76 protein-coding genes are annotated in these 115,343 nt (G+C 40.6%); 21 read left to right on the top strand and 55 right to left on the bottom strand.

The genetic code is table 11. The features are described from left to right. Positions 1-336 precede the first annotated feature (336 nt). Entirely contained in the window at positions 337-2,355 is a 2,019-nt protein-coding gene (locus ACFSKV_RS14105; protein ID WP_380803988.1) for a S9 family peptidase, read from the bottom strand. A gap of 731 nt (positions 2,356-3,086) precedes the next feature. Here ACFSKV_RS14105 and ACFSKV_RS14100 point away from each other — a divergent pair. From ACFSKV_RS14100 to ACFSKV_RS14085, 4 genes are all read left to right on the top strand, one after another. Continuing rightward, positions 3,087-7,187 (top strand): two-component regulator propeller domain-containing protein, encoded by a 4,101-nt coding sequence (locus ACFSKV_RS14100; RefSeq protein ID WP_380803985.1) that lies wholly within the window; start codon positions 3,087-3,089, stop codon positions 7,185-7,187. 345 nt (positions 7,188-7,532) lie between these two features. After that, complete coding sequence (locus ACFSKV_RS14095; protein ID WP_380803982.1) at positions 7,533-9,266, top strand: NHL repeat-containing protein; 1,734 nt, start codon at positions 7,533-7,535, stop codon at positions 9,264-9,266. Between the two features lie 508 nt (positions 9,267-9,774). Then, complete coding sequence (locus ACFSKV_RS14090; protein WP_380803979.1) at positions 9,775-10,389, top strand: hypothetical protein; 615 nt, start codon at positions 9,775-9,777, stop codon at positions 10,387-10,389. 148 nt (positions 10,390-10,537) lie between these two features. Next, positions 10,538-10,792, top strand: a complete 255-nt coding sequence (locus ACFSKV_RS14085) for a hypothetical protein (RefSeq protein ID WP_380803977.1) — start codon at positions 10,538-10,540, stop codon at positions 10,790-10,792. 482 nt (positions 10,793-11,274) lie between these two features. Here the strand turns inward: ACFSKV_RS14085 and ACFSKV_RS14080 are convergent, their stop codons facing one another. Then, positions 11,275-12,039: a DUF6090 family protein gene (locus ACFSKV_RS14080; protein ID WP_380803974.1), complete on the bottom strand. Its 765-nt coding sequence runs from the start codon at positions 12,037-12,039 to the stop codon at positions 11,275-11,277. A 7-nt stretch (positions 12,040-12,046) separates the two neighbouring features. Continuing rightward, positions 12,047-12,577, bottom strand: a complete 531-nt coding sequence (locus ACFSKV_RS14075; protein WP_380803971.1) for a nuclear transport factor 2 family protein — start codon at positions 12,575-12,577, stop codon at positions 12,047-12,049. 287 nt (positions 12,578-12,864) lie between these two features. Between ACFSKV_RS14075 and ACFSKV_RS14070 the strand changes: the two genes are divergently transcribed. Next, positions 12,865-13,512, top strand: a complete 648-nt coding sequence (locus ACFSKV_RS14070) for a DUF4136 domain-containing protein (RefSeq protein ID WP_380803968.1) — start codon at positions 12,865-12,867, stop codon at positions 13,510-13,512. Positions 13,513-13,515: 3 nt separating this feature from the next. After that, positions 13,516-14,145 (top strand): hypothetical protein, encoded by a 630-nt coding sequence (locus tag ACFSKV_RS14065; protein ID WP_380803965.1) that lies wholly within the window; start codon positions 13,516-13,518, stop codon positions 14,143-14,145. Positions 14,146-14,256: 111 nt separating this feature from the next. On the opposite strand, the gene ACFSKV_RS14060 is transcribed toward ACFSKV_RS14065, so the two are convergent. Next, positions 14,257-14,763 (bottom strand): hypothetical protein, encoded by a 507-nt coding sequence (locus tag ACFSKV_RS14060; protein WP_380803963.1) that lies wholly within the window; start codon positions 14,761-14,763, stop codon positions 14,257-14,259. Between the two features lie 90 nt (positions 14,764-14,853). Further along, on the bottom strand, positions 14,854-16,029 hold the full coding sequence (locus tag ACFSKV_RS14055) for a DmpA family aminopeptidase (protein WP_380803960.1): 1,176 nt from the start codon (positions 16,027-16,029) through the stop codon (positions 14,854-14,856). 130 nt (positions 16,030-16,159) lie between these two features. Here ACFSKV_RS14055 and ACFSKV_RS14050 point away from each other — a divergent pair, with 130 nt between their 5' ends. Then, positions 16,160-17,005, top strand: coding sequence for a 3-keto-disaccharide hydrolase (locus ACFSKV_RS14050; protein WP_380803957.1), 846 nt, complete (start codon positions 16,160-16,162; stop codon positions 17,003-17,005). 2 nt (positions 17,006-17,007) lie between these two features. Here ACFSKV_RS14050 and ACFSKV_RS14045 read toward each other — a convergent pair whose 3' ends face one another. The 12 genes from ACFSKV_RS14045 to ACFSKV_RS13990 form a co-directional block, all read right to left on the bottom strand. Beyond that, on the bottom strand, positions 17,008-17,736 hold the full coding sequence (locus tag ACFSKV_RS14045; protein ID WP_380803954.1) for a gamma-glutamylcyclotransferase family protein: 729 nt from the start codon (positions 17,734-17,736) through the stop codon (positions 17,008-17,010). 6 nt (positions 17,737-17,742) lie between these two features. Beyond that, positions 17,743-18,636 carry an alpha/beta hydrolase fold domain-containing protein gene (locus ACFSKV_RS14040; RefSeq protein ID WP_380803951.1) on the bottom strand — a complete coding sequence of 298 codons (894 nt, stop codon included), beginning with the start codon at positions 18,634-18,636 and terminating at the stop codon, positions 17,743-17,745. A gap of 41 nt (positions 18,637-18,677) precedes the next feature. Then, positions 18,678-20,012: a YfcC family protein gene (locus tag ACFSKV_RS14035; protein ID WP_380803948.1), complete on the bottom strand. Its 1,335-nt coding sequence runs from the start codon at positions 20,010-20,012 to the stop codon at positions 18,678-18,680. A 580-nt stretch (positions 20,013-20,592) separates the two neighbouring features. Continuing rightward, entirely contained in the window at positions 20,593-22,677 is a 2,085-nt protein-coding gene (locus tag ACFSKV_RS14030; RefSeq protein WP_380803945.1) for a penicillin acylase family protein, read from the bottom strand. Then, positions 22,674-23,159 carry an ester cyclase gene (locus ACFSKV_RS14025; protein ID WP_380803941.1) on the bottom strand — a complete coding sequence of 162 codons (486 nt, stop codon included), beginning with the start codon at positions 23,157-23,159 and terminating at the stop codon, positions 22,674-22,676. Before ACFSKV_RS14025 ends, ACFSKV_RS14030 begins: the two co-directional genes overlap by 4 nt. 436 nt (positions 23,160-23,595) lie before the next feature. Beyond that, positions 23,596-25,035 carry an amidohydrolase family protein gene (locus ACFSKV_RS14020; RefSeq protein ID WP_380803939.1) on the bottom strand — a complete coding sequence of 480 codons (1,440 nt, stop codon included), beginning with the start codon at positions 25,033-25,035 and terminating at the stop codon, positions 23,596-23,598. A 19-nt stretch (positions 25,036-25,054) separates the two neighbouring features. Further along, positions 25,055-26,395: an amidohydrolase gene (locus tag ACFSKV_RS14015; RefSeq protein ID WP_380803936.1), complete on the bottom strand. Its 1,341-nt coding sequence runs from the start codon at positions 26,393-26,395 to the stop codon at positions 25,055-25,057. A gap of 51 nt (positions 26,396-26,446) precedes the next feature. Continuing rightward, positions 26,447-27,112, bottom strand: coding sequence for a DinB family protein (locus tag ACFSKV_RS14010; protein WP_380803934.1), 666 nt, complete (start codon positions 27,110-27,112; stop codon positions 26,447-26,449). Between the two features lie 4 nt (positions 27,113-27,116). After that, positions 27,117-28,055, bottom strand: coding sequence for an NAD-dependent epimerase/dehydratase family protein (locus ACFSKV_RS14005; protein WP_380803931.1), 939 nt, complete (start codon positions 28,053-28,055; stop codon positions 27,117-27,119). Between the two features lie 40 nt (positions 28,056-28,095). Beyond that, positions 28,096-28,857 carry an SDR family NAD(P)-dependent oxidoreductase gene (locus tag ACFSKV_RS14000; RefSeq protein ID WP_380803928.1) on the bottom strand — a complete coding sequence of 254 codons (762 nt, stop codon included), beginning with the start codon at positions 28,855-28,857 and terminating at the stop codon, positions 28,096-28,098. Between the two features lie 15 nt (positions 28,858-28,872). Next, the gene (locus tag ACFSKV_RS13995) at positions 28,873-30,207 is read right to left on the bottom strand and encodes an agmatine deiminase family protein (protein WP_380803925.1); all 1,335 of its coding nucleotides are present in this window, start codon (positions 30,205-30,207) and stop codon (positions 28,873-28,875) included. After that, positions 30,197-31,630, bottom strand: coding sequence for a DUF418 domain-containing protein (locus ACFSKV_RS13990; protein ID WP_380803922.1), 1,434 nt, complete (start codon positions 31,628-31,630; stop codon positions 30,197-30,199). Before ACFSKV_RS13990 ends, ACFSKV_RS13995 begins: the two co-directional genes overlap by 11 nt. Before the next feature lie 269 nt (positions 31,631-31,899). Between ACFSKV_RS13990 and ACFSKV_RS13985 the strand changes: the two genes are divergently transcribed. Then, entirely contained in the window at positions 31,900-33,852 is a 1,953-nt protein-coding gene (locus ACFSKV_RS13985) for a sensor histidine kinase (RefSeq protein WP_380803919.1), read from the top strand. 148 nt (positions 33,853-34,000) lie between these two features. Here ACFSKV_RS13985 and ACFSKV_RS13980 read toward each other — a convergent pair whose 3' ends face one another. From ACFSKV_RS13980 to ACFSKV_RS13955, 6 genes are all read right to left on the bottom strand, one after another. Continuing rightward, positions 34,001-35,497, bottom strand: a complete 1,497-nt coding sequence (locus ACFSKV_RS13980) for a serine hydrolase domain-containing protein (RefSeq protein WP_380803916.1) — start codon at positions 35,495-35,497, stop codon at positions 34,001-34,003. Positions 35,498-35,755: 258 nt separating this feature from the next. After that, positions 35,756-37,924, bottom strand: coding sequence for a molybdopterin-containing oxidoreductase family protein (locus ACFSKV_RS13975; RefSeq protein WP_380803913.1), 2,169 nt, complete (start codon positions 37,922-37,924; stop codon positions 35,756-35,758). A 90-nt stretch (positions 37,925-38,014) separates the two neighbouring features. Continuing rightward, complete coding sequence (locus tag ACFSKV_RS13970) at positions 38,015-40,288, bottom strand: TolB family protein (RefSeq protein WP_380803910.1); 2,274 nt, start codon at positions 40,286-40,288, stop codon at positions 38,015-38,017. Positions 40,289-40,394: 106 nt separating this feature from the next. Then, positions 40,395-41,888, bottom strand: coding sequence for an amidohydrolase family protein (locus ACFSKV_RS13965; protein ID WP_380803908.1), 1,494 nt, complete (start codon positions 41,886-41,888; stop codon positions 40,395-40,397). A 171-nt stretch (positions 41,889-42,059) separates the two neighbouring features. Next, positions 42,060-43,445: a sulfatase family protein gene (locus tag ACFSKV_RS13960; protein ID WP_380803905.1), complete on the bottom strand. Its 1,386-nt coding sequence runs from the start codon at positions 43,443-43,445 to the stop codon at positions 42,060-42,062. A 206-nt stretch (positions 43,446-43,651) separates the two neighbouring features. Continuing rightward, positions 43,652-46,924, bottom strand: a complete 3,273-nt coding sequence (locus tag ACFSKV_RS13955) for a WD40/YVTN/BNR-like repeat-containing protein (protein ID WP_380803901.1) — start codon at positions 46,922-46,924, stop codon at positions 43,652-43,654. A gap of 75 nt (positions 46,925-46,999) precedes the next feature. Here ACFSKV_RS13955 and ACFSKV_RS13950 point away from each other — a divergent pair, with 75 nt between their 5' ends. Beyond that, positions 47,000-47,353, top strand: a complete 354-nt coding sequence (locus tag ACFSKV_RS13950; RefSeq protein ID WP_380803899.1) for a helix-turn-helix domain-containing protein — start codon at positions 47,000-47,002, stop codon at positions 47,351-47,353. 235 nt (positions 47,354-47,588) lie between these two features. On the opposite strand, the gene ACFSKV_RS13945 is transcribed toward ACFSKV_RS13950, so the two are convergent. The 10 genes from ACFSKV_RS13945 to ACFSKV_RS13900 form a co-directional block, all read right to left on the bottom strand. Next, positions 47,589-48,890: a Zn-dependent hydrolase gene (locus ACFSKV_RS13945; protein ID WP_380803896.1), complete on the bottom strand. Its 1,302-nt coding sequence runs from the start codon at positions 48,888-48,890 to the stop codon at positions 47,589-47,591. Positions 48,891-49,167: 277 nt separating this feature from the next. Next, a complete protein-coding gene (locus ACFSKV_RS13940; protein ID WP_380803893.1) occupies positions 49,168-50,349 on the bottom strand; it encodes an acetyltransferase domain-containing protein in 1,182 nt (393 codons plus the stop codon). Positions 50,350-50,700: 351 nt separating this feature from the next. Then, positions 50,701-51,591, bottom strand: coding sequence for a dioxygenase family protein (locus ACFSKV_RS13935; protein ID WP_380803890.1), 891 nt, complete (start codon positions 51,589-51,591; stop codon positions 50,701-50,703). A gap of 126 nt (positions 51,592-51,717) precedes the next feature. Beyond that, positions 51,718-52,719 carry a cytochrome C gene (locus tag ACFSKV_RS13930; protein ID WP_380803887.1) on the bottom strand — a complete coding sequence of 334 codons (1,002 nt, stop codon included), beginning with the start codon at positions 52,717-52,719 and terminating at the stop codon, positions 51,718-51,720. Positions 52,720-53,001: 282 nt separating this feature from the next. Next, positions 53,002-53,637 (bottom strand): DUF2306 domain-containing protein, encoded by a 636-nt coding sequence (locus ACFSKV_RS13925; protein WP_380803884.1) that lies wholly within the window; start codon positions 53,635-53,637, stop codon positions 53,002-53,004. A 76-nt stretch (positions 53,638-53,713) separates the two neighbouring features. Then, positions 53,714-54,139 carry a nuclear transport factor 2 family protein gene (locus ACFSKV_RS13920; protein WP_380803881.1) on the bottom strand — a complete coding sequence of 142 codons (426 nt, stop codon included), beginning with the start codon at positions 54,137-54,139 and terminating at the stop codon, positions 53,714-53,716. 76 nt (positions 54,140-54,215) lie between these two features. After that, positions 54,216-54,611, bottom strand: coding sequence for a RidA family protein (locus ACFSKV_RS13915; protein ID WP_380803878.1), 396 nt, complete (start codon positions 54,609-54,611; stop codon positions 54,216-54,218). Positions 54,612-54,836: 225 nt separating this feature from the next. After that, the gene (locus ACFSKV_RS13910; protein ID WP_380803875.1) at positions 54,837-57,254 is read right to left on the bottom strand and encodes a TonB-dependent receptor; all 2,418 of its coding nucleotides are present in this window, start codon (positions 57,252-57,254) and stop codon (positions 54,837-54,839) included. A 138-nt stretch (positions 57,255-57,392) separates the two neighbouring features. Beyond that, positions 57,393-57,911 carry a YybH family protein gene (locus ACFSKV_RS13905; protein ID WP_380803873.1) on the bottom strand — a complete coding sequence of 173 codons (519 nt, stop codon included), beginning with the start codon at positions 57,909-57,911 and terminating at the stop codon, positions 57,393-57,395. Between the two features lie 244 nt (positions 57,912-58,155). Beyond that, on the bottom strand, positions 58,156-58,923 hold the full coding sequence (locus tag ACFSKV_RS13900; RefSeq protein WP_380803871.1) for a hypothetical protein: 768 nt from the start codon (positions 58,921-58,923) through the stop codon (positions 58,156-58,158). Positions 58,924-59,107: 184 nt separating this feature from the next. Here ACFSKV_RS13900 and ACFSKV_RS13895 point away from each other — a divergent pair, with 184 nt between their 5' ends. Together ACFSKV_RS13895 and ACFSKV_RS13890 are read left to right on the top strand one after the other, a co-directional pair. Beyond that, positions 59,108-61,051: a tetratricopeptide repeat-containing sensor histidine kinase gene (locus tag ACFSKV_RS13895; protein WP_380803868.1), complete on the top strand. Its 1,944-nt coding sequence runs from the start codon at positions 59,108-59,110 to the stop codon at positions 61,049-61,051. Continuing rightward, positions 61,048-61,782 (top strand): LytR/AlgR family response regulator transcription factor, encoded by a 735-nt coding sequence (locus ACFSKV_RS13890; RefSeq protein ID WP_380803865.1) that lies wholly within the window; start codon positions 61,048-61,050, stop codon positions 61,780-61,782. Before ACFSKV_RS13895 ends, ACFSKV_RS13890 begins: the two co-directional genes overlap by 4 nt. Positions 61,783-61,796: 14 nt before the next feature. Here the strand turns inward: ACFSKV_RS13890 and ACFSKV_RS13885 are convergent, their stop codons facing one another. Further along, positions 61,797-64,010 (bottom strand): ATP-binding protein, encoded by a 2,214-nt coding sequence (locus ACFSKV_RS13885; protein ID WP_380803862.1) that lies wholly within the window; start codon positions 64,008-64,010, stop codon positions 61,797-61,799. Between the two features lie 76 nt (positions 64,011-64,086). On the opposite strand from ACFSKV_RS13885, the gene ACFSKV_RS13880 reads away from it, so the two are divergent. The 8 genes from ACFSKV_RS13880 (at position 64,087) to ACFSKV_RS13845 (ending at position 74,539) form a co-directional block, all read left to right on the top strand. Beyond that, positions 64,087-65,190, top strand: coding sequence for a serine hydrolase domain-containing protein (locus tag ACFSKV_RS13880; protein WP_380803860.1), 1,104 nt, complete (start codon positions 64,087-64,089; stop codon positions 65,188-65,190). Positions 65,191-65,327: 137 nt separating this feature from the next. Further along, the gene (locus ACFSKV_RS13875) at positions 65,328-66,380 is read left to right on the top strand and encodes a proline iminopeptidase-family hydrolase (RefSeq protein ID WP_380803857.1); all 1,053 of its coding nucleotides are present in this window, start codon (positions 65,328-65,330) and stop codon (positions 66,378-66,380) included. Positions 66,381-66,565: 185 nt separating this feature from the next. Continuing rightward, the gene (locus tag ACFSKV_RS13870; RefSeq protein ID WP_380803854.1) at positions 66,566-67,969 is read left to right on the top strand and encodes a sulfatase; all 1,404 of its coding nucleotides are present in this window, start codon (positions 66,566-66,568) and stop codon (positions 67,967-67,969) included. A 23-nt stretch (positions 67,970-67,992) separates the two neighbouring features. Further along, the gene (ftsH, locus tag ACFSKV_RS13865) at positions 67,993-69,966 is read left to right on the top strand and encodes an ATP-dependent zinc metalloprotease FtsH (RefSeq protein WP_380803851.1); all 1,974 of its coding nucleotides are present in this window, start codon (positions 67,993-67,995) and stop codon (positions 69,964-69,966) included. Positions 69,967-70,178: 212 nt separating this feature from the next. Then, positions 70,179-71,231: a ThuA domain-containing protein gene (locus ACFSKV_RS13860; protein WP_380803847.1), complete on the top strand. Its 1,053-nt coding sequence runs from the start codon at positions 70,179-70,181 to the stop codon at positions 71,229-71,231. 344 nt (positions 71,232-71,575) lie between these two features. Next, the gene (locus ACFSKV_RS13855; protein WP_380803845.1) at positions 71,576-71,875 is read left to right on the top strand and encodes a GIY-YIG nuclease family protein; all 300 of its coding nucleotides are present in this window, start codon (positions 71,576-71,578) and stop codon (positions 71,873-71,875) included. Between the two features lie 386 nt (positions 71,876-72,261). Continuing rightward, positions 72,262-73,113, top strand: coding sequence for a sugar phosphate isomerase/epimerase family protein (locus ACFSKV_RS13850; RefSeq protein ID WP_380803842.1), 852 nt, complete (start codon positions 72,262-72,264; stop codon positions 73,111-73,113). Between the two features lie 49 nt (positions 73,114-73,162). Next, positions 73,163-74,539, top strand: coding sequence for a sulfatase family protein (locus ACFSKV_RS13845; protein WP_380803840.1), 1,377 nt, complete (start codon positions 73,163-73,165; stop codon positions 74,537-74,539). Between the two features lie 6 nt (positions 74,540-74,545). Here the strand turns inward: ACFSKV_RS13845 and ACFSKV_RS13840 are convergent, their stop codons facing one another. The 6 genes from ACFSKV_RS13840 to ACFSKV_RS13815 form a co-directional block, all read right to left on the bottom strand. Next, complete coding sequence (locus tag ACFSKV_RS13840) at positions 74,546-75,355, bottom strand: alpha/beta fold hydrolase (RefSeq protein ID WP_380803837.1); 810 nt, start codon at positions 75,353-75,355, stop codon at positions 74,546-74,548. 186 nt (positions 75,356-75,541) lie between these two features. Beyond that, positions 75,542-76,366 (bottom strand): sugar phosphate isomerase/epimerase family protein, encoded by an 825-nt coding sequence (locus ACFSKV_RS13835; protein ID WP_380803835.1) that lies wholly within the window; start codon positions 76,364-76,366, stop codon positions 75,542-75,544. Between the two features lie 11 nt (positions 76,367-76,377). Continuing rightward, entirely contained in the window at positions 76,378-77,778 is a 1,401-nt protein-coding gene (locus ACFSKV_RS13830) for an aminopeptidase P family protein (protein ID WP_380803833.1), read from the bottom strand. 79 nt (positions 77,779-77,857) lie between these two features. Next, positions 77,858-78,775: a dihydrodipicolinate synthase family protein gene (locus ACFSKV_RS13825; RefSeq protein WP_380803831.1), complete on the bottom strand. Its 918-nt coding sequence runs from the start codon at positions 78,773-78,775 to the stop codon at positions 77,858-77,860. A gap of 69 nt (positions 78,776-78,844) precedes the next feature. Continuing rightward, on the bottom strand, positions 78,845-81,067 hold the full coding sequence (locus tag ACFSKV_RS13820; RefSeq protein WP_380803829.1) for a S9 family peptidase: 2,223 nt from the start codon (positions 81,065-81,067) through the stop codon (positions 78,845-78,847). A 233-nt stretch (positions 81,068-81,300) separates the two neighbouring features. Further along, positions 81,301-82,188 carry an AraC family transcriptional regulator gene (locus ACFSKV_RS13815; RefSeq protein ID WP_380803827.1) on the bottom strand — a complete coding sequence of 296 codons (888 nt, stop codon included), beginning with the start codon at positions 82,186-82,188 and terminating at the stop codon, positions 81,301-81,303. 182 nt (positions 82,189-82,370) lie between these two features. On the opposite strand from ACFSKV_RS13815, the gene ACFSKV_RS13810 reads away from it, so the two are divergent. Further along, positions 82,371-83,939: an L-serine ammonia-lyase, iron-sulfur-dependent, subunit alpha gene (locus tag ACFSKV_RS13810; protein WP_380803824.1), complete on the top strand. Its 1,569-nt coding sequence runs from the start codon at positions 82,371-82,373 to the stop codon at positions 83,937-83,939. 27 nt (positions 83,940-83,966) lie between these two features. Here ACFSKV_RS13810 and ACFSKV_RS13805 read toward each other — a convergent pair whose 3' ends face one another. The 13 genes from ACFSKV_RS13805 to ACFSKV_RS13745 all read right to left on the bottom strand — a co-directional run bounded on the left by ACFSKV_RS13805 (position 83,967) and on the right by ACFSKV_RS13745 (position 110,794). Next, positions 83,967-86,102: a M1 family metallopeptidase gene (locus ACFSKV_RS13805; protein WP_380803821.1), complete on the bottom strand. Its 2,136-nt coding sequence runs from the start codon at positions 86,100-86,102 to the stop codon at positions 83,967-83,969. Positions 86,103-86,263: 161 nt separating this feature from the next. Further along, positions 86,264-87,610, bottom strand: a complete 1,347-nt coding sequence (locus ACFSKV_RS13800) for an aminopeptidase P N-terminal domain-containing protein (RefSeq protein ID WP_380803818.1) — start codon at positions 87,608-87,610, stop codon at positions 86,264-86,266. Between the two features lie 97 nt (positions 87,611-87,707). Beyond that, positions 87,708-88,589 (bottom strand): sulfite exporter TauE/SafE family protein, encoded by an 882-nt coding sequence (locus tag ACFSKV_RS13795; protein WP_380803815.1) that lies wholly within the window; start codon positions 88,587-88,589, stop codon positions 87,708-87,710. Positions 88,590-88,768: 179 nt separating this feature from the next. Then, on the bottom strand, positions 88,769-91,498 hold the full coding sequence (locus tag ACFSKV_RS13790) for a DUF6797 domain-containing protein (protein ID WP_380803812.1): 2,730 nt from the start codon (positions 91,496-91,498) through the stop codon (positions 88,769-88,771). A 160-nt stretch (positions 91,499-91,658) separates the two neighbouring features. Further along, positions 91,659-93,401, bottom strand: a complete 1,743-nt coding sequence (locus ACFSKV_RS13785; protein ID WP_380803806.1) for a hypothetical protein — start codon at positions 93,399-93,401, stop codon at positions 91,659-91,661. Between the two features lie 301 nt (positions 93,402-93,702). Beyond that, positions 93,703-94,290: a hypothetical protein gene (locus tag ACFSKV_RS13780; RefSeq protein WP_380803803.1), complete on the bottom strand. Its 588-nt coding sequence runs from the start codon at positions 94,288-94,290 to the stop codon at positions 93,703-93,705. Positions 94,291-94,308: 18 nt separating this feature from the next. Beyond that, on the bottom strand, positions 94,309-95,952 hold the full coding sequence (locus ACFSKV_RS13775) for a SusD/RagB family nutrient-binding outer membrane lipoprotein (protein ID WP_380803800.1): 1,644 nt from the start codon (positions 95,950-95,952) through the stop codon (positions 94,309-94,311). A gap of 19 nt (positions 95,953-95,971) precedes the next feature. Further along, positions 95,972-99,202 carry a SusC/RagA family TonB-linked outer membrane protein gene (locus ACFSKV_RS13770; RefSeq protein WP_380803797.1) on the bottom strand — a complete coding sequence of 1,077 codons (3,231 nt, stop codon included), beginning with the start codon at positions 99,200-99,202 and terminating at the stop codon, positions 95,972-95,974. Positions 99,203-99,690: 488 nt separating this feature from the next. Continuing rightward, on the bottom strand, positions 99,691-101,556 hold the full coding sequence (locus ACFSKV_RS13765; RefSeq protein ID WP_380803794.1) for an arylsulfatase: 1,866 nt from the start codon (positions 101,554-101,556) through the stop codon (positions 99,691-99,693). Between the two features lie 289 nt (positions 101,557-101,845). Continuing rightward, complete coding sequence (locus ACFSKV_RS13760) at positions 101,846-104,296, bottom strand: glycoside hydrolase family 95 protein (protein WP_380803791.1); 2,451 nt, start codon at positions 104,294-104,296, stop codon at positions 101,846-101,848. A 219-nt stretch (positions 104,297-104,515) separates the two neighbouring features. Then, positions 104,516-107,686 (bottom strand): PVC-type heme-binding CxxCH protein, encoded by a 3,171-nt coding sequence (locus ACFSKV_RS13755; RefSeq protein ID WP_380804024.1) that lies wholly within the window; start codon positions 107,684-107,686, stop codon positions 104,516-104,518. A 112-nt stretch (positions 107,687-107,798) separates the two neighbouring features. Beyond that, positions 107,799-109,247 carry a sulfatase family protein gene (locus ACFSKV_RS13750; RefSeq protein WP_380803789.1) on the bottom strand — a complete coding sequence of 483 codons (1,449 nt, stop codon included), beginning with the start codon at positions 109,245-109,247 and terminating at the stop codon, positions 107,799-107,801. Between the two features lie 101 nt (positions 109,248-109,348). Next, complete coding sequence (locus ACFSKV_RS13745) at positions 109,349-110,794, bottom strand: endo-alpha-N-acetylgalactosaminidase family protein (RefSeq protein WP_380803786.1); 1,446 nt, start codon at positions 110,792-110,794, stop codon at positions 109,349-109,351. A gap of 576 nt (positions 110,795-111,370) precedes the next feature. Here ACFSKV_RS13745 and ACFSKV_RS13740 point away from each other — a divergent pair. Continuing rightward, positions 111,371-113,179 (top strand): arylsulfatase, encoded by a 1,809-nt coding sequence (locus ACFSKV_RS13740; RefSeq protein WP_380803784.1) that lies wholly within the window; start codon positions 111,371-111,373, stop codon positions 113,177-113,179. Between the two features lie 420 nt (positions 113,180-113,599). Here ACFSKV_RS13740 and ACFSKV_RS13735 read toward each other — a convergent pair whose 3' ends face one another. After that, entirely contained in the window at positions 113,600-114,055 is a 456-nt protein-coding gene (locus ACFSKV_RS13735) for a nuclear transport factor 2 family protein (protein WP_380803782.1), read from the bottom strand. Between the two features lie 225 nt (positions 114,056-114,280). Beyond that, a partial coding sequence (locus ACFSKV_RS13730) for a HEAT repeat domain-containing protein (protein ID WP_380803780.1) occupies positions 114,281-115,343 on the bottom strand: 1,063 nt, incomplete at its 5' end.

Genomic DNA, 115,343 nt, shown 5'->3' with positions numbered 1-115,343 from the left:
TTTTGCAGATTCCAGCACAATAACTGATCAAATTGATTCCTGGCAATAACCAGCAAGCACTTCAGGAATTAAACTTGAAATAAAGCGGTTTGACATCTTTGTACAATAAGTCTAATCAATCACAAAGTGATTGAATCTGATTAGCCACACATCATGATGTGTGGTCGAATTAACCATATCCAATTATCCTTTCAACTCTGGAGGAGTTGAATTTCAAAGATCTCTTCCCCAAATATGGTTTTTGCAAAAATATATCCTTTAATCCCCGCTTCTTGGGCTGGAAGTATGGGGATGAACCAATCGAAAATCAACACCTAAGCCTCACATCTATATCTATCACTTCATATATTTCTCAAACCAGGTCAAAATGCGCGGTGAAACATCCATCAGGAATTTTGGTTCAGTGGGTCCATGCGGAGTTCGTGGATACATGATCATTTCTGTGTCCACTCCCTTTCGCTTCAATGAATTATAAAACTCCTGCCCCTGGGCAAGCGGCACCCGCAAATCATTGGCACCGTGAATTACCTGAGTGGGAGTGACTACATTTTTCATATAGTAGATGGCAGAATGCTTTTCATATTCCTCGTAATCTTCCCAATATTCTTTCCCACCTGCATGTGCTACCAGGTAGTCAGGTATATCGGTAGTGGTTACCATGGAGATCAGATTGGGTAAGCCGGCTCCCATGCTGGCTGCGTTGAACCGATCGGTTTGGGTCACGATCCAACTTGTCATATAGCCTCCATAACTCCAACCCATAACAAACTGATTTTCCCTGTCGGCAATTCCCATATCCAAGACATGATCTACCCCCGTCATTAGATCCTCATAATCCCCAAAACCCCAGTCGCGTACATTGGCATAGCGGAAATCTTTCCCATAGCCTGTGCTGCCCCGTGGATTGGGACGAAGCACGATAAATCCATGCTGCGCAAAATACTGGGTCATATAAATAGAAGGTGCACCGGTATAGGTTTGCGAGAAAACTCCTGCTGGTCCTCCATGAATCTGCAGGATAATAGGATATTTTTTGCCCGGTTGATAATCGACCGGATAGGTGAGAATTCCTTCAATGACCAAGCCATCCCTTGAATTCCATGAAATCACCTCGGTTTTCCCAAGGGCAGGAGGATCAAAATTGGCATTGATACTGCTGATTTTCTTTGCATTTTCACCCCGGATTCCTGCGGCAAAGACCTCTTTTGGGGTATTCACATCTTCAAAGGTGAAGCTGATCCGATTTCCGGATTTACTCACCGAAAATGCTCCCGCCGAGCCATTGGTCGAAGTCAGGATAGGCAATTCAGATTCTGAATAGGCCAAGTAATCTCCCTTGGGCAATTGAAGATCACTGCTGGAAGGCAGGGCAATCAAAGCCTGAGAGGTTTTGTAATTTTCAGCAATAAAAAGATGGGTTCCATCTTCAGACCAAGCGACGATGTTAGCACTGCGATCCGGTGTTTTCTGAAGTTCGATCACATCCCCACCGCTTGCTGCTACTTTATAAATATCCATAAGCCCCACTCTTTCGGGTCTTCCACCAGAAGACTGAAAGGCTATCCATTTGCCATCAGGGGAGTACCTTGGGCCAGTATCTACTCCTGGCCTTTTTACTATCGTTGTAACTTTACCGCTGTCTGCAGGAATGATCGCAATATCGGATTCCAGTCCGCCATCATTGATGGTGGGATTAGGGGCAAAAGAAAATGCAATCGTGCTGCCATCCGGTGACCAATCGAAACCATTGACATGATAGGTGCCTCCGGTTAGTTGTTTTGTTTTGCGGGTACCGTCTTTTGCCGCTTCAAGTGAGATGGTATAGATATGATTGTATTTATAGTCTTTGTCCACCAGGATTACATCGGTCTTTTCCTTTTTTCTCTTTTCCTCTTCTTCGGTTTCAGGATCTTTCATTAAGTAGGCGATATGTTTACCATCGGGAGACCATTTAAATGAGCTGACGCCTGATTTTGCAAAGGTGATCTGTTCAGCTTCACCGCCCATAAGTCGTAAGACAAAAATCTGGTTTTTATCGTCAACACGGTTGGAAAGGAATGCAATCAGTTTTCCATCGGGGGAGAACTGGGGCGCCGTGGAGGATTTTTCACCACGGGTATACTGCACATCCATAGTTCCGTCAGTGGCAGCCACCCAAAGTTGACTGTTGTATTCTGATTTTTCTCCTTCCATTATAGGAACATTCACAACATAGGCAATGAATTTACCATCGGGTGAAATGTTTGTGGCAGTAATGTTTTTATACTGCATGATTTTCTCTGCAGTCCATGTGTTTTGGCCAAAAGAAAAAAAAGAAAAGACCAAGAATAAGGCTAGAAAGATGGTATTTTTCATGTTGAGTATTGAAAATTTGGCATTTACAGAAAGGTTATTAGATCCAATGCACATCGTCATATTGAGACGGAGCCTGCGGAGTCGAATGCCTGCCCAGCAGTATTGCGGGGGATCTCCCATATAACCGGAGACTCTTCGCCTCACTCAGAGTGACGCACGTTCCTGTCAGTAGTAGGTACGAGGGATCTCACGAGTTTCTATTTAGGTTAATATCATTAACTGATCCTCTGGAGATGCCCCGAAAGCATCGAGGCAGGCTTTCCTATGTCAGAATGACGATTTCTCCTACATATGTTATTTTTTGCATGCTATATTCAGAAATATAAGGAAAACATCCGGGTATCAAAAGCCCAGGGTATTTAAGAATATTTGCCTAAGATTATTCAAATGGAAATCATTTATAATTCATTGGCAAGCCGTACATTAAAATCCAATAAAATAGGGACCGAAAATTGTCCTTTTGGACCTGTCCCCTATAATTAAAGCCAATTTGATTTCTAATACAGATGAAGGGTTTTGTAAATGCATATGGTTATTAGATAAAAAAATCAAAATTCATGAATCCTGACTTAGGACGAACTGCCCGGATTTCTTCCCCAATTGGGAGTTATATTTCCCGAATGAAAAATGTCGAACCCAGGTTATTCAATGAAGGAATTTAGGTCAAAATTTGATTTAGGAATTTCAATAAATATATTTTAAGTTGTTGATTAGAAACTACTTGAAAACAGATGATTCGCCCTAAACTCTTACTATTTTTCACTTTTTCAACTATTTCTTTTCTATGCAAAAGCCAGGAGATCAAAATCACACCCATTCCTTTTACATTTGATCCAGCCTTCACCAATATTGTGGGAATGTGCCAGGACGAAAATGGTTTTATATGGCTAGCTGACAACTATAATGGGTTAACAAGATACGATGGGACAAGCAAAAAGTATTTCAAGTCCAAGCCCAATGATAGTAACTCCCTTTACACAAACAAGCTGGAATGCATTTATTCCGGGAAAAGTGGATTTTTGTGGATTGGGAGCAAGTTTGAAGGATTGGATAGATTTGACCCGATATCCGAAACTTTTACTCATTTCCAACATGATCCAGGCAATCCTCATAGCCTTCGTGATAACAATGTATTTGCCCTTTTGGAGGATCGGACAGGTACCTTATGGATTGGAACAGCAAAAGGACTCGACACCTTGGAGAGAAATACAGGTCATTTTATTCATATCGGTGACGACAGTCCGGGAGGTCGCTCTATCAAAGAGGCAACAGTTAGAAGCATCTATGAAGATCACGCAGGCCAGATTTGGATTGGCGCAGGCAACCCTTTCGATTTTCCCGATCATCCTTCTTCAGGATTATACAAGGTTGAAAAGAATTCAGGTCTGATCACTCACTACAGACATGATGCGGAAGACACGATGTCACTCGTTGGAAATAGGATACGGGCTATGTTTGAAGACAGCAAAGGCAATTTTTACGTCGGTTCAGATGGGGATGGACTCCATATCATGAACCGGGAAAAAGGCATATTTCAACGATTGCCCAATGTCCTCAATAATCCAAATGCGTTCTCACGCCCACCTGTTAACCCAAACGCCCGCTATGCTGTCGATCACATTACCTTTATCAATGAAGATTCTCAAGGGTGTATTTGGGTCGGAACTTATGCGGGAGGGATCAACCGCTACAATCCGAAATCGAAGACGATGGAATTTTTTGGTCGATCCGGAGAAGGCTCCCATTATCTGGAAAAGGACGACTTTTGGACCTTACTTAAAACCAAGGATAATCTTATGTGGATTTCAGGATGGGAGCCCGAGACAGAGAATCAGGTGTTGTTTCAAATTTCTACTTTACAAAACCACTTTGACTATACTGACATCGGATCTAGGGCCTTTGTATTCGCCCAAGGCAAGGAGGCTGAAATTTGGATTGGAACCCAGACGGGCCTGCACGGTCACCATGTGAATGAATCTCCAGATAGTTTTTTTACTTTTGTCCAACAAACAATTGGATCCAAAAGTATTACTGATCTTAAATTTGACAATCAGGATAATCTATGGATTACCATCCCGTTTGGTGCATACTTTTTCGATCGAAAATCATTTACCTACCAATTCTATAGCTCGGAGCAAAAGAATAAAAACGGGTTTATCTCACCTATGGCTTCTGTGGTACTGCCTGACCATGATGGCAATACTTGGGTAGGTACAGCGGAAGGCTTAGACCACCTGAATTCAAAAAGTGGAAAATTCACTCATTATAAGCATGATCCATCTAACCCGAACAGTTTAAGTTCCAATTATGTAACAAGTCTTTTCCAAGATTCTAAAGAAAGAGTTTGGATAGGCACAGAGAATGGTTTTAACCTTTATCGTGAAGGTTCTGCTGATTTTGAAAGATTTTTAGATAGCGCAGGTGTGTCAGTTATCGGAATTCATGAGGATAGCCGACAGCGAATTTGGGTCAGTTCCTACAGGTCAGGCTTTTTTTTATTAGATCCTGAGGCAGGAATTATTAATAATTATTACGATGATACCGGTCTGATTACAGATTTGCTCCTCATTACAGGGATCGTAGAGGATGAATCAAAATTACTTTGGTTGTATACAGATATTGGATTCATTCGCCTTGATCCTGAAACTAAAAATGCAGCACTCTTTGGAACCAGTTGGAAAAAACCTAGCCAAACCGGATTTTATTCCTTAAACACGTTTATTTCTAAAAATAATGAGATTTTTGTCGGCAATGCAACGGGTTATTTTTCTTTCAGGCCTGCAGATTTTGAAATGCATTATCCAACTGAACCAGTTCCTTATTTAGCCGCTTTTTTTCTGGGAGATCGTAATATATCCTCCCAAACAGATAAAAAAATCCTACCTAAGCATCTCAATGAAACCAATGAGATACAGTTGCCTCACCATCTTAATACCTTTAGGTTTGAGTTTGGCAGTATTGATTTCGCGACTTTGGAATCTGAAAAAAACCTTCGATATAAACTGGATAACTATGATAAAAACTGGAGGAGCGGCGTAGCACACACTGCGGATTATTACGCATTGCCACCAGGAGAATATGTTTTTCATGTACAGGCCACTAACCGATATGGAAAAGTGGGGCAGCGATCTATTACCATTACCGTGATGCCACCTTGGTTTACCCAATGGTGGGCTTGGTTGGCGTATGTCATGCTGCTGTTTTTACTGCTGTATGTAGTCTATAGCTTTTTGCTTCGCAGAAAACTGGCTCAAGCCGAAGTTATACGTCTACAAGACCTTGACCTCGTCAAAAGCAGGATTTATACCAATCTGACTCATGAATTCCGCACGCCATTGACAGTGATTTCTGGGATTGCTGATCATATTATGGCAGAACCCACCGTCGAGCATATGAAGGAGGGCTTGCCAATGATCAAACGCAATAGCGTGGCTTTGCTCAGACTGATCAATCAGATGCTGGACCTATCCAAACTTCAGTCAGGTAGATTGACCGCAAAAATGATCCATGACAATATCCTGACTTATTTAAAGTACCTGACCGAGTCCTTTCATTCCCTGGCCGATTCCAAGGATATCCGATTGCATCTACTCCCCGGTTTTGAGGAGTTGTACATGGATTTTGATCCGGAGAAAATTCAAGCCATTTTTTCCAATTTGGTAGGAAATGCTGTAAAATTCACGCCCCCTGGAGGTAATATTTATATTAAATTAGAAAAGATCAGCTCTAGAGAAATGGGAGATTTTTTGGAAATTAAAGTGAAGGATACCGGTAAAGGAATTCCTTCCCAACATTTACCCTATATTTTTGATCGTTTTTATCAGGTGGATGATTCGGCTACGAGGTCAGATGAGGGAACCGGAATTGGCCTGGCACTCACCAAAGAGCTGGTGCAACTGATGTCCGGAACCATAGAAGTCAGCAGTCAGGTGGGAAAAGGTACGGAATTTACACTTAGAATTCCCATAAGAAAAGTTGCTCCAAAGAGTAATGCAGGCGAATTGGCCCATGAAACATGGTCATCTGTCAAGGATTTGGTGGATGCATCTTCTTTTGGTGCTGAGGATGATTACGATGAAAGCCTCCCACTGGCCTTGCTGGTGGAAGACAATGAAGATGTGTTGAGCTATCTGGAGCTCTGCCTCCAAGACAAATACAAAATCCAAAAAGCCAGAAATGGCCTCCAAGGCATCCAATTGGCCATTGAAATGATTCCGGACATCATCGTCAGTGACGTGATGATGCCAGAAAAGGACGGCTACGAACTCGTCGAAGGACTAAAAAAAGATGAACGAACCAGTCATATTCCTATCATCCTACTTACTGCCAAAGCAGATCTGGAATCCCGATTGGAAGGTCTAGAAAGAGGTGCTGATGCCTACCTTTCCAAGCCCTTTGAAAAGAAAGAGCTGGAAGTCCGACTGAGGAAATTGATTGAGGTTCGCCAAAAACTTACAGCGCGCTATGCTACACTTAACCCAATAGGAAACCCCGAAACTCCTGCCGAAATACAAGAAGATGCTTTTCTGGAAAAACTCCGTTCTATTGTGGATGCACATATGGAAAGTGAGGAATTTGGAATTGGCGAGTTGTGCAAAGATCTGGGCATAAGCCGGACTCAGCTTCATCGTAAATTGAAGGCCCTGACCAATAAGTCCACATCCCAAGTCATCCGAACGATACGGATGCAAGAAGCAAAGAAGCTTTTGCTAAATTCAGCCTTGAATATTTCAGAAATTGGCTATGCCGTGGGATATGGCAATCCCAGTCATTTTACCCAAGAGTTTACCAAAGAATTTGGGGAAGCCCCGAGCTTTTTTAGAAAAGGGTGATCCTAATTCAAAGCCCAGCAACAATTTTTTTACTCCGCCATTTGGGTTCTACTTTTTCTTCCTGGCTAAAAAAACCGTAGAATTCGGATTTTTTCTGTTTTGGAACATAGTCTAATCCATCTGCAACAATAGCTACGGACATATCCTCTATTTCAAAATAACTTACCTACATGTTTATCTCTTTCATTTGGAACTGAACTCATGTCTATTTGCAGAATTAAATTTTTGAATCTCGATAAGGCTATTGTTCTGGAAGAATGAGTAAAAATGGCTCTTTAAATGGGCAAAACCCAAATACATATAAAATTCTCTATTTAAAACTTAAACCATCAAAACCCAAAAATTATGAAACTTAAACTGATTTCCATTTTTACTTTCTTTGTTGTTTTAGCTTCCATGACGGCATGTTATGAATTGGAGGAACTCTCTAATATGAATGCCAGGAAGAATAATTCAAAAGTCCTTGTGAAGGAGATTTACACCGGTTCTCCCATAAAAAGCGCCAATGGTGTGAATTTCGGTCCGGATGGCAATTTATATATCGCCAGTTTTGCCGGGCAGGAAATAGTCGTGATGGACAAACAAAACGGCAAAATCCTCAATAGGATTGGAACTGACGAAGGAGCGATCTCACCTGACGATTTGGCATTTGGACCTGATGGATCGCTTTATTGGACTGATATCAATATCGGCTATGTAGCGCGCATGACTCCACAAGGAGTGGTGACCAAACAATTTGTTGCACCAGGAGTCAATCCTATTACCTTTTCTGAAGATGGACGTCTTTTTGTAGGACTCTGTTTTTTGGGAGATGGACTATATGAGCTGGACCCTAACCTTATTGCCCCACCGAGGCAAATCATTGCTTCCACTCCGGCAAATCCATTTCCACTTGGCTTTTTGAATGCATTCGATTTCGGTCAAGATGGCAAATTATACGGACCGTTATTTGCAGGTGGCGCCGTGATTCGGGTAAATGTCGGAGGGCCCGGAACTCCAACTTCTACAGATCCTTTTGGGGATGGTACCGCGGAATTCTTAGCCGGGGGTTTCACCGTTCCCGTTGCTGCCAAATTTAACTCCGAAGGAGTACTTCATGTCCTGGATCAATCAGGAGAAGTATTTACATTGAACACCGAGACAGGTGAAAAAACACTTTTGGTAAAAATTCAAGAGGGACTAGACAACTTGGCCTTTGACTCTAATGATGTCCTCTATATTTCTAATGCAGATTTTGGCTCGATAGTACAAATGCTGCCTAGTGGTCAGCCACGCACCATAAGCCGTGAAGGGATGATTGCACCTATGGGCTTGGCAGTTTTACCGGGAGCAAATAATAAAGACGCACTGTATGCAGCCGATTTGTTCCGATTGTACCAATTGAATGGATTAACCGGTAATAAGGAAAATGTTTTTAAAGGTGACTTACTTGGTCGTCCAGGTAATCTGACCACTCCTTTCACGCTTTCTGCAGACAGGGAGAATCTGATTGTATCTTCCTATTTCGGAGCAGTTGTTCAAATCTGGAATCCACAATCTGATCAGGTCATTGAAACTTATCCAATGGAGATTCCAATAGATGCCATTAGGTTTAAAAATGACATAGCAGTGTCCGATCTTGGACTTGGAGGCGTGGTATGGGCAAGTGATCATTCGGTAATCCTGCCTATAGACAACGCCAATGTATTTGCGCCAAGTGGTCTGGCAACTGACGGGGAAACCTTATGGGTAGCTGATTGGGGTACAGGAATTGTTTGGCAAGTAGGATTTAACGGTAATACCCCAATCACACCTTTTCCTTTAGCAACGGGATTAAAGGGTCCGGAGGGATTGGCATGGGATAAAGAAGGTGGCCTGCTGGTTGTGGAAACCGATGCTTCAAGGTTATCACGCATAGACCTGGCCACAGGAGAGGTGAGCAAAATTGCAGATGGTCTCAGCCTGAGTGGACCGGCTGTTGGTCAGGATGAAGCCTTACCTCCTACATACCTTTTTGATGGGGTAGCTATTGGCCAATCCGGAGATATTTATGTTTCGGGAGGTGGTAAAAATGTAATTTACCGTATTTCTAAAAATTGAGGAAAAGCTCATTGATTGAATTTTTTTAAGCTAAAAGGGTAACCAACTCCTCCTTTTCCATTCGGAAGAGGGGGAGTTTTTTTCAACTTTTAACCCTAATTCTTGAAGCAGATACGTTTGTTTATTCTTTCAAGGTCCGAAAGGGGAATGTCTATCATCGGATTGCCCGAAGTAATGTCCTTTATATGGAATACGTGCTTGAGCAATGTCAGGGCCTTCTCTTTCCCTCTGCTTTTTTCATGTTCCCCTATAGCTAAAAATGTTCCCACCGATCAGTCGAATGCATTTGAAAACCACTTTTTCCCGACCTGCATTGAGTTGACACCATGTTGATTTGTCGCCTCCTCCCGTTTTGTTGGTTTTATTAAGCTAGATCAGCATTTTTTTGGATTTGTAACAAAATATAAAGCATTTGGAACAAGAACTACAGTCTGACTTTGAGCATCTAAGTACCTTAATTCTGTAAATATTCGCTATTAATAAATTTTAATCATTAAACCATCATATCATGAAAACAATGAAACACATTATTGGAAAATCAGTATTAGGTGCTGCTTTTATTACAGCCTTTTTTGTTACAATCTCTTGCAGCCAGTTCAGTGATGCCTACGACAGTGATGAATTAATTGCTCAAGAAGCTTTGAGATTGCCACCGGACAGTAATGAATTAATCGATATTACAGCAAGAAAGAGCAATGCTGTTACCCGACCGGTTAGCATTACTTTGGAAGGTATCGACAATGCAGACGGTCCAGGAGGTACCTTCACTGGAATAATGACGCATCTGGGAAAAATAACCGGTGTGGGTGGTCTAGGCGAAGTTTATGATATCCAAGGTAACGTATTCAAATTTAGGACCTTACCGGGGGAAAAAGATATTATCTATGCCGCGAACGGGGACGAGGTTTGGGCGGCTACCGAAGACATGATCATTACTTTTAACTCAGAGACCACTGCCGTCTATACCCAATTAATTAATTTCATAGGAGGTACTGGCCGATTTGAAGGCGCTTCCGGTTTTTTGGAGATTGAAAATGGTACTTTGGAAATCGTTGGTTTAAAAACAAATGGCGACCCCTTAATCAGGACTTCTCACGTAGGCAATGGAGAAATAACGTATTAATCCATTTTGGCATTGCAATAATAATGAACCCGGTCATTTATGACCGGGTTTTTTATGCGGTAAAAGTTCTATTATATTTCGACCCATGGAATCCTCTAATTGATTTGTTTTTTTTAATTACCGATACAAATCCCATCTTCCATGAGTGATGTATTGGATCGATCAAGTGAAGCTTTTAGATAATACCAATGTATTTTGGCCAATTGGTCTGGCAACTGACGGGGAAATCTTATGGGTAGCTGACTGGGGCACAGGTATTGTTTGGCAGATAGAATTTAAAGAGATACTCCAATCACACCTTTCCTTTAGCAACGGGATTAATGAGCCCCAGAAGGATTGGTTTGGGATAAAGAAGGTGGCCTGCTGGTTTTTGAAGCCGGTGCTTCACGTTTATCCCGCATAGACTTGGCGACAGGAGTAACGAACTCCCCCTTTTAAAGGTAGAAAAGGGGGAGTTATCTATAAGGTTGAATCTGACCTACCTAATGTTGGCATCCTGATTTTAAAATTCAACTCCTTCAGAGTTGGGAGGTTTCGGGCTAGATTATCATTATTTTCCCCACATTAGCATGTGGGGCTAATCGAATTGATTCCCCTTGGGAATCATGTTTGGGAAAAACATAACCACAAAGGCCCTGGCTAAAGACAGGGGTGAACCTGATCAACCATTCAAGAAATGTGTAATCTATAATTGTCGTTCCCCCAAACCCTCAACCACAAAGTGGTTGAAAACGATTAGCCACATTTGAAATGTGTGGTTATTATTAGCGGTATGTATTTATCCTTTCAACCCTGAAGTGGTTGAATTTTAAAAATATCCTGTGAGCTACCATGAATTATTGCAATTATTGATTTTTCCAATATTTTAATTGACATTATATAACATTAGCTTTTCGTTTTTATAGCACCTTCCAAAATTTCTATCAGGACAGAAGTGTCATCTTTTATTTGTTGGAGCATGATAATACAATCCTTATTGATCCAATAATGAACGGCTGCATTCCGCAGATACATCTCCTGATTTGCTCTAATTTCTTCAGCCATGGTTTTGATGGATATCTCAGGAAAAAGAAATGAAGTAATGGCAGTATCAAATCTTAAGGCATCAGTCTGGATAAATAGAGGAGCATCAATGGGCATGGCCCAATCGGCATTGATCTTATAATCCCATTCCACAGCTTGGTAACTTTGGTAGTGGGTAACAATTTGGTCTCTTAATCCGGTATCCTTAATTATACCAAGGTTTCCTGTACTGGATAAGTCCTCGTAGGTGGAAATGGAAGGGTTGAAACGGGGATAAAGGGAGCCATAAATCATAAATTCACTTGCACTTTGGATCAATAGGGAATCACTGCTATCCGAATCTTTGAATGCATTGCTGAGATTTGTAATTTTCTGATTGTTATTTTCCAGCCGCTCAATTTCGGCTGCGAAAGTAAGCACATCACTTTTGTTTTCCTGGATCAACCTGTTGAGGTATGATTTTTCCTGTTGGTCGAGTTTTCTGTTTTCATTCCATGTATTGATGCTCAAGGCAATCAATATTCCGATGACCACTAATACTATTTCCCCAACAGCATAGGCCAGGTATCGGGTGACTCGATTTTGCTGGAGGAGATTTTGCCGGATTTTTCGGAAAAGTGGCATCATATCTTGTTCAGTTTTGGATTTCGTACTGATTTTTCAGCGCGGCCATACCTCCCAAAATCAACCATTTATCCTCCACCTTTTTCCAGGTATGGGTAAACTTATAAGTCTCCTTACGGACTACTTGATTATTCGAATCGGTCCAAAAATAATCTGTGTCGTAGAATACCATCACCACATCCCCAATGGCATTGGAGGCCTTTTTATGTAAGAGATAGCTGAATTTCAGATCCGGGTCCTTGTGTAAATCAGGAATCCAAATGGCAATCCCATTTTTGCTGGAAACCCCATCCCCAAAACTAGGGTAGCCGATAAAATCTTCGTGCCAAAGTGTTTTATAGGATACTGTATCGATGTTCTGTACATATTCCCAATACAGTTCTTCCATATGCCAGGCTTCATCCTCCAATTCAGATTTGCTAATCCTGGATCCTGTTTTCTCAACTTCTGAAAAATTTTTGCTGGTTTTGCTGCAACCTACTATGATATGTGAAGCAAGTAATGCACAGACTATAAGTTGGTTTGATTTTTTAGTTTTCATTTACCTCGATGTAGACAGAAATAATGGGAATAAAAATTGTTTAAAGAATTGAGCTATCCTGTTAAGAAGGCTTTTGAAAATAAGATAAAAAAATCAGCAATTCAGTATTGCTGGCTTGGGACGAAAGCCCTTGATTTCTTCCCCAATGCAGGGTTTTATTTTCCGAATTAAAAATTGGGAAAATGGAGTATCTTTTTTCCAATTGTTTTCTGGCATGATAAAATAGAAAAAAAATAAAGATTAGTTCAAAAGTTTTTTGTTTACATTTGAAATTAAACTTATCATCAATGAAAAATTTTACCAGCCTTTTTAAGCTGCTCGCTTATGTAATCTTTTTGTTGGTTAGCAGTTGTTACCCCATTAGTCCGGAATTTGTTTCGGACTTTGATTCTGTTTTTACCGAGAAATCAAATGCTGATTTTGATTTTGCAAATCCAGCTATCCAAACTTACTATTTGGCAGATACAGTAATTGTGTTGACCGATCCTAGTGTATCCGATACCAACCTTGAGGTGGATTTTGAACTTGTTTTAAATCAGGTACGCTTCAATATGAACCAAGCAGGTTACACAGAAATTTCAGATAGTAATTTAGCTACCCAAGCAGATTTTCTTGTTTTGGTAAGTGTAAACCGTTCTGATAACTACTTCTCCACTTGGTGGGGAGGTTGGGGCGGCTGGGGCGGTTGGGGCGGTTGGGGCTGGGGTGGCTGTTGCTTCTTTCCACCTGTCGTCACTACTTCCAATATTCGCACCGGGGCCATAATAGTAGAGCTATTGGATGGGAAATCACTTCCCCAGAGAAACCAAACTATTCCCGAGGTATGGTATGGGGTTGGCTCAGGTTTATTTAGAGGAAACAACACTAACCTAACAACTCGCACCTTGAGAGCCATTGATCAAATGTTTTTACAATCACCCTACCTTAATCGTTAACCGATGAAAAAAATACTGTTTTTTTTCGCCATCATTATTTTTGGTCTTTCAGCAAATGCCCAAACGAATAACAATAGGATTCCGAACTTCCGGAAAAACAACTTTCGCGTCAATTACGATGTGGCCGTTCCTCTTGGTAAAATGTCAAATGATTTCATCAACAACATGTCCTGGCGAGGGGTAAGTATAGAAAACCGCTGGGCTGTTAAACCCAAAATTTCTGCGGGGTTTTTGATAGGTTGGCAGGTTTTTGCGCAGCGTTTTGATAATTTCACACAAGATTTAAACGATGGTAATTCCGCAATACATGGCAACCAGTTTCGGACTATAAACACCTTCCCTATTCAAGGAACTGTACATTATACCTTTATCGAGGACTCGGATATCATGCCTTGGGTGGGTTTGGGCATTGGAACCGCGCATTCCAATCAGGTACTGCAAGTTGGTTTGTATGAAGTTCAAAGGACTATCACAAGCTTTTCTATGACCCCACAAGCCGGTATTGATGTACCGATAAATAGAGTTAGTTCAATTAGTCTAAGCACGCGTTACAATTTCTTTCTTCATAGCAATCAGCCCTTCAACTATTCATTTATGGTGTTTAGTATAGGTTTAAAGCAAAGATATTTTTAGTAATCCCAGCCAAATGGAAGGATTTGTATCAATTACTCATTTTTAAGACTTTGAAAACAATCCTTGGTTTCTACAATGGCAAATAGGTCTGTGGGCTTAGGATGGACTTAATTACACCTCCAATTTCAGTATTTCCGAAAAATATTTTTTAAGCTCCTTTTCTTCTTTGATATCTACTTGGCCATCATCCATTACATCAGTTAGGATAGCATACATTTCTTTGAAAGGGGATAAACTTAGCATCGTAGTATTTTCTTCCAGCCACTTTTTTAGGACATAAATTTCATATTTATTGATCTGCTCATCGGCTAAAATACCATAACAGATTCCCTGGAGCATCTGAATTCTGGCCTCCACAGTTTCAGGAACGCTCAGCTGAGATTTATATTTTTTGAGAATAGACTTCAATTCATCTATTTCCTCAGATGTCATCGTACCCCCATCAAGAATGGATTTTATTTCCTCAAAGAATTCCTTAAAGGGTGATTGCTGGCAGAGACCTTCATGCGCTTGGCACCAGAGTTTCATCTCTTGGAATTGTCCCCTGGTTATCCTTCCGTCGCTGCTGATACCAAAAATTATCCCTTTAAAATGATTAAATGGCTTTTGTGTTTTCATAGCCTGTTAACAAAAGTTACTTTGAAAGTTAAGGATTTTGATTTTTTATAATTTACCTTATTTAAATGAATTTTAGGACCTTTGTTGAATCTATTCATTTAACCGGTTGTATTTTTTGAGTAGATCAATGACCAGGTCATGAGGCAATGCATAAGACTTGTTTCCATTGATACCTTCCATGGTTTCTGCTGCGATCATGGCATTGATGATGGCTTCTTCCACTGCCTGGGCTGTAGCTTCCAATAATGGATCGATCAAATCGTTGGGTAGCATATCTACTTCCGAGAACTTAACGCGTTGAAAAGCATCGGGATTGGCTGTGGAGAAGGCAATAAAAATATCACCCGAACCATTGGTTCCGATTCCTCCAGTTCTTCCGATTCCAATAGTGACACGCTGTGCAATCCGTTTCAATTGGTGCGGCAACAAAGGGGCATCAGTCGCCACCACTACAATAATAGACCCATCTCCTTCTTGACGGTAGGATTGTGGCGGTAATTTCAGTTCATTGTTCAAGGTGTCCAACAATTCCATTCCCACAGGAACGCCTGCAATAATCAGGTTAGGCTTTCTGCCAAAATTAGCTTGGACCAAAGCACCCAAGGTGAAAGATTCTCCCTTGATTTTTACGATACGGGATGAAGTTCCTGTTCCTCCTTTGAAACCCAAACACATCATCCCTGTACCTCCTCCCACATTTCCTTCAGCAATCTTTCCGCTCGAGGCGTTATTGATTGCTTCAAGTACGTGTTCTTCTTTTACATGAAATCCATAGATATCATTCAAAAAGCCATCGTAAGTCTCCGCTACCACAGGGTAAGTGTACCACCATTCCTCTCCTTTGTACCAATCTGTATCCACGTACCATTTCAATACGGCGTCCCTGACCACGCCGACGCTATTGGTATTGGTAATCATGATCGGGGTTTCTAAAAAACCGGATTCAGTCAGCCAAGTGGTGCCGGTCATTTCCCCGTTTCCATTCAGACTGTACCAATTGGCAAAAACAGGACTGAATTTATTTGCTTTTCCCCGCGGAAAAATGGCAGTGACGCCTGTCCTTACAGGACCTTTGCCAACGATATTTTCACCGCTACCTGAGATGATGGTGCTGTAACCCACTTCGACTCCTTTAACATCGGTGATCGCATTGAATGGTCCCGGAGTACCATCATAAGGGACACCCAAATCTCTGGCTCTCGGTTTTTGGGAATAGGCGATAGATAGGTTGAGGATAAATAAGAGGAAAACAATTGACCTTTTCATGTTCTTTATTTTGATCATTCAAAAACTTAACTTTTCAATATAATCATTTTCAAATTCTTTCCGATTTGGGTTAGACTTTTACCCTTTTCTTTTCTTGAAGAATGATTAACTTTAACCAAACCCCAAAAAAATGCCCAAAGCTCACATTTTCCTTATTGCTTTTGCGCTTCTTGCATCAATATCCTGTAAACCTGAAAACCAATGGGAACCACTTTTCAATGAAAAAGACCTCACTGGTTGGGACACCTACCTGGGACCGCCTTGGGTGGCAACGTCGGACTCTACTGTGGGGAGGTCTGATAGGCCAATTGGACTAAATATCGACCCCTTAAGCGTATTCAGTGTGGTAGAAGTGGATGGACAGCCTGCAATACGCATTTCCGGGGAGCAATGGGGCGGCTTATCAACTACCCAAGAGTATCACAATTACCACCTCAGCCTTCAATTTAAATGGGGCGAAGCAAAATACAAACCCCGCGACAAAAACAAAAGGGACAGCGGGATACTGTACCATGCCGGGGGACCACATGGGGCAGACTATGGTTTTTGGATGCGCTCACAGGAGTTTCAGGTGCAGGAAGGCGATTGCGGTGACTATTGGGGCGTGGCTGGCGGAATCATGGATATACTGGCAAAGAAGTCTGATGACCTTTATGTCTATGATCCTGAAGCAGAACTATTGACATTCAGTGATTCCAGCGCTGTGGGAAGGCGGTGCGTAAAATACCCCGATGCCGAAAATCCGACCGGTGAATGGAATACCCTGGAACTTTATTGCTTTGGCGATACAACTGTGCATGTAGTAAACAACAAAGTAGTGATGGTGCTTTACAACTCACGTTACATGACTGAAACAGGCGAATTGCCACTTAAAAGCGGCAAAATCCAAATTCAGTCCGAAGGAGCTGAGGTTTTCTACAGGGACATCAAAGTCAAAAGGATATCTAATTTGCCAATTGTTTTAATAAACAATTAGCATCAATATTTGAAACCTGCCTTTAATTCCTCCAACTTCTCCATTGCAGGGTCTGTCAGTACTAATTTATGAGTTTCGTGAAGAATAGCAGGATCAAAAGGTTCAGTAGATTTATTATACTCCATTTCAAAATCCTTTCCCCAATACTTGAAAGCATCTTCAAGAATTCTCACATAAGCCCGTTCAACGGTATTTTGGGTATAATCATTATTTGGCTCCAAGGTATAATCAGGAAGTGCTTTATAAGCGAAAACAGGTCCTCCAACTATGGTATATCCCTGGATCAAATGAGTCACATCAAACCGCTCATATCCCAACTCCCAAGCATCATAAGTAGGTAAATCAGCCACTGGCACAATGTATAGCACGCCATTGATGACCGTGCCCGGATCTTCCCGGATATTGAGGTAATGAAGGTATTTGGGAAAAATAGTATCCCCATCCATCAAGATAAAATCCTTGGAGTAACTGCCGTCTACATTGATAGTAGGGAGATCTGCAGGCCAGGCAAATGTCCATGAACGCTTGTAGCCTTTGAGCTGTGCAGGCAAAAATGGACCATCATAGGCCTTGTCCAAGAGTCCGATTTCAATCAGATTTTTGGACATCAAGGATCCATAGCCAAACATGCCCACATGGCCATCCGGAATGGTGAATGTTTCCATTTTCTCCTTACAACTTCCAAGAAGTAGGAAAGCAGCTGAAATCATTAAATTAGATATTAGTTTCATATATTCTTATAAACCATCCAAAAACTTAAATATCTCAATATAAGCATTTTCAAACTCCTTCTGATTGGGACTGTGCTTTCCTTCAGGTATAAAAATCCTGATATCTTCATCCTTTCTCATCAGGGGAACAAACTTTTCAAAAGTCACCGGAGGAATCTGATCATCAAGGCCACCATGCCACAGAAAGATGGGCGGATCTTTTGGATCAAAGTAAGTAATCGGTTCATAGATGGCAATGTTCTCTTTGGTTTCATAATCATCAGGAGGGAAAAGGGCTTTTCCTGCTTGACTGAATAAGTCGTATTCGTGGTCTGAAAAAATGCTTTCAACCAGATCCAAACCGTCAACAGGACCGGAAAAATTGATAATACCGACGATTCTGATCCCATCATTTAATCTATTCGAATATTCCGGATTGTTTTGGCTTAGCCCTACATTGGTCGCTATATGCGCTCCAGCAGAAAATCCTGTCACAATCACTTGTTCCAGATTCAGACCATAGTCTCCATTGTTGGCTTTAAGAAAATTCAAGGCATTGGTCAGGTCACTTGTGGCCAATGGTATTCCTCTTTTCAAGCGGTAATTCAGATTGACGACATTCAGGCCTTTCTTGAGGTAAGGTTCAATGTACCTTTCCTCCTGACTTTTATCGCTTAAATAGTAAGCTCCTCCATGAAGGAATACAATAGTGTAATTCCATTTTCCAAAGGATGTAGCATTTTGGGAAAGGTAAATGTCCATCACCTGTTCCGCATCTGAACCATAGGAAATGTTTTTTAATACTTTGTAAACTGTTTCCTTTTCCGTAGCCGACAGGTCTGCTGTGGATGTCAGTCTTTTGGAGCAGGAGGAGAGAATTATTGAAAATAGGAGGATCAGGTAGATGTCAGTTATTTTCATGGCAGAAATGGTTCCATTGCTCTAATTATATTTTTGAAGTTTTATTCATATCCAAATTGTACTGCTATTAAAATTGCAATAGCCGCAATTCCCATGATCAATAAGGTAGGTTTTATGATATACTTGATCCAATGATTGTATTTAATTCCTGCAAGGGCTAATACTGCCATTAAAGATCCATTTGTAGGCATGATTATATCCATCATGATGGCCCCGTACTGATAGGCAAGAACGCACACCTGCCTTGAAAGTCCAATCAAATCAGCCAGCGGGGTTAAAATAGGCATCGTCAGAATAGCCTGTCCTGAGTAGCTGGGTATTGGAAAATGAAGAATGGCTTGAGATATCATCATAAGGACTCCAGAAACGGAAGGAGGTACGTTTTGCAATGGGGAAAAAAGTCCGAACACAATAGTGTCAACAATGAATCCCTCACTCATGATTATCGAAATACTGTTTGCAAGACCAATAACTATACAAGCAAAAATCATTTCTTTAAAACCGTCAATATATATCTCAGTAGTCTTATTGAAATCAAAACCTGCAATAAATCCGCATACTAAACCTAAACCAAAAAAGCACGCAGACATTTCAATAAAACCCCAGCTTAGCACGATCAATCCATAGGTTACGACACTAAAGGTGAATGCAAGTAATGCCAAAATTATTTTGTTTCTGGCAGTTAGACCTTCTATATCCAATTCCAGTTTAGCTTTTTCCACACGGTTTTTGCTGGCATACCGAACGATGTAAAATGTCCAAACCACAGCTGCAATAAGCAGAATTATTAACCTGTACTCCGTACCTGATAGTAATTCGAGCTCTGCTTCTTTCTGGGCAATCACCACTCCAAAAGGATTAAAAGGGCTAAAGGCAGCACCTAAAACAGCTGAACCATAGCTGGCTGTTACAATTGTTGATGGATTGTAGCCAAGGGTCAGTCCAAACAATAGTAAAACAGGGGTCATTGCTATAATCTCTTCTTGTAAACCAATGGTAGCTCCAGCAGTCAGAAACAATAATATGATAATGCTTAGGGCGAATACCTCTTTTCCCTTCAGCAGTGTGATGAGTTTATTTAAACCCTGATTGAGTGCTCCCGTCTTTTCAATTAAATAGAAACATCCCCCGAGCAGTAGAATTAAAACCATTAAATCCGCTCGCCCGGCAATACCCTTGGGGATTGCTAGGAGTGCATTGAAAGCTGAGAGATGTGGTGCTTCTTTTCGTTCATATGAATCTGGTACAACAATGGTTCGATTATTTATAGTGTCAAGTTCTCGCTGATAGTTTCCTTTCGGAATGATATAAGTCAGTATCCATGCAAAAAGTATTACAGAAAGTATGATGACGAATGCGTTAGGGAATTTATTCATTCAGTTTAAATGCTTGAAAAACATATTCTAATCAACTGATCATTAAATTGAAATCAAACCGATGAAGGATGAAACACCTGATTTACTGTCCGAGGCAAATGGTTTTCTGTCCGAAGCTAAAAAATGCTGTGGGCTCAACAACGGGTTGGATCCCCGTTATTCAGAAGATTAAAAATATGGGGTCACCGAGGTTTAGACGATCCTCTAGATGAGTTTCAGAAGTTGGCGAGAACCTATCTGCAGGCAGGTAAGCAATTACTTTAGCCATCTTTGTGCCTGTTTTCGTTAATTTCTTATTTTGATAAAAGTTCAATAGTCTTATCTATATCTTTTATTATTCCATCAAACCAAAGCTGATCTACTTCAGTACTTACGAAAATATCTTTAAGTTTTGTATAAGTTTCTTTCTTTTTTAAAAATGAAACAAATTCTTCGTCAGATAAATCATAATCGGGATGTTTTGGTAGAGCATGTTTAATATCTAATTTTTCAAAATTATAATGATATAAGAAAAGTGTCCTGTTTTCTTGCTTCCAAATTGTATTAATTTTTCTAGCCTCTTTGTAGTTCTCTATTACTGTTACATATCGTTTTTATTTTCTTTTAGCTCCATATTCGTCTCTTGATCACTTCGTTTAAACCAGATATTTCTTAGTTCATTCTTGCTAAACATTTCCAGTTGGTCTCCATAATGCTTGTTATCAGGGTTAGATGAATTCCCATAAGTCAATAGTCCTTTAGCCTTGACTTCTTCTCCCATTTCAAGAACAAGAACGAAAGTGTCTCCAAAATCGCCAATGAATTCACCCTCTTCATTTGGACTGGTATACATAATTCTAAATACTCCTAAATGCTGAGGCCCTCCCGTTCCTGGATATTCCAAATCACCCATTTTCAACTTGTAATAATCTCCATAAGGAATTTCAAGTGCAGGATATTTGGTCAAATGATTTTCTGTAGCTTTTCTTATAATATCAATAATTTCATCATTATCTACAAATCCATCGGGGGTATTAATAGGGTCATTAGGATTCCATAGTTCTTTTAATACATTGCCAAGTCCAAAAGGGCTGATTTGCTTTTCCTCAGCCCAAGTATTGGTAAATTCCATAAATAACATGGCACCTAGACTATTGGCATTATATGAACCATCCCATTTTGTCATTACATCAATAGCCGCCAAAACTAAAGAGTCGGAAGTTTGGTTTTTTAAAGCAAGAAGGTCATCATGTAATCGTATTGCTAATTCTGCTTTATTATCATGTTTTAATGCTACTAAACGATCAAAAGAAATACTATCCTCTTCATGCATCAACCTGGCGGCACGTTGTGGTCTAAACCGCATGTTATTTGGTGCAATATGAGATGCAAAATCGTCAGGATCTAAAACTGTAGGCAGTGTATTTGTAAATGGAGGGTCATTTGCATTTTGCAACCAGCCAGAAGGAGGATTGACTACAATAGGCAACTCATCGCTAATATAATAATCGGTCCAAATATCCTCACTTGAATCCCCAGATACAACATCTTGCCATTTGTCCCAGTCGCCATTTTTTTTAGGTACAAGTCCACCAAAATGATGCATGATGTCTCCGGATTTATCTGCATAGACTGTATTTAAAAAGGGCATTTGTTGCAAGGCGAGAGCATTTTTCATGTCTTCTAAATTCTGAGCCTTCGCCATAAAATCGTATTGTTCAATCAATGGGGTGAGGTCATCCATCTGTGCAAATCGAATCGCCAATGCCGTGTTTTCAGTCTCTTTGATGACAATGCCATGCTTTGTACGCTTTCTGGTAAATACATGCACCTTCATCGTACCATCTTCTTGTAACTCTTTAATGGTATAGTCCTGTGATTCAAATGGAAGGCATTGGCTGTCTAGTAAGTAGGAATCACCTTCTTTTTTAATTTCAAACAAGTCAGTATTATCAATGGTGTTTACCGTATGTGCCCATGATACATTATCATTGAAACCCATTATTATTGAGGGATTTCCGATAAGGCTCACACCATACATTTTGTATTCATTTGTAATAAACTGTTGCTCATGCCATAAAAACAGATCTGACCACCATAAATGCGGATTGGCAACCAACATTGCATTTCCAGTGGAAGTTTTACTTCCTGAAAGTGCCCAAGAATTTGATCCACCTTCTATTTTTTGATTGGATAAAAAAGTGCCTCGAATAAGAAATTCATAATTTATTACTCGAAAACCGTGGGCAATGATATCATTTGGTGTAACAGGTAATACCTTCTTGTACTTTTCGTCCAGCTCGTTGCCGTTCTTTTCAGCATAGGCATTAATACCTGCAGCAAAAGATTGAAGTATTTCTTGATATTTAGGCGTTAAGTTATCGTAAGCAGGTTCCAATTGTTCGTAAAGACCTAAATGATGCAATGCCTTATTAACCTCAAAGCCCTCTCCCCATAATTCTGCACTTGTACCTCTGGCTTCTCCGTAAAGTTTTAGAATGAGATTTCCATGATTTTTCATCTGTCCCCAAGCTGACATAAAATACAAGTCATTATCCGAAGTAGCATAGATATGTGGAACACCATATGTATCCCAAAGGATTTCATTTTCGGTTATTGAAGTAGGCTCTTGCTTACAAGAAGTCAAACATAATGTTAGAATTAGGAAGATATAAAGGTTTTTCATTGTCTGGTGAGTTGATTTTTCAAACTTAATGCGTCAGGGAAACCCCATTGCTCTGCTATTTTACCATCAACTATTCTGTATATAGAGGTTTCATAGATGGTTACTTTAATACCGGTAGCTTCAAGTCCTTCGAATGCTCCCTGATGGGTACCTGTCGATTTATATCTTGTTACCACTTTGTCTCCTTCACTTACCATATCGACGATTTCTTCTTTCCAGTCCGGAAATATTTTTCTATGACTTGTAATTGAATATTTTGCTCCTTCAATTCCTTTCCACTCAATTCCGTTTATAAAGTGGCAGACAAAATTGGGTGCCAATATTTTATCCAATTCCGAAACCTGTCCGTCACTCCAAATACTATGATAATTTTTCACAACAGCCCGGTTAGCGTCCAGGTCAATTTCTTGTTTATCTGAACTACAGCTGTTTATAAACATACAGGTGCTAAGCATCAGGACTGCACAGAGTGATTTTTTCATTTTGGGGTTTGTTTAAGTTATGCTGAGTTATTAAAATTTGATATTTACAGAAAGGGGAAAGACATCAAAATGGACGTCATTCCGAGGTACGAGGAATCTCAAAAGGTCCTATTTGGTTTCAAATTTATCATTTCCTGAACCTTGTGAGATGCTTCCTGCGTCAGCATGACGACCGCTCCGAATTCTGTCATTGATAACCTGCGTAGGCTGAAGTGAAGGATTTCCGAAATTTTGAAGAATCCTTCCTTAGCACCAATTGACAGATTTAAAAACTTCCCCTCGACAAGCTCGGGGACCGGAAGTTTAGGTTTTGTAGGAGTGGGGAGGGAAATGCGGCTCTGCCGCATTTCCCTCCCCACTCCTCTTATTTTTTCTTATCCGGTGGCCGAGCTTGCCGAGGCCCAACCATTTAATCTGTCATTGGTAATTTCCTTTACTAATAAAACCCAACTTTACCCCTCACCGACTCAAACAATTTCTTTGAATCATAGCCTACCCCTTTTTTGAAGACATACTGCACTTTGCGCAAATCACTGATGTTCTTGGAAGGGTCTCCGTCAATGATCAACAGGTCGGCAGTTTTTCCGATTTCAACCGTTCCGATTTTATCTTGAAATCCCAATGCAATTGACCCGTTCATTGTCGCAATCTTGATCGCTTCCAATGGGCTGAATCCATCCGCTTCCACCAATAATTCAATCGCCCGCCAGTTTCCAAAGCCTGCAATCGTGCCTCCATTACCCGTCGGGTCGGAACCTACTGTGAGCAATCCCCCCATATCATAAAACATCTTCTCCATTTTGGCATTGTTCGCAAATACACTGTCATCAATTGTTGAGCCTGGGGAGGATTTTATCCTGGACAACATGTTGAGGTAGTACTCCTTATTGGTGGGCGAAAAATAGCTGAGTAACTCCTCGGAAGGCTCAGGTTGGGTTGAAATACTGCCTTCCATGACCGCCAAGGTTGAAGTGACAATTACTTTCTTATCAATGAGGAATTGCAACAGGTTCCGGACCTCATCGCTGTTGACATCCAAGTTGGCAAGCGATGGATCGAGATTGGGGGGACATTGATTTTCTTCTTTGCCTTCCACAAAATCTGAACTCGCGTAAAAGCCATGTTCCAATTGATCGATTCCCATTTCAGCTGCTTCTCTGTAGGTTACCGCACACAAATGCGCAGTAATTTTCAGGTTTCTCTCATGCACGGCATCTATGGCAGCTTGCAGAGAGGGTTTGTCTAAGAACATGTATCCCTTAAAGGAAGTGAAACCCTGATCTGCCCAATAATTGACAAAAGCACGGGCATCTTTCGGGGTTTCGATTCTGGGCATTTGAGCAAAAAAGGAGCCCTTCCTTTCAAGATAGGGAGCTGTAACCTCCATCGAAGGACCTGGAATCTTTCCCTCGTCTATGTCCATTTTGAGGTTCAAGTCTGAATATGGCTCTATACTCCCAGCTGTCCTGATGGTGGTAGCACCAGCCCCTAAATAAAGCCTCGGAAAAGTAACAGGTGTTTGTTTCAAATGGGCCATTCTTGGCGCAAAGGAATGACCTGAAATATACATATGTTCATGCAACATGACCAAGCCCGGCATCAAGGTTCTGCCATCCATGTCTATGATTTTTGCCTCTAAAGTTGGGCTTGCATCGGCATCGTTACCAATCCAAGTGATTTTACCATTGCTGATCATAATGGTCTGATTGGCTTTGGCAGGATTGCCTTTTCCATCGATCAACAAAGCATTTTTAAAGACGATAACAGCATCCTGGTATGCAATGTACTTTTGGGTCTCTGCACTGAATTCCGTTTGGGAAAAGCCAAACAAGGAAGAAAAGGTAAGGAAGAGTAAAAAAGAAATCGTTTTTTTCATAAAATTTAATTTTGTGAATTCAATGACTTTCTAAACTCCAATTTTTATTCATCTCCGCATAATCAAACACCATATTGCAGAAAGCAATGACACCTAATTTAAATGCATTGTCGTCAATTATAAATTCAGGCGAATGATGTGGAGCTGCTGTCATAGGGTCTTGGCCTTTTGGCATTCCTCCTACAAAAAAGAATAAACCCGGCACTTCCTGAGCAAAAAAAGAAAAATCTTCAGCAGGAGTCATCGCGGGTACAAGAAATACGTTTTCAATTCCCGCTGATTTTTGGAGGGAAGGAAGCATGGACTTTGTAAGCTCCACATTATTGAATGTTACAGGGTATTGAGTTTCGTAAGGCAACTCTACCACTGCTGTGGCTCCAGCCCCTTCAGCTGTTTTTTCTGCAATTTGTTTGATACGACTATAAATCAAAGTTGCATCCTCATTGCTAAACGACCTTACATCGCCAAGCAGCTCCACTTTTGTAGGAATAATATTAGCACGGTTACCTCCATTAATTGCGCCAACAGTTACTACCGCAGCATTTTCCGTAAGATTCACATTTCTGCTTACAATTTGTTGAAGATTGATTACGATTTGAGAAGCAACCAAAACCGGATCAACAGAAAACCATGGTTGTGACCCATGACTGCCCTTACCATTTACAGTAATCTTAAAGTCTGCAACGCCTGCCATGGCTCCGGCAGGGCGATAAGAAATTTTACCTACTTCCAATTGAGAGAGCAAATGCAATCCGAAAATCACATCCACGTTATGATTTTCCAATACACCTTCTTTCACCATTAACTCCGCACCGCCCTCTTCGCCTTTAGGTGCACCTTCTTCTGCTGGTTGAAAAATAAATATCACGGTGCCTTTCAAATCTTTTTTCATTTCAGCCAATATTTCGGCAACACCCATTAAAATGGCCACATGTCCATCATGACCACAAGCATGCATCACCCCTGTTTCTTGGCCGTTATATATCGTTTTCACTTTAGAGGCAAAAGGCAAATCATTTATTTCCTCTATAGGCAAAGCGTCCATATCTGCTCTTAAGGCTATAACAGGCCCAGGTTTATCACCTTTTAAAATACCCACTACCCCTGTAAAAGCAATCTTGGTTTTTACTTCCATACCAAGCGATTGTAAATGTTTGGCAACGAGTTCGGCAGTACGAAACTCCCGATTTCCTAATTCCGGGTTTTGATGAATATCCTGTCGCCAAGCAATTACTTTATCCTCTATTAAATTGGCTTTTAGGGCAATCAATTCGCTGTAATTACTTTTCTGTGCCAAAAGCTGAAAAGAAAGTGTATTGAGCAGTGCAATGGTGACGAGGGTTGTAACTTTTATTTTCATTTTATTGAAAAAGAAATTTTTGTTGTAAACATGTCTTTTTTTAATCTTACCTTACCCCCTACTGAATTTACCTCCGGGAAGCCTGGTTTTGATGTATTTGAATTGCCCGTTATGGTTGGACTCATGTTCGCAGACATGGAACCACTTGCAATAGTTATTGGTAGGTCCCCAAGGCCACTCTTTATCCACTTTCATAAGCCAATTATCATCTCTTTTCTTAAACTCCTTGATGGTATTTTCCCGCACTTCCGTCATGATTTCCAGGTAATAATCCAAACTATTTCCTTTAATGGTTTTTCGGGCTTCGTCACCAAGGTTCATTGCTACCTCAAAGCGATCTAAATCTTCCTTACTAAAATCTCCCCATTCCTTTCCCTCGAAAGTATGGATCTGATAAAACCGCTCCGTGGCAGCCAAATGGAGCAACATGGCGCCAATGGAGTTAGAGTTTTCATCCAGTAAAAAATCCAGTTGTTCCACGCTCATCCCTCTGACAGGCATCAAAATCACATCCCGCATCCAAGTCATCATGGATAGCAAGGTTCCGATATGAAGTGAAAAACCATCTCTGGGACCCATTACATTGATTCGATTTTCGGCCGGTAGAGGTGAAGCCGTACTTAATTGTGGCAACATGGTTAAACCAAAGGTACCTGATGTTATAACCGCAGCAGATCTCATGAAATCTCTGCGGGTAGACGGATGGATATTTTTCATTTTCTTAGGAGGAATAGTTATTCAAAGGAATGCTGACAGGCTTAAATGCTATTCCCAAGTGCTTTGTTGCCAAAGCAGAACTGTAAACAATTTCAGGCTTGCCTATTGGAGGTTGATTGTTGAGCATCAATGTCACATCCGATACCCTGTAACTTTCCCCTGATAAGAGATAGTTTTTTCCATGTATGTTTTTGGTGGTAGCCGCTTTGAAAATTGCATCGGCAACATCTTCTACATCCACCAATGCCCACAATACATCCAAGTCATAGATCATTTGTATAAATGGATTGGGGGCAATTTTATTTTTAAACAGAAATTGTATCCCTGTTGAAGTGGAATCCTGTCTGTTTGACAGCGATTTTCCCATTACACCCGTCGGAGAAACAGAAGTAATTTCAAAACTTAGATCAGGGTGGTCTGCGATGAATTTATTGACCGCCTGATTGGCTATAAACTTTGCCTGGGCATAAGGAATGCCTTCTTCGCTCATAAATGGCGCATCATCTTCAGTGATTTGATCCCCTTCTTTTTTTCCCTTGGGTAAAAATGGAAAGCTGGTGTTGTAAGCCGCCACAGATGCAATAAAAACTACTTTCTCAATTCCAGGAGTCTTAAGAACTGCTTCGAGGAAGTTTTCCGTACCCTTGATGGTCGGGTCAAACAGTTCTTTCTGAAGGTCTTTCACATCCAATTGAAAGGGAGTCCCTCCGTGAATGACTAATTCACAGCCTTTCAAAAAATCCAAAAGCTCCTGTTTGTTTTCCACATCCAATTGAGCGATTTCCAGGTTCTCAGCATTTTTGAGACTGAGCAAATGTTCATACTTTTCTTTTTTGGAAAGGTCTGTGGTAGATACTTTTACCTTGTATCCTTCATCTAAAAATTTTTTGGTGTTGTAGCTTTCTATAAAGCCTGAACCCCCGATGATGCCTACTGTTTGCATGATTGGTCTTCCTTTAGAGTTGATTAAAAGATTAATAATATTATAGAGTCAGCGTCAGTCCACCATCCGTAAGAAGGGTTGATCCTGTGATATAACTTGAGTCATCAGAACAAAGGAATACAATGGATTTGGCGATTTCCTCAGGTTGGGCAGCTCTTTGCAAGTGAACCGTAGGGAGCAAGCCCTTGTCATACAAATCATCACCTGCAATTCCCCGCAATCGACGGTGCATTGGTGTATCCACCACTCCCGGGCATAAAAGATTTACCCGAATTCCCTTTGGTCCCAATTCCGCCGAAACACTTGAAGTCAGTCCAATCAATCCATGCTTAGAGGTGACATAAGCGGATCCGGTTGGAAAACCCAAGAAAGAATTGACAGAACCAATATTCACTATGGCCCCGCCATTGGCAGCAGCAAGCATGGCTCTGGCTTCATACTTCATGCAGAGGAATACACCTTTGAGGTTGATGTCCATCACCTGATCCCAGTCTGCTTCCAAAAGGTCGGTAACACTGCCAAAATTGCCTTCTATACCGGCATTGTTCACAGCATAGTCAATTCGACCAAATACTTCGATAGCATGCGCCACCATGAGCTCCACTTCAGTAGCTTTTGAAACATCGGTAACAATTGCACTTGCTTTTCCACCATCTGCTTCAATTTCCTTCACCAATTCATCGAGTTCTGCGCCTCTTCTTGCTGATACAATAACTTTTGCACCTTTTCTTACAAAAGCAAGGGCTGTTGCTCTGCCTATGCCACTGCTGGCACCTGTTATCAATGCGACTTTATCTTTCATCTGATTATATTAATGTCAGTTGGTTATTCTTTTTGGTTGCTGTTGGGTACTGCAATGGATTCCTCCACCATACCAGTTTTGCATCAAGCCTTCAAAGAAGACAATCTTTCTCCCGGGAAATTGCTCCTCAAAAATCTCCCTCACGGCCTCTTCCTTTTCTTTGGAAGAACCCATTGCAGTATAACTTGGCAAGAGCACCAAGCCATTGGTCACTAAATAATTGAAGTAACTTGCAGCAGGAACCCTAAGTAAAGTATCCCCCACCTGCACAGCTTCGGAAGGGATAAAACTTTCAGCTTTCACATCGAAGGTGAACCCATCCTTTTTCAACGCTTCTCTTACTACAACTTCTTGTGTAATTAAATCCGGCAAAGGCACTTTGATAATGGTAAAGGGTTTTCCATCCTGATCTTTGGCATTTTGGAGGATTTCGTAATTCTCGTTCATGCGCTCATAATTCATACGGCTGATGGGATCCAGGTCTTTTTCTGCCTCATCTACCCATGCCAACAAAATGGTAGTTGGATTGGCAAAGCGCACAAATTCATCAGTATGTCCACCAGTACCTCCACCGATATAATTACCACTGATTCTTCTGAAAAAATGATGCGGATCATCCGCCAGCCCCTCTTTCATCCAGATGATATTGGACACACCCAATACCCGCTTAAATTCCGATTCAATCGTTTCTCTAGATAAGGTGGGGTTTCGTTGGAATACGGTTGCTTCACACAAAATCAAAGTACCTTTTCCATTCACCTCAATGGCCCCACCTTCATGGATCACTTGCGTTTTAATGATTTTTGCTCCCTCTGCCACAGCCATCAGGCTGTCTACACTCCCTGTTTTTAACCTAAATACCAGGTTTTTATTCCATGCAGCATTGATACTGTCTTTGTTGCCTTCATATTTCAAGTCTAAAAATCCCGGTAAGCCATAACTGTCCCAACTAAAATCAGCCACTGCCAATTCTCCTTTTCCATTGACCAGAAAGGCAGCCCCATGGTCCCTGATCCAATAGCGCTCACCGGGCATGACATACATTTTGATTCCTGTGGTGTCCACTCCCAGTTCTATCAGTTTGGTAATAGCAGTTTGCTTCAAGCTATCGTTATCGAAAGCGATTTTTACCGCTACATGAGGTTTTAACGTGGTAATGATTTTGCCGATTGAAGGATAAAAACGTTGTGTGGAGTCCTTTTCCCAACCTAACCAAACCGCTTCATGAGTTTCCCATTCGGCAGGCATATAGAATGTTTCCGCAGGAAACTTGGTTTCTTTTCTACCACAGGCAAAGAACAAAATTATCAGGGATAGCAGAAACGGTACTCGTTTTATTTTATGCTTCATTTTTAATTAAGGTCATGGTGGAAGGAAGTCTGAATGGTTGGATCTTTTGATAGCTCAAAGAGCGCCATAACCACTCCATAGGGCCATATTGGAAATATTTTAACCATATAGGGCTGGTGATCAACTGGAAAACCCAAATGGCCAGTACTACATACAATAATTCAAAGCGTTCTAATCGACTAAACAAACCCAATCCCGCTCCTGTGAAAACAAATAAGCAAATGACAGAATGCATCAGGTAATTGGTCAGCGCCATTTTGCCTACGGAAGCCAGTGATTTTTTTAGCCCAGGCAGGATAGGGTATTTGCAAAAAAGCATAATGATACCGATATGGCCCATCGCTACAAAAAACCGACCCCAATAGTAAGTAATATTGGACTGGACAAAGGACAGGCTTGAAAACTGCGCCTCAAGGACCAGCTGCATTTCATAGTAATTGATCGCAATGCCAACCACATACCCAATCACCACCATCCACCAATAGATATAAGCAGGTTTTTCGCCTGTCAGGAAACCCAACCTAAAAAGCGCAATCCCAATCAACATCATTCCTAATACATCCCAAACCTCTGTCCTGTATGGATTATTGGTATTGAAATCGTACATAATAGGACCCAAGTGCGAAACCACCGAGAAATAGCCTTTATGCATTTCCTCAGTAAATTTTTCCATGGCCTCCGGAGAGGTTTTGGACTCGCGTTTTTCCCAAGAATCCTTGGTCTCCTTCAATTCATTGGATACCTCCTGACCGGAAGCCAAAGCCAATTCAGCCTGCTGAACTTTGTCATACCATTCTTTATCCTTTTGATAATCCTGATAATTCCACCAGGTGCCTATGCAAAAAAGTAATAGTCCTGAGATGATCAATTTTTTGGGGTCTACCTGCCGAAAGGAATAGACCAAAAAGCCCATCAAAGCATAGTCATAAAGAATCTCGCCTAACCAAAGCAACAGATATCCATGAATCAGTCCAAAAATCAGCAGCCAGGTAATTCGGCGAAAATAAATGTCCGCAGCTTTAATCCCTGCACCTTTCTGAACCAGGCGATCGAGAAAAATATACATGCCTACCCCAAAAAGCAGACTAAATAAGGCGCGCATGGTTCCCTCAAACAGCAGATTACTCACCTTCCAGGTAATGAGATTCAATCCGGTATCCCCTCCCAAAACAGAAGGGTCATTGTATCCCCATGCGAGACCAAAACCGTTGATATTCATCAGCAATATTCCTAAAAGGGCAATGCCCCGGAGTACATCAAGCGTCACGATCCGGGATTTTTTTTCGATTGGCTTTAGGGAAGGATGGCTAGTTTGAATTTCCATGGAGTTGAATAAAAATTGATCGGGTAGGCTTACCACTAATTTCACCGAAATCATAAGATTGGCCTTGATATTTTTGTTATTCAAAATAGATGAATCCATAGAGAGATTTCTTTCTCTTAGGACGAAGTCTCTGAAATTCTTTCCCAAGGTGCAGTTTTATTTACCAGTGAAGGATTTTGGAGAAAACGGAATTCAATTTTTGGGATGAACACAAATTGACTTTAAAATAGGTTAGGATGTTGAAAGTATCCCCTTGTCAACCAATATAAAATTCCTCACATAAAGGTCATTTTTAATGAAATCTCAAAAAATAAATTTATGTTTGGACAATGCTGGATAACCCCCAAATTCACCTAAAATATAAAGTATTGAAATATCTATACTTTATTGCTACTGTCTTTATTTTATTCAATTTCAGTATTTTAGATTCCTATGCACAAAAACCGCATATAGACGGCAGCCTTTTTAAGGAAGGTTTGCTGGAATTAGATTTCAAAGACAATTGGCGGTATCAGCCAGGAGATAATCCTGAGTGGTCTAACCCTGAATTTGATGATTCTGATTGGTACAAGATAAACCCAATTGACTTAAAGGCTTATCGGATGCCGGACAGCTTGTGGTCGGGGTATGGCTGGTGGAGGATAACCTTTACTGCCGACCCAAAAACAATTGAGTCCATTGAAAGACTGTATTTTTTCTCCTGGGGGGCAGGTGAAATTTACCTGGATGGGGAGCTGGTGGAATCTTATGGGCGTTTTTCAACTGATAGCCAGCTGGAAGAAACCCATACTCCCAACTATGCTCCGGACAGACCCTTAAAAATTACCCCACGGGAAGTCCACACCTTAGCGGTCAGGTATTCCAATCATCAGGCAAAAAATAACTTTCGGATTTTCCGATACTTTGCTGAAAACCTGGGTTTTGACATAGGATTTTCCACCGCAGTACGGGCAAAATATTCGGATTTTCGATATCCCAATAGCTTCGCCACCTTGTCCGTAATAGTTGCAGTCTTATTGATTCTCTTAGTGCTGCATGTGCTTTTATACTTTAAATTCAGAAAAGAGGAGCCTTATCTCGTGATTACGCTTATCACTTTTTTCTTCTTGTGTGCTGCTGTTTGTGCGCATATCCTTCTTTTTGTAGAACTGAACGGGTTTACCAATCCGATCTTCAGCAGTATTTTAAATTCAACTGCATTTGGTTTGGGTTATGCACTTTTGCCCTACTCTTTGAGTTCCCTTTTTAGAATTCAGAAATTTTACTGGACAAGGCATCTGGTTTGGTTAGCACTTTTGAGGACCGCCAATTACTTTATCCATATTTTCAACTTCATCCTATTTGATGCTACCATCATCCTTGCAGTCATAGTTTTGATGGTCATCATCATGCGAAAAGCCATCAAAGAAAAAAATAGAAGCGCACTTCATGTGACCATCGGAGCTATTGGAACCTCCGTTTTCTTATTGGTGAACAGGATGGTCAATGCTGAACTTATTTCGTTGAGCACATTCTTTTATTATGTGGATCTGATATTGCTTTACATCAGTTATCCCTTGGGTATTTACATTTATATCACCCATCAATACGGCAGACTTTTCCTTGCCATGGAGCAGGAGGTGGAAGAAAGGACCCAACAATTGAATGCCACAATCAGAGACCTTACCAAAACACAACATGAACTTTCATTAAAAAACAATCAAAATGTTCTATTGCTGAAGGAAATTCATCATCGGGTAAAAAACAACCTGGAAGTGGTATCGGGTTTACTCGCCTTGCAGTCTGCCAAAATGGATGACCCCACCATGCAGGAAGTCATGTTGGCCAGCCAAAACAGGGTGCAATCCATGGGTATTTTGCATCAAAAGCTCTATCAAAGTGAGCATTTGGCATTTATTGAAATGAAAAATTATTTCGAAAATCTTTGTATCAATATCCTAGATTCTTACAACGAATCTGAAAGAATTAAAGTCAATATTGATATGAAAAACCTTGAATTGGATGTCGATACGGCTGTTCCTTTAGGATTAATTGTAAATGAACTGCTCACCAATTCACTGAAATATGCTTTTCCCAATGGGGAGAAAGGGAATATCGAGTTGAGTTTAGAAAAATTGAAGGAAGATGATTTCCAATTGAAAATCAGTGATAATGGTGTGGGAAAACCTTTGGAGGCAAAAGTGAAAGGTACAGGCTTCGGTACGCAATTAGTTGATTTGCTTACCCGCCAAATTGATGGGAAAATTATTCAGGATGTCACGAACGGAACCAGGATTTTGATCAATTTTAAAAGTCAGTTAGCGGGGAGTAGCAATGGTTAAACCAAACCTCTTATACTGGCCTCTAGGTTATAAATAATGAAATCAATTGGATCCATAAATTCCTAAGTCCACAAATTTGGAGTTTTGACTTTTTGAATCCGTTTGACACCAGAAAAAATTTTCCAAATATCCCTTTGTAAGCTGACAATCAATTCTTTTTCTCTGGAATTGCTTCCATCAATAAAGAATATGCCTTGTTCAAGGCCTGATCACCTGCTTTTTGTCCTTTGTAATGTCCAAGTCGAACAATTACCAAATCATGAGAAGGAATAATTGTCACAGACTGCCCTCCTGCACCCAACATCATATAGGCATCCTTTGGAATAGGAAAACCGCCATCCCCATTTATCCAAAATAAGCCACCATAAATTGGCCTTCCATCCGCTACCCAAGAATCGGCAAGTGTACTTACAAATTTTGTAAAACCTTCAGGCAAAATCCGCTCATCGTTCCAGATTCCATCTTGCAGATAAAGGTTACCCAACCTCGACCAATCTCTTGCCGAAGCAAACTCATAACCCTGAGTCAAAAAATTACCATAAGGGTCTGTTTCCATAACCATTGTCCGAATTCCGATTTTATCAAACAACATTCTTTGGGGGAAAGTAAGGTAGTTTTCACCTTTACCTTCTATTCCCAAGCGGTTTAGATAATTGATGAGTACGGGGTCGCTGTTACGGTAACGGCCAACAGTATTGGGTAGCCACTGTTGGGGCAAATTGGCTGCATATTCAAAAGAATTGACTCCACCAGTGTACAGATACAAATGGTCAGGATAACCCAAAGAAGGGTCATAGTCCGGGTCTTGAGGAGCTCTGCAATAAATGCCACTTGACATCTGCATAATGTCCCTAATTCTGATTTTGGATCTTCCGTCGTCTTTGCCCTGCCATTGAGGTATTGGAGCAGCTTGCTCCAAGGTATATACTCCTTGGTGAATCAGTATACCCATTATAGTCGCGGAGAGGCTTTTTCCCATTGACCAACTTTCTAAAGGGGTGTTTTTATCAACTCCTTCACCATACCTTTCACCTATAATTTTTCCTTTGTAGGTGACTACAAAAGCCGCAGTTAGTGCTTCATCAGGATCAAATGCAGCATCAACGGCCTGCCTTACTAAATTCATATCAATATTTGAGGGCTTGGCTTCTTCTGGCAGTACATCGCCCATAGGCCAAAGTGTAGTAGCAGCATCAGGCAAATTGGGGGAAACTTTTTCAGGTTTGAAGTTCAAAGATTCACTCCCTTCAGGTAAACAAACACAACCTTGGTCGCCTGTATAGATAGCAGTTCGAGTAATTCCATTTGGAAGTTTAATCGAAACAGATTTCCTACCATAATCGATCTCTGGTTTTCCAACTTTTGCCCGTTCTGCATAGGGTGCAGTAAAATAACCCACATTCTCTGCAGCAAACTCGGGTGATAGCCCTGTAATGAATACAGCCGAACACATAATTTTGGCATAACCAGCAGTATGATGGAAAAGCGCATCACCCGGAGGGGCTTTATATTCGGTCTTTAGCTCAAGTTCAGAAGCACGCGCTAACATTTTGACCCTTGCCTCAGTTGACATAACTTGGGCAGAGCAAATCAGCCCATTCAAAAAAATCGAAGCCATTAAAGAGATTTTAATTATTTTTTTCATAATGGATAATTTAGATTTTTTTTCAAAGCATTTAAAATTTATTATAAACTTATACGCCCTGAAAAAATATTATTTATCATTTAAAAATTCTTGTACCAATGTATTGTTGACGGTTTCCATCTGAAGAGTCCAACTATCGATATACCACCTGCCATTTTCATAATGAAGCTGGATACTATTTAAACCCCGAATATTGGTTGGTACTTCCCGATCTGTTCTAATCTCAAAAGCGCTCCATACCTGGGCGATATTTCCAATTTACACTTTCTCCACTTCTACTCTTGCTTCCTGAATAGCAGCACCTCTACCCATATCCGTTAGCAAGTGGTTTGTCAAAGCATTGGCGGAGGACCCTCCTTTTAACAGTGAAGGCCAGAATCCTTGTGGCATGCAAACAACTCCCTGCTGCACTTTATTGCTGATGCGTGCTGTTATGTACACCCTGCCTATTTGGTTAAATACTTTGAGCTCATCACCATCGGCTATTTGCCGCATGGCAGCATCCTTCGGATGGACTTCCAAATAGAATTTCCCCTCCTTTTCCAGGATATGATTGACGTTGGCGTGGCTACTGTTTAGGAAATTTTTAGGGGTTTTGATGGTCAATAAATGCAATGGGTATTGCTTTATTTCTTCTATGCTGTATTGGAATGGAATATAATCTGGAAGTGCTTGTTCCAAGTTAGGATCATAAAAATGGCACTTCCCAGAGCTGGTTTTGAAATTTCCTTCAGCATGTGGCATCCACTTCGCAGGAAGGTTTAGCTTTTGCCCTCCTCTTTTTCTTAGCGAAGTAAAGGAAATGCCTTTCATATATTCATGATTGCTATCAAGGGTCTTTTTTACAATATCGAGATCTGATTCGTAGAAGTAGGCTTCTTTGAATCCCATTTCCTGAGCCAGTAGTCTGAACAGTTCTGAATTGGGCTTTGATTCCCCCAACGGTTCTATGGCAGGTTCATTGATATTCAGATAGGGGGTTCCCCAAGAATCGAGTATATCCCAATTTTCAAGAACACTCGTGGCCGGAAATATATAATCAGCATAACGGGCCGTATCTGTCAAAAAATGTTCAGAAACTACAGTGAGCAGGTCATTTCTTTCTAGACCTTTACGGACTAAATTTTGATTGGGTGTAGTGACTGCGGGGTTAGAGTTATAAACAAAAAGTGCATCGATACTGGGATTTAATTCTTTGTCGTTCAATGCCTTTCCCAATTCCACCATATTGATCGACCGGGTTTTTTGATCGGTAAATGCCGGAGGGAGGTTGATACTTTCCCAGTTGAGGGCCTCGCCAAAAAGTTCATAGGTCATATGCATTAGTCCACCTCCAAAGTGTCTCCATGCACCGGTCAATGCAGGTAACATAGCCACTGCTCGAAAAGCACTCGCCCCGTTAACCTGATGCTCCATCCCAATCAGTATACGAATCAGAGAAGGCGAACTTGTGGCGTATGCTTTTGCTAAGGAAATGATGGTTTCCTCTTCAAGTCCGGTGATTTGAGCCACCGTTACAGGATCATATTTTTGCACATGTGCTTCTAACTGGGATATGCCTAAAGTGTAATTATCGATGTATTCCTGATCCTGAAGATTCTCAGCTAGAATAACATGTATCAAACCCAATGCAAGGGCAGTATCTGTTCCCGGGCGAGGCTGAATATGCCAATCAGATTCCTCCGAAGTTTTCGACTGAAATGGATCTACCGTAACGATTGTTGCCCCATTGTTTTTGGCCTCTTGGATAAAAGGCCATAAATGCTGATTGGAAAGCATAGGATTTGTACCCCACAATATGATGTATCTGCTGTGAATAATATCTTCTGGCAGGACGCCGGTGGTCTGACCGTTTGTAGCCAAAACACCTGCTACAGCAGCATCTCCACATATTGTTCTATCTAATTGACTGGCACCGATTTTAGCAAAAAATTTATTAGAAATGGCTCCTCCCTGAACCATTCCCTGATTTCCGCCAAAACTATAGGGAAGGATTGCTTCTCCCCCCTTTTGCTCAATGATATCTTTTAGTTTAGCGGCTACTTCACTGATGGCCTGTTCCCAACTGATTTTAACAAATTCACCGCTTCCTTTTGGCCCATTTCTTTTCAATGGTGATAAAATCCGCTCAGGATGGAAAGTGACATCATTGGGAAAGGTGACCATCTTGTTGCAAAGCTTACCCGCCGTATAGGGATCGTTTTTGCTCGCCTGAAAATCCAATACTTGATTGTTAACTGAGGTTATTTTCCAACTGCAACGGTCGGGACAATCATGATAACAGGCTCCAAAAACTGTTTTGACTGATCCGCTATCCGCACAACCGGGAAGGACAGAAAGCGAGGCAAGTCCAATACCTGCGGCACCTTTTGCACTTATCTCAATAAACTCCCTGCGGTCAATGCCTTTCTTTTTTTTCGATTCCATATTCGGATTATAATTTACAACCAATGGTCAATTTTATAGGCCTACTTTGATCGTTTTTTGGTTTTAATGTCAGTTATTTTGAATCATACATTAATCCTTTCCTATTCCTTTGGCCCAAAGAGGTGCTCCATCCTCCCATTTATTATGGGTCAGTCTGATTTTTTTATCCGAATCGATGTGAATGGCAAAAATTTCACCATAAATCTGGGGCCCAAAAATCACAGATTGAACCAATGGCTCTTCATCATTTATGCCACCTTCTTCGGAGGAATAAATGATCCATTCTCCATCCGGGGAAAAGTGAGGATGGGCATCCTGACCAACATCATCGGTCATTCTCTTTGGTTTGCTCCAAGTTCCATCTTTATTGAGGAAAGAAAGGAATAAATCCATTGTTTTCACTTTGCCTTCTATGTCAGCACCTAAGCGATCCGAGCAGAAAACAATCTTATCCCCTTGAGGAGATATGATCGGAAAATTGTCTCTGTGCTCATCCATGGTGAGGTTTTGAATGGTTTTACCTTCTTGTAAGTAAATATCGAAAAAGCCTGATCTTCCACTTCTAAAAACAATCTTTGAGTTATCAGATGTGATATCTCCAAACCCGTCATTGAAATCCGAAAAGGTTAGTCTTGTTGTTTCCAACGAACTTAAATTAAGTGAAAAGACATCTCCCTGATTTGATGGTCCACCTCTGAAATTGCCCACAGAATAAATCAGATCGGTTCCGGCCGGATTAAATTTGGTATCAATAACCATCCCATTTAAAGGATTATAATTTGATGGCTTGATAAAAGAATAAATTGAGGTTACTTCATTTGTCTTATAATTTACCTCATAAAAATGAATGGGAATTTGGATCAACCGAGGAAGAACAATGATTATAAAAAGTGTGCTCGCAAGATTAAAGAGCATTATATTTCTTAATTGTCCGAACAAAGTCCTAGTTCTTTTTTTATGAGTGAAACCAATGCTTATGGCTAAAAATAGGGCTACTACCCCAAGATAAACCCGGATAGTATTGATTGGAGCAAGTTGATCCAAAAAGAAATAATAAAGGACGAAAACCAACAATGCAAGAATTGCAACAGCTATGGTATTGAAAAAAAGGAACGCCCCAGGTTTTTCTTTGGCATTGTTAAGGTTTCGATTGCCTATTCCAAGAAATAAAATATAAATAATTATTATGACTATAAGGCAATAGGCCCAATAAGTCATTGCGTCTGACAAGCCTCTCACCTCGGTGTTATCAAAAATAAGCGTATGATCAGTGGGATTTGGAGGGGCTGCAAATGCCCTGCGAACTGCGTACAGATCAACTTTATTTGCGTTCAGATCTATGGAATAAGGAGATCCTTTAACCAACAAATCACCTTCAAATCCGCCTAAATTGTAAGCCATTTCCGAAGGGGCCTGACCTCCATAAAAGGTAATAAATCCATTTTTATTGGCTTTTGCCCCTAAAAAATTTGATGTGGAATTGAACATAGAATCTACTTGATTGGTCTTTAGGTTCAACCTCAATAGCCGAAACTCACTATTTTGGAATGATGTAAAGACTAAAGTCGAATCGTTTAATATGGAAGGTGAATTGGCATTTATTCCTTCAGGAGAAATTGCTGTCTGATTTCCGCCCTCAGTATCCATAGAATATATTCTACTGGAATTTCTGGGACCGCTGTAGAAAAATATCTTCTTCCCATCATTTGAATAACAGGGACTTCCGTCCCAATGATCATTATTTGTCAACCTTTTTAAATTCTCTCCATCGATATTCATGCTATAGACATCCCCCGTTCGCCGCATAGCAAAGACAAAAACTGGGTGAGTCTTAATGGGGTGATTCCGATCACTGGAAAATATGATCTGCGACCCATCTGGTGAAAATGAAGGCCTGAAATCACCTCCTTTATGACGCGTAAGGTTTATAGCATCTGCAACATTTAAAGTCTCAAAGGGTTGAAAAGGTAGCCTGTAAATATCTGATTGACCTTCATGGGTAGAAGTGAATACAATCCAATTTCCATCAGGAGAAATTACCGCCTGATCTTGCATGGAAGAATCATGATTGATCAATAGTCGTGTTTCGCTCTTTTCATCCAGAGATTTGATGAATATTTTTGGATTTCCCAATCGCTCAGAGGTAAAGACTATCCATTTTCCATCTGGGGAAATTGCCGGGTTATATTCTAGAGCATCATGGTCAGTAAGCTGATCAATTTTCCCTGTTTGGCTGTCTGCAATCCAAATATCCCAACCCTGAGGCCTGTACGAAGAATAGAATATACGCTCATTTCCTGTTTGACTAAATGCAAATGGAGTTGTAACTACAATTAAAAGTAAATAAATATATAGTCTCTTCATAAGAGGTATTGGAAATAAGGTTGGACATCATTTTGCTGTTCCACTCTCTTTTTTAATCTAATTTTTCTTTGATAACTTCCGGAATTTTTAATACTCAGTTTTCTAATTACTTCTTAAACTTCCCATATACCCCTTGTCCAGGAAAAACATTGGGAACAGTCTTGCCATTTTTCAACACGAAGGTTCCGTTTACCAATACATATTCAATTCCTTCGGAAAATTCCAAACCGCCCTCAAAGGTCGCTCTATCAATAATGTTATTTGGATCAAAAACGGTAATGTCCGCATCTGCGCCAACTTGAATTCTTCCTTTGAACCGCATCATGGGCGCTATACCTTCTAGGCGTTTTGCAGGAAGTAGGGTCATTTTCTCAATTGCAGTATTCAAGTCCAGCACCCGATTTTCTCTGACATATTTTCCCAATATCCTCGAAAAAGTCCCTGCAGTACGGGGATGGGCGAGTTTACTATATTGCATGCCATCTGATCCGATGATCACGCCTGGCGCTGCAATTCCTCTTGCAATCCATTCAGCTTGCATCATATGCATGATGACCACTTGATTGGTTCTTCTATTTCTTGCAAAAGTTTCTTCAGTCAATCTTTCCCCAGTAGCCACCAACTGCAAATCCCCATAATCAATGCCCAATCTTTGCTGCCAACCTTCATCAAACATGGCCATCATCAGGCCAGTAGAGGCGGCGGTATAAGGATATAATTCTGTGGTGATGTCAAAGCCTTTTTGAGCAGCTGCACTGACCATGTTCAAAGCAAAATCAATTTGCCCCAGCGACATGCTGTTGATATGGACTATATGTAAAGGAGCACCGGTCACAATTGCATTGGCGATTACTTCCTGAGTTGCCAAAATATTGGGTTGGCGGTTGTGCGTAAAAACCAAGGCGTCCATTTGACCGGCCATTTCAAAAACGCTATACATTTCAGCCGGCTTTGTGCCGGGCAAGTACCCAATAGGCACCCCTATTCCTATGCCTCCTTCCTCCAAGGAAGATTTGATATGGGTGAGGGTTTGGCTCATTTCTTCTGGTGTAAGATCTTCCGTAAAGGAAGGGGCTGCAACGTGAATAAAGGACGCAATTCCTCGCTCATTAGCACGAATCATATTCAAAAGCTCCTCCACTCCTTCCTGATACCTTCCCGTAGCCCTCAAGCGCTCATAAGGCCAATTAACACTTGCACCATAATGGATCAATGCTTTTCCCTGACGTGAAGCATACCAGGCACCGGTATGTTCAATCCCCCATTCAAGTTCCAAGGCCGTAGTGACTCCATCGTGCAATTGGTATTCCTGTTCCAGATTGCTTACGCCATGCACATGCAAATCAATAAATCCTGGAGCTACCACCATTCCACTAACATTGATAATTTCCTTCCCTAGCAAAGCTTCGGAACTGATCATCGCTATGCGTCCATTTTGGATACCTACACTGCGGATAGCATCGAGTTTGGTTTCGGGATCGATCACCCTACCACCTTGCAACACCATATCGTACTGGATGGCGGACTGAGCATTTCCTTCTAATATGAAAAAGATTCCAAAAAAAAGACCAAGGATAAGCTTAAGGGATTTTGATGTCATATCTTATATTTTTGAAAATTCAATTTTCCTGTTCAATAAGATAAAAAATCAAATGCATCCAGATAGCCGGACAGGGACGAAAATTATAAATAACTTTCCCAATCAGTGAAATTTCTTTCCCGGAGTGAATTTTTCAGAAAATGCATTAATAAACTCACTGAAGGGATAGTCTCAATTTTTTGCCTTTTCCTTGGAATCCAAATATTCAAAATGACTGTTATCGGCTGGTGTTCTGACTACTTTACTCTCCGGTAAAGGCCCCAATTGCTTTACTGCCAGTTCCATTGCCCGCATCATTTGTGCTGTTTTCTCCGGGTTTTCACCTGCCAGATTGGTGGTTTCTCCAGGGTCATTCCTTAGATTGAATAATAGCGTGTCGTGAGCATCAACTTTTTTCATACCCCTAGAACCGGCAAATCCTGCATAAGGACGTTTGATTTTCCAATCCCCTTCTCTATATCCTTCTTGACTGGAAAGCATATAATAAAGAAATGTATCCCCTTCCCTGGATCCATTTTCAAAAAGAACTGAACTTAGATCCCTTCCGTCAATTTCCCGGTCCTGGGGAAGTTCTGCGCCTATTATTTTACAGAAAGTCGGAAACCAGTCCATCTGGGTCGCCAAGTCCTCATAAACCAGCCCTGGCTCGATTTTTCCTTTCCACATCGCAACAGTCGGCACACGTACTCCCCCTTCAAAAGTGAATTGCTTTCCTTCCCTCAGAAGCCCTGCAGAACCTCCATGGTCTTCCATCACTAACCAAGGACCATTGTCTGAGGAAAAAACAATTAGCGTATTTTCAAGCATTCCTTTTTCTTCCAGTTTTTTCAGTACTTGTCCCACGCTCCAGTCCAACTCCTGAATGACATCTCCATAAAGGCCCCTTTCGGATGTACCCTGATACTCAGGTGAAGCATAAATTGGGACATGTGGCATGTTGTGGGCCAGGTAAAGGAAGAAGGGATTGTTCCCAGAAGAATCAATAAAATTTAGCGACTCCTCTGTGTAGGTTTTAGTGATATATTGCTGATCAACCTGGTACTCCTCCACCTCATTTCCTCTCATATATACCACAGATGCCATGTCATTGGAGTAAGGAATCCCGAAGTATTCATCAAAGCCCTGATTCAAAGGAAGAAATCTTTCAAGGTGACCCAAATGCCATTTCCCGACCACAGCAGTACGGTATCCTCTTTCTTTTAAGATTTCTGCAATGGTGATTTCTTCCGGGTCCATTCCAGTAAAACTCTCTGGGAAAAACACTTGGTTGATCCCCATCCGTTGAGGCATCCGGCCTGTCAGAAGGCCTGCACGGGATGGGCTGCAAACAGGAGAAGCGGACATAAAAGAGGTGAATTTTATGCCTTCTGCTGCAATCCGGTCAATGTTTGGGGTTGCAATATCCCTTGCACCGAAACAACCTAAATCTCCATAGCCAAGATCATCAGCAAATATGAATACGAAATTTGGCAATTGAGATTGGCTCTTCTTTTCTGTCCCACTCCCACAGGAATAAAGGAGATATGCCAAAAAAACCAAAATTATTTTTCCTTTCATCGTCTTTAGTTTTTACATTCAATCATGTACTTACAGAGAAAATTCTCCCAAAATCATTTCTATTTTTTTCAGGAAAACGGATGGGATCCAGTTCAGATAATTGAAGAAACCTACAAAGTTATTCTCAATGAATCATCAGTACTTAGAATCAAATAAATATTATCATTCCATCGGTCTTTAGATTTCCACCCGGTCAAATCAAACCTTCAATGCATTCTTCTATTTGGCGTATACGGTGCTCCTGCCTTTTCCAACTCTTTCTCAAAATCTGCCAGTTTATCATAAAATGCCGAAACATCCTTCAAATATTGATCAAACTCTTGTTGAGCAATTTCAATATTCCGTCTGTATGTGGCTGTTGGAGGTTCAGTTGTGCTCCAATGACCATAAATCACCGACCCAACCCTATTCATGATAGAAGGCGAAGTGGATTCATCTTTTCTTTGAAGCACCTGATCACCTATTAATACAGTTCTCAGGTTATGCAAATCAGCATTAAGCGCTGTCCATTGGGAAAATAGTTCAGGAGATGTTTGTGGTGTTTTTGTCAAGGCCACCTTGATAAAGCGAAGTTTTTCTCCAGCCTCTCCTAATTGAACAGCAGCATTTGATGTCCTTCTAGAAAGCTCATGGGTTATTTTTTTAAAAGCCGCCATCTCATCATAATCAACACTTGTTGGATATACAGGCTTTACATTAAATTCTTGTTTAGCACCTTGAGGTTCTAATTTTCCATTATTCATGACAAAAAGTTCCACACTGTATTTACCTGGGGCTACCAGTGGCCCTTCAGGATCACTTACCCATGGGGGCTGAAATTCCGGAACAGTCAAATTAATTGGATCTGGTGGTGCTAATCTCAAATCCCAACTTATGCGATGTAAGCCGGTTTTGGCTACTCCTTCAATCCAACGTACGGGCTCACCATTTTTATCCCTAACCAAAAGCAAAACACTTGGATCCTCTTCAATAGCCTCCCGTCTCAATTGATCCCAACCAGGAAAAGGAATGCTGGCCTTTTGCTCATTGAGTTTTTTTTCCTTTTCCTTTCTCTGCGCTTTTTCAGTATTGGGTAGATCGTTTAAATAATAGGTAAAAACAGCCCCGAACGGTGGGTTATCACTTACGAAACTGGTAGATCCCTGGGAAGGCATTCCCTTTGCCTGAAAGGGTACACTTGGAACATACCACCATGCATCTCTTACCGGCAAGAGCATATTTGCATCAGCACTGGCCAGTTTGTTGATTTCCCTTAAAGGTGTATAATCATCCAATACATAAATTCCCCTACCAAAACTTGCCCCTACCAAATCATTGTCTCTTGCATGAATTGCGAGATCCCGGAATGGAATAGTTGGTACCCCCGCATGTAACTTTGTCCAATTGATGCCTTGATTCACTGAAAAATAAATACCGTACTCAGTCCCGATGAAAAGCAGATTTTCATCTACATGATCCTGTTTGATTACCCATACAATTGTTTTGGCCGGCAGGTCACCTGCAATTGAACGCCATGTTTTGCCTTTATCCGAACTGATGAAAACATAGGAGGAATAATCACCCAATTGGTGCCCATCAGCCACTGCAAACACTGTATTCACATCATGGGAAGAGGCTTCTATATTATTGATGAAGGTCAGTGCGGGAACTTTGGGCAGGTTTCCACATTTTCTCCAATTCTTCCCATCGTCTTCGCTCACATAGATCAGACCATCATCAGAACCGGTATAGATTAAACCTGCTTGTAAGGTGGATTCTGAAATGGTGGTCAAAGTAGCAAATTTCGACATCGCCCCATTGTCATATAAGGCATCAATACTTGGCACACGGTCCATCATCTCCAATTCATACCTGCCAAGGTTAGTGGTCAGATCAGCGCTGATAGGAGTCCATGAATTACCCCGATCGGTACTTTTCCAAACTCTTTGGGATCCAAAATAGAGAGTCTTGTGATCATGTGGACTAATCTGTATAGGGCTATCCCAATTCCATCTTTCAGGGGATTCATTAGGTTCCGGTTTTGGTTGAATATTCAATACTTCGCCTGTAATTCTGTTGTGGCGATGTAATTGGCCTTCCTGAATTTCCATATACACAATATTGGGGTCTTTCGGATCGAAAGCCACATCGTAGCCATCGGCCCCTAAGGGGACATACCAGTCCTGATTGAGAATGCCTTCCAAATTGGTGGTCCGTGAAGGACCTAACAAAGTTCCAAGATCCTGCGCTCCAACCACCACATTATAAAATGGTTCAGCATTATCCAGTCCTACCTTATAAAATTGTGAGATTGGAAGATTCGGGAAAAGTCTCCATGTAAGCCCTTCATCAAAGGATTCATATAAACTCGCATCCGTCCCCACGATCAAATGCTGTCCATTTGTAGGATCAATCCATAAGGCGTGGTTGTCACTGTGTTTAGCCCTTCCGGTTTCGCCATAATTGAAAGTCTTTCCTCCGTCACGGGTCACATGTATAAATACATCCATCTGGTAAACCAGGTCAGGGTTGGTGGGAGAAGCTTCTATTTCCTGGTAGTAATGTGGCCCGGTTCCTCCTGAGATATAGCTGTTGCGTTTTTCCCAACTCTCCCCCTTATCTGTGGATCTGTAAAATCCCTTGCTGGCATTATCTGCTTCTATGGTCGCATAAACTAGCTGTGGATCAGCCGGAGTTACGGCCAAACCTATTTTCCCCATATCACCTTGAGGCAATCCTTGATTGATTCTTCTCCAGCTTTCGCCTCCATCCATGGATTTATAAATACCTGATTTAGGGCCGCCTCCAAGAAGAGCCCAAGTTTTTCTTCTGCGCTGATAAGCAGCAGCATAGATGATATCAGGATTGGACGGATCAAATTCTGCATCAGTGACACCAGTATCTTCATCTATTGCAAGCGCTAATTGCCAGGTTTTACCTCCATCTTTGGTCTTATATAACCCACGTTCCCCTCCTGAGGACCACAAAGGACCTTCGGCTGCCACATAAACCACATCAGGATTTCGGGGGTCGATTAAAATTCTTCCAATATGCTCCGAATTCCTAAGTCCCATCTGCTTCCAGGTAGTACCGCCATCCATACTTTTATACACCCCATCTCCCCAGCCTACGTGACGTCCACTTACATTTTCTCCAGTTCCTACCCATACCACTTCAGGATTTGTTGGATCCAAAGCAACTGTTCCTATGGAATAAGATGGCTGCGCATCAAATACAGGGGTCCAGGTAGTTCCGCTGTTGGTGGTTTTCCACAATCCGCCGGAGCCAACTGCCACATACCAAGTACTGGTACGAATCGGGTTTACAGCAATGTCAGCAATTCTTCCGCCCATTACTGCAGGCCCTATGCTTCTCAAATGAAGTCCTTTAGCCACTTGCACCGCCATTTCTTTTAGATTGGACTGGGCCAAAACAGTGTTTGCGTAAAATAAAACAAGAAGAAGAGTTGGAAAAAGAAGTCTTAAGAAGTGTTTATGCATACCGGGTTCAGCTTTATGAAATAAAAAGATACAAGAAAATTCAATTTCATTGGTAACTTTTATTAAAAAAGGTTGATGATGAATATACGGCCAATAAAAACAGAAGAAGATTATCATAATGCGATTAGCAGGATTGAGGAGTTATGGGGCGCAAAAAAAGACACTCCTGAAGGTGATGAATCGGATTTATTGGTGACCCTGGTGGAATCTTACGAAATGAAACATTATCCCATTGCGCCACCCGATCCGATTGATGCGATTAAATTTCGCATGGAGCAAATGGGATTAACCAATGCAGATATGGAAAAATTTCTTGGTAGTCAAAGTCGGGTAAGTGAGGTCCTTAACAGAAAAAGAAGACTTTCATTAGGTATGATAAAATCACTTTACAAGGGTTTGAAGATACCAGCAGAAATTTTATTGGCTTGAATCCAAGTGCCAGAGGCACGAAAGATATAATAACCACCTGTTTCAACAAGTAGAAAATAAGATCGACTTTTCTGCCAGTCCTGTAGGGACGGCCGATTTAATGTCATTCCCTTGAAATCGTTCGTCCCTACGGGACTTTAATTTTATACCATTTTTTTCACGACCACGGGTTAAAAACCCATGGTTATTACATCGCTCGTTCCTACGGAACTACTTAAGTTTCCTAAGCTAACCTCTACTTTTTATCCAACAACAAAACCGTATGCAGCATCACATTGGCACCTTTGGCCATTTGCGCTGGGGAGGAATATTCCTTGGGATTGTGGCTGATGCCGTCCTTGCTTGGGATAAAAACCATCCCAATCGGTCCCAAAGCTGCCATTTCCTGGGTATCATGTCCCGCACCGCTCTGCATTTTGATATAGGAAATCCCCAAAGACTCCGCTGCTTGGATCATTTTCTCTTGGATTTCCTTACTTGCGAATGTAGGTGTTGAGGATAGATTGAGGTGTTCAAAAGCGATTTGGGTATTGGTCTCTTTTGCGATCTCTTGAGCCCGTTTTTCAATATCGGTATACATTTTCATGATCTTTTCGGTAGAAAGATCCCGCATCTGCAGGCTCATTTCTACTTTTCCGGGAATAATGTTGGGCGCACCGGAAGGCACTGATATTTTTCCGACACTACCGACCTGGGCACCTTCATAACTGTTCACTACATCATTGACTGCCAGCACCAATTTGGATGCTGCAATCAGTGCATCCTGCCTGTCGTTCATGGGTGTACTTCCAGCGTGATTGGCCAATCCGGTCACAGTGATATCCCAATCCTCGATTCCCACAATCCCTTCAATGATGGCAACATCAATTCCCTGGGATTCGAGAACCTTGCTTTGCTCGATATGGATTTCTATAAATGCCGCCAAATCCCCCTCCTTTCTAGCCGCCTCAGACAGACGATCAGGGTCTCCCCCGATTCTTTTGGTGCCTTCAGCAATTGTATAGCCACTGGCATTCATTTGGCCGAGAGCATCTATTTTCAGTCTACCTGCCATTGCCCTGCTGCCTACCAATCCGGCTTCTTCGTTTTGGAAGATGATGACCTCCAGCGGATGATTGGTGGTGATTTTGTTTTCTTTGAGGACTTCAATGATTTCAAGGGCGGTGATGGCACCATAGGCCCCGTCATAGTTCCCTCCATTAGGCACCATGTCGATATGGGAACCAAAAGCAATGGGCTTTTTGCTTGGGTCTTTCCCATCCCTTCGTCCAATGATGTTCCCGGCAAAATCAATCCTAACATCCAACCCGGCCTGCCGCATCAAATCCATAAAATAAGCCCGTCCTTCAATATCGCCTTGACTGTAGGCAACCCGCTGTCCCTCCCCTTTTTCGTTTCTGCCATATTTTGCCAATTCAAAAATACGCTGCTCAATGCGTTTTTCATTGACACTGATTGGGTCAGTGGAAAAGCTGACTTGGGCAAAGACAGAACTGATAAACAGCGAAAAGGATATTGATAGTAACATTGTTTTCATAAGTGAAAATATTTTAAGCCGTGTGTGTTTTCTCTTTTTTAAATCTATTAATAATTATTAGGTGAAATCAAACTACCATTGACCTCATCGAAGCAGTTGCCGTCACCCTGACGAAGGAAGGGTCTCCCGAGGCTCAGGAAAAGGATGACTTAAAAAAAAAGGTAAATACTTTTCCAGTAATTCAACCGTCTAATTGAACCTCTTGAGATTCCTCGTGCCTCGGAATGACGCCCATCTTAATATCATTCCCCTTTTTGTAAATCCCAATTTTGATAAGTCAGAAATAACTTAACCACCATTTATCCCTATTCCCCTGTTTATATCTGTCAAACTTCTTACAAATTGGATACAATACCAAGATCACAAAAATCCAAACTGTATAAACCATCCAAAGTGGAAATCCGTAACCTGGGATTGGGTTATCAATGACACCCCAAGCTGCTAAAACCATATTCTTTTCCCAAATAAAGCCAGTTAAGGCAGCCAAACCAATGGCGATCAAATGGATGAGATAGATATGGATGATGTAATAAAAGAAAGGTACTCTTCCGAAAGTACAGACAAAATCCACCAACTTTCCTTTCCATTTTTCAGAATTGGCTAAGACCAGAAAAGTTCCGCCCAAAGTCATTAAAAGGTACAAAAGTGAAGGCGGGTATTTTGTAGGGTTCAAAAATGAAACAAGGCTTTTTGAAAATGTACCAAAATGTTCAAACGGGTTTGGGTCACCATAAATATTCGTCCACCGCATTCCAACAAACAGGACGATTGCCAAAGCCCCGATCAAGTTGAATGTCAATTTTCTTTTTGATTGACCAACAGACCTTTCATAAAAGCCACCCATACAATAACCCAATGACATCACGGCTATCCATGGAATGATCGGATAAGCCACCAATAACATGAGGTCATCTGAGAGAAAGAATATGTTTTGGTAGTGGAAGATTGCCCATGCGATGGATTCATCAAAACGGATCCCGTCAAGAAGGTTATGCCCCAAGATCAGCACAAGGCTGAAAATAATTAATAAATTTCTTTGGAGATGTACTAATCCTGCCAAAGCAATCATACTGATTCCTAAAGATGCGATGACATTCAAATTGATTGTCCCAAAATGAAAGTCAAAAAACCAACCGAATGCTACTATAGTCAAATCTATAAAAACCAGCCAAAATCCTCTTTTGAGGAGAAATCCTGACAATTCGTTTTTTGATTTTCTCTTCCCAACCATATAGGCTGAAAGTCCTGCCAGAAAACTAAAAGCCGGGGCACAGAAGTGGGTGACCCATCGGGTAAAGAAGATCGCCAAAGTCGTCTGAGTGGGATCTGCCGGATTAAACAAAAAAGCCGGGGCATGCACAAAATCCCGCACATGGTCCAATGCCATGATGAGCATCGCCAAGCCTTTGACAAGATCGATAGAGGAAATTCTTTGGTTGTGAATGAGGGTTTTAGTCATATATCAATTGAAAAAATTAGCGTATTCCGAATAAAATATAACAGATTTGAATAGTAGAATCATCTAATAATAAAACTTTGAAATGTTTTGGGATAATTTCATCTTAGCGTCTTCGTGCCTTCGTGGCCTAATCAAAATGTAGGGCCACAAAGGCTCAAAGACACCAAGTCTTGGTTGAACAGAGCGGTGATTGTATAGTGTCCTAAGGGAATGAGGAAATCAAACCTATCAAATTACCACCCAAAATTGTTGCGGATGATATCGCCCGAAAACCTCTGAAACCCTTATGCACTATACACATTGTTGTGGGCTGGCCGCTTTCATCTTTGTTTCAAACTACTTTACCTAAGATTATCCATCACTGTATTTTAAGAATTTCTCACCTGTGTATGTGTTGTCCCGCGTGGTAACGACCACTTTAGCATCCCCTTTGGGTAACAACTCGAAGGTTACTTTTGTAGATCCATTCCCAGATTCAAATGTATTGTTGCCTATGTACTTAAAACTTGCGATTAACTGACTGTTTCTTTTCATGAATAATAAGTCGTCACTCTTTATGAACTCCAGGGTATTGTTACTGTCCATCCTGTATAGACCGGTAATCTTATTGTATACTTCCTTGTCAAGCGGAAATTCTTTACTCAAAACAACATCGAATGTGACTGTATTCTCCCCTAATGAATTTTTGACAATGTTCAAAATTCTGTTCACAGCCTGCGGAGAAGATGCCGATGTGTCCGTTTCATTATACTTATCGCCTTTAAAATAAATCTGCGTAATTAAGTCTTGTTGTTCGGCAACGGAAACCCGCATATGTATGTGGGCCGGTCGCCAAGATTCATCATTATTCGGGTCAGATTTGTAGGGAACTGGAACAATAGTTCTGAAGGCATACTTTCCGTTCTTGCCAGTCTTTATTGCTCCCCTGAATAAATAACTATCAGAAGTATTGTCGTAATGTTCATTCTCATCACATTGCCAAATTTCAACGAGTACATTGTTCAATGGAGTTTTTCCATCTTCTTTAAAAATTGTCCCGATTAAGTTCATCGGAATACCTTTGGAAGCAGGTGGAATAATATCACTCCTCATTGGTGCGCCCGGCCTATAAAAGGGTCCAAGAATGTCAGTGGTCGTTGGAGTGTCCCCAACAAAGCTTTTGCCATTCCATTGAATGGATCCAAATGCGCTAATACTCAAAGCTGTCAGAGATGAATTTTTGATAAACGTTCTTCTTTTCATAGTGTCAGGTTTAAATGGTTTATATGTCTTCTGTCAAAATAATATATGTCAATGTTCGGATTTTTTCGAGTTGTTGTAATTTTCCAGGAGGATTGCCACAGCTTATTTATAAAATCAATAATGACCTTATTTTTTAAACATCAATTCTCCCGCATCATAATCGGAAGGCGGCAAACTTGTCAGATACAGGTAAAGTGCTTCCAGGTCTTCATCCGTCATCCTGGAAAAAGGCCCCCAGTGCATTTGTGAAATATTGATCAACCTTCCCTGACGGAATCTTTCCTTCCATTCATCCACAGTTTTGAATTTTGACAAAGCACTGTTGGGATGCGGGGTGATATTGGGTGTACGCATCCATACTTCAGGGTCACCACCCACTGCAAGTGCAAACTCAGGCCAAGGTTCAAACTCCATTCCTCCACCGTATTCCGGGCCAATCGGTTCAAAAGTATTCAAATCCCTATTGGTATGACAACCCACACAATTGGCTACATATCTGGAAAGGTATTCGCCTCTTTCTATGGTAGCAGCCATTGGAGGTGCGGATTTAGGCGGAGAGGGTTTTTCTATTGGATGAAAAGCAGGAGCAATCACCCTTACAACTTTCCCTATAAATGTCCACTCATTTTGCCTGACTTCATTTTTTACCGGGGCCTGACTTCTCAAATAAGAGACCACTGCTATCAAATCTTCATCCGCCATATCCCAAAAAGGCATCAAAACCGACAAGGTAGCTGTCCCGTCCGGCTTCAAGACATGACGCATCATCCGGAAGAGCTGTCCATCAGAATACCTTCCTATCCCGGTAGTTGGATCGGGCGTCAAATTTTTTGTATACATGACCCCAAGTGGAGGAAAAGGGAATTCAACTCCTCCTTTTAAGGGAATATTTTCTCCTGCATCTGCCGCAATAAATTCTGCAATAGTGGAGACATGGCAATTGGAACAATGTGCAGGGCCATGAACCAGGTATTTCCCTCTTTCGATAACGGTGGAGTCAATGCTGACCTGAAGATCCGGATAGGGAATATCATAGGTTTTATTCCAATTCAGTTGGACATAAACAACAATTCCTCCAATGATTACAATCAGGAGGATTAGGATTCCGAAAATGATTTTCTTTAACATAGTGCCTGGTGAGTTTGTGGTTTTACATGGAACGGATTGCAGAGAAATAAATTAGAAGTAATTTAAATATTTTTTAATAAAATCAGAATATTCTATAATAAATTTTTATTTATACAGAATAAAAACCTATATTACTGTCATTATAGTTTATATTACTTTAAAATGTATAAATACCATTAAGTCTAAATCTCTACTGAATTTTCATACTTTTTAAACTACTAATCCTTTTAAGAAGGTCATAGCCATTGAGGTTATTTGTCTTTTTTTAAATCAGTTTTCAACTTAATTTTTTCTATTCCATTGAAATATAATCTCAGTAATAAACAATGGGATGGCCCATGAAACCCAAATAGCATTTGTTCCCGTCTCTGGAAAATTTCCCAATTCATAATAGAAGGGTTGACTGGTTAGCCAACGGAAAAACACAAAAGCAAAGGTGACAACATAGCTCCTGACCATCCATTCTTTATGCAGATTCGTCCGTTTCAAAAGGATAAATCTAAGTGCCATTCCGGAGGTAGAAATCCAGACAAAAGCCAATACCATCAAGGATAAAGCCCAAGCCCAATTAATAGCAAGTCCCGTGGTAAGAGCAAGGGTAATGGAGCTTAAAGAACCGATCAGAATTCCTGCCACATAGAGCCTACCCATCCAACGGTGGAGTTTCAGGTGCTTGTTTCTGAAACCCTCCCAAAACTGAAATGGGCCTAGGACCAAAGCCAATAATCCCCCTGAAATATGGCCTATCAGTGGCCATTTCATAGTCCAGAACCTACCGAAAACTTTTTCATCAAAGCCGAAATAGGGCAAGGCATCGTGAATGACAAACTTTCCTGCAAAAAGGATCAGGAAAGCCCAAGCAAAAAGCAAAAACCATGCTTTGGGTTTATCCGGTACTATTGTTAGGTTTTTTGCCATAGATTTTTGAAGGTGGTTTATGGGGAGTTTTTTGTTGGTTGAGAATTCCCGATTTTCAGATACGGGACAGGTATCATTAATTCAAAGCCTCACTCAATTTTTTGGTATCTACATATTGTTGAAAAGCAACCACTTTTCCGTCTTTCAAAGTCCAGAAATGAGCCACTTGGGCATTATAACTTTTCCCGTTCCTGGATTTGGCGTCATATCGTAAGGTGGCCAATACCTTATCATTGAACATCTCGTGGAGTTCGATATCCTTTAAATTAAAATATTCATGTTCTGCACCAATACGGGCAAAAACACCATTCAATACTGCTTCAGGTCCTATGTACGGATTGCCATCTGCATAGGCATTGCCTTCGGCTTCATTCCAGTGGATGTTTGCATCCATGGCCCCAAGAACTCCTGGGATATTCCCTGTAGAAAAAGCTTGATAAAGCCCGGCTATAATAGCCCTGTTTTCTGTGGCATTTTTTAAGTTTTCTTCATGTGTTTTCATAGGATTTTCACTGGGTTTAATTGTTAATTTCCTTCTTAATCTTTCACTAAGTTCCAAACTTTGGGAAAGATCGTCCTTATGCTTTATGCACTTCCAATTCGATTTCGATCAAGAATTCAGGCAAGGCCAAGCCTTTGACTTCCAACCAGGTTCCTGTGGGAAAATGTTGCGTATAAATGGAATTCCGGTATGCAGCATGTTCCAAAAATGCCGGCATGTCTGTGGTAAATACATTCTCTACAACCACATCTTCAAAGGAGCAGCCATAGTGCGCCAGTACCTTTTCCAGATCCGAATAGCAGTTCTTCATCTGCTGGAGCAAATCACCCACAGCAGTGGGCCCACCTTCATCATCCATGCTGACGGCCCCCGAAACTTTGATACTGTTCCCAATCTTGACGGCATGGGAATATCCGTAAGCTTTTTCCACTTCAGGTCTAAGGGAGAAGTACTCTGGTTTTTCTGAATTCATTATTTTTTGTTTAAAATTTGCCTACTCTAGGTGTTTTTCGGCTACCCCGCTGATAACTAATACTTTTTGAAATAACAACATGCTTGGCTTATCTTTTGCCAATCCAAAAGTCTGTTGGTTATAAATTGAAGCTAATTTTTATTTTATTCATCACGAAACCATCAAGGACGAAACCACACCTTTTCTGTCCTAAGGCAATGATTTATTTTTCCAATGAAAAAATGATCAATTCGTAACTCTTCTTTGTTCCTCTTGGGATCCTACTTTTCTGTTCCTCGTTCCTTTGATCTTGTTATTTCCAAATTTGTAAGTGTAGGTGGCCATGAACACCCTTTTTTCAAACTTTAACCTGCCTGAAAATTCCAAATTAGAACCTTCAAATGATTTCCATCGCATTTGGCTTGTTTCAAAAATATCATTACAGGAGACCCTTAATACACCGGATTTTTCAAAGTCTTTTTGTATTCCGAGATTGACAAACCCCCTTGAAAGCCAATTAAAATAGCCATTGATAGTCGGCGAAATATAATAACCAACCAACTCAATGGTGTATTTTTTTGGAAGCATGAAGGTGTTGGTCAATACTACCTGTAAACCCTTCTGATCCACTTCATAAATTTCTCCGTTTTGCTCTGAATTGAGTCTTTGATAATTTGCTGTGAAGTTGTTTTGGGATTCCCACCAAGAAGTTACTTTTAAAGGAAAAGCCATCATCATGGAGACTGTCTGCATTCGGTCAAGGTTCTCCGTTCTTATGAATACCGTATTTGTCTCTTCATCCAAAGTAGGTTGGAATCTTGCAATTAAATTCTTGTCCAAGCTATATTGTACAGAGAATAGCCAGCTTTTGTAGGAATAATCTGTTTTGTAGGTGTTTGTATAAGTAGGCAGAATGTTTTCATTACCTGCAAAAAAAGAAAATGGATCGGAGAACATCACAAATGGGGCCATTTCATTGAATGTTGGCCTTGTTATCCTCCGCCCATAGGACACTTGAATCAGGTTGTCGGTATTGATTTTTCTGGATAAAAATGCTGTTGGAAAAAAATCTCCATAATGTCTGTCAACGATTTCCTCTCCTGAAACAGTAGTCAGGTTGGTTTTGGTATTCTCGTATCTTAATCCTGCATTTAAGGTAGTCTTGTCATCAAATTCAATTTTTGCTGTAGAGAAAGCAGCCAGAATATCTTCATTTAGAAGGCCATCGCTACTGAAATCAGGATTAAAGAACCAATCCGAAGCCAATTTTTCTTCAAACACAATGGTATTGGTGAATTTTGAAAAAGTAGCTCGAAGACCTGATTCCACAGCTACTGATTTTCCTATTTTCATGGAATGATTGATATCTGCAACCCAAAGGTCAATTGGGGTGTCTTTGCTTATTCTGAATTCCTCAGAACTTATCAAATCATCGGATTCATTGTATTCCATAATAGTATACCGGGACGGATTGGAATTTTTATAGGTCAGATAATCCAAGTTGGTACTAATGACCTGTCCGTTTTGGAAAGTATGCTGGAGATTGATATTACCCATGATATGACTCCATCTATTTACTTCCACCGTTGTCATTTTAAATAAAGTATCTGGAGAGATGGAATAAATGGATTTGGTAACATTTGGGGCTGTAAGGTCCCACCTGTTATTATAGCCGCTGACCAAGCCACTGATTATGGTATTGGTTGCTAATTTGTAATCAAATCCTGCCTGGTAATTGATGGCCTTTCTTGTAGCGAAACGATCGGTGTAGGTTTCGATATTAATGTCTTCAAATCCATTGTTGTTACCTCTAAAACTTTCCCATTCCTGTACCTGATCTACATAAGTTGCAGACAAAATCCCAAACCAACTGAATTTGGGTCCCTGATGGTTGAGGCTGAAGCTCATATTGCCATTATAACCAGATCCATAGCCTTGGCCGATGACCAGAGAACCATTGGTCCCTATCATCGCATTGTCTTTTTTCATCACGATATTGATAAACCCTGCATCACCGTCAGCATCATAGTTGGCAGGAGGTACGGTGATAATTTCGATCTTTTCAACATCACTGGAGTTTAGGCCTGCCAGCATCTGATAGGCAGCTTCTATAGGCATTCGAAACCTGTGCCCATTCATGAGGATAACCACACCATTCTTTCCTAAAATGGAAAGAGAATTACTCTGCCTGTTGACCATGACTCCAGGGGACCTATCCAACACATCTATAACAGATAAACCTGCTATTGAAATGCTGTTGGCTACGTTGACTACCATTTTACCCTGTTCCAACTCAAAAAATGGCCGTGTGGCTACTACTGTTACTTCTTCCAGGTTTTGGTCTTCCTGATGTAAAATGATGGTTGCCATATTATTTTTTTCTGTCCCCAAAAAACTGAAAACCGGTGAATGGGTTTTGGCATATCCCAAGATATGTACCTCCACATAGTATTCACCTTTGGGTATTTCGGTGAAAATAAAGTTACCGGATTCGTCCGAAATAACTCCCTTGACCATCAATGAATCAGGCTTATTCCAAAGCAGCACATTGGCAAAAGACATGTCTTTAGCTTGAGAGTCCTGGACTTTACCCTGAATAATCCCCTGGGAAAATCCCAGAAATGAAATGAAAAATAAAAGAGTTACTCCTATCAAAGTCTTCATGGATGCGTATTGAATAAATTGTCAGAAAAGAATCGGAGTGTTTTTAATTTTGAGTTTAAATACTCAAAATGAATTCAAAACCAGGGAGCATTTTGAAAAGCCCCCGGTTTTCTGAATCATAGAATTTACTTAAAGAGATTAGTTTTCTTTCGCGTCGTTATTTCCGATATCCCTTATGCAGACATACTTTCCATCCCTCTTCTCCCAGATTGCCATATACTTACCGGTGGAAGTGACTTTTCCGGAAGCATCCATTCTAGTAATTTTGCCTACTTCAGTGACAATCTTATCATCACCAAATACTTCCATAGTCTCATATTTTGTTGTAGTACCTGCAGGTCTGGAAGCCATACTTGCCTCGATTTCCTTTTGAATAGCGGCTTTGCCAACAGCCATTGGCGTATCTCCTGCCATACTTACAGCGTCATCAGAATAGAAAGCAAGCAATGCCGTGACATCTCCAGCATTGTCAGCGGCAGCCCAGGCAGTTTCCAATCGCTGGATTTCAGCTTTAATGGCAGCCATATCCGGTGCTTCAGCTACGGGTGCTGTAATTACCTCTGGAGCAGCCGCTTCTTCGGGAGCAGGTGAGCTGCATGCTACACTAAATAGAGAAAGAGCGATACAGGCGGTCGCTATGCGGAAATAGTTTTTCATGTTCATTTTATTTGTTGTTTGTTTTGGTAAGTATTTGAACAGGATTTACCTCTTTATTTCAGTATTAAAAAAGCATCAGGGACGAAGCATGACATAATTTTTCCCAGCATATGGATTTATTTCCCCAGAGGAGAATTAATCTTAAAAAAAACCGGGCATTGGCAAAAAATTCACCCAATTTGCCGCCGCCCGATCTTATCAACTAAATTCTCTGTGTTAATTAAATAAGGGTTTTTCAATTCAATTATTTGCTTGGCCGACTGATGTCTTTATCCAATTTAAAAACGTAATTCCATGAGCTTTCCAAAGAGGATCTGAAAGCAGCTTGAAGTTCATCTCTCTTAGCCTTACCTACCTCTTTTTCTACTGTTTGCCAAACCCCTTCCTGAACAACATCCATAGCTGCAAAATCCTTGAAGCCCGTTACTACGTGATAATTGGGGCTTTCAGGATCTGCGGTTACCCAACTATACCAATAGCCCCGAATGTCCAAACCTGCTTTTTTACGGATTTCTTCCACCTCTTTTACCACTTCCATCATTTTATATCCATTTATTGAATTCAGTTTATAAAAACTAACCCGGATGATCTCTCCTTCCAAGGGGTTACTATTACTGATCCCCGGTTGAAATCGGGTCATATGGTTTGTGGCTTTTTCGATATGGGGATTGATCAAGTTCATGGCAAGCATCTGACAATTTTTCCCTGATTCATCGGTTTTATCCATTTCAGCCCAATTGGCCATATCTGAAGCCAAGACATAAACGTTTCCTTCACCTTGCTGTCTGCTCCACAACCTCCAGGTCCATTCTCCTTTATTTTCTATGTAACAGGCCTTCCAGGCTTTAATGCCTTCTCTGAACTGCATCTCATGCCCAGGCTTTACAGTGAATTCCGTGACCGACATCAAATGGCCAAGTGGTTCAGTTTGAGCGGTCAAAGTTGATCCTAAAGTCCAGTTCAGGATTAAACCCATCGTAAGAATGACCAAATAATTACTAATTCTTTTCATAGTGATATTGATTTCGATTGTTTTAAAAATTACATGATCAATCTCTACCGAATTCCTCGTTTCCCCAAAAGGTATTGGACCAACCTGCCATTAAAATGTCCGAACACCCATATTATCTTTTCTAAAAAATATTTTAAACTTCAAATAATTGATTTTCAAAGGCTTTTTATCCTATCTTTAATAAATGAAGAAGTACTTCTTTCTTTTGCTTTTTTTTATCCATATTCAGCTCCTTGCTCAGATAACCTTCAAAAATGGGATTCCAGAGTATAAGCAGATTTTTGTGGGAAATGATGATTTTGGAGAGGAATACCTTGATATTTTGGAGCGCAACCTTCCGGAAATTAAAAATGTAACCCTTCGTTTCAGGATATACAATGATTTAGGGTATTACTACCACACCCGGAATTTGAAAAAAGCTTTGGAAATCATTCAGGAGGGCCTGAAGGAAGTCAGAAAATCAGAAAACAGGTTGTGGGAAGGTCGGCTACAGGTTTCAGAGGGGGCTATCCTGCTTAGAATGGAAGAACTGGACATGGCTGAATTAGTGCTGAGAAGCGCCTTGGATAAAATCCCCGAAAAGGAATCCTGGCTTCTCTTGACCAATTTGGGCTATGTCTTTGAACGAAGAGGGGAATTGGGGGAAGCTTTCCAATTTGCCGAGAAAACCCTTGAATTGGGAGAGAAATATCAGGATAAAAAAGCAAAAGCTATGGCCTATTCCGATATGAGCAATCTTTTTTGGAAACAGGGGAAATATGAAAAAGGTATAGAATATGGAAAAAAATCCCTGGATTTATTTGAAGAAAGAGGGATTTTGGATATGGATTTCGATTTCACCTTACATGTCATAGGCAACAACCTGATGGGAATGGACCGGTTTGAAGATGCACTTCCTTATTTCCTTAAATCAGTCCAAATTGGCGAAAAATATGGGTTTTATAACAACCTCAGCGATTCCTACATTGCCTTGTGTGATCTGTATACCAAAATGGGGGAATTTGAAAAAGCGGATTCAACTGGAAAACAGGCACTCAAATATGCAGAGTTGTTAGAGAACGATTTTATGGTAATCAGGTCACTGCTCTCTCTTGGAAGATTAAAAAATGAAGAAGAAAAATTTCAAGATGCCATCGGTTATTTACAGCAAAGTATTCGGATTGCAGATGAGAATTTTGGAGATGATTATTATTTAGGTCTGATTTATTTTGAATTGAGCAAATCTTTTGGAGGCAACAAACAAATGAATGAGGCTTATGAAGCTTATAAAGTATTCCATGAACTGGACAAAAAAGTATTTAACGCAACAGCAGACAATAAAATAGCAGAGATACAAACCCGAATGGATGTTAATTCCAAAGAAAATACGATTTCCTTACAACTGGAAAAACTCAAGCAGCAAAAGGTTCTGCAACTTTTCATTTTGACTTTGGCCGGATTATTGGTCCTTTTTCTATTTTTACTCTATAGATTATTTCTCCGAAAGAAAAGATATAGCGTACTGCTGGAAAAGCAGAATAGGGAAAAAGAATTTTTGCTCAAAGAAATTCATCATCGGGTTAAAAATAACCTTCAGACAATTTCCAGCCTACTTTCTTTGCAAACAGAACAAACTGATAATCCTGAACTCCAAAACTTCATGGCGGAAAGTCAGAACAGGGTTCAAAGTATAGGCATGATCCATCAAAATTTATATCAGGGGGAAAATCTTACCGCAATAGAAATGAAGCATTATTTTATGCATCTTGGATCTTATATTATTGATACCTTTGATGCAACAGGAAGGGTCACTTTGGAATGCCCAATGGAATCATTGGAACTGGATGTGGATAAGGCCATTCCTATAGGATTAATAGTCAATGAACTGATCACTAACTCGCTCAAGTATGCATTCCCTGAAAAAAAACCTGGGAAACTAACCGTCAGTCTGACTGAGATAGATGACCACCTTCATCTGAGGGTATCTGATGACGGTGTAGGCTTTGAGGAAAATAAAGGGGTAAAAGGAACAGGTTTTGGCACCCAACTGGTTAAATTATTAACCCAACAACTGGACGGGAAAATGACTTTGTCTTCAGATTCGGGAACAAACGTATCTTTTAAATTTCAATTTGGTAAAGCTGCATGACAGAAAAACCCAGAATTTTGATCGTAGAGGATGACATGATCATCGCTGCAAACATTTCGCTTCAGCTCAGCAATCTTGGGTATGAAGTTACAGGTATTGAAACCCGTGGTGAAGACGCCGTCAACCATGCCCGGGAGAACCATCCTGATATTATATTAATGGATATTCAACTCAAAGGTAAAATTGATGGGGTAGAAGCGGCAAAGTCCATTCAGAAAACCTGGGATATCCCTTTGGTGTACCTCACAGCAAATTCTGATGAAGCCTCTTTTCAAAGGGCCAAGGAAACACATCCCTATGCATTTATCTCGAAGCCATTCAACAAACTTAACCTTGAAAGAACTATTGCCTTAGTGGAGGAGAAAATAAAGGAAAAAAAGACTCCAGATGAAGAGCAGGATCTTTTGATTGAAGGTTTGGAAGACAGGATATTTATCCGCAGCAATGGCAAATTGATCAAAATTATGCTGGAAGATATCCTTTACATCGAGGCGGAAAGGAACTATTGCCATATTCATACCGCCAACCAGGATTATTTGGTCGTCAATACCCTGAATTTAGTTTGCGAAAAACTCACCAACAAAGACTTTATAAGGATTCACAGGTCTTTTGTTGTCAACCTGAGAAAACTGGATGCAGTAGCTGACTCTTACCTTGAAATCAACAATAAAGTCATCCCCATTGGAAAATTATATAAGGATGACCTTATGAAAAACATCCGTAAGGTCTAAAGCTCTTGTTATTTTTAGGATCCAATAGGTAAAATAAGGATAAATTCTGTCCCCTCCCCTAAATGGCTATCCACTTTTATCTGCCCCCCATGCGCTTTAACAATATCATAGCTCAGGCTCAAGCCTAAGCCGGTGCCTTGTCCAGTAGGCTTGGTGGTGAAAAAAGGCTGAAATATTTTATCTTTGATGGAATCGGGGATGCCGGGGCCGTTGTCTTTGACGGATATCTCAACTTTATCGCCGAGATTTTTAGTGGAGACGGTGACAAGGGGGTGTAGACCTTCCAGGTTTCTTTTGTCGTCGCTAACACCCCGATAGCTATCGGGGCTAGGAAGGTCTTTCTGCAAGCAAGCTTGAAAAGCATTGTTGATAATATTCAGCAGCACCCGACCTATATCCTGAGGGACTACATTTACTTTTGGTAAGTTGGGATCAAAGTCTGTCTGGAAGCCTGCATTGAAGGACTTGTCCTTGGCCCGCATTCCATGATAGGCCAACCTTACATATTCATCTGCCAAATCATTGATATCCGTTGGTACCTTTTCTCCAGTGCTTTTTCGGCTATGGGCCAACATCCCCTTTACTATCGCATCCGCACGCTTCCCATGATGCTGGATCTTTTCCAAATTCTGTTTAATATCCTCCAATATCTCATCCTCCATCTCATCTGCCTCAGTCTTGGGTCTTGTATCTTGTGTCTTGAGTCTTGAATCCCGAATCTCATCAACAAGCTCCACACTCACCTCAGAGAAGTTATTCACAAAATTCAGCGGATTCTGTATCTCATGAGCAATGCCTGCTGTTAGTTCGCCTAGTGAAGCCATCTTTTCGGATTGGATCAGTTGGGCTTGAGTAGATTTGAGATCTTCGAGGGATTTATTCAGGGCTGCAGTTCTCTCTACAACCTTCTGCTCCAAGGTTTCATTTTGGGACTCGAGCAATTTCCTTTTTTCTTCCGCCTGTTTTTGGTTCTTTTCGGACAAGAATTTTACTTCCCTCAGTTTTTTGGATAATGCTTTACCTAGAAAACCAAACTCCATCGCGAGATAGATAGAAATAGTAATCGGTAAATAAACTAATGCAAAGAAATAGTAAATATGGCCCCATCTAAAGTAATCGCCTGGAGGAATCACTCTCGCCACTGCCAAAATGAACAAGATAAAAAATAACAATCCAACGATAGCGGCTCCAAAAATCAGTGCCGCCCCTCTTTTCCGTTTTTTTAAAGCAATTGCGCAAATTCTTAAAAACTCAAAATTCAAAAGCAGGTAAGGTAAAATAATCAAAAGGTAACCATAGTGATAAAAATATTGGCTGCTTATAATTATCAATCCAGTTATAAAAAAGAAAATGAATACTCTCTTGTTGTTTTTAATTTCCAAAATTTTTTGAATTGCGAGAAAATAGAAAACATAACCAAAAAAAATGGAAGCAATAGTTGGGTAAAACAACAAAAACTGCAGCTGGACAGAATCTGACCATGTTAAATTTAGTATTCCGTTAAGGAAAAACAGAAACATTAAAGCCGAAAAATACAGGTTTGATTTTTTTGTCCTATTGCTCAAAAACAGCGCTAAGTGTAATAAGAATAGTATAAAATATATACCATTCCTAAACATCTCCGACTTGGAGTTATCATTGCTTTTAACATACAGTGACCCCTGATAGGCATCAAAAACCCGAACCGTAAGAGCCGTGGTGAACCAACTTGTCCAAGTCGCATATAGCATGCGCTTTTGTGCCGCAATCCTCACCGCGAGTGTATGAACTTGCCCAGGCTTCAATGGCAAGTTCAATAGTTGATGAGGGAATATTCGCCTTGCCTTCACGTCACTTGGATTTTCTCCAATGTGCCCAGCTCTATGTATAAGTTGCCCGTCCAGGTAGAATTCCGTGGCGGTAGACTGCTGTACCTGCATGACGATAGACTGAAGGGCCAATGCGCTGTCCAATTTGAGCTTGATGCGTAACCATCCCCTACCCGCATCCCATAGCGGTTTGACATCCCGGACATCAGGCGTTGGATTGAGCGACTCCCAGGACTCGTCCTGAAAATCGGGCATAGCCCAAGCTGGGTCATCACCCGCCTTGAACTTCCAGCCTTTGTCCAGCAAAACACCTAATTCAGGGATTTCTTTGATATGGATTACATGGGCATCAAGACCTTGGGCATAAACACCAAGCGAAGCACAAAAAATAAGCAGTATAAAAAGTAGGTATTGCCTCATTTTTCAAATATAAAGTGGTGGTTTTCTTAAATATAAGGAAGATAAATTATAAATTAAAAACCAAAAAATCAGAATAATGAAAATCCTTATAAAAAAGAAAATAATGCCTTTTACCTTAGTGATGCTATTGTGGGGTTTTGGCCAACTTGTCTATGCGCAAAAATCAAAAATGGAGGAGGCTATGAACAAAGCAGAGGCATCAGGATTTTCAGGCGTAGTTTGGGTAGCCCATCAAGGGAAACCCATTTTTACCAAAGCCGTGGGTTTCCGATCATTTGAAAACCAAATACCCCTTCAAACCAGTGATGTTTTTGAAATGGCTTCCATTTCAAAACAGTTCACTGCTATGTTGGTCATGATGTGTATAGAAAAAGGACTTTTGGGGGTTGATGACCTTGCCGAAACCTATCTGGATATTCCATACACCGGAATCTCGGTTAAAAATCTTTTGACGCACACCAGTGGTCTTCCGGATTACCAGGCTGTCATGGATAAGCATTGGGACAAGAGCAAAATAGCCGGAAATCCCGATATCCTTGAATACCTCAGAAGGTACAACCCTCCCATGGAATTTCAACCCGGTGAAAAATATGAATACAGTAACACAGGATATGTGTTGTTGGCAAGCATTGTAGAAAAAGTTACAGGAAGGGATTTTGTAGAACTTTCAAGGGAATGGATTTTCAAACCCTTGGGAATGAGTGATACGGATATCAGGACATTGGATGAGAAAGCAAAGATTCCAAATTTTGCGGCTGGCCACCAAATGGATGAATCAGGCCAATTTGTGAATGCCAATAAGTTTCATTCCTCAGATTACACTGTCTGGCTGGGAAATAGAAAAGGTCCGGGAAGGGTCAGCAGTACAGCTGCAGATTTGATGAAATGGGACCGGGCATTATACACAACAGGTCTTGTCAGTACTGATATGCTTGATCTTGCCTATTCCTCTTTTGTATTAAATGATGGCAGCTTGAGCAATTATGGTTTCGGTTGGGATCTCAGCGAAGATCCCAAAATGGGAAAAGTTGTCTCCCATACCGGAAGTAATCCAGGATACAGCAACCTCATTGTACGGTATATTGATAAGGATTTCACCTTTATCATGCTCAACAACAATGAGCATGAATCCCGGACTGATCTTGAAAAATCAATCCGGGAAGCCATAGCTAACTGGTAAGATCCCGGGTTTTTTATTCCATTCATTATGAAATCTTTTGAATACATGCCTGTTTGTATCCAAAAAGGGATTTGTAAAGAAGCAATCCTTTAATTATTTTCATGTGCTTTTGCCATCATAACCCAACCTCTATATTTATGAAAAAAATCATCCTTCTATTTACTTGCCTTTCTCTCTTTGCTCAATCCTGTTCCCATGAGGGCCACAGACATGATGAGCATGATCATGTGACTGATTCCTACCTGGATTTTTCCAATCGGGATGATCAGTTTGAAGGAGGAATCCGAATGATCCCTATACAAACCCCGAAAGGAGAATTCAGAGTTTGGACCAAAAGAGTAGGAAACAATCCAACAATGAAGGTTTTATTGCTTCACGGGGGACCCGGAATGACCCATGAAGTGTATTCCTGTTTTGACGGTTATTTCCCTTCCGAGGGTATTGAGTACATTTACTACGATCAGTTAGGGTCTTATTACTCGGATCAGCCGGAAGATCAATCCCTTTGGACCATAGATCGGTTTGTAGATGAGGTCGAACAGGTAAGAAAAGCCTTGGGGCTGAACAAGGATAATTTTTTCCTTTATGGACAATCCTGGGGAGGAATGCTGGCCATGGAATATGCTTTTAAACATCAGGATAACCTCAAAGGATTGGTGATATCCAATATGATGTCAAGCCTGGATGAATATGAAAAATATGCCAAAGAAGTATTGGGGCCACAAATGCCTGAGGAAGTTTTTCAGGAAATCCTGAAAATTGAAGAAACAGAGGATTTCGATAATCCCAGGTATGAGGAACTCCTTATGGAACACCATTATCAGCACCATGTGCTGAGAATGCCATTGGAAGATTGGCCTGAGGCGGTTCTACGCACTTTAAAGCATGTCAACCCAAATGTCTATGTCTATATGCAGGGGCATTCAGAGTTCGGGATAACAGCAAATGCAACTTTAAAGGGATGGGATCGAAGAGCTGACCTGAAAAACATCCAAGTGCCTACCTTGGTGATTGGGGCAGGGCATGATACTATGGACCCCAAACATATGGAATGGATGTCCAAGGAAGTTCAAAACGGGCGCTATCTTTTCTGTCCTGATGGCAGTCACATTTCCCAATACGATGACCAAAAGGTTTTCTTTGAGGGCCTGATCAGGTTTGTGAAAGACGTGGATCAGGGGAAATTTTAAAAAATCAAACTTAAATCAAACTGTCCTTTAGTCCTTATACAGGATACTAAAGGACAGTTTTTCTTTTGTCCCGATTAGTTTTAAGTGTTTGTTGCTTTCTCCGGCACATTATTTTAAAACCTTCAATAAATAAAATTGATTGGTTAAAAGCTCTAAATTAATAAATCCATCAAGTTGAGATAGGTATGAGAGAATTAGTTTTCGTTTTTTTGGCCTTAGTTTTTATGAATAAAGGCTACGCCCAAAATCCAAATATCATCTTTATTTTAACAGATGACTTAGGGTATACAGATTTGGGCTGTTATGGCAATCCTTATAATGAAACCCCAAACCTGGATTCCTTGGCTAAAGGTGGCTTATTGTTTACAGATGCTTATTCATCAAGCCCTGTGTGCTCTCCCTCAAGAGCAGGATTGATGACTGGTAAACACCCTGCAAGAATTGGATTGACAAATTTCCTAATAGGAAATAGGACAGACGAGGAATCTCCAATACTTCCTCCTGATTGGCAAAAATTTTTACCGGCAAATGAGCTTACCCTTCCTGAAATACTGAAATCAAGGAATTACTATACTGGGATGATAGGTAAATGGCATTTAGGTAACGGAGAAGGACAGTCCCCTTGGGATCAAGGGTTTGATTTCAGTAGATCAATAGGAAAAAATGGTTTGGATTATTATAATTATTCTATTTTCGAGGATAGTTATGAAAAAGAATTTGAGGATAATGGAACATATTATCTCACAGACAGATTAACAGACTATGCTATAGAATTTTTAGAAAACAAAAAAGAAGAAGAGCAGCCATTCTTCCTTTTTTTGAGTTATTCAGCACCCCATGTTTGGCTTGTACCTAGAGGGGATAAACTCTCTAAATATTTAAAAAAATACAACAGGTTTAATGACAAATATAACCCTTATTATGCAGCAATGATAGAAAGTGTAGATGATGGAGTAGGCAATATCATCAAGAAGCTGCAAGAAATGGGAATTTTAGAAAACACATTGATCATCTTTACTTCTGACAATGGTGGAGTTGGACTTGCTGAACAAGGTCCAATTCCTACTGACTTACAACCTCTTAAAAAATGGAAAGGACATAATTATGAAGGAGGCATTAGAGTTCCACTAATAGCATTTTGGAAAGGCCGAATAAGTGAGGAAAGAGTTTCTGATTTACCCACTTCCAATATTGATTTTTTTCCTTCAATCGCAGCTCTTGTAGGTGTACCAGTTCAACACCAACTTGATGGGAAAAATATCCTTAATCATATATTGGATGGAGCTGAGGAAGAAAGAGAACGTCCATTGTTTTGGCATTATCCCCATTTTAGCAACCAACTGGGAAGACCATCAGCCGCAGTCAGGCTTGGGAATTGGAAGCTTATTCTTCGATATGAAGATCAAGGGGTAGAACTATATAATCTCCAAGAAGATATCGGTGAAAATAATGACCTTTCTTCCAAAGAGATTGAGATTAAGCAAAGGTTATTTTCCCTTCTTTTGGATTGGTTAAAGGAAACAAACGCAAGATTACCCTTGGATAAACAAACCCTTGAACCAATTAAAATTAAAAGGGATCTAATGTAGTTTATTATACAAATGCTCCTTTTATGAAAAGAAACCTAAAAGATCCAACTTCGCCTATCGAGGGGTCAAATGAAAAAAACATATACAAAAATAATAAACCCAAATTTCCTTCATCCCGAATCTTGCTGATCTTTCTGGTAATTTTGATTGGTAATTATCTCCTAGTCAACTATTTTTTTCCTAACAAAGAAACCGATGTAAAAATCCCCTACAGCCTCTTCAAAGAGCAGGTATCCTCTGGAAATGTCAAAGCCATTTATACCAAAGGAGAACTGATTTCAGGGAAGTTCGAAAATACCATTACCTATACCCACCAAGATCCAAATAAAAAGGACAACCAGACAAAAAGCGAAGAAGTAAGCCTTTTTTCTACAACCATTCCTTCTTTTGCAGATCAGGGTTTAGAGACGCTTTTAGAGGAAAATGGGGTTGAAATTGTCGCAGATCCTCTGGTGGATGACGGTTTTTCCATCTTGACAATTTTGTCCTACTTTGGTCCGGCTCTTTTGATCATTTTATTCTATGTCTGGCTATTCAGAAAAGCTCAGGGCCAAGGAGGCATAGGTGGCATGATGGGCATGGGACAGAGCAAAGCCAAGCGTTTCGATCAGGATACTGATCAAAAGGTTAATTTCGATGATGTGGCGGGAATAGATGAAGCAGAAAACGAACTGGTAGAAATCGTGGATTTTTTAAAAAATCCTGAAAAATACACCAAACTGGGAGGAGCTGCCCCTAAAGGTGTTCTTTTGGTCGGCCCCCCAGGTACCGGAAAAACCTTATTGGCCAGGGCAGTGGCAGGAGAATCGGGCGTACCCTTCTTTTCCATGAGTGGATCTGAATTTGTGGAAATGATCGTGGGCGTTGGAGCTGCGCGGGTCAGAGACCTGTTCAGAGTAGCAAGGGAAAATGCCCCTGCCATCATTTTCATAGATGAATTGGATTCCATCGGAAGGTCAAGGGGGCAATATGTTTTGGGGGGTGCCAGTGAACAGGAACAAACCCTCAACCAAATCCTGACCGAAATGGATGGCTTCTCCAGTAAGGAAGGGATTATTGTGCTGGCAGCAACTAACCAACCTGATGTACTGGATAAAGCCCTTTTGCGGGCGGGAAGATTTGACCGCAGGGTAGTAGTGAATCCACCTGACAAAACTGGAAGAATTGCTATTCTTCAAGTGCATACCAGAAAGGTACCGCTGTCAGAGGATTTCAGCTATGAGGAAATTGCTGCTGCTACCCCGGGCTTTACCGGTGCAGACCTCAAAAACCTGGTCAATGAAGCCGCGCTACAGGCAGCCAAAGAAAATGCTTCTAATGTCACCTCAAAGCATTTTATGGCCGCTTTGGAAAAAATAGTACTCGGGCCTGAAAGACCTATTTTACTTACACAAGAAGACAAAGAAAGGATCGCCTATCATGAAAGCGGCCATGCCATACTTGGTCTTTTAGTCGCGGGAGCAGATCCGGTAAACAGGGTGTCGATTGTTCCACGGGGACAGGCATTAGGGGTAACCTACCAGCGACCCGACAAGGATAAATACAATTATGAGGAAGAATACCTCAGGGCAAGGATTATCGGTATTCTTGGGGGACGCTCTGCTGAAGAGGTAGTATTTGGTACCAAAACCACCGGGGCAGAAAATGATATACAATTGGCCACAGAGATTGCCAGGTCTATGGTCACACGCTGGGGAATGAGCAAAGATTTAGGCTTGATCCAATTATCTGGCCCCAGGAATGAATACCTTGGAGTAAGTTCCGGACAAAAACCTTACAGCGAAGATACCGCCAAAAGGATAGATGCAGAAGTAGTAAGGATTATTCAGGAATGTCATGAGGAAGCCAAAAAACTGCTTAAAGAACATAGAAAAGAGCTGGACTCTCTAGCAAAGGCTTTATTGGAAAAAGAAAACTTAAATGAAGATGAAATCCTCAAAGTAACCGGACTTCCTCCTGCACCGAAATTGATCAGCAGAAAATCGAATCCGGAATAGAAATTTACTAGTCAATTAATGTCTGGCCTAGCTATTTTTAAAGAATGGAAATATTCCTGAGTAAATAAATGCTATTTTTTCAATTCTATGTAATTTGTTTGCTTTTTTTGAATAATGGTCTAAAACTTATCAGAAATCACTTTTTTCAAATAGGTTTTCAAGGTATATTTTGGAGAAGTATTAATCTGATTTCTCCACTAAACCTTAAACCAATGCCCAATACACCTTTTTCCTCTAGAAACAAAAATATCTCAATAAGGCAAAATCTGCTCTTTTTAATCATCATCCAATTCTTTATCTCAATAGCTTGTCAGGCGCAGGAAGGCAAAACCTGGCTGCGTTTTGAAGGAACTTCAGGACCTGGAAAAGGCAAGCACATTGTTCTTGTCAGCGGAGATGATGAATACCGGTCTGAGGAAGCTATGCCCATGTTAGGAAAATTACTTGCCCAGCACTATGGGTTTACCTGCACGGTTCTTTTTCCAATCGAACCTGAAACCGGAAATATAGTCCCTTCTTACCAAAACAATATCCCAGGTTTAGAACATCTGGAAAAAGCTGATCTGATGATATTGCTCACAAGGTTCAGGGAATTGCCGGACGAGCAGACCAAGTATTTCCATAATTATATCATGGCAGGGAAACCCATAATTGGGATGAGAACAGCTACCCATGCTTTCCATTATGAAAAAAACAAAAACAGTCCCTATGCGAAATACCACTGGAGAAATGCGGAAAAAGGCTGGGAAGGCGGATTTGGCCAACAAATACTCGGAGAAACCTGGGTTGCTCATCATGGTGACCATGGAACAGAAGGAGCAAGGGCTTTGATTGATGGATTGGCCCAACAAAAGGATCATCCGATTTTAAGAGGTGTAAGAGATATTTGGGCAGCCTCTGACGTCTACACGGTTAAAAACCTCCCTAAAGAAGCAGAAGTATTGATTTATGGTGTGCCCACTTCAGGAATGACACCAGAGTCTCCTGTAAATTGGGAAAAATCTGTTATGCCTATGGCCTGGACAAAGGATTATCAGGTGGAAGGCGGTAAAAAAGGAAAAGTCTTCACTACCACCATGGGCGCATCCGTTGATTTGGTAAGTGCTGATCTGAGAAGATTAATTGTCAATGCTGTTTTTTGGGGATTGGATATGCCTGACAAAATCACAGCAGATATGGATATATCCATAGTAGGAAAGTATGAACCCTCAATGTTTGGTTTTGGCACATTTAGGAAAGGGATGAGGGTGGAGGATTTTAAGTGAGGAATATATTTCGTCAACCTGACGAAGGAAGGGTCTCCAGGGGTGCAGTAAAAGGATACATTGGAGAAGTAAATGGAAGCAATCCAAACGGCTAATCGAACTCCATGAGATCCTTCGTGCCTCAGGATGACGGAAGAAAACATACGTCACCCTGACGAAGGAAGGGTCTCTAGGGGTAAAACAAAAAGAAAATTTAGACAAGAAAAATGGTAGAATTTCAAACCACTATTCGGACCGCATGAGATCCTTCGTGCCTCAGGATGACGGAAGAAAACGTACGTCACCCTGACGAAGGAAGGGTCTCTAGGGGTTCAGAAAATATTTATGCTTAAAATAAATTTTAAATGGAAAGAGGAGGAGCTATTTATATTCTAACAAACAAACTAAACACAACCCTTTATATTGGAGTAACAAGTAATTTACCAAAACGCCTTTTTGAGCATCAGAATGGAATATTCCCAAATTCCTTTGTTTCAAAATACAATCTGAAAAAAATTATTTATTATGAAAGTTTTCATTCAATTGAAGAAGCGATTGGGAGGGAAAAACAACTTAAAGGCTGGACCAGAAAAAAGAAAAATGAATTGATTGCAACAATGAATCCAAATTGGATTGATCTGACAAATGAAATTATGAGTTGGTGAGCCTTTAATTATTACCCATTTGGGGCCTATTCGAACTTCATGAGATCCTTCGTGCCTCAGGATGACGGAAGAAAACGTACGTCACCCTGACGAAGGAAGGGTCTCTAGGGGTGCAGTCAAAGGATACATTGGAGAAGTAAATGGAAGCAATCCAAACGGCTAATCGAACTCCATGAGATCCTTCGTGCCTCAGGATGACGGAAGAAAACGTACGTCAACCTGACGAAGGAAGGGTCTCTAGGGGTAAAACAAAAAGAAAATTTAGATAAGAAAAATGGTAGAATTTCAAATGCCTATTCGAACTTCATGAGATCCTTCGTGCCTCAGGATGACGGGAATTATAGCACGATAATGAAATTGTAACAATAAACCAATTAAAAATACCCATGAATAAAATCGGATTTAATGTATTGGCATGGTCGGCAAATATGTCAGATGACCTCAAACCTATTTTGGACAGATTGAAGAAAATTGGCTATGATGGAGCCGAATTTTTTGTAGGTTCCCCTGATGAAGCTGCCTATAAAAGTATTGGGAATTACTGCCGGGAGATCGGATTGGAGGTGACCACCGTCTCTGTATTAAGCCCGGAAGAAAACCTGATCAGCCCTGATCCATCTGTCCGACAAAAAGGTTTGGAAAAGATCAAATGGATCATCGACCGGTCCCATGACCTGGGTTCACAGGTCTTATGTGGCCCCTATCACTCCGCCTTTGCTACTTTTTCCAAAGCTGCTCCCCAGGAAATTGAATATGAAAGGAGTGCTGAAATCCTCCATCAGGTAGGGGATTATGCCACTAAGGCTGGAATTCTACTCACTCCCGAGGCATTGAACAGATTTGAATGCTACCTCTGTAATACCATGGAGCAATTGGGGCATTTGTTGGGTAAAGTCAATCATCCCAATGTCAAGGCGATGTTTGATACCCATCATGCGAATATGGAAGAGAAAAAACTGGGTGATGCTATCCGTTATATCGGTTCCCGCTTAGGACATTTCCATATCAGTGAAAATGACCGGGGAACCCCAGGTTCAGGGCATGTGCCTTGGGATGAAACCTTTGCTGCTTTGGCAGAAATCAATTATAAGGGCTGGCTGACCATAGAGGGATTTACCCGAAATGACCCGGATTTCGCCAATTCCATTGGTGTTTGGAGACAATTTTCAGAACCTTGGGAAATGGCAGAAAACGGGTTTAAACTTATTCGGGAAATGGGTCAAAAACATGGTTTATAAATAGTAAAATTTCACCTTGCAAGAATAGCCTATAGTTTCAATTATAAAAATGCTGAGAATCCTTGTTTTTTGCGTTGGCTTCTTATTAATCATTGATTTCCCCGGTTTTTCCCAGGAAAATCAGCCCAATATCATTTTCATCCTGACTGATGATCAAAGATGGGATGCTTTGGGGTTTGCAGGTAACCAATTGATCTATACTCCTGAAATGGACCGGCTAGCCTCAGAAGGGATATTTTTTGAAAATGCCTTTGTAACAACCCCAATATGTGCAGCAAGTAGGGCCAGTATTTTAACAGGAACTTATGAGCGGACACATGGCTATACTTTTGGACAAGGGGAAATCAAACAGCAATTTATAACTCAATCCTATCCTGCATTGATGAAAAATAGCGGTTACCACACCGGTTTTTTCGGGAAATTCGGTGTAAATTATTCCAATTTTGAGGAACTTTTTGATATTGGGGAGAATTACGACAGGTTGGATCGATACAAAGATAGAAGGGGCTATTTTAATAAAATACTCGGTATGGATACAGTTCATTTGACACGGTATACAGGCCAAAAAGCCATTGAATTTATCCGCCAAGCCCCATTGGGAAAACCTTTTATCCTTTCTTTAAGTTTCAGCGCCCCCCATGCCCATGATCCTGCAGAGGAGCAATATTTTTGGGAAAAGGAATTTGATTCATTGTATGCATCACAACATTTCCCTGAACCTCCTTTAAATGACTTAGAATTTTTTGAAGCGCAACCCCCCTATGTTCGGGAAGGGGAAAACCGTAAACGCTGGTATTGGAGATTTGACACAAAGGAAAAATACCAAAAGAGTATGAAGGGATATTTTAGGATGATTTCAGAAATTGACCATGAAATAGGATTGATAAGAAAGGAATTATCAAAGCAGGGAAAAGATAAAAATACAGTTATTATTTTTATGAGCGATAACGGCTATTTTTTGGGAGAGCGTCAATTGGCAGGAAAGTGGTTGATGTATGATAATTCCCTAAGGGTTCCCATGATCATTTATGATCCAAGATCTCGCCATGGCCGAAAAGTAAAAGACATGGTTTTAAATATAGACATTGCTCCGACCATTTTTGATCTTGCGGGTCTGGATATACCAAAATCATGGCAAGGCCTAAGTCTGGCTAGGTTTTTAGAAGAAAACAGTCCCGATTTGGATCGGAAAGATTTCATTTGCGAACATCTTTGGCAAGTGGATATCATAGCACCTAGCGAAGGCATTAGAACAGAATACTGGAAATATTTCCGTTACGTCAATGATCCTCAACATGAGGAATTATATGATTTGAAATCAGATCCTTTAGAAAAGAATAACCTTGCTTTGAACCCTGCATTCCAAGATCTATTATTGGAGATGAGGGGAAAGTTTGTAATTAAGGAAAAGGAACTGAGAAATTAAACATGTTTAGGCCGTAGAATTCTTCAACCACTGATCAACCCTTTCATTAAAATCTATCAGATTCTCCCAATGAAATGCATGCCCACTTTTTGGATAAATATGCAGATCTGAATTAGGAATAGCACCTGCCACTTCTTTTGTCATCCATACCGGCGTGAAAATATCCTCCTCCCCACCCAAAACGAAAGTCGGACAGTTGACACTTTTTAAATCCTCTAAAACGGAATGGGAAATACAGGCAGCTGCCTGCCCCTCAAGCCCTATCAAAGGCTGGGGATTGGGATCCAAGGCAGCATTTTTTCGGTCTTCCAATAATCCTGCATGAAAGTCCTCATTATCCCATGAGCTTTTTGAAAAAATCAATAACTGTATATAAACACTGAATTCCTCTGGTTTCAGCCTTGCTTTGCAGTCCATCATATGTTGAAATATAGCCTTGGCTGTATTGTCACAGCGTGCCCATGGACACATCAATACCATTGCTTTGACCCTTGTCGGGAAATGGATGGCCATCTGTTGGGCTATGATGCTACCCATGGATACTCCAGCGACTTTTACCGATTCCAAGCCCAAATGGTCAAGCACTGCAATACAATCTTCTGCCATTTGTAGGGAAGTATAAGGACCTGCTGGTTTGTCTGATTTACCAACCCCTCTGTTGTCAACTAAAATACATCGAAATGATTTAGCCCAATATTCTGCATGCTTTTCCCATACCGAACCCGGTGCAGTAATTCCCATAATCAAGAGCAAAGGTTCCCCTGAACCCCTTTCTTCAAAGTAGATGTTTATTCCGTTGGTGTTTATTGTGGGCATTTTTTAAGAATTAAGAATTGATAATGATGAATGAATAATGTTGAAAGAGAAATAAAGAAATTTTGAATGACGAACATAGGAATTCTTTCTTTTGCCTTTGTAGGATTCAGAATACGATATTTTCCATTCTTAATTCATAATTCTTAATTTCTCCAAGTCTCGCCTCTCGTTTCTCGCTTTTCTTTTCTATCTCAATCCCGGCACCAAAACCTCATTTACCCACTTCCCATCATGAAGCGTAACAAAATCCGGATCTTCCAAGGCTTCTTTGCCTTCATCTTCACAGATTATCCAACCCCCAAATTCAATATCTTTCAACCATTGGGTAATTCCCAATAAGTCAACCTTTCCATTCCCCATCAATGCAAACTCCGGATTTCCATCCCAATCTTTATAATGTACATGGTTAATGATCGACTGGTATTCTTTCATTTTGCCAAGGGGATCCATACCCCCGTTGATGATATGCCCAACATCCGGGCACCAGCCTGTCACTGAAAGATCCAAACCTTCCAAAATCACTTTATAATCCTCTTCAGTCCGAGTAATGGATGTATGGGGAGAATTGGGATGAAAGCTACTCTCAACTCCTTTCTCTTTTGCCCTTTGAGAAACTGTGTTTACAATATTGATCAGGTTTTTTCTCCGAGTGACCAAGTCATGACGACCAGTAGGAATCTGAACGGTACAAAGCACTGAACCCGGAAATCTTTTCAGCAGGTCTATGGCATTATCTGCTACTTTTCTTTCTTCCTCGGTTTCTTTTGTTCCATTCCAATCCAAAGCCAAAGCCACTGCTGCCAGCTCAATCCCCTGTTCCTTCAATTTTTCCTCCAACAAAACAGGATCGCTCAATTTTCCCATCCAGGAAAATATAGGTTGGATTCCAGTAAATCCTGCCTGGGAAATGATTTCGATCATATGTCCCAATTGGTCTTTATAAGTTTCCCCGTTGTTGTTCATATACCAGGTATAGACCTCCGCACCGAATTTGAATGGCAGTTTTTTCATGGTTTTTCTTGTTATTGACTTGAATATTTTTCTCTAATTTGCTCTACATCTTTGAGGCCTATTTCTAAAGATTCTCCCAAAAGCTTTGAACCATTTTCAGTGATTAAATAAGCATCTTCTACTCGAATTCCCCCAAAATCTTTATAGAATTCCAGCATGGAATAATCAATAAATTCCTTATGTAAATTTTCTGCCTTCCACTGTTCTATAAGCTTTGGAATGAAATAGATACCTGGTTCAATGGTGATTACAAAACCTTTTTCAAGTTCTTTTCCCAAACGAAGTGATTTTAGACCAAATTGACTGCTCTTTTTAAAATCCTCGGTGTACCCCACGTATTCTTCTCCCAAATCTTCCATATCATGGACATCCAGGCCCATCATGTGCCCTAGACCACATTGGAAAAACAAGGCATGGGCACCTTGATCAACAGCATCATCAATATTCCCCCTCATAATCCCCAGTTCCTTTAATCCTTCCGCCAACTTTTTGCAGGCAAGAAGATGAACTTCCTTGAACCTTATTCCAGGTTTTAATGCCGATACAGCAACTTGATAAGATCTGTGCACAATTTGATAGACTTCCCTTTGATTATCAGAAAATCTAGGTCCAACGGGAATGGTCCGTGTAATATCACCTGCATAATGCAATTCCGACTCAGCACCAAAATCCCCCAAAAGCATTTTCCCATTAATCAAAACGTTGGAATAGTTGTGATTATGGAGGATTTGTCCATTGGTAGTGATGATAGGAGGGAAAGACACGTTTCCACCTAAAGAAAGTGCTTCTCCGGTCACCAATCCAAGAAGTTCATACTCATTCATCCCAGCTTTGGCTTGATGCATCAATTTTTTATGCATATTGACACTGATATTCACCGCTTTGGTAATTTCCCGGATTTCCTCTTCGGATTTAATCGATCTTAAAGATACGACAGCCTTTATAAAATCCACTGACACAAAGGATTCTATTTCCACTATACTTTTTGAGAACCAATAAGCAAGTTTTTGTTTGTTTTCAGGACGGTATGCAGGAAGGTAATGGACTTTTCTATCCCCAGAAGAAGTCAAATAGGAAGATATTTCCGCTTTTGGTTTGGTATTCTTAACCCCAATAGCATATGCCAAATCTGAAATAGGCGTATGGTCCCCTTGCCAAATTGATTCTTCAGTAGTTAAGTTATCTCCAAAAATAATCTCTAGATCCTGGTCAATATCGATGATAGCTGCAAGTCCCGGCAAATCCAAACCAAAAAAGTATAGGAAAGTGCTGTCTTGCCTAAAAGGATACCAATTGTCTTTAAAGTTAATGCTGCTTTCTTCATTCCCTAAAAACAGCAAGACTCCGGAACCCATTTTTTTCTTTAATTGATCCCTTCTATTCTTGTAAGTTTCTTTGGAAAATAATTTCATAGATAATTTGTAAAGTAATAATAGATTTAATTTTGATTCCCAAAGGTTTTAGGATTATCACCATAAACCAGAAAAAAAATTATATGGAGACTTCTTTCAAATTAGGTAAAACAGGCCTTGAGGAAAGGGAATCATGGATTATCTTCAAAACATTTTTCCTTTCTTTTCCAACAAGTGGTAACCTTGGCTCCCTTACAAATTCTGTCCCAAGGCCAACCTCAAGTTCAGCCAATTTAATATATTGAACTAATTTTGGATGTATATCCAATTCCAAAAGGGGAAAAAACCATCGGTATATTTTCAATGCTTCAATGTACCTTCCTTGTTGCATCAATTCGTAAATGGCGACTGTTTCATAAGGAAAAGCACAAACCAATCCCGCTACCCAACCATTTGCACCAAGGGCTAAACTTTCATATGCAAGAGGATCAACACCACAAAGTATTTTAAATCTTTCACCAAACCGGTTGATCATTTTAGTCACTAGAGATAAATCTCTAGTGGATTCTTTCACTGCTTGGATATTTTCAAATTCTTCCAACTCCTCAAACATATCAAGCGTAACCAATATTTTATAATCAATAGGATTATTATAAATTATGATGGGAAGATCTGTGGATTTGGCAATTTTTTTAAAAAATGAAACAGTCTCTCTATCATCAGCTTTGTACCTCATGGGAGGAAGTACCATAAAGCCCTTTATTCCACTATCTTTTGAAGCAGAAACAGCTTCAAGAGCCTCTTTGGTAGATTGTTCGGCAATCGTCATTACAACAGGAATTCTATCTCCTACTACTTCCAGAGTGGCCTTGACCAATGATTCTTTTTCGGAGCTTTTCAAAGTACTGGCCTCACCCAGGCTACCTCCTAAAATTATACCATGTACGCCTGCATCCATCTGAATTTGAATATTAGATTGAAAAGTCTTTATATCAAGCTGATCATCAGATGTAAATTTTGTTGTTATTGCAGGGAAAACTCCTTTCCAATTAATCATAACTATTCCTGTTTAATTTTAAATACCGGGTTTATCAATAATTCATTTTTTGCTTCATTTTTTAAACTTCTATTTGATGTTGGGCGGTAAACTTTTTAGCCAAAATGTTTTCATCGTCTCTCTTAGATGAAGTGAAGTGTTGTCACGTTCGTTAATTCCATGGGCACGCATAGGATAGGACATCATGTAAAATTGTTTATTGTATTTGATCAACTTATCCACAAGCATTTCGAAACTTTGATAATGAACATTATCATCGGCTGTACCATGGATAACCATCAACTCTCCCTGTAAATTTTCAGCATACGTAATGGGAGAACCATCTCTGTATCCTTTTGTATTGTCTTCCAAAAGCCCCATATAACGCTCTTGGTAAGTAGCATCATATAGTCGCTGATCAGACACAAATGCCAATGCCAAACCTGCTTTATAAATTTCCGGAAAGCGGAACATCAAATTGAGCGTCATCTGCCCACCCCCACTCCAACCCCAGGATCCTACTCTGGAAGGATCAATAAAATCATAGGTTTGGAGAATTTTTTCAACAGCAGACTTTTGATCATAGGATGCCAGAATGCCAATTTGCCCATAAATTGATTTGCGCCAATCTCTTCCTCTTGGGGTTTTGGTTCCTCGATTATCTATGCTGATCACTACATATCCCAACTTTGCCAGGTAGTGGTGCCACAAGTCCCCATCCATCCAAGCATCCTGAACTGTAGAACCTGCAGGTTCCCCATACACATAAGCAATTAATGGATACTTTATATCGGGATCAAAGTCCTTGGGTTTGATCATCCACCCATCTAAAACTACATCTCCAATATCTACCTTGAAAAATTCCTTTGGGTTCAGACCCAATTCGAAATACCTCTTCTTTAACTCCTGATTTTCTTCCAAGACCCTGATATTTTTATGGTTTGGTAAACTTATGAGCGAATAAACAGGAGGAGTTGTGGTGTTTTGAAATGTATGTATAGCAAATTTTGAATCAATGGAAATCTGATAGGCATTTTGTCCAGATAGATTTATTGGAGTTATCCTTTCGGCTTTTTCTTTTTTCTTTAATGAACTGCGGTACAGATAGCGCTGAGTAAAGTTGTCGGGAGATGCGATGTAGTAGACATACCCACTTGCCGGGTCAATATGACTTATTCGCTCTACATCAAATTCTCCTTCAGTTACCAATTCAACTGTATTGCCATCACGCGAAACTTTGTATAAATGCAGCCATCCATCCCTTTCACTTGTCCAGGTAAAAAATTTCTCCCCATCCAGCCAACGTATATTGTCATGAATATCCAGGAATGCATCATCCTCCTCAACCAATATTCTTGACATTGCCATAGTGTGGATATTTGCTGTCCAGACAGTATTTGTGTTTTGACGCCTGTTAAGCTGCTGCACCATCACCTCTTGCGAATTGGGAATAAATTCCATCCTTGCCAAGTAATTGTTTCTGGGATCACCGGGAAAATCAAACCATTTAGTCTCACCCCCTTTACTGGATACTATCCCGATTTTTACTGCTGACAAAGTATGTCCAACTTTTGGGTATGGTAATGGAATAGGTTTTGAATAGATGGAATCGATATTATTAATCAAATAAAATGTACCCACTCCTTTGGTATCAGATTGCCAATAGGCAATATTTTCTCCATCAGGACTCCATCTGAACCCGTCCCTGCACTCCAATTCCTCCTCATACACCCAATCAAAAGTGCCATTGATGATAAATTCTCCTCCATCTGAAGTGATTTGGGTGATTTTTCCTGATTCAAGGGATTCTACAAAAATATTGTTTTGGCTTACATAAGCTACCCTGCTTGCATCAGGAGAAAATTTAGCAAACATCAAGGTAGCAGAAGGGATCCCTTTCCCCAATTGACTCAGCTTCCGGGTATTTAAATCCAATACCCAATAATCTCCACGGGTATGATAACGCCAAACCTTCCTGGTGTTGGTAAAAATTAGCAGTTTGCTGTTATCCTCAGACCAATGGTAATCTGCCACAGTCAAAGGCTTGCTTTTCCCAGATGGGATCAATTCTTCAGCGGAAATTAATACAGATCTAACTCCTGAAAGGGCATCATATCGAACTATATCATCTCCTTCATGACTTTTGCTTTTTTCTATGCTGGAATATCCCTTTGAATCTTTCATCCAACGAATGGGGCCAAATCTATTCTGGCGGTATATACCATTTTTGTAGATGTCCTCCAAGGTCAGTGCTGTCTGAGAAAATAAATTCCCGTAAAAGCACATTAAAAAAACAAAAGCTATGTACTTCATTTCTTTTTGCAAAATAATCAATATTAGTTTTTCAACTTCCCGTGAGTTAACCTCCACTAATCCATTTAAAGAAAATTAAATTCTAATTATTAAGTATAAAGATATTATGGGTAAACTCAAATACTACTAAATCATTTTAGCTAAAAGGTATGATATTTTAACTTTTTGAAAAAATGTTTTTGGGAAGTTTTACAAATGGTATTCCTTAGCATTACATGGTTTGAATTATACTATTAATCCAAGTGCTTAATTTCTTTATTTAAAATTTTGCTTTTGAATTCCAAAGGAGTCATTCCTGTAATGCTTTTAAAATGTTTGTGGAAATTAGATAAATTATTATATCCACTATTATAACAGGATTCAGAAGTGTTAAAATCATTCTGTAACATAAGTCTGCATGCATTGGCAATTCTGACTTCAATCAAAAATCGAGAAAAAGTTTTTTGGCTCTTATATTTAAAATACCTGCAAAATGCAGTTGGGGACATGTTTACCATTTCAGCAATTTGCTCCAAGGTGATTTTTTCCCTGTAGTGATTTCTCACATAATCAAAAACCAAATTTATTTTGGGTAAATTTTCCTGAACTGATTTGATGGGTATGCCTAAGGAAGAAATAAAATTCAATTTAGTATCTTTTGAAACACACTCTAGTATATCCAATAAACCTAAATATTTTTCAAAAGCATTTTTCTTAGTCAATTCATTTAGTTTTTCACAGATTTGCGGCTTTTTCGATTCTGAAACTTTTATTCCATAGACTGAATAATCCAATAACTTTTGAAGATTATAGGATTCAGGTATATCACACAATGAATTTTTTAAAATATCTTGATTGAAAAATACAGAGATTGCTTTTGCCCTTTTATTAATACCATTTTGAAGAAGGTATTCATTATTCCTGAATACATGCGGCAAATTTTTACCAAATAAATAAACATCATCTTTTTTAAAATCTACAATACTTTCAGCAACAAAAAGTGATCCATCCCCCTCTTGAATTAATGTAATTTGAAATTCTTCATGATAGTGTATTGGTTCAAAGAAATTATCCAATTCCCAACATTCCACTCTGATTGTTTCGTCTTTAAGCCTCGGAACTTTAAAATGTAAGGGCTGCATAATGTTTTTCTTAGTTTAATGACTTATGTCATATAATTTATCAATAATGTAGGAATAAAAGCAAATAAAGTATACTAAAAAAGTTGTTATTGCTAAGATAAAACACACAAATGTTAAAATTAAATAGTATAGACTTTCCATAATTTGATAATTTTAAAATTGAGAGTTAAACAAATAAATATATGACCTACCCTAGCATTTTTAATGATGTAATCGGACCTGTGATGAGAGGCCCTTCCAGTTCCCATTGTGCTGCATCCCTAAGGATTGGAAGAATCTGCCATGACCTTATGGATGGAAGAATTTCAGACATTAATATCGAATTTGATCCAAATGGTTCATTGGCTACAACCCACAAGGACCAAGGTTCCGATATGGGATTGTTCGGAGGTTTTTTAGGTTGGGAAGCTTATGACGAACGATTGGTAAATTCCGAAATGCATATCGGTGCTGCAGGAATAAAGGTAAACATCGAAATCAAAGAAATTCACGCAGAACATCCCAATACCTATCAAATCACCTTGAATAATCCATGGGAGACACACCAAGTCATTGCGATTTCAACAGGAGGAGGGATGATAGAGGTAATTGAAATTGATGGGGTCAAAGTTTCTCTTGCCGGCGATTCTTTCGTTACCCTCATTTACACCACAGATTCCCAAAAGATAAGTGATTATCTGGAAAATGCAGAATTGGGAGATGACCTTGAAATCCACGTAAAAGAAAAGAATTTATTTGTCCTAAAAAGTCAGTCTTTTCTCAATGAGTCGATAATTGAAGAATTGAAAAATATCGAAAGCGTTACAGCTATCAAGCAAATAAAGCCTGTTTTGCCTGTGCTTACCCGGAAAAATACAACGGTTCCATTTATTACCTGTGAGGAGATGCTCAGCTATAATCAAGAAAAGGATTTGAGTCTATGGGAACTGGCAGTGAAATATGAAAGCATGCGGGGAAACATTTCAGAGGCGGAAGTACTTTCCAAAATGAACGATATCCGGCTTATTTTGAAGAATGCTGTTGATACCGGCTTAAAAGGGACAAAGTTTGAGGACAGAATCCTAGGTCCTCAATCAGTAAAATTCAAATCCATGATGGAAGATAAAAAACTCATTGATGGAGATACATTAAATAGAATAATCATGTATGTATCTGCCATCATGGAGGTAAAAAGTTCCATGGGAGTGATTGTAGCAGCGCCAACGGCAGGGTCTTGTGGGGCAATGCCTGGTGCAGTACTTGGAGTGGCCGATTCCTTGGGGCTTTCGGACGAAGAAACAGTAAAAGCCCTGATGATTGCTGGATTGATCGGTGTTTTCATAGCGGCACATTCCACCTTTGCTGCAGAGGTTGGCGGTTGTCAGGCAGAATGTGGCTCTGGCGCCACTATGGCAGCTGCTGCTATTGTCCATTTAGCAGGAGGCAACTTAAATCAAAGTATTTCGGCAGCCTCCATGGCATTGCAGAGTTCTTTGGGTATGATCTGTGACCCTATTGGCAATAGGGTTGAGGCTCCTTGCCTGAACAGAAATGTGATGGCAGCCTCGAATGCCCTCTCCTGTGCCAATATGGCTTTGGCAGATTATGACCATTTGATTCCTTTGGATCAGGTAATTGAAACCATGTATGAAGTGGGAAAAAGCATACCCAATACCTTAAGATGTACCAATCTTGGAGGCCTCTCCATTACTAAAGCAGCCAAAGAAATTGAAGCAAAACTTACTCAAAAGTATTTTTATAAAAATTGCTAAAAAATATAAAAGCGTCATCATATCAGCCTAGGGATTTGGATTTCGGATCAGTTCCATTGCCTGTTCTGCAGCATTCTTCAATGTATTTCGGGGAGATCTTACCTTGGCCACTTCACTGAGAAAACGCAGCTGTGAAGAATTGCCAGTTTCACCAATGGCTATCAGCGCCTGTGCTTTTACCAGGTAGCTTTCATCTGTTTCGTATATTCTCCTAAAGTTACCTAGCATGGCCGGATCTTTCATTTTACCCAAGGCGTTGATGGACGCCGCCCTGACCTTGGAATTGCGATCGTTACCGGCCTCTAAAAATACAGCTTTACTGCTACTTCTATGGAATTCAGACAAAAGCTGCACCGCAGCCTCCCTTACGGCCCAGAATTCGTCATTCTTTGAAAGTTCCGTCCATTTCTGAATCGTTTTGGGAGAATGGTGAAAGGCCTTTAATTGGTCAATGGCCCATAACCTTCCGGTCATGTCATCATTTTCCACCTGAAACAAAAGCTCTTCCTCGGATTGAGTATAAGTTAACTCTTTAAGCAAGTTGTTGCCTTCATCAAAGCGAACCAACAATGGCGCTTCATCGAATTTAAATTCAAATTTTTCCACAGACTCTTTTACCCAGACTTTTTCCACCGTTTTACCTTCCGAATTGTAAAACCCAAGTTGGACGGGTATACGGTAAATGGGCACATGCTCCCATTTGTCCTGGGTCTGTTTAATTTCTACAGATAGGGTTTTGGTTGCTTCATCCCATTGTTTGGCTACCTCAAATACGGCATGTCCTGGTTTAAATAGAAACTGCTCAAAAAACCAGTCCAGATTCATGCCACTTACATCTTTGGCACACTGCATAAAATCCTGGGTGCTTACTGCCTGAAATTCAAAACGATGCAAAAATTCACTTATAACCCTGAAAAATGTTTCGTCTCCCAACACAAAACGAAGCATATGCAAAACTGCAGCTCCTTTGGGATAGGTGTGGCTGTCAAAGTTTTGCCCGGGGTTTTCATACCTGGTAAAGACAATGGGCCGCATATACTTATTATGGGCTTCACGAAGGTAGGCACCCTGTTTTCTCAGTAGGTCCAAAGCCGCTTCATCCTCACCCCAATCAAATCGCTTGTATAAATAATCCGAATAGGTCGCAAAACTTTCATTTATCCAGGTATGCTCCCAACTTCTGCTGGTAACAAGGTCACCCCACCATTGGTGGGCAATCTCATGGGCAATAATCCCCTCAAAAGAAAAATCAATTTCTTCTTGTCTCGTTGTTACGGCACCCTCTCCCAGCAGCGATGCAGAAGTGGCCTCGGCGCCACCTCCTTGATGCGCTGAGATCACTTGGTCATACTTTTCCCATGGATAGTCATACCCATAAATCCTGTTGAAAAAATCGATCATATATGGGGTCTTGGCGAAGGATCTTTTGGCATCCTGCTCATGCCTTGGATAGACCCAGTAGTTTACAGGTAAAGCACCTAGTGCGTCTTCGATAACGGTGTATGCTGCAATACTCAGGTTGATGAGGTAGGTGGAGTGCGGCTTGCTTTGCTTCCAATGGTAGGTGCGTTTTCCTTTTTCAGGATCTTCGGAAATACCAATCAACTCGCCATTTGACAGTACCTTAAGGTTATTGTCAACGGTTACGATCATTTCCTGTGTTACTTTGTCGTGAGGATAGTCGTAACAGGGAATCCACTGCCTGGCCTGATTAGGCCAGCAATCGGAAGAAACCTGAAATGGATTGGTTTCTGTTTGGTCGATAAATTTTAAGCCGGAAACCTGTTCTTTGAGAAAATACTTCACAGTAAAGGTAAGGGTATCGCTGTGCGAATAGGAGCGCGCGAGGTCTATATGCAGTTTATTGTTACCCTGTTTAAAAGTAAGCGGTAACCCCCTGTTGTCGAGCACATCGCTTACCACAAGGGAAACCGCATCCAAAGTCACTCTATTCAGGTTACTTCTTAGTGGTGTCAAGGTGATGGTATTCTGTCCGGTCAATTGTTTTTCCTGAACATCCACATCCAGCATGATTTGGTAGTGGAGCGCATCGAAATCCCTATCCGGCTCGAACTTTACCGGCCTTCGGTAGATATCAATCTGTTGGGCTACTAGTCCTAAATGAGTAGATAACAACAATAGAAAAACAACAAGACGCTTCATAGATTTTTAGGATAAAATTGGATTTTTTAATAAGTCTTCTTTGTCAAGTTGAAGGCCTTGGTTTGAAACCTGTCAGGTTTCAGTCTCTCTATAGTTGTTCTTTAGGCATTTCAGTCCATTAAACCTGTCAGGTTTTATTGATCCTATATGACAAAGTAGGGTTAATTGTTCTTCATAAAGGCCTCTATTTCATCTACCGTACGGGGCAGTCCTGAAGAAAGGATTTCACAGCCGTCTTCGGTGATCACTACGGTATCTTCGATACGAATGCCTGTCACATCATCTGCCTGGCCCATGATATCACAGGCAAAAACAAATCCAGGTTGAAGCGGTTCTCCCCGGTCGAAGCTATGCATTCGGTCATGAACGGCCATGCCTATGCTATGGTTATAACCACCGTCACGGATCCACAAATTGAAACGAGGTTCACTGGTGTCAAATCCCAATTTCTCCAGTTCCTTTTTCACTTCAGCACCGATTTCAGTCAATGATACCCCAGGGCGATACATTTTTTGGCAAATCTCTCTGATAAAAAGACCCAGTTCGTAGATCTCCCTTTGTGTTTCGGTAAACTTTCCACTTGCCGGAAAGGTCGTTGAAACATCGGATGCATAATAGGATACATTGGCACCGCCATCTAGAATAATGAAGTCTTTTTCACCTAATATGCGATCGTATTGCATATAATGGCCATAGGCGTGGTTTTTATCCGACATAATAATGGTGCCGAAGGCCAAACCCTTGGCCCCTCCTGACATGGTAACCTGCTGGAAAAGTGCAGCCAGTTCAACTTCAGGCACACCGGGCCTGGTAGCTTTCATGACCGCTTTATGCGCCTCCACAGAAAGCTGGGCCGCCTTTCGGATCAGATCAATTTCAGCCTTTGATTTGAACTTTCTCAGTTCCCAGATAAAAGGGGTGCAATTCGAAACATGATTTTCGGGAAATCTCTGGTTTAACACCGCTACAAACTGCATTTCCCGGGTCAATCGACCGTCCCATTCGTTATCGGTTACATTGCGTTTGAATGTATTAAATTTCTCCATGGAATTTTCGCCTATGTACTCCTCCGGGCTGAATGGGGTATAAATCACCGTACTTTTCGTTATCCGGTTCTTTAACGTTAAAGAAAAATCTTCGTAAGGCAGGAAGTGCTCTATTCCAGTGATCTTTACAGGCTCTCTCACCAGGTCCAGTGGAATATTCTCGCTGTCAGCATGATCCTCATCGATGGTAAAAAACAGGGTACTTTCCCTCTTTTCCCCATCCACTATAAGTATGGCATCGGGAATCTCTACCCCTGCAAAATACATCATATTGTTAAACTGGGTAAATGGTAAACCTGCTAGGGATTCAGATGCGCCTCTGATAATGGCGATTCCATCAGGGATCCTATCCATAAGTTTTTCCCTACGATTTCGGTATTCATCTTTTTCAAAGGTCAACTGTGCCTGAAGTTCATTTAAAGAAAAGAACAAAAGCAGTGTTAGAATTAAAGAAGTTTTCATGTTTTTATACTTGTTTTTCAGTTGTCACTTTGATAATTGTGTCTGGCTAAATCAGATTCAATCGAAAATAAGAATATATGGCCCTATTTGATCAACATTAAATAACAGTTACTTTAGACTCTCTCCCATTCCGACTAGCTGAAAGAAACATTAATCCCGAGGTATATAGAACTATAAACAGCACTACCCATTTCAGAACCAACAGGGGTAAGGATTTGACCACATATGCGGCCAGTATTACACCAGCAGCCCCGGCAATGGTAAGCGAAAAGGCAACTTTCCTATCATACGCTCCTTTTTTTACAAACTGGGCCCCTCCTGCTGCCATCAGCATGGCAGTGGCTGTCATCATGATAGGGAATGCAGTGAGTGGATGCATTCCGAGAGCGTACACCATTGCCATACAGGGAGCATAAAATCCGATGCCTATGGTTTGCAGGGCTCCAAAAACAAAACTCATTCCCACAATTAGGGCCAGTTTCCAACCCCTAAGCCCAATCGCCTCACCCCCAACAGGCATTAAGTCTAAAAAGCCGGCGATGATGATCAAGGCCACTGCCAATAAACCACAACCTAATCCTATCTGAATCCCCCGGCGTGACATTTGGGATACAATACCAGCACCCAGTAATGCGCCTAAGGGTGCTGCTGTTGACATGGTGACCAGCGTAATGGGATCCACTTCAACCACAGTCATAAAAATAAATGCCTGCATGACTACAGGAATGGTATTCCCCACATTCATTGTTCCAGGAATCAAGCGGTCATCGACAAGTTTGAAGAATTTAAAAATCGCAGTTTGCTGGGCAAAACTCCCAATCCCAAGGGTGTCGAAGAAGTTGGTAATAAATCCGGTTGTCAACAGACCAGACCAAGGTTTAGCCGAAAACAATTTCCTATTTCTAAATACATCCGCAATATAATAGAAGCCAAACGTACCTGTCATAAGCCCCAGAACAACCTTTAAAATAATACTCATTGCTTTTCCAATAGTTTAAATAAGATGGGTCAAAACAAACTGTATTTAAGCAAACCTGCAGTCAAGTCACTATTACCCTTATTAGAATGAGCTTGATGCCCATGATGATGTTGAATTAATGCTGAATTTATTCATAATTAGAGGACCGTGATCAAATTTCAGAAAACAAAAGATACTTACTATTGAACGGGAGCTGGACCTAGTTGATGGATTGTATTCTGGACTAAACCCTCTCTGGTATTTCCTCGATCATCCTTAACCTGGTATCGTATTTCCATTACCCAAGTTGGCTTGATCTCAGGGATGGTCAGTTTGATGGTTTTCTTGTCCTTGTCCAATTCAGCCTTGGTGACTTGCAAAGTTTTTTCGTTATAATGTTTGGATCCGTATTTTCTAGAGCGGAGCAGGTCCCAGGTTTTTACAGTATAATGACTTACATCTTCAACACTTCTTTCATCAAGTTTGTCTGTAAAGCTCAATTGCATACCGATTTTAGTTGCTTGGATCCCTATAGGAATCACCATCGGTTGTTCAACTTTCCTTATCCTGTAGAGTCCTCCCAATTGCGGTTGTGTGGAGCCCCAGGCAGATAAACCACAGAGATAAAGTTGCCCATCTCCAGGATTGAACCTGCCCCTCATGACTCCAGTAGAAAATCTTGGAATTGGCAATTCAAATATCCCCCCCTGTACCTGATCCCCTATTTTCTCAAAAGGAACAACAAAAACTTTCCCATAACCATAGGACAAATTCAATAGCTTTCCATTGAGAGCACCCCACTTTTTACTATCTACCCAAAGCAGTTCGGAAGGTGACTGATCCCTATCTCTTTCCACCCAAACCAGCGGAAGTTCCATTCCTTTTTCTGTACTATCGGCAGGTGGGTTGTATCCAAACATATTCCCATAAAACCCACCCTTTTCAACCCAATTGATCCGGTTCATAGGATTCCAGTGGCCTTCTTGGTCCGTCACAATAAAAGTACCATCAGGGTTGATACAAACACCGTTTGCTGCTCTGAATCCTGTAGCAATAATTTCTGTCTTCAATCCATCTTTACTCACCTTAATTAAGGTTCCATGCTGAGGAATTAAAGCTTCTCTTGCATGGCGTGCACTTTTAGCATAATAAAAATTCCCTTCTTTATCCGTCTGAAGCCCCATAGCAAACTCATGAAAATGATCTGTTACTTGATGGTCATTGTTAAAACTCTCATAAAAATCTGTTTCCATGTCTCCGTTAAAATCATGCAATCGGACGAGTTGATCCCTACAGGTTACAAAAATCTCCTCATTGACCACCTTAATGCCCAATGGCTGAAACAAACCTGAAGCTATCCTTTGCCAGGTAAGCTTTCCGGAATTTTTAACAAAGCCTTCAACAAGCCAAACATCCCCATCCGTAGAGCAAATCACTCCTTTGTTGGCATCTTTGAAAAAGTCAAGACCACTCAATCTGAACTCATTTTTCCAAGGGCTATCAAATGGTGGATTCATGATATCCACCTGAAATGGCCCTTCTTGATTTCCTGTAAGGATTTCTGTAGTTAATTTTTGGGGGTACCTTGCAGGGCCTCCTTTGATCATGGATTCTAGTGATTCAGCAGGATTTGAGACTTTTGAATATTGCTCAAGCCCTTTCATGCCGGATTTCCCTATCAGTATCTTGACTTTTAGGTTTTGGGAAGCGGAGGTTTGCATGATGGTAAATCCGTTCTCATTTTTCAAAACAGCACCTTCACCTACTAAAGCCACAGACGTTCCGGTTGGAGCTATCCGCATTTTCAGCGGTTTATCAGAAGGAGAAATATTCAATGTTCTTGTAAAAACAGGTTGGTTTTCCAATGTTTCCAGGCCAAATGTTTCCAGAACCTTGGCACCTCCTACCGTATAGGAAATAATTACCCGATCCATATATTGGTAAAGTCCCTTATAATGCGCCCATTCCCTTGGGAGTGGGCCAAACCTTCTTTTGTCCCGAGCCAAAAAGCGTGGATCATCAAATGTTCCAGTTGCAGGGTTAGCCCAGGCAGGTACTACAGGATTTGAAAAATGAAGGTCTCCAACCGTTCTTGGAGAAATGTTATGTTTTCCGTTAAATAAAATGGCTTCCCAATCAATAAAACCTTCACCTGTCCAGGCCCCTGCAACCCTCATCAAATCATGGTCAAACATCATCCAAGCATTTCCTGCAGCAACTCCTCCTTCTCCGGGATCTAACCTTACCGCTATCCCTTTATAGGCAAAATTCTGGTTCACCAAATTTTCATCTTTTAAAGGCTGAATCGGGCCGGTTGAGCGTTCCCTAGGGGCAGCGTTTTGACCTACCAATTCATAAGTATTGATTAAAAAGTTACCATAATCCATCTCTGCCCATGGTTTAAATTCTTTGGGAGTTGGTCCTTTATCTGTACCGGAAGGCAAACTTGCCAGATAAGTTGAATCTATTTCAATATATTGACTAGGGTTATCTTTCTCGATAAAAGCTTCCCTGATATAATTGATGATATCATACTTTTCCACTGGAGTTAAATTTACCTGTGGAGGCATGGATCCATAGCCTCGGGTGAGTGTTTGGTAAATCGAATAAGGGTCATTCCCAACTTTAAATTTATCTTCCCAGAATTTAAATGCATTGGGCATTGACCCCTCCTGTTCCTTATTCCCATGGCAATTGAAGCAGATGTTATTATAAATATGTTCACCCGTACGAATGGATTCACCATATCGGTCCCCTAATGCAAGGAGGAGACCCTTATGATCTAAATTCCTTTCATAGTCCGGGAGGTCTGATTCCTGGAGTGTAAATCCAATGGGAGTTTCGGCTTCTGAGTTAGATGAACTTGGTTTGCATCCGTTCAGCATAGAGAATATTAGAAGGGTACTTAAACTGAGGTAAATTTTATTCATTTCTAAGCTTTTGTTTATTTTTTAGCTTGGTTGACTTTCAGTATTTTTTAAAAATGAGATATCAAATCAGGGTAATTTAATTATATTCTGATAATCTATCATCTTTAAATGATTCGGATTTTTTCCTTATTGGATTAGAATTTTCTTTACAAGGATAAACTTACCTTGAGGTTATCAAATTTCTCTCCTGCCTTACCACAATGGGAACATAACCATATTCCATACCAGGTGGAGGGGATACAATAAGGACGGGGTCAATAGCAACAAGACTACCGGTACTTGGAGGAGCCATATATTCTTGATCTATAGTCCAGGACCTGTGGATTTGTTCAACTAATTTCTGTAAAGTTTCCTTTTCTTCTTGTGTCCAACCCAAAGGCTGGAAAGAAGGCTGATCTATAAATTTATACCAACGATAAGTAACTTTTGAACCATCTTTCAATAGTACTGAGTAGGCTTGGGAAGTAGGGCCTGGATTTGCCCAGGCACCAGTTGCCGGTGAAGTGTAGGGTAGGCTTTTATCTATTATAAAATTTCCGTCCACCACTTCATTCCCGTTTCTCCAGTTGACATAATGCTTTTCTGATCCAGCCAATGGAAATTCTTTGTCCCGAAGTGCTTTGGGTACTGTTTCTGGATTTATTGCCACCCGCTGATCTCCAACTTTTTTAAAATATTGCGGAAAACGTCCAACCTGTGAGATGGAATTTTCTTTCCATACCAACCCAAAGGCATTGGAATCTGTGATGACAATTTGAAGTACATCTTCAATTCCTTTAAGTTTTTCACCACCGTTATTAAGGCTGGCTCCTTGGTCTAAGGAAAATGGTCTTGGTTCTAGCGAAGGTTTCCAGGTATGTGCTTCATCGAATTTTCCGGAATAGGCCGTACCTTTTTCTTTCCATTCCAAAATGTGGTTAAATAACGCACCTTTGGAATAATAGGTAACATCCTGAACAAGTACAGAGACCCCATTTTCATTCAAGGGAAATTGCAATTGAGGTATTTTTATATACAGGTCACCATTTTCATCCCTTAATTCATATGCTGGCACGGTGTTGATTTCCATTGCTCCTCCACCTGCCATTATCCCTTCCTTCGTATCCAACCCCATTCCTTCTATAGCAGGGTAGATTTTGGAAAGCCTGGACCACATTTCGGGAATATAGAAAGCGACAGGTCCTTTAAAGTTTTCTGCATTTAAAAACAGTGTCCAGCTTTGGTTTCCTGTGGGAGGAGGACCAGGTTTTTCCTCTGTTAGAGGAAGGGCTATATGGGTATATCCCAGAAACCTTCCTTCTAGGTCACCATCAAATGTAATCCCATCCGGTGGAACCAGTATTCGGTTGCTGAGTTGGGCTATGCCCAATTGGTCATCCGGCAAAGCCTCCGCTCTATAAAAAAATGGCCAGCCCGGAGAGGCGATCTCTGAATTATAACAGTCAGGTACTCCGTTCATGCTGAACTTTGGAAAACCATAATGGTATCTGTTGCCTCTCCAAAATCCCAAGCCTCCTTCCTGAGTTTGAAAGACACTGGACCAAGTTGGCCCTCTTTCTTCCCAGGTTCTGGCAATTGTACCCACAGGGCAACAGGGTATATCTTTGTTGGAGGGATTATCCGGAGTAATCCAATTTCCAGGAAGACCTATCTGAAATCCTTCTAAGGGCTGCTCCAATAATGGCCACACGGCTGTATAAAACCCAATTCCAGCTCCAAATCCATCCGGTCTCCTAAGTGTTCTATACCCTAAATATCCATGAAGTCCATTAGAAGATTCAGTTATTATTCCCACCTTTTGGTCAACACTTTCCCTGGCAGGAATTGACTGTACCATGAGAATGCCAATAACCAAAACAACTATGTTAAAACTAAATATTTGAACTCTTCTCTTATTTTTCATAATTGATAATGTACCGGAACTCAGGAAAAAGCAACTTTTTAAAGATAAGTATTATTTCTGTTCCAGGATATTCTGATTTTAAGATGAAAATATGGTTGTATCTACACAAAATACTACTTGGAATATACCTAATTAGCCATTTGCTGTTCTGACACTTCACCCTAAATTAACCTATGCAGAAAAGCATGAATGAAGGGGGGACTTCCCCCCCCTTTCAAAACATACAACCCTATCAACTAAACTATTTAAGAAACTTAAACCTGAGGCTTCATCTGACATAATTTCAGTGCAACTCAGAAGATCAGTTTACAGAAACAACATACAAAAATGGAGATGCATAAAATACCTCATTCTTTATGCTAGCACCAGCGTTTATGTCATTAAATACTCTTCCAAATTTGTCCCTTAGCTTTAATCTCACCTCAAAATTATCTCCCACATTTATCTGATCTTCTGATAAACCTAATGCAGTTAAAGCCTCAAGTGCTGTAAACTGAATTTTAGCCCTTAAAAACCTTGATTCATTGTTTGGTTGGAAATCGGTTAAAGTAAGTGTCTTAATCAACACATCATTGACAAGATTATTTTGTCCAGCTGCAGGAATATATACAACAGCACCGCCATCTACCAGCCTTCTATGTCTAACTCTAACTTCAACGGATTCTAAAGTTCTACCGCCTTCGGGATCTACTGCTTCCACAGTAATATCGAAGTTTGAATTAGGCAAGTTGAGGTGGTCAAATGATGTACTTGTCCTCGCAGTTGTTCTTAAGTAGATCGCTAAATCAAAATCCTTATATGGTAAAATAGGATCCACAAAATCAGTGCAGGAAGTGACCAGTAAAACCAGTGTCAACAACTTCACAAATTTATTTTTTAAAATTTTCATATTTCTTTGATTTAAAGATTAATAAACCCAATCATTTCCTTCAGGATTGGTGTCCCAGAACACCCTTAACCTTTGTGAAGCCTTTTGCGGAATATTGGGATTGGTGGAAACAACAACATTTGGATAAAGGAAAGACCTCGGAAAATCTCCAAAATTTACATCTAGACCAGGCTGCATTCCATCAGGCTGTCCGGTTCTTTTATAAAGATTATTGGATTCATTTCCATTACCAAATAAAGACAACCAATATTCCCTGGCAATCACATGCATCTTCCTACTGGTAGGTTCTGCATCGTATTCAGCTGCTACATAATCACTATAGGATGTGACGCTTGTATTAAATTCATCTAAAGTTTGAAAACTATTGATGGCTCCAGACTGGGAAGTAGAGACACTAAAAGCTCTGACAAAATCCATGGACTTTTTAATTCCGCTTAGCATTAAGGTTTTTGGGTCTCCTCCAACGCCAGGTATGGTAAGTGCAGCTTCTGCCAACATAAAGTCAATGTATGCTGGAAGCATAATAGGTTGGATACCTGCTCCACCGGCGCCTGCAGTAGGAGTTATTGATTCAGCAGCATCGTTATCAAACCTGCCACCTGCAGGGTATACACCATACGCAGTTCTTTTCAAACCATCTGGCGGTATGGCATTATTATTCAGGTGGTCTCTACCCCAATAACCTCTGGTTCCTGGAAGACAAAAAGGAAATTGGCCAACCTGATAATGTACAGGGGGAAATTCTCCAATACATTGAAGGTCTTGACGAAGTGTCGGATTGGTCAATTGCTGTCTGTAAAAGTAGAAACGTGCCCTGGGATCATCAAATCCTTTGGTTTCTGTTAGGTTATACATATACCAGTTAGACTGGTAGTCACCACCACCACCTGGCTGATATTGATTTGCAAAATTTGGATGACGGGAATCCGGATCTGTCAAATTGGTGCCATACCTGAATAAAAACTCCTGACCAGGCTCTATGAAATTATTCGCAGCAACCAAGGCATTGATGGCAGCAGCACTGCCTGAAGGATCTATTAGCTTACGATTTAAATGATATTTCAATTCTAAGGAATTGATCAATTTAATCCAATTGACATAAACACCACCGTAGAAATTGTCCTGTGGAGTTCCTACACTGGGAGCAGCAAAATCTGCTTTTGCAAGTGTCAAAGCTTCCAGAGCAGCTGCATAAACCTGTGGCCCTGGATCTAAGGTTGGATTAAAATTGGAAGGATCTAGTGCCTGGGTATAAGGTACTGCATCAAAATAATCCACCATAGTCATCAAAACATAAGCTTTGATCACCCTTGCAATACCTAAATGTCTTCTGAAATTGGCATTTTCAGCTAACGGCTCCAGAAATTTGATATCATTTAGAATCTCTGAATAGGTAGTGGTCCATAAGCCATTAAAATTAACAGGTACATATGCATTCTCGTAATTAATGTTACCTTGATTTGCAATTCTTGTAAGCCTCATTCCGTTAGTGCTTGAAGCATGATAAAAAGAGACAAAATCAAGTTGGATACTGTTCAAAACAAGATTTAAATTTGCTGTATCAGCTGTCACCGCATTTGGGTTGTCCAGCAGGTCCAAATCACAAGCACTTACCACCATAAGACTTAAGGCGATAAACAGGCTATATATTTTTCTTATCATTGTAGTGTTTTTTTGGGGATTAGAATGTAAGTGTCAAAGTACCACCAAATCTTCTAGAGCTCGGTCCGGTAACGAATTCTAAACCTAAACCGTTACCAACCCCAAGACCCAAAATGTCAGTATCAAAGTTCTGATTGGGTGGGAAATTCAAAGCTCTAAACCATAAATTTGTTCCACTTAAAGCAATAGAAGCTCTATTGAAGGGAGTCTTGGAAATCAAACTTGGAGGTATATCATATCCTAAAGAAAGTTCTCTTAATCTTATAGTAGAACCGTCAAAGGCACGTGGTTCCGGATTAGCTCCATATTGATTGAAATAGTCAGTAGCAGATATCTGAATATCATTAGGCGTACCATCCTGTTTCACTCCTGGAAGAATCAAACTATACTCTCTGTCCACAACAGGATCTACGGTAACACCCCTGTTCAAAGTTGACACTATAGTATGGCTAACAATAGTTCCCTTGTGTCTATATTCCAACATGAAGTTAAATGTGAATCCTTTGTACCTAAAAGTATTGATCCAAGAACCTGTCCACCTAGGATTGGGATCACCCAATTCCACAGGTACTGCTGTAGGCTGATAAGTCCCGTTAGGTAAGACTACTTTTTCTCCAGTATTCTCATTCCTTACAATGCCTTGGCCTTTGATGATATTAAAAGGACGGCCCGGAATAGCAAAATTGCCTAAATCTGTAAAACCAGCGACCACAATTTCATTTAAACCCTCTGCCAATTCCATGGTCACACTCCTATATAGTCCGAAATTCACAATGGACTCCCATGAAAACCCGGAAGGTGTATTGACGAGTGTGGCAGTTGCCTGGAATTCAATCCCCCTGGTTCTGATATTTCCGATATTGATTGCACTTCTGGTAAAACCTGAAGATGGATCAATAGGCGCTGAAGTAATCAAATCCCTGGTGTTTTTCTCATAAAGGGAAAGATCAATTCTCAATTTATTGTTGAGCATGGTTGATTCAACGCCAAACTCTAACTCTTGGTGCAGTTCAGGCCGGAGGTTCGGATTTCCAAGGTTTGGGTTCAAAGTTTGCCTTTGAAGCAAAGTTCCAGCACTATTTAGGAAAGCCCTTGCATTTTGGTCGAGAAAGTTTCTTGTGCTGTATGGGCGTGGAAAACCCGCTGAGGTACCATAACCGAATCTCAATTTCAAATCATTGAAAGTGGATGAGTTCCAATTGAATGCCTGTGAAGGCAAGAAAGATACCGAAGCTCCAGGATAAAGGATCCTTCTGTTTTCTACTTCAACAGTAGAAGTCCAATCATTTCTTGCTGAAAGGTTCAAGAAAAGGTAATTACTGTAATCTAAAGTAACGTTGGCATAGATCCCCATCCTAGTCTCTTCCTGCTGAAATTGTAAATTGCCTCCTGTTAAAGGATCTCTTGATGAGGCCTGAAGAAAGTTGCCGTGATTGAAAAGATTAAAAGCTAGCTGCCCGGTAGATACCAACCCAACCTGCTTATAAAAATCATTACGAATATTTCCTCCCAACAATGCTGACATACCGATTTTTTCGGAAAGTTGTCTTTTATAATTCAAAATCAAATCCTGATTCCAAATGGTGTTTTGAATTTCCACGGTTCTATATAATCCACTGTTGATCAAGGTGCTTACAGCTCCTCCACCACCTTTATTATATCTACTTTCCCTGGACTCTGTGTAGGTATCCAAGCCAATCCTGTAAGTCATGGAAAAATTATCATTGAAATCATAATTCAGGGAAGTTGAATTGAAGAACCTGTTAACATTTGAGGCATCAACCAGGTTTTTTGAAATCCAAAAAGGATTCATCTGATCATTGTTGCTCCGGTAGTAAACGTTGCTTCCATCAGTAGGATTTTCGAAAGGCAGATTCGCCAAATCAATTGAACGAGGTGTGTAATACAAATTGGCAAATACAGAAGGGATTCCTCCGCTAGCACTTGAACCAAAGGCAGAATTAACAGGAGGGGAAACCAAATCCGTGATGGCAAAAGTAAACGAGGAGTTAATGGAAAATTTATCTGTAACAGCTGCATTTATACCCAAACCAAAATTAAATTTTTCCAGGTTATTACCAGGAAGAAAGCCTTCCTCATTGGTATACCCAAAGGATGCAGAATAACTGGTCCGGTCAGAAGCACCTGAAACCATAAGGGAAGTATTGGATACTAATCCAGTCCTGAAATATACTTTGCTGATATCATCGTAAGCTTTATATTCATAATCAATGGGTGTTGTGGAGGGGGTACCGTCCGCGTTAGGAACGAAAAATTCCGGAAAAGCATTTCTAATAATGGGTATATTTGATGCTGCAATTGGATGCGGATGGACTCTACCTTCATCCAATCTACCTCCCCAGTTGCCGAAGAAAAAGGGCGGAGGTATATTCTGTTGAAATCCATTGCCATACAGTTTGCCGAAATTTGGTAGAGAGGCTGCTTGGTTACCGAAAAAAGATTGATTTAAGGTAACTTCAGCTGCCTTTCTTTTTTTGCTACCAGATTTTGTGGTAATCAAGATTACCCCATTTCTACCCTGATCTCCATATAACACGGTTGCAGAAAGCCCTTTCAACACGTTTACATTTTCGATATTATTAGGATCAATATCCAAGAAACGGCTGGAGGTAATTGCGCCTCCTGTATTAAACCCGTTGGTGGCATTGGTGTTAGTATTAAAAGGAACACCATCTACAACAAACAAAGGCTGGTTAGAGCCCGTAACTGAAGAATAACCCCTGATAATGATATTGGTTCCAGACCCAGACATACCATTTGTAGCGGTGATGTTCACCCCTGCAACTTTACCCTGCAATACCCTGGCGATGTCAGCTTCCGGTCTGTTTTCGATCAGCTCCTCACCTAATGTGGTAACACCATAACCCAAAGCTTTCTTTTCTCTTTCTATACCTATAGCAGTAACTACTACTTCGGATAACTGAGCAGCATCTGGGACAAGCGTGACATTAATAACAGATCTAGTACCAATATTTTCTTCAACCGTTTTTAAACCGATAAAAGAAAATACCAATACATTATTACTTTCCGGCACATTAATGGAATAATTACCATCCAAATCGGAGGTAGTTCCCACTGTGGTGCCTTTCACAAGAATGGACGCGCCAGGTAGACCTTGTCCATCTTCTTGGGAAATTACCTTCCCGGTAATTACCCGTTGTTGCGCCGACACCTCAGTACTAAGGATCATGGTGAAAAGCGCAATAATCAAGAGTAATACTTTTCTCATTAGGTATTTTTTTAGGTTGTTGGTAAGATTATTTATACAATCAAATTTATTTAGAATAGAAAAGAGTTTGTCTCAACCATTTTATCCAAAACATGTGCTTTATTAACATCTTGAAAAATTCCTGAAAATGAGGGAAAAATTGAAAGCTTAAGAACTGGCTATTTTCAATTTAATGACAAGACTACAATCACTTTTTAAAAAGGATTTTTTAAATCTTGGAGAATCTAATACATGTCAATTTAGAAAACCTCTATAAAAAAAGAACGACCAATTATGTTGGTTTGAAAACAGGCAAATACTTACCCCAAAACAAAATACCTGACCTATTTTCCAGATAGATAATTTGCGATAAAGAACAAAAAATTAAAAATTTCACGTTACGGACCGAAATGATTGCTGATTTCGATCTGTTTTAAAAAGAAAGAAAACAATAATTTGACAGCATTGCATTTAACCTGCTAAAAAATACTAAGCATTTTATGAAACTGTTAATTTGATAGATGGGGTCTCAGGAATTTATCGGGATGAACTGGTTTGTAATTTGAACTATCTTTAATTACTTCAGGGCCTATATAGTGGATGTCGATATAATTAGCAGCATATTTCTCATTGCCAGCAAACCATGCTTTTAAAGAGGTCTCGCCTGGTTTTAGATGCACTAAAAAAGTCGCAGAAGTCATTGAATTGTTAATCTCGACCACCCTTTCCAAATTTCCAATTGTCAGATGTGCAGTGTTTATAACTTCAAATGGTTTAATATTTGGTTCTTCCGCCACAAATCGATCAGATTTCATCGTTGATGTAGGATGTAGATTGTGTCTAAAATTAGACCCTTCGTTTTCTACAATTTTTCTTCCGGATTCGATAGGCCACCGATAGGTACTGAATTCATATATTCCCTCTTGATCTACCTCAATTGCCCATACCATTCCATCTTCACTCCTAAGGGCATCATGGGCATATATGATCGAAGGATTTTCTTTCTCGCTGCCAATTGTTATGTTGTTATATCGATCAAAATCAACTGAAATATCCTCCCACCAAATTTCATATTCTTTTATTAATTGCTTGACCACTTCTGGGTATTGATCTGCAACATTAAATTTCTGCCCGGGATCAGCCTCTATTTCATAAAGTTCCACATGTTCTCGTCCCTCCAATCTCCATTTTTCAGTAAGGACCTGAAAGTCTTTATATTTTTCCGGATACTGCACTCTCTGGTTATGAACAAAAAGTGTTCGTTCAGTCCATTCTGCGCTAGGGTCCTCCATTAATTTCCGTAAACTAGTTCCATCAAATTTAAGCTCTGAAGGCTTTTTCAAACCCGCCAGATCAATTAATGTTGGAAATATATCTATATGTGCAGCAAGCTTATCCACATCTTTACCTCCACCAATTCCTCCCTTAGGCCAACGGATATAAAATGGTACCCGGTGAGCTCCTTCATATCCCCTTATTTTTGCCCCCCTCATTCCAGAATTAAAACCCTCTTTTACAAAAAGGTCATCATCAAGTATGATCCCCCCAAACCAAGGACCCGGCCCATTATCTGACATAAATATCACAATAGTATTTTCCTTCAGCTTTAATCTGTCAATTTCCTGAAGAAAATGACCAAGATCTTCATCAAATTTCGCGAGCATTCCGTAGTAATTGGCAATTCTTTCAGATACCAAGGATTTATAGGGTAAAGAATAATTTTCTTCTACAAGAAGAGGAGCATGTGGGATATTCGTGGCAATGTATGTAAAAAAAGGCTGGTCCTGATTTTTCTGAATGAAATCCAATGCCTCATTAAACCATACTGTATTACTATACCCTTCATACTTTTTATATACACCATTATGCTTGTAAACATCATCAAAATAGTCATTTCCCCAATAATCCGGATGGATAGATGAAGCCCCTCCCCCATGAACTATGGTTTCTTCAAAACCGCGGTCCATTGGCCTGTAAGGGTAATTTTCTCCTAAATGCCACTTCCCAAAGAAACCGGTTTTATATCCGGCTGATTTAAATACATCTGCCACGGTGAGCATATCTTTTTGCAAAAGCGACCTTCCGCCTATCGTGTGCCAGACACCTGATTTTGATGAATACTTCCCTGTCAAAATAGCAGCACGAGTGGGAGAACAACTTGGATCTACATGAAAGTCTGTAAAGCGTACACTTTCATGATAAAGTTGGTCGAGATTGGGGGTTTTGAGATGGGGATTACCGTGTGCTGAAATATCACCATAACCTTGGTCATCAGTCATTATTAGAATAATGTTAGGTTGTTTCTCCTGTTCAACAACTTCATTAGAAGAGCATGAAAAAAACAATAACGAAATTCCAATTAGGATTAAAAACATATAATTGGATTTTATCATAGCAAAAAAATTATGTTTTGACATGTTTTATTGGCTAAGTTCAATTCAAATTTAATGAAGACCTGCTTTGCATTTGTTAAATAAATTAGCAGATGTGTGTGTTATTTTTGCCTCTTGCTTTGTGGGATGGGACACCCAAGATACGTTTCATGATAGAAGGGATTAGTTCCAGGATTGCTTCATTGAACTCTTTATGTCTCTTGATCATCCACAGATAAATGGATTATACATTGACTTATTATTTTTTACATGTCAATTCAAATAACTTATGTTATATGATATCTAATTCACCATTTAACCTTATAATTTCTCCGGCTTTTGAAGAGATGTGAATTTCTTTATCATTATATCTTAACCTGCATTCTCCCCCCTTGACCGATTTAATTATTATTTTTTTCAGTTTCCCTGCTGTCCATTCAATATCAACTTCAAAACCACCTCGAGCTTTCAAGCCCATTATTTCTCCATTAGCCCAGGCATCAGGCAGTGCAGGAAGAATATGAATTTGATTGGTATGTGTTTGAAGTAACATTTCGGCTATTCCAGCTGTAGTACCCATATTACCGTCTAACTGAAAGGGAGGGTGGCCTGATAAAAAATTGGAATAAACACCCCCAACTCCTTCATCATAAATTTCCTCTTCGGTCACAATCCATTTCATTGCTCTTCTTAATAATTTATAGGCGTGATTTCCATCAAATAACCTTGCCCAAAAATTAATTTTCCATGCAATTGACCATCCGGTACCATCATCTCCCCTTGCATCTAAAGTTATTTTTGCAGCTTTAGCAAGATCAGGTGTTTCCAGCGGCATGATTTGGTCACCGGGGTATAGTGCGTATAAATGGGAAACATGACGGTGCTTACTATTTGGATTATCCACATCCTCTTTCCATTCCTGCAGTTGACCCCAATTCCCAATTTGTAAAGGCAATAATTTGTTTTTGGCTATTATCAATTCATTCTTGAATAACTCATCCTCACCCAATAATTCACTTGCTTTAATGCAATTCGTGAAAATATCCCATGCAATTTGAATATCCATATACGCCCCAGTTGAAATTCCACCGTGCTCAGGAGAATAGGATGGGGATGAAATCAAAAACCCATTTTCGTCTTCCGTCAAATAATCCAACCAAAACAGCGCTGATTCTTTCATGATTGGATATCCTATTTTACGCAGAAACTCGATATCTCCTGTATATTCATAGTGATCCCAAATGTGTCTTCCATACCATGCAGCACCTCCTGGGAAAAATCCCCATGGAAACTCCCATCCAGGAGCATTATAGCCAAATATGTTATTAGCTGTGTTGACAATCCAACCACGGGCATTAAAAAAATCCTTTGCACTTTTACGTCCAGGTTCTCGTAATTTATCAATGTAATCCATCAAAGGTTCTGCGCATTCCGATAGATTAGTGATTTCTGCTGGCCAGTAAATCATTTGGATATTGATATTTGCATGATAGTCCGAAGCCCAAGCAGGAGCTGTTAGGTTATTCCATTTACCCTGTAAATTTGCAGGTAAGCTTCCTGGTCTAGAGCTACTTATCATAAGATAACGGCCATATTGAAAGTATAAGGCTTCCAATGAAGGATCTTTTGCTCCATCAGAATAAGCTTTTAATCGTTCAAGGGTAGATTTGTGATTATTTCCCTGTTCTCCTAAATTAATATATACCCTTGAGTAAAGTGCTGAATAATCTTTTTGGTGTTCTTTATATATTTCGCTGTATTTTTTTGGGTCAATGGAAGCGATGGTTTTATGATTTAATTTTTTGTAATCCCTACCCTTATAATTTGGATATACATTCTGATAGTCGGTTGCTGCTGTCAAATACAATGTCAATGTTTTTGCTGATTTTACATGAAGTTTTCCATTAGAAAAAGAAATCTCAGAACCGTCTGAATCAATAAGAATCCGACTTTCAAATTCCATCCCATTATTTTCCAACTTTCCTGCCATAACAAGTTGATCATTCTCAAAAGAAATGGTAACATTTCTGTGAATAGATTCTAGCCTGATCTCATAATCTGTTCCATTAAAACTATTGTTTTGGAAACGAAAAACTAGAACGCGTTTTGGATAACTTGCAAAATATTCACGCTTATATTCCACATTATGGACCTTATACTTTACTGAAGCCATAGCATCTGATATATTGAGGTCTCTTCTATAATCTTTGATCTCATCTCCGTGAGCGGCCTTTACATATAGATCTCCAAAAGTTTGAAAAGCACCAAATCCTTCCCATATGTGTTCACCTTTTACTGACTTTATAATCCCAGTGAGTTCTCTATTTGCCAATTCATGTGCTCCTTTAAAATCACCTTCATCAAGTAATTGCCTTATTTTTGGTAAGTACTTATAAGCTTGCTCTCGATTTCCTCCCTTATATTCGTCCCATTCGCCTTTTCCTCCAGTCCATAATGATTCTTCATTGAATTGAATATGTTCTTCTTCAACAAGGCCATAAATCATTGCACCCATATAACCATTGCCAATAGGTAGCGCTTCGGCCATCCATGATTTAGCTGGTTTGTCATACCATAATATGTCCTTCCCTCTCGTTTGTGCCCTTCCCGCATTGATAAAGAGTAATATTGAGATTATGAATCCCGTAGTAAAAATTGGATTGCGATACTTCATATGCTTTGGATTGAGATTGTTATTCTTATCGTTAGGGAATTCAATAGGTCCCTCCTTATTTTTCCTCATCTTAATTATTTTACCATCCGATGATTTACTGTCATAACAGAGCTGGTAAGTTTTATACTACAAAGAGTACCTGATTTGAACAAAGTTTCAAGCTATTTTACGCGGTGGTTTTCCCATTTTTTGTATCCAAGACCTTCAAGGTTTTAAAAACCTCAAAGGTCACTGGTTTTCAATTTCTTGGTTCTTGCCTCTTGTCTCTAGATTCTATACTCCAGTCTCTCACTTCTCCATAGGATGCTCTTGCAGTAATTCTTCAGGAGAATAAAAACCTTTTTTATCTGCCACAGCTGCCCTGACTTCCTTCACCTTTTCAGGTCTGATAGCCTGGGCCTGATTGCCAAATGAGTTTCTCACGTAGGTCAGCACTGCAGCCACCTCATTGTCATTGAGCATGCCTTCATAAGGAGTCATGGGTACCTGTCCGGGATATTTCTGGCCTAGAACTTCAATAGGTCCCATCAGTCCTTTAAGAACCAATTTGATCAATCTTTCTTCATTGCCCAATACCCAGGGAGTCCCTACAATAGGAGGAAATAAAGAAGTGGGTAATCCCCTCCCATCAGGCATATGACAGGTACCGCAGAAACCATCCCTGGCATATATCTCTTTTCCTATATTGAACAGCTCCAAGTCTCCACCCGTCAACCTGCTTTTTACGGTTTCCTCCTTTTTCTCTCTCACTGATAATCCATTAATATGGGCCACGGCTGCCTCATGGGCATGTACCATCCAATTGTCCAAAGGCATTTTTTCAGCTTCTTCTAAAATCGGAAGTCCTTTTTCCTTGGGAAGCCAGGATGCGGCGACTATTGCTTCCAGCCTGACTCTGCCATGAACATCTTTTACCGCCTCCATCAATAATTTATCCTGATCTTTCATCTGATGGCCTGCATATCTCAATACCCTTACTGCTGCTGCCCTTGCCCGGAAATCTTTGGCTTTCAGCATTTGTCTCAACAACTCTTGGTCAACTTTATTCAATCCCCAGGAAACCCATAAAGCTTCTGTCAGATAATGCTCGTACCTAGGGTCATTTTTATCCAAACTGGCGGTCCAAGATTCAATAGCCGAGGTAACTTCGTCGGCATCCCTACCTCTCAATTCTCTCCTTGTTCTATAGCGGGTTCTGAATTCGGGCAGCTTCAAGTTATCCAACAATTCAGGAATGCTTGCTCTATCTATTTTGGCAGGCTCCACCAAAGGCCTGGAAGGATAGGTGATCCTGTAAACCCTGCCATGCACATGGTCCCTAAGCGGATCTCTTGCATTGTGCTGCATATGCCCGATCAAAACATTATGCCAATCGATAAAATACAAAGACCCATCCGGAGCAAATTCCATATCCACAGGCCTGAAATTCCTGTCACTGCCCTTTACCAAATCCAATCTGTGCCTGGTCTTAAAACCTGTACCATCATCTTCGACTGCATGTTGTTTCATTCCCAAAAATCCAATGGTATTATTGATCAGAAGATCTCCCTGAACTTCATCCGGAAAATGCCTACTGGAAACAAACTCCAGGCCTGAGGTAGGCCGTACCCGATGTGCGTCTTCAATCAGGTTTTCAGATTTGTGCGTTGCTTCCCCATACCTTGGCAATACTGAACCGGGCATCATCCAACGAACATTAGGGTCTGAAGTTTCGGTAAAGAAATTCTGTCCCCAATCATCAAAAGCAATGCCCCAGGGATTGGGAATGGCCAGTTGGGCGGTACGTTCCAGATGATGCCTGGAGGGATTGTACCTGAAAAACCCGCCGTTCGTAGCCCTTACCGGGCCATAGGAGGTTTCCACATTGGTATGAAGAAACACCCCCTCCCCCATGTAAATGGCTCCTGAGGGATCAGCCGCAAAAGCAGAAATGACATGGTGCGTATCATGGTCATCAAAACCACTGAGCAAAATCTCAATCTTATCCGCACGGTCATCCCCATCTGTATCAATCAGTATCTTCAGATTGGTCCCCTGGGAAACATACACCCCTTCAGGAGCTATTTCAAAACCCATGGGAAGGTGCAGACCATCTGCAAAAACCGTCTGCTTATCTGCTTTGCCATCCCTGTTGGTATCTTCCAAAATGATGATCTTATCACTGGGCCTGGTATCTCCCGGTTTATAATGCGGGTAACTGGGACAGGTGGCAATCCACAACCTCCCCTTATTATCAAAACTCATCTGTACCGGATTGGCCAGGTCAGGAAATTCCACTTCCGAAGCAAAAAGCTCAATCTTGTACCCTTCTGGAACTGTCAGCTTATCCAGGGCATCCTGACCATACAAATAGGTCAGGTTACCGTTTTGCTGGGGATTGTAATTGGTCTCCACAGGAGGTAACTGGATGGTGTTCTTGTCAGCTGCAGCAATATCCATCCTTTCCCCTTGTCCTGCCTTCCAGATAGCCTCATCCCTAATGGCTGTCATCTGCCTTATTTTCTCCAATTCAGCAGGATAATTGTCCGGACCGAATGGTTTATATCTCCGTCCGTAAACATGGACACCGTTGGGGATTTTGTAATCATTGTGCCACATCCAGTTTTTTTCCTTGATCATTTCATGGATCAAAGCCCTGTTGCCCTCCGCCTTTGCTTTGGCTTTGCCAAAAACCTCATCTGCCAGTAACAAAGCTAATTTTTGGTATCCTTCCTCATTGAGCTGCGATCCATCAATGGTCAAAGGCTGAGCGGAAGAAGCATACCATTTTTTGGATGGATTGAAGGCATCCACAAACAATACCTTGTTCTTCTCAGAAACCTCCTTCATGGCCTGGGTATACAGCGCAAGGTTTTTGTTCTCTTTAACCCCATTGGGCAAATCTTTGAGGGAAGATAAATCCTCAAAGGCTATGGGTGAAATGATGGCCAATTGAGGAGGGGTATTTCCGTTGTATTGCTGCTGTAGCGTATGTTTGATAAAAGCATCCAATTCTGCTTTGTAATTCTCCAGCCCTTCCTCACCCTGAAAAGATTCATTGTATCCGAAAAATGCCAGGATGATATCCGCTTTGTGTCTTGTTAACCACTCATCAGGCGTTTCAAAATGCCCCTGACTGTCCGAAAAATTAGCCAGTTCGGTCTGAAATTCCTCTGCACCTGGAAAAGCCCAAGGGGATACCCTCCCTGAATGCGGCCTAAAACCCGGGGTATTGCCCCCGTCACACATATTCCGGATGTACAATAGACTATCAGGATAACGCACATGCATCTCCGTCTCAAAAAGCCCATATTCCATCATTCTGGATCCCAGATTATTTCCGATCAGGATGATGTGGGAGCCTTTGTTAAAATCAAGGCTTGGTTCAGATGGGTTGCATTGTAAAAAAATCGAGGCAATTGAGAGACTTACAATTAAACTAAATAAATTTTTTATGCTGAATTTGGTGAGAAAAATCATCTGAATTTGATTAAGTTCATAGTAAATGGAATATTTAATTTTTTTGGTAGGGAGCCCTAAGATCCTGTTACTTGTTTTCTCCATTATCAATTTGGAAAAATCCCGAAAAAAACTATTCTTCTAATATCACATCCAAGGCCAATAAATGAGAAATATCCAATGAATCGTTATATTCCTTTTGTAATTGTAGCAATTGCCTGAAAAGGTCTGCTTTAATCTGGCTATAGGTAGGATTTTGGGAAACATCTTTTAGCTCAAATGGATCCATTTCAAGGTCAAACATTAAGATTTTATTCAGTTTTGGATATATTATTAGTTTAAATCTGTCTGTGCGGACCATTCGCTGCAGATCCAAATAACAACTGTAAATAGCCGGATAAACACTTTCTGTTTTTCCTTTTATGTAGGGTAAAAGACTATTGAATATCGTATTATCAGGTTTTTCAACTCCGGCAAGATCTAGGATGGTCGCCGAAACATCCTGCAAATAAACCTGTTGAGAATATTTTTGCCCTTTTGGGATTTTCGGGCCTACAATCACCAAAGGCATTCTTATACTATGATCAAACATATTCTGTTTTCCCATCAAGCCATGGTGGCCCACTGCAAGACCATGGTCAGATGTGAATATGATATAAGTATTATCCTTTTTTCCTGATGCATCCAGGGCATCCAGAATCTTTCCTATTTGTGCATCCATGTGCGTGATAATCGCATAATATTCCTGGATATTTTTCCTGACTGCATAAGCAGTTCGGGGAAAAGGAGCCAAAGCTTCATCTCTTAGTTCCTCGCTTAATCCAATACTATCCTTGTAGGGGTACATCTCCATAAAGCTTGGAGGTAATGAAATAGATTCTACCGGATACATATCCACATATTCCTTTGGAGCCTGTCTAGGGTCATGGGGAGCATTAAAGGCTAAATACATCATAAAAGGATCATTGCTCTTTTTTGCTTTCTCCAAAAAATTCAAAGCGTCCTCTGCCAGAACTTCAGACCAATGCTTTCCTCCTTTCCAAAACCCCCCGAAGCTTTTATCCCAGGGTTGCCATATTGTATCGGTTTCATTTTTTGGACGGGCGTAGCCTTCCAAGGTCTGGTTTGGCATACCCGGCCTGACGTTTACCACCTGTTGGAAGATGCTTTCGGCATCGGCTTCTACGTGCCACTTGCCAGTCATATAGGTGTCATAGCCGGCCTTTTCAAGCAATTGGGGCCAGAACTGTTTAAGATCGGCCTTGTTTTGGAAATCCTCCTCCTGCTGTTGTGCATCCCAGACAGACAGCCCACTGATCATCATCGCCCTGCTGGCCACACAGACGGCCCCGTTCCATGCACCCATATTAAAGGCATGTGTAAACGTCGCTCCCCCATTTACCAATTTGTCCAGATTAGGCGTTTTAACTTCGGGATGGCCAAGTGCTCCAATAAGGTCGTAACGCTGATCATCAGAAAAGATAAAGAGGAAGTTGGGTTTTTCACCGTTATTTTGTTGGGCATAAAGTCCGTTGGAAGTCAAAAGCAACACTCCAATCAGTAGTATTAATTTGGTATTCATGGGATTTAGTTTAATTTGAATTTCGAAGTAAAACTTAAAATTGGCTTCATGCTCCTTAGCAACTGGATTTCCCAGATTTGTTGCTTTATCTATTGTTGTTTTTAAGATGGAGTAATTAAAACGGCCATATCTTTTTCTAAGGATAACCGCAATCTTCCATTTTTTGTCTCTCTGCCTTTTTCAATCAGTTCATTCCCTTCCATTGTAATTTTATAAATATTCACTTTATCAATTTTCTTCCAGTTGTCTGGCAGAAGCCATTCCCTGTCCTGATACCCATCGAGGCTATAAGCAACAATCGAAGCTTTTTCCAGCCATAAAGCCGGAACAAAAACATTGGTATCTTCCATGAGTATCATGTCACCTTTTGTTACAATATATTTCTCCTCTGAAAGAAAAGTTCTCACATTATCAGAAAATTGGACGAGCTGGTAATTATCACCTTTTACATAATAGAGGCGATCCAATCTGTTTAAAAAATACCAGATTGCAGTATTTGAAAAAAATTGACTTGAAAAACCGGGAAGTACTTTTGCATCCTGGCTAATTATCTTTTGTCCATGCATACTGGTGCCAAACAATTTCCCATAGTCACTATTAAATTCTACCCCTCCGGAATAATAGGAAGCTGGCCATCTCATGTATAATTCAGGACTTGTCTGATATAAATGCCATGCCATAGGCTGATAACCCTCGAAAGCTGCTCTTCGCCAATTTGGAACAAAATTGAATTCGTAGAATTTTTCCCTGGATAAAAAGATGTGTTCGCTGGTCACATCGATCCCTTTCGAATCCCAATAAATAAAAATTTTCCTTTGTGCTTCAGCTTCATCATCAATGGTAAAATTCAGATATGGACTGATAGGCTCTTGCTGAAAAAAGGGTGAATCAGTATAAAATGCATCTATATGCACAGTTCCCGCTTCTTTCAAAGGCAATAGATTACACAAACTATCAATTCGTTTTTGTGCAAAACCGGTTTCCCATTCCTGGGCATAACTTATAGGATAGCCCCACCTTCCTAATCTCAGGCTTCCATCTTTATTTTTAGAAATGATATCGTTTTGCAGGTAAACATTCCATAACGGGCTGTCCTCATAAGCATCACTCATATTGATGTGCAAGCTAACAGTGGTATTATAATTCCGGGCTTCATTCATTAGCCATTTAAGGCTTTCCAAAGCGTTGGCATCCTGCGGGCGTTTTATCCTTTCGTTTCCTTCAAACCATGCCGGATATTTTGAGTCGTGGCCGTTGTATTGCCAACCTACCAGGTAGATTATTTTCGGGATACCTAAAGTAATGTTATCAACTCTGCGGATCACATCAAGTGCCTGTTCGCAATTTAGCTTCACTTCACCTGGGCCCACATCATACCGTTTTTGATTTCCTGTATAAGCATCTCCAGCAAGACTAATTTTCATCGTTAGTGTTTGATGATATGCATGACTCCAGTTGATGATCTTTTTAAGTTTTATTTTCTCAGCAAATATGGTATCACCAATTGAACTCTGATTCAGCTTATTTTCTGCTTCAACCTGAACCATAGTTGAAGCAATACCTGTGAAAGGCTTTTGAATCAGTAAGCATATCAACAGAAGACTTGATAATAAGAATTGGTTCTGTAAAAACCGAAAAGTAGTCTCAGTACTTTTTATAAAAAGGTCGAAGACCGATGGAATTCCTCTTTTCATAAGCCAATCCGCTAATGAGATTTTCAAATTACTGTATGAATTATAGGTTAATCCTCAATTCTGCCAGTATTATATCATTACCTAAAGTTATGATGGAAAGTTAAAGAAATCCCTTTTCCAAAATACCAAAACAGGATGTGTTGCAATTTGTCATTTACAGGTAGAATTGCAGATAACTTGATGAAGTAAATTTAATTATAGTCGGGCCTCATACTATCCAACATATTACCCATTTACTTAATTATTTTACCCTTAATTAAAAATAAACAAGTTGCATTTATTTAAATGTCAAGAAAAACCTCAGCTTCGGGTGTGGATTCCTTTTCCTAACTTTTTTGTGATTGGTTGTTAAAAAAAAGATTGGAAAGAAACAAAGTTATTATGGCGTGCTAGATACGAGGGTGGATACTAATGTGGAAAACGTGAAATTTGAATATAACGATATACCAAATGAAAAACCTTTATAGAACGCTAGCTATGCTCATTGGACTGGCGATGACGGTTGAGAGCGGACTTTATGCCCAAACTAAACCCAATGTCATCTTTATAATTACCGATGACCAGGGGATGGGCGACCTGGGTGCCTTGGGAAACCCCTTAATAAAAACCCCCAACTTGGACGCATTTCACCAGGATGCGGTAAGGTTTACCAACTACCATGTTTCTACAACCTGTGCTCCTACCAGAGGCGTGATCATGACGGGTAGGCATACCAATCGGCTCAATGTCTACCATACCATCAGCGGCAGGTCATTGTTGTATGAGGATGAAGTGCTCCTGCCCCAAATTTTTGCGCAAAACGGCTATACCAACGGCATGTTTGGCAAGTGGCATCTAGGCGATAATTATCCGTTCAGACCAGAAGATCGAGGGTTTCATGAAGTAGTCCGACACGGCGGAGGCGGGATTGGCCAAGGGCCTGACTATTGGGACAATGATTATTTTGATGATACCTATTGGCACAACGGAGAAATGAAAAAATACGAAGGCTACTGTACCGATGTGTTCTTTTCAGAGGCGATGAAGTTTATTGAAGAAAACAAAGACAAACCATTTTTTGCCTACATATCTACTAACGCCCCCCATGGTCCGCTTAATGTACCCCAAGAATACTACAATATTTACAAGGATCTAAGCAATGAGGAGCTTCCGGACAATTTCAAGCGCTTTTACGGGATGATTACCAACATTGACGACAACTTTAAGCGCTTGCAGCAAAAGCTGGAAGAACTGAATCTGACCGACAATACTATCCTGATTTTCACTACCGATAATGGAACAGAAGGAGGGAATAAGGTTTATGATGGCGGCTTGAGGGGTGCTAAAGGAAGTGTGTACGAAGGTGGCCATCGCGTTCCGTTTTTCATTCGCTGGCCTGAAGGAGAATTGACCGGGGGCAAAGACATAGATAAATTGGTAGCGCATTTCGACTTGCTTCCGACTTTTGTCGAGCTTCTGGGATTTGATTTCAACCCGGTAAAACCCCTTGACGGAAAGAGCCTCAAGCCTTTGCTTGTAAACAGTGCTGCCCCATGGCCAAACAGAATCCTCTACGTGGATACCCAGCGACTACAAAACCTGGTGAAATACAAAGACTACTCCGTCATGGATGACCGCTGGCGGTTGATCAACGGGAAAGAATTGTACGACATGACTACCGACAAAATCCAATCGAGGAATGTCATAGCTGAATATCCGTTGGAGGCAGAGCGGTTGGCTCTTGGCTACGAGCTTTGGTGGCAGTCTATTATAAACGAAGGTGTAGATGAGCGCTATGCCTATATCAAAGTGGGGTCGGCCCATGAAAATCCAAGCCGGATTTCTGCCCATGATTTGTTGACAGGCAAGCACGAAAGTTCATGGCATCAGAATGGAGCCATTGTGGCTTCCCAGGTTACAGGCCGTTGGAAGATCGAATTTGTGGAGGATGGAGAATATGCGATCTCCCTGCGCCGATTTCCGAGGGAAAGTGGCTTGGCGATCAATGCGACATTCCCCTCTCTGGAAAAGTCCCTTGAAATTGAAAGAAACAAACGAGCGAGTGTAAAGACTGACTTTAAGGAGGCCTATCTCAATGTAGCCAATTTAGCCAAATCAGAAATCATCTCAGAAGGCCAGAACGAAGTGACATTCAAGGGACAAATCCCAGCAGGCAAGTATGATATGGAGGCGCAACTCATAGATGCGGACCATCGAGTTTACCCTGCATACTATATCTATATAGAAAAGTTAAAGTAGTTCGTATTAGATGGATTGCGACGACAGGACTTGAGTGGAATTGCTATTCCTACGCTGTGTCCTATTGAACTTCAAAACTGGAAAGGGATAGACTAAGCCTAGCAGGTGAGCCAGAGAGGATAATGGCTCAAAGAAAGATCCTTGAAAGAAGATTAGCCTGTCAGGCATGAAAAGAAAAGGGCATGAAATAATGCTTACCTCAAATTCGACATCGTCGCATTATCAAAATTTTCTGCATAAATCCCATATACATTAACCAGCAAAGCTTTCAGGTTGTGTTTTTCAGATGAAAGGGCTTAAAGGATGGCTGGGTCTGCTGGATTGGTATCAAGATCAAAACGAAAAATACGGTCACGGTGAAATTCATTGTGGAATATTTCTTAAACTATCCAATATGTGATTTACTGGTGTAGTTAAAATTCAATTCCCCGGCAATTCCTCATCTGGAATAGCCATAGTATGATTGGCTAAGAGCAGGTATCTTCCATCCACTATGGTGTAAGTCCGCATAAAATGATAGGTAACCGGCCTTGGCCCCCTGTCCACCACAGTAATACCGGTCACCACTCCGGTGTTTCCCAAGATGATTACTTTTTGATCTCTCGAAACCCTTCCTTTGGTATTGTCTGCCTGGCCGGCCTGGATGTTTTTGGCCCTACCGACTACCTCTTTCTTCCCATCAATCAGGCTGGCATGGTTGTGAACCCAAATGAAACTCTCCGAAAGGATATTGTCCAAAAATTGCACATCAGATTCTAATAGTGCCTTTTCCCAGCCTTGATCCAGGTCCAGAAGCTTTTGTTGATCCTGAGATTGAGCCACCGATGTCAGTGTCAGGATGCAAAGAATTAAAGATGTTGTGATTGCTTTTTTCATGGTTTATTCTTAGTTCTTTTTTATCGATTCAAGTTTCTCTATCACATCCTGATTTTATCCTACACTTTTTCTATTATTCGTACCTAAGACCTTCAAGGTTCTTAAAACCTCAAAGGTCACTCGTTTTCTCAGTTCTTGTGTCTTGTTTCTTGTTTCTTGTCTCTAAACTCCAATCTCTCGCCTCTCGCATCTAGTATCTCGCTTCTAATTTCTCGCTTCTACCCCCTACTTCTCCATCGGATGTTCCTTCAGCAATTCTGCCGGGGAATAGAAACCTTTTTTATCTGCCACAGTAGCCCTGACTTCCTTCACCTTTTCTGGTCTGATCGCTGGGGCCTGATTGCCAAATGAGTTTCTCACGTAGGTCAGCACTGCAGCCACCTCATTGTCATTGAGCATGCCTTCAAAAGGTGTCATGGGTACCTGTCCTGGATATTCCCTTCCCAGTACTTCAATCGGCCCCATCAATCCTTTCAATACCAATTTGATCAATCTTTCTTCACTTCCCAATACCCAGGGAGTTCCTACTAGGGGAGGGAATAATGAGGCTGATAAACCCCTTCCGTCAGGTTGATGACAAGTGGCACAAAAACCATCTCTGTTGTATATTTCTTTTCCCATATTGAACAACTCGAGATCTCCTCCGGAAAGATTGGATTTGATATCTTCTTCTTTTTTCTCCCTTACCGATAAACCATTGATATGGGCCACAGCTGCTTCATGGGCATGTACCATCCAATTGTCCAAAGGCATTTTTTCAGCTTCCTCTAAAATCGGAAGCCCTTGTTCCTTGGGAAGCCAGGAAGCCGCCACAATGGCTTCCAAGCGGACTCTGCCATGAACATCTTTTACCGCCTCCTTTAACAAATCTGCCTGATCAGCTACCTGATGTCCGGTATACCTTAAAACCCTTACCGCAGCAGCTCTCACTCTGAAATCCTCGGCCTTAAGCAATTGTCTCAACAATACCTGATCTACCTTATTCAAACCCCAACTCACCCACAAAGCCTCTAAAAGATAAGCTTCATATTTTGGGTCATTTTTATCTAAAGAAGAAGTCCATGTGGTAATGGCATTTAATACCTGATCGGCATCCCTACCTCTTAATTCCCTTTTGGTTCTATACCTGGTTCTGAATTCAGGTAATTTCAGGTTTTCCAACAATTCAGGAATGCTTGCTCCATCTATTTTGGCAGGCTCCACCAAAGGCCTGGAAGGATAAGTGATCCTGTAAACCCTGCCATGCACATGGTCCCTAAGCGGATCTCTTGCATTGTGCTGCATATGT

This window comes from Shivajiella indica (genome assembly GCF_042683085.1).
Taxonomy (GTDB): Bacteria; Bacteroidota; Bacteroidia; order Cytophagales; family Cyclobacteriaceae; genus Shivajiella; species Shivajiella indica.
This window is presented reverse-complemented; position numbering and strand designations above follow the sequence as displayed.

What these genes read in the sequence shown, in the direction of transcription:
- ACFSKV_RS14105 (WP_380803988.1), bottom strand. Translation starts at nt 2,355, where the DNA reads ATGAAAAATACCATCTTTCTAGCCTTATTCTTGGTCTTTTCTTTTTTT.
- ACFSKV_RS14100 (WP_380803985.1), top strand. Translation starts at nt 3,087, where the DNA reads ATGATTCGCCCTAAACTCTTACTATTTTTCACTTTTTCAACTATTTCT.
- ACFSKV_RS14095 (WP_380803982.1), top strand. Translation starts at nt 7,533, where the DNA reads ATGAAACTTAAACTGATTTCCATTTTTACTTTCTTTGTTGTTTTAGCT.
- ACFSKV_RS14090 (WP_380803979.1), top strand. Translation starts at nt 9,775, where the DNA reads ATGAAAACAATGAAACACATTATTGGAAAATCAGTATTAGGTGCTGCT.
- ACFSKV_RS14085 (WP_380803977.1), top strand. Translation starts at nt 10,538, where the DNA reads ATGTATTGGATCGATCAAGTGAAGCTTTTAGATAATACCAATGTATTT.
- ACFSKV_RS14080 (WP_380803974.1), bottom strand. Translation starts at nt 12,039, where the DNA reads ATGATGCCACTTTTCCGAAAAATCCGGCAAAATCTCCTCCAGCAAAAT.
- ACFSKV_RS14075 (WP_380803971.1), bottom strand. Translation starts at nt 12,577, where the DNA reads ATGAAAACTAAAAAATCAAACCAACTTATAGTCTGTGCATTACTTGCT.
- ACFSKV_RS14070 (WP_380803968.1), top strand. Translation starts at nt 12,865, where the DNA reads ATGAAAAATTTTACCAGCCTTTTTAAGCTGCTCGCTTATGTAATCTTT.
- ACFSKV_RS14065 (WP_380803965.1), top strand. Translation starts at nt 13,516, where the DNA reads ATGAAAAAAATACTGTTTTTTTTCGCCATCATTATTTTTGGTCTTTCA.
- ACFSKV_RS14060 (WP_380803963.1), bottom strand. Translation starts at nt 14,763, where the DNA reads ATGAAAACACAAAAGCCATTTAATCATTTTAAAGGGATAATTTTTGGT.
- ACFSKV_RS14055 (WP_380803960.1), bottom strand. Translation starts at nt 16,029, where the DNA reads ATGAAAAGGTCAATTGTTTTCCTCTTATTTATCCTCAACCTATCTATC.
- ACFSKV_RS14050 (WP_380803957.1), top strand. Translation starts at nt 16,160, where the DNA reads ATGCCCAAAGCTCACATTTTCCTTATTGCTTTTGCGCTTCTTGCATCA.
- ACFSKV_RS14045 (WP_380803954.1), bottom strand. Translation starts at nt 17,736, where the DNA reads ATGAAACTAATATCTAATTTAATGATTTCAGCTGCTTTCCTACTTCTT.
- ACFSKV_RS14040 (WP_380803951.1), bottom strand. Translation starts at nt 18,636, where the DNA reads ATGAAAATAACTGACATCTACCTGATCCTCCTATTTTCAATAATTCTC.
- ACFSKV_RS14035 (WP_380803948.1), bottom strand. Translation starts at nt 20,012, where the DNA reads ATGAATAAATTCCCTAACGCATTCGTCATCATACTTTCTGTAATACTT.
- ACFSKV_RS14030 (WP_380803945.1), bottom strand. Translation starts at nt 22,677, where the DNA reads ATGAAAAACCTTTATATCTTCCTAATTCTAACATTATGTTTGACTTCT.
- ACFSKV_RS14025 (WP_380803941.1), bottom strand. Translation starts at nt 23,159, where the DNA reads ATGAAAAAATCACTCTGTGCAGTCCTGATGCTTAGCACCTGTATGTTT.
- ACFSKV_RS14020 (WP_380803939.1), bottom strand. Translation starts at nt 25,035, where the DNA reads ATGAAAAAAACGATTTCTTTTTTACTCTTCCTTACCTTTTCTTCCTTG.
- ACFSKV_RS14015 (WP_380803936.1), bottom strand. Translation starts at nt 26,395, where the DNA reads ATGAAAATAAAAGTTACAACCCTCGTCACCATTGCACTGCTCAATACA.
- ACFSKV_RS14010 (WP_380803934.1), bottom strand. Translation starts at nt 27,112, where the DNA reads ATGAAAAATATCCATCCGTCTACCCGCAGAGATTTCATGAGATCTGCT.
- ACFSKV_RS14005 (WP_380803931.1), bottom strand. Translation starts at nt 28,055, where the DNA reads ATGCAAACAGTAGGCATCATCGGGGGTTCAGGCTTTATAGAAAGCTAC.
- ACFSKV_RS14000 (WP_380803928.1), bottom strand. Translation starts at nt 28,857, where the DNA reads ATGAAAGATAAAGTCGCATTGATAACAGGTGCCAGCAGTGGCATAGGC.
- ACFSKV_RS13995 (WP_380803925.1), bottom strand. Translation starts at nt 30,207, where the DNA reads ATGAAGCATAAAATAAAACGAGTACCGTTTCTGCTATCCCTGATAATT.
- ACFSKV_RS13990 (WP_380803922.1), bottom strand. Translation starts at nt 31,630, where the DNA reads ATGGATTCATCTATTTTGAATAACAAAAATATCAAGGCCAATCTTATG.
- ACFSKV_RS13980 (WP_380803916.1), bottom strand. Translation starts at nt 35,497, where the DNA reads ATGAAAAAAATAATTAAAATCTCTTTAATGGCTTCGATTTTTTTGAAT.
- ACFSKV_RS13975 (WP_380803913.1), bottom strand. Translation starts at nt 37,924, where the DNA reads ATGGAATCGAAAAAAAAGAAAGGCATTGACCGCAGGGAGTTTATTGAG.
- ACFSKV_RS13970 (WP_380803910.1), bottom strand. Translation starts at nt 40,288, where the DNA reads ATGAAGAGACTATATATTTATTTACTTTTAATTGTAGTTACAACTCCA.
- ACFSKV_RS13965 (WP_380803908.1), bottom strand. Translation starts at nt 41,888, where the DNA reads ATGACATCAAAATCCCTTAAGCTTATCCTTGGTCTTTTTTTTGGAATC.
- ACFSKV_RS13960 (WP_380803905.1), bottom strand. Translation starts at nt 43,445, where the DNA reads ATGAAAGGAAAAATAATTTTGGTTTTTTTGGCATATCTCCTTTATTCC.
- ACFSKV_RS13955 (WP_380803901.1), bottom strand. Translation starts at nt 46,924, where the DNA reads ATGCATAAACACTTCTTAAGACTTCTTTTTCCAACTCTTCTTCTTGTT.
- ACFSKV_RS13950 (WP_380803899.1), top strand. Translation starts at nt 47,000, where the DNA reads ATGATGAATATACGGCCAATAAAAACAGAAGAAGATTATCATAATGCG.
- ACFSKV_RS13945 (WP_380803896.1), bottom strand. Translation starts at nt 48,890, where the DNA reads ATGAAAACAATGTTACTATCAATATCCTTTTCGCTGTTTATCAGTTCT.
- ACFSKV_RS13940 (WP_380803893.1), bottom strand. Translation starts at nt 50,349, where the DNA reads ATGACTAAAACCCTCATTCACAACCAAAGAATTTCCTCTATCGATCTT.
- ACFSKV_RS13935 (WP_380803890.1), bottom strand. Translation starts at nt 51,591, where the DNA reads ATGAAAAGAAGAACGTTTATCAAAAATTCATCTCTGACAGCTTTGAGT.
- ACFSKV_RS13930 (WP_380803887.1), bottom strand. Translation starts at nt 52,719, where the DNA reads ATGTTAAAGAAAATCATTTTCGGAATCCTAATCCTCCTGATTGTAATC.
- ACFSKV_RS13925 (WP_380803884.1), bottom strand. Translation starts at nt 53,637, where the DNA reads ATGGCAAAAAACCTAACAATAGTACCGGATAAACCCAAAGCATGGTTT.
- ACFSKV_RS13920 (WP_380803881.1), bottom strand. Translation starts at nt 54,139, where the DNA reads ATGAAAACACATGAAGAAAACTTAAAAAATGCCACAGAAAACAGGGCT.
- ACFSKV_RS13915 (WP_380803878.1), bottom strand. Translation starts at nt 54,611, where the DNA reads ATGAATTCAGAAAAACCAGAGTACTTCTCCCTTAGACCTGAAGTGGAA.
- ACFSKV_RS13910 (WP_380803875.1), bottom strand. Translation starts at nt 57,254, where the DNA reads ATGAAGACTTTGATAGGAGTAACTCTTTTATTTTTCATTTCATTTCTG.
- ACFSKV_RS13905 (WP_380803873.1), bottom strand. Translation starts at nt 57,911, where the DNA reads ATGAAAAACTATTTCCGCATAGCGACCGCCTGTATCGCTCTTTCTCTA.
- ACFSKV_RS13900 (WP_380803871.1), bottom strand. Translation starts at nt 58,923, where the DNA reads ATGAAAAGAATTAGTAATTATTTGGTCATTCTTACGATGGGTTTAATC.
- ACFSKV_RS13895 (WP_380803868.1), top strand. Translation starts at nt 59,108, where the DNA reads ATGAAGAAGTACTTCTTTCTTTTGCTTTTTTTTATCCATATTCAGCTC.
- ACFSKV_RS13890 (WP_380803865.1), top strand. Translation starts at nt 61,048, where the DNA reads ATGACAGAAAAACCCAGAATTTTGATCGTAGAGGATGACATGATCATC.
- ACFSKV_RS13885 (WP_380803862.1), bottom strand. Translation starts at nt 64,010, where the DNA reads ATGAGGCAATACCTACTTTTTATACTGCTTATTTTTTGTGCTTCGCTT.
- ACFSKV_RS13880 (WP_380803860.1), top strand. Translation starts at nt 64,087, where the DNA reads ATGAAAATCCTTATAAAAAAGAAAATAATGCCTTTTACCTTAGTGATG.
- ACFSKV_RS13875 (WP_380803857.1), top strand. Translation starts at nt 65,328, where the DNA reads ATGAAAAAAATCATCCTTCTATTTACTTGCCTTTCTCTCTTTGCTCAA.
- ACFSKV_RS13870 (WP_380803854.1), top strand. Translation starts at nt 66,566, where the DNA reads ATGAGAGAATTAGTTTTCGTTTTTTTGGCCTTAGTTTTTATGAATAAA.
- ftsH (WP_380803851.1), top strand. Translation starts at nt 67,993, where the DNA reads ATGAAAAGAAACCTAAAAGATCCAACTTCGCCTATCGAGGGGTCAAAT.
- ACFSKV_RS13860 (WP_380803847.1), top strand. Translation starts at nt 70,179, where the DNA reads ATGCCCAATACACCTTTTTCCTCTAGAAACAAAAATATCTCAATAAGG.
- ACFSKV_RS13855 (WP_380803845.1), top strand. Translation starts at nt 71,576, where the DNA reads ATGGAAAGAGGAGGAGCTATTTATATTCTAACAAACAAACTAAACACA.
- ACFSKV_RS13850 (WP_380803842.1), top strand. Translation starts at nt 72,262, where the DNA reads ATGAATAAAATCGGATTTAATGTATTGGCATGGTCGGCAAATATGTCA.
- ACFSKV_RS13845 (WP_380803840.1), top strand. Translation starts at nt 73,163, where the DNA reads ATGCTGAGAATCCTTGTTTTTTGCGTTGGCTTCTTATTAATCATTGAT.
- ACFSKV_RS13840 (WP_380803837.1), bottom strand. Translation starts at nt 75,355, where the DNA reads ATGCCCACAATAAACACCAACGGAATAAACATCTACTTTGAAGAAAGG.
- ACFSKV_RS13835 (WP_380803835.1), bottom strand. Translation starts at nt 76,366, where the DNA reads ATGAAAAAACTGCCATTCAAATTCGGTGCGGAGGTCTATACCTGGTAT.
- ACFSKV_RS13830 (WP_380803833.1), bottom strand. Translation starts at nt 77,778, where the DNA reads ATGAAATTATTTTCCAAAGAAACTTACAAGAATAGAAGGGATCAATTA.
- ACFSKV_RS13825 (WP_380803831.1), bottom strand. Translation starts at nt 78,775, where the DNA reads ATGATTAATTGGAAAGGAGTTTTCCCTGCAATAACAACAAAATTTACA.
- ACFSKV_RS13820 (WP_380803829.1), bottom strand. Translation starts at nt 81,067, where the DNA reads ATGAAGTACATAGCTTTTGTTTTTTTAATGTGCTTTTACGGGAATTTA.
- ACFSKV_RS13815 (WP_380803827.1), bottom strand. Translation starts at nt 82,188, where the DNA reads ATGCAGCCCTTACATTTTAAAGTTCCGAGGCTTAAAGACGAAACAATC.
- ACFSKV_RS13810 (WP_380803824.1), top strand. Translation starts at nt 82,371, where the DNA reads ATGACCTACCCTAGCATTTTTAATGATGTAATCGGACCTGTGATGAGA.
- ACFSKV_RS13805 (WP_380803821.1), bottom strand. Translation starts at nt 86,102, where the DNA reads ATGAAGCGTCTTGTTGTTTTTCTATTGTTGTTATCTACTCATTTAGGA.
- ACFSKV_RS13800 (WP_380803818.1), bottom strand. Translation starts at nt 87,610, where the DNA reads ATGAAAACTTCTTTAATTCTAACACTGCTTTTGTTCTTTTCTTTAAAT.
- ACFSKV_RS13795 (WP_380803815.1), bottom strand. Translation starts at nt 88,589, where the DNA reads ATGAGTATTATTTTAAAGGTTGTTCTGGGGCTTATGACAGGTACGTTT.
- ACFSKV_RS13790 (WP_380803812.1), bottom strand. Translation starts at nt 91,498, where the DNA reads ATGAATAAAATTTACCTCAGTTTAAGTACCCTTCTAATATTCTCTATG.
- ACFSKV_RS13785 (WP_380803806.1), bottom strand. Translation starts at nt 93,401, where the DNA reads ATGAAAAATAAGAGAAGAGTTCAAATATTTAGTTTTAACATAGTTGTT.
- ACFSKV_RS13780 (WP_380803803.1), bottom strand. Translation starts at nt 94,290, where the DNA reads ATGAAAATTTTAAAAAATAAATTTGTGAAGTTGTTGACACTGGTTTTA.
- ACFSKV_RS13775 (WP_380803800.1), bottom strand. Translation starts at nt 95,952, where the DNA reads ATGATAAGAAAAATATATAGCCTGTTTATCGCCTTAAGTCTTATGGTG.
- ACFSKV_RS13770 (WP_380803797.1), bottom strand. Translation starts at nt 99,202, where the DNA reads ATGAGAAAAGTATTACTCTTGATTATTGCGCTTTTCACCATGATCCTT.
- ACFSKV_RS13765 (WP_380803794.1), bottom strand. Translation starts at nt 101,556, where the DNA reads ATGTTTTTAATCCTAATTGGAATTTCGTTATTGTTTTTTTCATGCTCT.
- ACFSKV_RS13760 (WP_380803791.1), bottom strand. Translation starts at nt 104,296, where the DNA reads ATGAGGAAAAATAAGGAGGGACCTATTGAATTCCCTAACGATAAGAAT.
- ACFSKV_RS13755 (WP_380804024.1), bottom strand. Translation starts at nt 107,686, where the DNA reads ATGATTTTTCTCACCAAATTCAGCATAAAAAATTTATTTAGTTTAATT.
- ACFSKV_RS13750 (WP_380803789.1), bottom strand. Translation starts at nt 109,247, where the DNA reads ATGAATACCAAATTAATACTACTGATTGGAGTGTTGCTTTTGACTTCC.
- ACFSKV_RS13745 (WP_380803786.1), bottom strand. Translation starts at nt 110,794, where the DNA reads ATGGTTCAGGTTGAAGCAGAAAATAAGCTGAATCAGAGTTCAATTGGT.
- ACFSKV_RS13735 (WP_380803782.1), bottom strand. Translation starts at nt 114,055, where the DNA reads ATGAAAAAAGCAATCACAACATCTTTAATTCTTTGCATCCTGACACTG.